The sequence below is a fragment of the Lysinibacillus sp. NPDC093216 genome (assembly GCF_050280325.1).
Classification (GTDB): Bacteria; Bacillota; Bacilli; order Bacillales_A; family Planococcaceae; genus Lysinibacillus.
Window position 1 is genome coordinate 1 of record NZ_JBNNVB010000003.1, and the last position, 115343, is coordinate 115343.

104 protein-coding genes, 8 tRNA genes, 1 rRNA gene and 1 riboswitch (1 of these 114 running past the window's edge) are annotated in these 115343 nt (G+C 37.3%); of the genes, 22 read left to right on the forward strand and 91 right to left on the reverse strand.

What is annotated here, in order from left to right; all coding sequences use genetic code 11:
* The 21 genes from ACQKOG_RS04640 to acpS all read right to left on the reverse strand — a co-directional run.
* Positions 1–83 (reverse strand): 16S ribosomal RNA (locus ACQKOG_RS04640); the annotation flags it as partial.
* A 211-nt stretch (positions 84–294) separates the two neighbouring features.
* Positions 295–368 (reverse strand) — tRNA-Gly (locus tag ACQKOG_RS04645).
* Positions 369–392: 24 nt separating this feature from the next.
* Positions 393–469: transfer RNA gene (locus ACQKOG_RS04650), tRNA-Arg, on the reverse strand.
* A 26-nt stretch (positions 470–495) separates the two neighbouring features.
* Positions 496–581 (reverse strand) — tRNA-Leu (locus tag ACQKOG_RS04655).
* Positions 582–648: 67 nt separating this feature from the next.
* Positions 649–721, reverse strand: a tRNA-Lys gene (locus ACQKOG_RS04660).
* 15 nt (positions 722–736) lie between these two features.
* Positions 737–811, reverse strand: a tRNA-Gln gene (locus ACQKOG_RS04665).
* A gap of 5 nt (positions 812–816) precedes the next feature.
* Positions 817–892, reverse strand: a tRNA-Asp gene (locus ACQKOG_RS04670).
* A gap of 36 nt (positions 893–928) precedes the next feature.
* Positions 929–1000 (reverse strand) — tRNA-Glu (locus tag ACQKOG_RS04675).
* A 1-nt stretch (position 1001) separates the two neighbouring features.
* Positions 1002–1078, reverse strand: a tRNA-Asn gene (locus ACQKOG_RS04680).
* A gap of 91 nt (positions 1079–1169) precedes the next feature.
* Positions 1170–1631, reverse strand: coding sequence for a SprT family protein (locus ACQKOG_RS04685; RefSeq protein ID WP_370079919.1), 462 nt, complete (start codon positions 1629–1631; stop codon positions 1170–1172).
* Between the two features lie 148 nt (positions 1632–1779).
* Entirely contained in the window at positions 1780–3954 is a 2175-nt protein-coding gene (locus ACQKOG_RS04690; RefSeq protein WP_370079921.1) for a Tex family protein, read from the reverse strand.
* 147 nt (positions 3955–4101) lie between these two features.
* A complete protein-coding gene (gene sigB, locus ACQKOG_RS04695) occupies positions 4102–4887 on the reverse strand; it encodes an RNA polymerase sigma factor SigB (RefSeq protein WP_370079923.1) in 786 nt (261 codons plus the stop codon).
* Positions 4865–5335, reverse strand: coding sequence for an anti-sigma B factor RsbW (gene rsbW / locus ACQKOG_RS04700; RefSeq protein ID WP_370079925.1), 471 nt, complete (start codon positions 5333–5335; stop codon positions 4865–4867). Before rsbW ends, sigB begins: the two co-directional genes overlap by 23 nt.
* Positions 5332–5667: an anti-sigma factor antagonist gene (locus tag ACQKOG_RS04705; RefSeq protein ID WP_370079927.1), complete on the reverse strand. Its 336-nt coding sequence runs from the start codon at positions 5665–5667 to the stop codon at positions 5332–5334. The genes rsbW and ACQKOG_RS04705 overlap by 4 nt, the downstream gene beginning before the upstream one ends.
* A gap of 65 nt (positions 5668–5732) precedes the next feature.
* Positions 5733–6728 carry a PP2C family protein-serine/threonine phosphatase gene (locus ACQKOG_RS04710; RefSeq protein ID WP_370079929.1) on the reverse strand — a complete coding sequence of 332 codons (996 nt, stop codon included), beginning with the start codon at positions 6726–6728 and terminating at the stop codon, positions 5733–5735.
* A 12-nt stretch (positions 6729–6740) separates the two neighbouring features.
* On the reverse strand, positions 6741–7142 hold the full coding sequence (locus tag ACQKOG_RS04715) for an anti-sigma regulatory factor (protein WP_370079931.1): 402 nt from the start codon (positions 7140–7142) through the stop codon (positions 6741–6743).
* A 436-nt stretch (positions 7143–7578) separates the two neighbouring features.
* The gene (locus tag ACQKOG_RS04720; RefSeq protein ID WP_370079933.1) at positions 7579–7929 is read right to left on the reverse strand and encodes a type II toxin-antitoxin system PemK/MazF family toxin; all 351 of its coding nucleotides are present in this window, start codon (positions 7927–7929) and stop codon (positions 7579–7581) included.
* A 4-nt stretch (positions 7930–7933) separates the two neighbouring features.
* Entirely contained in the window at positions 7934–8197 is a 264-nt protein-coding gene (locus ACQKOG_RS04725) for a hypothetical protein (RefSeq protein WP_049663444.1), read from the reverse strand.
* Positions 8198–8531: 334 nt separating this feature from the next.
* Positions 8532–9653, reverse strand: coding sequence for an alanine racemase (gene alr / locus ACQKOG_RS04730; protein ID WP_402870228.1), 1122 nt, complete (start codon positions 9651–9653; stop codon positions 8532–8534).
* 219 nt (positions 9654–9872) lie between these two features.
* Positions 9873–10982 (reverse strand): LolA family protein, encoded by a 1110-nt coding sequence (locus ACQKOG_RS04735; protein ID WP_370079937.1) that lies wholly within the window; start codon positions 10980–10982, stop codon positions 9873–9875.
* Between the two features lie 478 nt (positions 10983–11460).
* Positions 11461–11814: a holo-ACP synthase gene (gene acpS / locus ACQKOG_RS04740; protein ID WP_370079939.1), complete on the reverse strand. Its 354-nt coding sequence runs from the start codon at positions 11812–11814 to the stop codon at positions 11461–11463.
* Between the two features lie 64 nt (positions 11815–11878).
* On the opposite strand from acpS, the gene ACQKOG_RS04745 reads away from it, so the two are divergent.
* The gene (locus ACQKOG_RS04745) at positions 11879–12499 is read left to right on the forward strand and encodes a rhomboid family intramembrane serine protease (RefSeq protein ID WP_337988590.1); all 621 of its coding nucleotides are present in this window, start codon (positions 11879–11881) and stop codon (positions 12497–12499) included.
* A gap of 91 nt (positions 12500–12590) precedes the next feature.
* On the opposite strand, the gene ACQKOG_RS04750 is transcribed toward ACQKOG_RS04745, so the two are convergent.
* The 8 genes from ACQKOG_RS04750 to ACQKOG_RS04785 form a co-directional block, all read right to left on the reverse strand.
* Entirely contained in the window at positions 12591–13166 is a 576-nt protein-coding gene (locus tag ACQKOG_RS04750; protein ID WP_370079942.1) for a GNAT family N-acetyltransferase, read from the reverse strand.
* 113 nt (positions 13167–13279) lie between these two features.
* Entirely contained in the window at positions 13280–14746 is a 1467-nt protein-coding gene (locus tag ACQKOG_RS04755) for a PH domain-containing protein (RefSeq protein WP_402870224.1), read from the reverse strand.
* A complete protein-coding gene (locus ACQKOG_RS04760) occupies positions 14739–15218 on the reverse strand; it encodes a PH domain-containing protein (RefSeq protein ID WP_370079946.1) in 480 nt (159 codons plus the stop codon). The genes ACQKOG_RS04755 and ACQKOG_RS04760 overlap by 8 nt, the downstream gene beginning before the upstream one ends.
* 323 nt (positions 15219–15541) lie before the next feature.
* Entirely contained in the window at positions 15542–17101 is a 1560-nt protein-coding gene (locus ACQKOG_RS04765; RefSeq protein ID WP_370079947.1) for a DEAD/DEAH box helicase, read from the reverse strand.
* Positions 17102–17452: 351 nt separating this feature from the next.
* Positions 17453–18145, reverse strand: coding sequence for an alpha/beta hydrolase (locus ACQKOG_RS04770; protein ID WP_370079949.1), 693 nt, complete (start codon positions 18143–18145; stop codon positions 17453–17455).
* An 85-nt stretch (positions 18146–18230) separates the two neighbouring features.
* Complete coding sequence (locus ACQKOG_RS04775; protein ID WP_402870220.1) at positions 18231–19598, reverse strand: UDP-N-acetylmuramoyl-tripeptide--D-alanyl-D-alanine ligase; 1368 nt, start codon at positions 19596–19598, stop codon at positions 18231–18233.
* An 11-nt stretch (positions 19599–19609) separates the two neighbouring features.
* Positions 19610–20689, reverse strand: a complete 1080-nt coding sequence (locus ACQKOG_RS04780; protein ID WP_370079953.1) for a D-alanine--D-alanine ligase — start codon at positions 20687–20689, stop codon at positions 19610–19612.
* Positions 20690–21319: 630 nt separating this feature from the next.
* On the reverse strand, positions 21320–22075 hold the full coding sequence (locus tag ACQKOG_RS04785; protein ID WP_370079955.1) for a hypothetical protein: 756 nt from the start codon (positions 22073–22075) through the stop codon (positions 21320–21322).
* Positions 22076–22459: 384 nt separating this feature from the next.
* Here ACQKOG_RS04785 and ACQKOG_RS04790 point away from each other — a divergent pair, with 384 nt between their 5' ends.
* The gene (locus ACQKOG_RS04790; RefSeq protein WP_370079957.1) at positions 22460–23647 is read left to right on the forward strand and encodes an FtsW/RodA/SpoVE family cell cycle protein; all 1188 of its coding nucleotides are present in this window, start codon (positions 22460–22462) and stop codon (positions 23645–23647) included.
* A 64-nt stretch (positions 23648–23711) separates the two neighbouring features.
* On the opposite strand, the gene ACQKOG_RS04795 is transcribed toward ACQKOG_RS04790, so the two are convergent.
* Entirely contained in the window at positions 23712–23849 is a 138-nt protein-coding gene (locus tag ACQKOG_RS04795; protein WP_370079959.1) for an Lmo0850 family protein, read from the reverse strand.
* A 695-nt stretch (positions 23850–24544) separates the two neighbouring features.
* Here ACQKOG_RS04795 and ACQKOG_RS04800 point away from each other — a divergent pair.
* The 3 genes from ACQKOG_RS04800 to cls all read left to right on the forward strand — a co-directional run bounded on the left by ACQKOG_RS04800 (position 24545) and on the right by cls (position 28600).
* Positions 24545–25705 carry an MFS transporter gene (locus tag ACQKOG_RS04800; RefSeq protein ID WP_370079961.1) on the forward strand — a complete coding sequence of 387 codons (1161 nt, stop codon included), beginning with the start codon at positions 24545–24547 and terminating at the stop codon, positions 25703–25705.
* 458 nt (positions 25706–26163) lie between these two features.
* On the forward strand, positions 26164–26955 hold the full coding sequence (locus ACQKOG_RS04805; protein ID WP_402870214.1) for a YwqG family protein: 792 nt from the start codon (positions 26164–26166) through the stop codon (positions 26953–26955).
* 187 nt (positions 26956–27142) lie between these two features.
* Entirely contained in the window at positions 27143–28600 is a 1458-nt protein-coding gene (cls, locus tag ACQKOG_RS04810; protein ID WP_402870212.1) for a cardiolipin synthase, read from the forward strand.
* A 56-nt stretch (positions 28601–28656) separates the two neighbouring features.
* On the opposite strand, the gene ACQKOG_RS04815 is transcribed toward cls, so the two are convergent.
* The 4 genes from ACQKOG_RS04815 to ACQKOG_RS04830 form a co-directional block, all read right to left on the reverse strand.
* Complete coding sequence (locus ACQKOG_RS04815; RefSeq protein ID WP_370079967.1) at positions 28657–29433, reverse strand: M15 family metallopeptidase; 777 nt, start codon at positions 29431–29433, stop codon at positions 28657–28659.
* 563 nt (positions 29434–29996) lie between these two features.
* Positions 29997–30245 (reverse strand): hypothetical protein, encoded by a 249-nt coding sequence (locus ACQKOG_RS04820; protein ID WP_132361600.1) that lies wholly within the window; start codon positions 30243–30245, stop codon positions 29997–29999.
* Between the two features lie 58 nt (positions 30246–30303).
* On the reverse strand, positions 30304–31062 hold the full coding sequence (gene yidC / locus ACQKOG_RS04825; protein WP_370079969.1) for a membrane protein insertase YidC: 759 nt from the start codon (positions 31060–31062) through the stop codon (positions 30304–30306).
* A 189-nt stretch (positions 31063–31251) separates the two neighbouring features.
* Positions 31252–32046, reverse strand: coding sequence for a helix-turn-helix transcriptional regulator (locus ACQKOG_RS04830; protein ID WP_370079971.1), 795 nt, complete (start codon positions 32044–32046; stop codon positions 31252–31254).
* A gap of 503 nt (positions 32047–32549) precedes the next feature.
* Between ACQKOG_RS04830 and ACQKOG_RS04835 the strand changes: the two genes are divergently transcribed.
* The 3 genes from ACQKOG_RS04835 (at position 32550) to ACQKOG_RS04845 (ending at position 36499) form a co-directional block, all read left to right on the forward strand.
* A complete protein-coding gene (locus ACQKOG_RS04835) occupies positions 32550–33200 on the forward strand; it encodes a LytTR family DNA-binding domain-containing protein (protein ID WP_132361594.1) in 651 nt (216 codons plus the stop codon).
* Between the two features lie 513 nt (positions 33201–33713).
* A complete protein-coding gene (locus ACQKOG_RS04840; protein ID WP_427445351.1) occupies positions 33714–35234 on the forward strand; it encodes a succinate CoA transferase in 1521 nt (506 codons plus the stop codon).
* Between the two features lie 119 nt (positions 35235–35353).
* Positions 35354–36499, forward strand: coding sequence for an MFS transporter (locus ACQKOG_RS04845; protein WP_402870204.1), 1146 nt, complete (start codon positions 35354–35356; stop codon positions 36497–36499).
* Positions 36500–36512: 13 nt separating this feature from the next.
* Here the strand turns inward: ACQKOG_RS04845 and ACQKOG_RS04850 are convergent, their stop codons facing one another.
* From ACQKOG_RS04850 to ACQKOG_RS04905, 12 genes are all read right to left on the reverse strand, one after another.
* Entirely contained in the window at positions 36513–36821 is a 309-nt protein-coding gene (locus ACQKOG_RS04850) for a hypothetical protein (protein WP_370079977.1), read from the reverse strand.
* Positions 36822–37537: 716 nt separating this feature from the next.
* The gene (locus ACQKOG_RS04855; protein ID WP_370079979.1) at positions 37538–37819 is read right to left on the reverse strand and encodes a GNAT family N-acetyltransferase; all 282 of its coding nucleotides are present in this window, start codon (positions 37817–37819) and stop codon (positions 37538–37540) included.
* Positions 37820–37957: 138 nt separating this feature from the next.
* Positions 37958–38872 carry a DUF1002 domain-containing protein gene (locus tag ACQKOG_RS04860; RefSeq protein ID WP_370079981.1) on the reverse strand — a complete coding sequence of 305 codons (915 nt, stop codon included), beginning with the start codon at positions 38870–38872 and terminating at the stop codon, positions 37958–37960.
* A gap of 538 nt (positions 38873–39410) precedes the next feature.
* On the reverse strand, positions 39411–40268 hold the full coding sequence (locus ACQKOG_RS04865; protein ID WP_370079983.1) for a CvfB family protein: 858 nt from the start codon (positions 40266–40268) through the stop codon (positions 39411–39413).
* A 41-nt stretch (positions 40269–40309) separates the two neighbouring features.
* A complete protein-coding gene (gene mntR / locus ACQKOG_RS04870; protein WP_132361580.1) occupies positions 40310–40729 on the reverse strand; it encodes a transcriptional regulator MntR in 420 nt (139 codons plus the stop codon).
* 893 nt (positions 40730–41622) lie between these two features.
* Positions 41623–41922 carry a late competence development ComFB family protein gene (locus ACQKOG_RS04875; RefSeq protein ID WP_370080102.1) on the reverse strand — a complete coding sequence of 100 codons (300 nt, stop codon included), beginning with the start codon at positions 41920–41922 and terminating at the stop codon, positions 41623–41625.
* Between the two features lie 169 nt (positions 41923–42091).
* Positions 42092–44218 (reverse strand): heavy metal translocating P-type ATPase, encoded by a 2127-nt coding sequence (locus ACQKOG_RS04880; protein ID WP_370079985.1) that lies wholly within the window; start codon positions 44216–44218, stop codon positions 42092–42094.
* Positions 44199–44570, reverse strand: coding sequence for an ArsR/SmtB family transcription factor (locus ACQKOG_RS04885; RefSeq protein ID WP_370079987.1), 372 nt, complete (start codon positions 44568–44570; stop codon positions 44199–44201). The genes ACQKOG_RS04880 and ACQKOG_RS04885 overlap by 20 nt, the downstream gene beginning before the upstream one ends.
* Before the next feature lie 556 nt (positions 44571–45126).
* Positions 45127–47490: a penicillin acylase family protein gene (locus tag ACQKOG_RS04890; RefSeq protein ID WP_402870197.1), complete on the reverse strand. Its 2364-nt coding sequence runs from the start codon at positions 47488–47490 to the stop codon at positions 45127–45129.
* Between the two features lie 182 nt (positions 47491–47672).
* Positions 47673–48428, reverse strand: coding sequence for an exodeoxyribonuclease III (locus ACQKOG_RS04895; RefSeq protein WP_402870195.1), 756 nt, complete (start codon positions 48426–48428; stop codon positions 47673–47675).
* Positions 48429–48484: 56 nt separating this feature from the next.
* Positions 48485–49399 carry a UDP-N-acetylmuramate dehydrogenase gene (gene murB, locus ACQKOG_RS04900; RefSeq protein WP_370079993.1) on the reverse strand — a complete coding sequence of 305 codons (915 nt, stop codon included), beginning with the start codon at positions 49397–49399 and terminating at the stop codon, positions 48485–48487.
* Positions 49400–49637: 238 nt separating this feature from the next.
* Entirely contained in the window at positions 49638–49943 is a 306-nt protein-coding gene (locus tag ACQKOG_RS04905; RefSeq protein ID WP_370079995.1) for a winged helix-turn-helix transcriptional regulator, read from the reverse strand.
* A gap of 622 nt (positions 49944–50565) precedes the next feature.
* Between ACQKOG_RS04905 and ACQKOG_RS04910 the strand changes: the two genes are divergently transcribed.
* Entirely contained in the window at positions 50566–50727 is a 162-nt protein-coding gene (locus ACQKOG_RS04910; RefSeq protein ID WP_370079997.1) for a hypothetical protein, read from the forward strand.
* Between the two features lie 276 nt (positions 50728–51003).
* Complete coding sequence (locus ACQKOG_RS04915) at positions 51004–51372, forward strand: DUF2500 domain-containing protein (RefSeq protein WP_370079999.1); 369 nt, start codon at positions 51004–51006, stop codon at positions 51370–51372.
* A gap of 29 nt (positions 51373–51401) precedes the next feature.
* Here the strand turns inward: ACQKOG_RS04915 and ACQKOG_RS04920 are convergent, their stop codons facing one another.
* The 3 genes from ACQKOG_RS04920 to ACQKOG_RS04930 all read right to left on the reverse strand — a co-directional run bounded on the left by ACQKOG_RS04920 (position 51402) and on the right by ACQKOG_RS04930 (position 55847).
* Positions 51402–53762: a bifunctional 2',3'-cyclic-nucleotide 2'-phosphodiesterase/3'-nucleotidase gene (locus ACQKOG_RS04920; RefSeq protein WP_370080001.1), complete on the reverse strand. Its 2361-nt coding sequence runs from the start codon at positions 53760–53762 to the stop codon at positions 51402–51404.
* A gap of 294 nt (positions 53763–54056) precedes the next feature.
* Complete coding sequence (locus tag ACQKOG_RS04925; protein WP_370080003.1) at positions 54057–54680, reverse strand: FMN-dependent NADH-azoreductase; 624 nt, start codon at positions 54678–54680, stop codon at positions 54057–54059.
* A 459-nt stretch (positions 54681–55139) separates the two neighbouring features.
* Positions 55140–55847 carry a DsbA family oxidoreductase gene (locus ACQKOG_RS04930; protein ID WP_427445364.1) on the reverse strand — a complete coding sequence of 236 codons (708 nt, stop codon included), beginning with the start codon at positions 55845–55847 and terminating at the stop codon, positions 55140–55142.
* Positions 55848–55973: 126 nt separating this feature from the next.
* On the opposite strand from ACQKOG_RS04930, the gene ACQKOG_RS04935 reads away from it, so the two are divergent.
* Positions 55974–57353, forward strand: a complete 1380-nt coding sequence (locus ACQKOG_RS04935) for an FAD-dependent oxidoreductase (RefSeq protein WP_370080007.1) — start codon at positions 55974–55976, stop codon at positions 57351–57353.
* Between the two features lie 160 nt (positions 57354–57513).
* Here ACQKOG_RS04935 and ACQKOG_RS04940 read toward each other — a convergent pair whose 3' ends face one another.
* Positions 57514–58440, reverse strand: coding sequence for a manganese-dependent inorganic pyrophosphatase (locus ACQKOG_RS04940; RefSeq protein ID WP_402870178.1), 927 nt, complete (start codon positions 58438–58440; stop codon positions 57514–57516).
* Positions 58441–59021: 581 nt separating this feature from the next.
* Here ACQKOG_RS04940 and ACQKOG_RS04945 point away from each other — a divergent pair.
* Positions 59022–59822 (forward strand): GNAT family N-acetyltransferase, encoded by an 801-nt coding sequence (locus ACQKOG_RS04945; protein WP_370080011.1) that lies wholly within the window; start codon positions 59022–59024, stop codon positions 59820–59822.
* Between the two features lie 108 nt (positions 59823–59930).
* Here the strand turns inward: ACQKOG_RS04945 and ACQKOG_RS04950 are convergent, their stop codons facing one another.
* Both ACQKOG_RS04950 and ACQKOG_RS04955 read right to left on the reverse strand, forming a co-directional pair.
* Entirely contained in the window at positions 59931–60797 is an 867-nt protein-coding gene (locus ACQKOG_RS04950; protein WP_370080013.1) for a MurR/RpiR family transcriptional regulator, read from the reverse strand.
* Positions 60798–61518: 721 nt separating this feature from the next.
* Entirely contained in the window at positions 61519–62748 is a 1230-nt protein-coding gene (locus ACQKOG_RS04955; RefSeq protein WP_370080015.1) for an MFS transporter, read from the reverse strand.
* 206 nt (positions 62749–62954) lie between these two features.
* On the opposite strand from ACQKOG_RS04955, the gene thrC reads away from it, so the two are divergent.
* From thrC to ACQKOG_RS04970, 3 genes are read left to right on the forward strand one after another with little or no spacing between them, the layout of a single operon-like run.
* Positions 62955–64007 (forward strand): threonine synthase, encoded by a 1053-nt coding sequence (gene thrC, locus ACQKOG_RS04960; RefSeq protein WP_370080016.1) that lies wholly within the window; start codon positions 62955–62957, stop codon positions 64005–64007.
* Entirely contained in the window at positions 64004–64918 is a 915-nt protein-coding gene (gene thrB, locus ACQKOG_RS04965) for a homoserine kinase (RefSeq protein WP_370080018.1), read from the forward strand. The genes thrC and thrB overlap by 4 nt, the downstream gene beginning before the upstream one ends.
* A gap of 27 nt (positions 64919–64945) precedes the next feature.
* Positions 64946–65629: a 2-hydroxy-3-keto-5-methylthiopentenyl-1-phosphate phosphatase gene (locus tag ACQKOG_RS04970; protein ID WP_370080020.1), complete on the forward strand. Its 684-nt coding sequence runs from the start codon at positions 64946–64948 to the stop codon at positions 65627–65629.
* A gap of 210 nt (positions 65630–65839) precedes the next feature.
* Here the strand turns inward: ACQKOG_RS04970 and ACQKOG_RS04975 are convergent, their stop codons facing one another.
* From ACQKOG_RS04975 to ACQKOG_RS05005, 7 genes are all read right to left on the reverse strand, one after another.
* Positions 65840–66451: a phosphatase PAP2 family protein gene (locus ACQKOG_RS04975; protein WP_370080022.1), complete on the reverse strand. Its 612-nt coding sequence runs from the start codon at positions 66449–66451 to the stop codon at positions 65840–65842.
* 164 nt (positions 66452–66615) lie between these two features.
* The gene (locus ACQKOG_RS04980; protein WP_370080108.1) at positions 66616–66744 is read right to left on the reverse strand and encodes a hypothetical protein; all 129 of its coding nucleotides are present in this window, start codon (positions 66742–66744) and stop codon (positions 66616–66618) included.
* Positions 66745–66773: 29 nt separating this feature from the next.
* Positions 66774–67673, reverse strand: a complete 900-nt coding sequence (locus tag ACQKOG_RS04985; RefSeq protein WP_402870172.1) for a hypothetical protein — start codon at positions 67671–67673, stop codon at positions 66774–66776.
* Positions 67674–68106: 433 nt separating this feature from the next.
* Positions 68107–68721: a response regulator gene (locus ACQKOG_RS04990; RefSeq protein WP_370080104.1), complete on the reverse strand. Its 615-nt coding sequence runs from the start codon at positions 68719–68721 to the stop codon at positions 68107–68109.
* Entirely contained in the window at positions 68705–70978 is a 2274-nt protein-coding gene (locus tag ACQKOG_RS04995; RefSeq protein ID WP_427445630.1) for an ATP-binding protein, read from the reverse strand. Before ACQKOG_RS04995 ends, ACQKOG_RS04990 begins: the two co-directional genes overlap by 17 nt.
* 23 nt (positions 70979–71001) lie before the next feature.
* Entirely contained in the window at positions 71002–71160 is a 159-nt protein-coding gene (gene comX, locus ACQKOG_RS05000; RefSeq protein WP_370080026.1) for a competence pheromone ComX, read from the reverse strand.
* A gap of 12 nt (positions 71161–71172) precedes the next feature.
* The gene (locus ACQKOG_RS05005; RefSeq protein ID WP_427445373.1) at positions 71173–72075 is read right to left on the reverse strand and encodes a polyprenyl synthetase family protein; all 903 of its coding nucleotides are present in this window, start codon (positions 72073–72075) and stop codon (positions 71173–71175) included.
* 496 nt (positions 72076–72571) lie between these two features.
* Here ACQKOG_RS05005 and ACQKOG_RS05010 point away from each other — a divergent pair, with 496 nt between their 5' ends.
* Positions 72572–73222: a hypothetical protein gene (locus tag ACQKOG_RS05010; RefSeq protein ID WP_370080030.1), complete on the forward strand. Its 651-nt coding sequence runs from the start codon at positions 72572–72574 to the stop codon at positions 73220–73222.
* A 684-nt stretch (positions 73223–73906) separates the two neighbouring features.
* Here ACQKOG_RS05010 and ACQKOG_RS05015 read toward each other — a convergent pair.
* From ACQKOG_RS05015 to putP, 12 genes are all read right to left on the reverse strand, one after another.
* The gene (locus ACQKOG_RS05015) at positions 73907–74221 is read right to left on the reverse strand and encodes an antibiotic biosynthesis monooxygenase family protein (protein ID WP_370080036.1); all 315 of its coding nucleotides are present in this window, start codon (positions 74219–74221) and stop codon (positions 73907–73909) included.
* A gap of 1 nt (position 74222) precedes the next feature.
* Positions 74223–75233, reverse strand: a complete 1011-nt coding sequence (locus tag ACQKOG_RS05020) for a siderophore ABC transporter substrate-binding protein (RefSeq protein WP_402870164.1) — start codon at positions 75231–75233, stop codon at positions 74223–74225.
* A 51-nt stretch (positions 75234–75284) separates the two neighbouring features.
* The gene (locus tag ACQKOG_RS05025; protein WP_370080040.1) at positions 75285–76046 is read right to left on the reverse strand and encodes an ABC transporter ATP-binding protein; all 762 of its coding nucleotides are present in this window, start codon (positions 76044–76046) and stop codon (positions 75285–75287) included.
* Positions 76043–76996, reverse strand: a complete 954-nt coding sequence (locus ACQKOG_RS05030; RefSeq protein ID WP_370080042.1) for an iron chelate uptake ABC transporter family permease subunit — start codon at positions 76994–76996, stop codon at positions 76043–76045. Before ACQKOG_RS05030 ends, ACQKOG_RS05025 begins: the two co-directional genes overlap by 4 nt.
* Positions 76989–77939, reverse strand: coding sequence for an ABC transporter permease (locus ACQKOG_RS05035; protein ID WP_370080044.1), 951 nt, complete (start codon positions 77937–77939; stop codon positions 76989–76991). Before ACQKOG_RS05035 ends, ACQKOG_RS05030 begins: the two co-directional genes overlap by 8 nt.
* A gap of 712 nt (positions 77940–78651) precedes the next feature.
* Positions 78652–79704, reverse strand: coding sequence for a YkvI family membrane protein (locus ACQKOG_RS05040; RefSeq protein WP_370080046.1), 1053 nt, complete (start codon positions 79702–79704; stop codon positions 78652–78654).
* A 245-nt stretch (positions 79705–79949) separates the two neighbouring features.
* The gene (gene menC, locus ACQKOG_RS05045; RefSeq protein WP_427445379.1) at positions 79950–81056 is read right to left on the reverse strand and encodes an o-succinylbenzoate synthase; all 1107 of its coding nucleotides are present in this window, start codon (positions 81054–81056) and stop codon (positions 79950–79952) included.
* A gap of 22 nt (positions 81057–81078) precedes the next feature.
* Positions 81079–81903 carry a GNAT family N-acetyltransferase gene (locus tag ACQKOG_RS05050; RefSeq protein ID WP_370080050.1) on the reverse strand — a complete coding sequence of 275 codons (825 nt, stop codon included), beginning with the start codon at positions 81901–81903 and terminating at the stop codon, positions 81079–81081.
* On the reverse strand, positions 81903–83048 hold the full coding sequence (locus tag ACQKOG_RS05055) for a M20 peptidase aminoacylase family protein (RefSeq protein ID WP_427445382.1): 1146 nt from the start codon (positions 83046–83048) through the stop codon (positions 81903–81905). The genes ACQKOG_RS05050 and ACQKOG_RS05055 overlap by 1 nt, the downstream gene beginning before the upstream one ends.
* Positions 83049–83481: 433 nt before the next feature.
* Entirely contained in the window at positions 83482–84969 is a 1488-nt protein-coding gene (locus ACQKOG_RS05060; RefSeq protein WP_427445385.1) for a peptide MFS transporter, read from the reverse strand.
* Between the two features lie 408 nt (positions 84970–85377).
* Positions 85378–86664 carry a GTPase HflX gene (gene hflX / locus ACQKOG_RS05065; protein ID WP_427445388.1) on the reverse strand — a complete coding sequence of 429 codons (1287 nt, stop codon included), beginning with the start codon at positions 86662–86664 and terminating at the stop codon, positions 85378–85380.
* A gap of 133 nt (positions 86665–86797) precedes the next feature.
* Positions 86798–88285 (reverse strand): sodium/proline symporter PutP, encoded by a 1488-nt coding sequence (gene putP, locus ACQKOG_RS05070; RefSeq protein WP_370080058.1) that lies wholly within the window; start codon positions 88283–88285, stop codon positions 86798–86800.
* Positions 88286–88510: 225 nt separating this feature from the next.
* On the opposite strand from putP, the gene ACQKOG_RS05075 reads away from it, so the two are divergent.
* Positions 88511–89671: a class I SAM-dependent methyltransferase gene (locus tag ACQKOG_RS05075; protein WP_402870149.1), complete on the forward strand. Its 1161-nt coding sequence runs from the start codon at positions 88511–88513 to the stop codon at positions 89669–89671.
* A gap of 157 nt (positions 89672–89828) precedes the next feature.
* Here ACQKOG_RS05075 and ACQKOG_RS05080 read toward each other — a convergent pair whose 3' ends face one another.
* Positions 89829–91148: an ABC transporter permease gene (locus ACQKOG_RS05080; RefSeq protein ID WP_370080061.1), complete on the reverse strand. Its 1320-nt coding sequence runs from the start codon at positions 91146–91148 to the stop codon at positions 89829–89831.
* 1 nt (position 91149) lies between these two features.
* A complete protein-coding gene (locus ACQKOG_RS05085) occupies positions 91150–91836 on the reverse strand; it encodes an ABC transporter ATP-binding protein (RefSeq protein WP_370080063.1) in 687 nt (228 codons plus the stop codon).
* Positions 91837–91930: 94 nt separating this feature from the next.
* On the opposite strand from ACQKOG_RS05085, the gene ACQKOG_RS05090 reads away from it, so the two are divergent.
* From ACQKOG_RS05090 to ACQKOG_RS05105, 4 genes are all read left to right on the forward strand, one after another.
* Positions 91931–92149 carry a hypothetical protein gene (locus ACQKOG_RS05090; RefSeq protein ID WP_427445394.1) on the forward strand — a complete coding sequence of 73 codons (219 nt, stop codon included), beginning with the start codon at positions 91931–91933 and terminating at the stop codon, positions 92147–92149.
* Positions 92150–92522: 373 nt separating this feature from the next.
* Positions 92523–93143: a DUF47 domain-containing protein gene (locus ACQKOG_RS05095; RefSeq protein ID WP_249074778.1), complete on the forward strand. Its 621-nt coding sequence runs from the start codon at positions 92523–92525 to the stop codon at positions 93141–93143.
* Between the two features lie 20 nt (positions 93144–93163).
* Positions 93164–94180 carry an inorganic phosphate transporter gene (locus ACQKOG_RS05100; protein ID WP_370080067.1) on the forward strand — a complete coding sequence of 339 codons (1017 nt, stop codon included), beginning with the start codon at positions 93164–93166 and terminating at the stop codon, positions 94178–94180.
* 112 nt (positions 94181–94292) lie between these two features.
* Positions 94293–96404 carry an MMPL family transporter gene (locus tag ACQKOG_RS05105; RefSeq protein WP_370080069.1) on the forward strand — a complete coding sequence of 704 codons (2112 nt, stop codon included), beginning with the start codon at positions 94293–94295 and terminating at the stop codon, positions 96402–96404.
* A gap of 54 nt (positions 96405–96458) precedes the next feature.
* On the opposite strand, the gene ACQKOG_RS05110 is transcribed toward ACQKOG_RS05105, so the two are convergent.
* From ACQKOG_RS05110 to ACQKOG_RS05180, 15 genes are all read right to left on the reverse strand, one after another.
* Positions 96459–97070: an alpha/beta hydrolase gene (locus ACQKOG_RS05110; protein ID WP_370080071.1), complete on the reverse strand. Its 612-nt coding sequence runs from the start codon at positions 97068–97070 to the stop codon at positions 96459–96461.
* Positions 97071–97088: 18 nt separating this feature from the next.
* Positions 97089–97280, reverse strand: a complete 192-nt coding sequence (locus ACQKOG_RS05115) for a hypothetical protein (protein WP_370080073.1) — start codon at positions 97278–97280, stop codon at positions 97089–97091.
* Positions 97281–97302: 22 nt separating this feature from the next.
* Positions 97303–97767, reverse strand: coding sequence for a hypothetical protein (locus ACQKOG_RS05120; protein WP_370080075.1), 465 nt, complete (start codon positions 97765–97767; stop codon positions 97303–97305).
* Positions 97768–98396: 629 nt separating this feature from the next.
* On the reverse strand, positions 98397–99008 hold the full coding sequence (locus ACQKOG_RS05125) for an NUDIX hydrolase (protein ID WP_402870139.1): 612 nt from the start codon (positions 99006–99008) through the stop codon (positions 98397–98399).
* An 11-nt stretch (positions 99009–99019) separates the two neighbouring features.
* The gene (locus ACQKOG_RS05130; RefSeq protein ID WP_370080079.1) at positions 99020–100105 is read right to left on the reverse strand and encodes an AI-2E family transporter; all 1086 of its coding nucleotides are present in this window, start codon (positions 100103–100105) and stop codon (positions 99020–99022) included.
* A gap of 236 nt (positions 100106–100341) precedes the next feature.
* Positions 100342–102039 (reverse strand): M3 family oligoendopeptidase, encoded by a 1698-nt coding sequence (locus ACQKOG_RS05135; protein ID WP_370080081.1) that lies wholly within the window; start codon positions 102037–102039, stop codon positions 100342–100344.
* 74 nt (positions 102040–102113) lie between these two features.
* Positions 102114–102689 carry a YdcF family protein gene (locus ACQKOG_RS05140; RefSeq protein WP_370080083.1) on the reverse strand — a complete coding sequence of 192 codons (576 nt, stop codon included), beginning with the start codon at positions 102687–102689 and terminating at the stop codon, positions 102114–102116.
* Between the two features lie 85 nt (positions 102690–102774).
* Complete coding sequence (locus tag ACQKOG_RS05145; RefSeq protein ID WP_370080085.1) at positions 102775–104517, reverse strand: methyl-accepting chemotaxis protein; 1743 nt, start codon at positions 104515–104517, stop codon at positions 102775–102777.
* 263 nt (positions 104518–104780) lie between these two features.
* The gene (locus ACQKOG_RS05150) at positions 104781–106076 is read right to left on the reverse strand and encodes an arsenic transporter (protein WP_370080087.1); all 1296 of its coding nucleotides are present in this window, start codon (positions 106074–106076) and stop codon (positions 104781–104783) included.
* Positions 106077–106138: 62 nt separating this feature from the next.
* Complete coding sequence (locus ACQKOG_RS05155) at positions 106139–106858, reverse strand: YebC/PmpR family DNA-binding transcriptional regulator (RefSeq protein ID WP_370080089.1); 720 nt, start codon at positions 106856–106858, stop codon at positions 106139–106141.
* Between the two features lie 454 nt (positions 106859–107312).
* Positions 107313–107777 (reverse strand): low molecular weight protein-tyrosine-phosphatase, encoded by a 465-nt coding sequence (locus ACQKOG_RS05160; protein ID WP_370080090.1) that lies wholly within the window; start codon positions 107775–107777, stop codon positions 107313–107315.
* Between the two features lie 324 nt (positions 107778–108101).
* Positions 108102–108710 carry a lysophospholipid acyltransferase family protein gene (locus ACQKOG_RS05165; protein ID WP_370080092.1) on the reverse strand — a complete coding sequence of 203 codons (609 nt, stop codon included), beginning with the start codon at positions 108708–108710 and terminating at the stop codon, positions 108102–108104.
* Positions 108711–108790: 80 nt separating this feature from the next.
* Positions 108791–109627, reverse strand: a complete 837-nt coding sequence (locus tag ACQKOG_RS05170; RefSeq protein WP_370080094.1) for a putative RNA methyltransferase — start codon at positions 109625–109627, stop codon at positions 108791–108793.
* Complete coding sequence (locus ACQKOG_RS05175) at positions 109627–111012, reverse strand: MATE family efflux transporter (RefSeq protein WP_370080096.1); 1386 nt, start codon at positions 111010–111012, stop codon at positions 109627–109629. The genes ACQKOG_RS05170 and ACQKOG_RS05175 overlap by 1 nt, the downstream gene beginning before the upstream one ends.
* A gap of 255 nt (positions 111013–111267) precedes the next feature.
* Positions 111268–112035 carry a tyrosine-protein phosphatase gene (locus ACQKOG_RS05180; protein ID WP_370080098.1) on the reverse strand — a complete coding sequence of 256 codons (768 nt, stop codon included), beginning with the start codon at positions 112033–112035 and terminating at the stop codon, positions 111268–111270.
* Between the two features lie 147 nt (positions 112036–112182).
* On the opposite strand from ACQKOG_RS05180, the gene ACQKOG_RS05185 reads away from it, so the two are divergent.
* Entirely contained in the window at positions 112183–112728 is a 546-nt protein-coding gene (locus ACQKOG_RS05185; RefSeq protein WP_427445407.1) for a hypothetical protein, read from the forward strand.
* 236 nt (positions 112729–112964) lie between these two features.
* On the opposite strand, the gene ACQKOG_RS05190 is transcribed toward ACQKOG_RS05185, so the two are convergent.
* From ACQKOG_RS05190 to ACQKOG_RS05200, 3 genes are all read right to left on the reverse strand, one after another.
* Positions 112965–113927, reverse strand: a complete 963-nt coding sequence (locus tag ACQKOG_RS05190; RefSeq protein WP_427445410.1) for an ABC transporter substrate-binding protein — start codon at positions 113925–113927, stop codon at positions 112965–112967.
* A 1-nt stretch (position 113928) separates the two neighbouring features.
* Positions 113929–114471: a hypothetical protein gene (locus tag ACQKOG_RS05195; RefSeq protein ID WP_427445412.1), complete on the reverse strand. Its 543-nt coding sequence runs from the start codon at positions 114469–114471 to the stop codon at positions 113929–113931.
* Between the two features lie 200 nt (positions 114472–114671).
* Positions 114672–114877: riboswitch (cobalamin riboswitch) on the reverse strand.
* 233 nt (positions 114878–115110) lie between these two features.
* Positions 115111–115343: the final stretch of a hypothetical protein gene (locus ACQKOG_RS05200; RefSeq protein ID WP_370077049.1), read on the reverse strand. 316 nt of this gene lie beyond the right edge of the window; the window shows 233 of its 549 coding nt (coding positions 317–549); its start codon lies off the right edge, out of view — the gene reads right to left on this strand; its stop codon occupies positions 115111–115113.

A 115343-nucleotide genomic window follows, 5' to 3' on the forward strand; every position in this document is an offset into this window, starting at 1 on the left:
AGCTCCTTCTCTGTTCGCTCGACTTGCATGTATTAGGCACGCCGCCAGCGTTCGTCCTGAGCCAGGATCAAACTCTCCATAAAAAGAAATTTGATTAGCTCAAATTGTTTTGCTGGCATCATGTTTGATGTCCAAAATTTTGTTTCGTTCACCAACTCAAGGTTAGCTACTAAAAACTTTATTGATTACGTTTTGCTTGTTCAGTTTTCAAGGTTCATGTCATTATCTTGTAGTGACAGCTTTTATATCGTACGACATAAAAGTTCGTATGTCAACAAGTTATTTAAAGTTTTTTGGAGCGGGTGATGAGAATCGAACTCACGACATCAGCTTGGAAGGCTGAGGTTTTACCATTAAACTACACCCGCGTGGTAAATTATATTTATTTAAAATGGCGCGCCCGACAGGAGTCGAACCCATAACCTTCTGATCCGTAGTCAGACGCTCTATCCAATTGAGCTACGGGCGCATATTATATAAATCCATAAATTGACTTGGTGCGGCCGAGAGGACTTGAACCTCCACGGGGTTGCCCCCACTAGGCCCTCAACCTAGCGCGTCTGCCGTTCCGCCACGACCGCATTCAATTAGGAACTTTCTTATCATACTATGATAATTCAAAAAGTCAACCTTTTTTCTTAAAAAAGATGAGCCATGAAGGACTCGAACCTTCGACCCTCTGATTAAAAGTCAGATGCTCTACCAACTGAGCTAATGGCTCAAATTAAGAAATGAATGGCTGGGGTACTAGGATTCGAACCTAGGCATGACGGAATCAAAATCCGTTGCCTTACCGCTTGGCTATACCCCAATAAGTGGCGGTCCCGACCGGGATCGAACCGGCGATCTCCTGCGTGACAGGCAGGCATGTTAACCGCTACACCACGGGACCAATGTTACTATATTTTTATGAATTAAACTAATGAAATGACCCCTACGGGATTCGAACCCGTGTTACCGCCGTGAAAGGGCGGTGTCTTAACCACTTGACCAAGGGGCCATGGCTCCGAAGGCAGGACTCGAACCTGCGACAACCTGATTAACAGTCAGGTGCTACTACCAACTGAGCTACTTCGGAATAATTCATATATTTTGCCGTCGTTATCTTGTCGACTTTTACTATTATAGAGACATCTATAACGAACGTCAACCCTTTTTTTATTATTTTTTCATTCCACTAGTTTTAAACGTCCTAAACACTTGCTACAACAGTATTTCCCCACATTCATTCTAATTTTCCTTACATATAATTGTTGGCATTTTACACATGTATATGTATAAAGTCGGCGTTGTTTTTTTTGAGATGTTTTAGGGATTTGCAATACTGAGCAAAAACGAGGAGCGTTCACTTTGACTAATAGCTCTCGAAAATCTTTGTCTCGATGCTGATACCCTTTGCCTTCCAAGTGTAAATGATAATGACATAATTCGTGTCGAACTATACCTTCTACTTCGCTAATACCATACAATTCATAAGCTTTTGGATTAACTTCAATATTGTGCGATTGCAAGAGATAACGTCCACCTGTTGAACGTAGCCTTGAATTAAAATATGCTCGATGCATGAATGGCTTCTGGAAACTTTCTAATGATATTCGACTAACAAGACTTTGTAGTTCCTCATTGTTCATATCTATATCACCTCTAACAATAAGAATACCACACTGCGTAGTATAGACAGTGTGGTATTGATTTATCCCGCATTAACGGATAGTAATTTATCTGTACCGAAAGCGTAGTGGCAGCAAAGCAAATACAATTGCGCCAATGCGAAATTGATTACGCTTCAATAGTTTGATCTTTAGGAGGTAGCATCGTTAGTGAAATGCGGCCTTTTTTGACATCTATTTGTTCTACCCAAACAGTCACAATGTCACCGAGAGCAACAACTTCTAATGGATGTTTAATCCGTCTTTTTTGTAATTTTGAAATATGCACAAGTCCGTCCTGCTTCACGCCAATATCTACAAACGCTCCGAAATCAACTACGTTTCTCACTGTACCTTGTAATTCCATCCCAACTTGTAAATCTTCCATTTTTAAAACATCTGTTTTCAGCAGAGGCTGAGGGAATGCATCACGTGGATCGCGACTTGGTTTCATTAATGTATCCACAATATCTTGGATTGTGACAACTCCAATATCTAAAACTTCACTTAATTTTTCTACATCTAGTTTTGCAATGGCCTCCTCTGCCTTCTGCATCCCAAGCTCTTTTTTATCAATTTGCGCTACCTCTAAAATCTGTTCGGCTACACTATAACTTTCGGGGTGAATGCCCGTAGCATCAAATGCGTTTTTTGCTCCTGGAACACGTAAGAAACCAATTGCTTGTTCATACGTTTTAGCACCAAGTCGCGGAATTTTCTTTAGCTGAGTACGTGTAGTAAATTGTCCATTTTCCTCTCGTACCTTCACAATATTCTCCGCAACCGTTTTAGATAATCCAGAAACGTATTGCAGTAGCGAAGCTGAGGCTGTATTAACATCAACACCAACTTGGTTAACAGCTGTCTCTACTATAAATGTTAAGGACTCCGTCAATTTCTTTTGAGAGACATCATGCTGATACTGACCTACTCCAACTGCTTTGGGCTCAATTTTTACTAACTCCGACAACGGGTCTTGTAAACGACGTGCAATAGAAACCGCACTACGCTGTTCTACCTGTAAATCAGGAAACTCTGCACGAGCAGTTTCAGACGCTGAATAAACAGATGCCCCTGCTTCATTGACAATAACATAGGCCGTATCAGTTTCAAGCTCATTCAATACATCTGCTATAAACTGTTCTGTTTCGCGTGAGGCAGTACCATTACCAATAGCAATTATAGTTATTGGGTATTTTGCTAAAATCTCTTTCACAACCGCTTTCGATTTTGCTACATCTGGCTTTGGCGGATGTGGATAAATGGCTGTAACCTCTAGCATTTTCCCGGTTGCATCTACAACAGCTAACTTACAGCCTGTACGGTACGCCGGATCAACACCCAATACATACTTCCCTTTCATTGGAGGCTGTAATAAAAGATTACGCAAATTCTCAGAGAAAATGTGGATAGCCTGCATCTCTGCCTTTTCAGTAAGTTCATTTCGTAACTCTCGTTCTATAGAAGGCTGAATTAAACGCTTGTACGAATCCTCTATCGCTAGCTTCACCTCGGCAATTGCTGGTGAAGAACCTGTAGCAGGAATCCATTCCTTCCACATAATCATCAATACTCGATCTATTGGTACATGAATTGCTACTTTTAAAATTTCCTCTTTCTCACCACGATTTACAGCTAAAATACGGTGCGGAACAATACGATTTACGGGCTCTTCATATTCGTAATACATTTCGAAAACGTTTTTGTCGTCTGTCTCTGCGTTCTTAACACTTGTTACGAGTACTCCATCTTTCCAGGAATACGTTCGAATTTTTTCACGGATTGCCGCTTCATCAGCAAAGCGCTCTGCTAAAATATCTCGAGCCCCAGCTAACGCATCCTCTACATTAGCAACTTTCTCCTCATCTACGAAAGCCATTGCTAATTGTTCTAAAGCATCACTACGATACTCTAATAGAAGATCCGCAAGAGGTTCTAACCCTTTTTCTTTCGCTATAGTCGCCTTTGTTCGACGTTTTTGTTTATAAGGTCGATATAAATCCTCTACACGCTGTAAAACAGTTGCTGCTTGAATAGCTTGTTCTAATTCAGGTGTTAGTTTATCTTGCTCCTGAATTAATCGTATAACCTCTTCTTTGCGTTGTTCAAGCTGCTGTATGTAGTGATAACGATCCTCTACAGCTTTAATCTGTACCTCATCAAGGGATCCAGTAGCTTCTTTTCGATAACGTGCAATGAATGGCACGGTGTTTCCTTCTTCTAATAATTTAATAACAGCATCAGCTTGACCTGACTTAATAGCTACATCCTTTGCAATGAGCTGTAAAATTTGCTTTTGTTCCACATTATCACTACCTTTTTTCTTTTTATTTTACCATTACACTTTACTAAAATTGCAAAAAAATAGTCTACTCTAAAAGAAGAGTAAACTATTCAATCAATTATACCTTGGCATAATTACGTCTGGAACAACCCCCTCGCTCCAAAAATTTCAGAGCGAAACTCTATCACTTACTAAGATAAATTCCTGTAACTTTTTTATTGCTTTCCTTTGTATTCTTGATACATGCATTTGAGAAATCCCTAATCGTTCCCCAACTTCATTTTGAGTGAGTTGTTCTAAATATGTAAGCTGAATTATTTCTCTTTCTCTCTCATCTAAAATACTCATAGCGTCAGAAACAATCATTCTTTTATTAGTCATTTCAAAGCCGTCATCTTCTTTACCCATAATATCAAATAGTGTTACTGTGCTGCCGTCAGAATCTGACTCTACTGAATGATCCATAGAAAGAGCATGATAACTACGGCTCATCTCCATAGCCTCTAAAACCTCTTCTTCTTCCACTTCTAATTGATCTGCGATTTCCTTAATAGATGGAGAACGCTGCAACTCAATTGTCAATGCTTCCACTGTTGTTTTAATGCGCGGTCCTAATTCTTTTATTCGCCTTGGTACATGAACATCCCAAGTTTTATCACGTAAAAAGCGCTTAATTTCCCCAACAATCGTTGGTACAGCAAATGCTTCAAAGCTCCGACCAACATTAGGATTAAAACGTCTAATTGCACCTAGCAACCCCAGCATACCTACTTGAACAATATCATCATAATGAGATCTACCATTCGAATATTTACGTGCAATGGACTCAACTAAATATCGATAATGCATCACTAAATTTGTTTGTGCTTCATCATCCTCTGTTGATTGGTACAACGCAATCCATCTTAATATATCTTCCTTGGACGAAGTTTTATGTGGTGATTCTTTCGACATTTTTTTCCACCTGCTCTCTAGCAACATACTTTGTCATGAAAACAGTAACGCCACCATCGTTATTTATCATCACCTCATCCATCAAAGTTTCCATTAAATAAAGCCCTAAACCACCTTCTCTTAAACCCGCAATACCCTCTTCAGGATGGTACGGTCCAACTTTCGACTTTATTTCCTCAAAATTGAAACTATTGCCGTAATCTGCAATCATCATTTCTATTTTATTTTCATACAAAGCGCAACCAATGACGATTTCTCCTTCTTCTTCGTCCTTATATGCATGATGTACAACATTCGTTACCGCTTCACTTGCGGCAATTTTTAAGTCCTCAATATCATCATAATTAAACCCAACCCGACTAGCTAAGCCAGAAACCGTCAATCGAATCACACTGACAAATTGCGGTTTTGCAGGAACCCTTATCTCAATATAATCAAATTCCTTCATTTTCGTAATTCCACCTTTTTATCAGTCTCAATATCCATTAAATCGCTTAAACCAGTAATTTCAAACAACCTTTGTAATCTATTCGACAAACCTACAAGTTTAACTTTCCCGTTTTCACGTAACGTTCTTTTATAAAAGGCTACAAAAATACCTAACCCTGTACTATCCATATAATTAACTTTCGATAAATTAAGCACTATTTCTAATCCTTCAATAATTTTCACTGCCTCTAACTCCTCCCTAAGACGTGAAGCAGTATAAGTATCTATTTCGCCCTCAATAAATCCGTATAATTTATTATCTAATTCTTTAAAGTGTATCGCCATATCCATATAGCACACCTCCACCATATTTGTTTGACTGCTTTTCTATTCCCGTAATTACAAAGGTTAAAACCCTATTTTTTTATAATCGCAACTGTAAAATCGTCTGATAGTTTAAAATCCTGCATTTCTTCAATTTGCTTATACAGGAGATTACATAATTGTTGAGCTGATAAGTATTTATTTTCCAATATTAGTGATGTAATGACCTCTCGTGAATTCATTTCATCATGCGTTCTGAATTCCGTAACACCATCCGTCATCATTATTACGATATCATTTTCTTCCAAAACAATTTCGTTGTACGAATATTTCGTTTCTGGCAACACCCCCAGTAATAATCCTGTCGATTCCAAAGGAAAAAATTCATTATGTTTAGCGCAATAATGGAGGGCCGGCTCGTGACCTGCAGAAGCATAAGAAAAAATACTCTTTCGCATATCCAAGCAACCGTAAAACATAGAAACAAACATACTGTCGTCTACACTCTTTTCAATTACTCGATTGATGACCTCTAATACATACGAAGGTTCTTTATATGCATATTCTAACGTTTCAAGACCGTATTTCACCATAGTCATACATAATGCAGCGGGAACACCTTTACCTACCACATCTGTCACAGCTACACTCAAATAATCCTCTCGATTATATAAAAAATGTACATAATCTCCATTCATCTTCCGGTTTGGGATAGATATCATTCCTATATCAATACTTGAAAGTTGTGGTACGTCTGTTTTAAGTAATGTTTTCTGAATGTTTGTAGCGATTTTCATTTCCATCTCATACTCTGCTTGTTTTTGTAATAAACTTTGGTGCTCCCTATGAGCCATTCCATAATGCACCATAACTTCGATAAGAAAATCATATGCGAGCTGTTCTTCACTCATTCTACATGGAAATAGTTTCTCAACTGCGTTTTTATGGACACTTACAACATCCTCTGGAGATATATTCTTTTGGATTAACTGGCGAATGAAATTTTGAGCAATATACAAATTCTTTTCAGTTTGATCGGTCATATAATCTGACAAAATCTTTTTATATTGTGATTCTAATTGTTCCAAAAATTCCACATCCTAACGCAGCCATTTTTCAGCTCTTATCGTTGTTCCTTCTCCTACAATCGATTGAATAACCATATTGTCCATCAATCGATTAACGCCTGGTAAACCTGCACCGAGCCCTCCTGAAGTGGAATAGCCATCCTCCATCACTTTCCGAACATCCTCTATTCCTGGACCCTGATCAGTTGCAATAACAATTATCTTCTTCTCAGTGTCTGTCTCAACTTTTTCAATTTCAATGACACCTATCCTTGCATATAAATATATATTTCGGGCTAGTTCACTTATAGCTGTGGTGATTCGTGCCTGATCAACAGTGTCAAATCCAAGCGCCTTTGCTTCGTCACGCCCCAGTTGTCTTGCTGCTACTATATCCCACTCAGTAATAATTTCAACCGAAGACTTAATTGTCACTGTCGCCCCCCCAATTCCTTTCGGAGTTATACTCTTACACTTTAATTCAGATCATCTTATCAACTTTTACCTTGGCGTAATTGAACTGTCGCTACGTTAACACTACGCTTTCGCACAGACAATCTTGTTGCTGAACGATGATAAAATTCTATTTTTATTTTCTTAAACCTCTCGATATTTTTTCAAAAATCTATTCAAAATATAGATCTTGAGTATATCTTAAATCTATTAATACCATTTTTGAATAACGATTTCAATTTATGGTAATAAAGTATTTGAGAGTACAATATCAATTTCCCCTTGACGGAATTGTAGCTGTCGCCACAGAAAACTTTTGTTGCTGTCGCTTCGCTTTCGCACAGAAAATATTGTTGAATAAAGATAAAAAAGCATCGAGATGAAAATTCATCTCGATGCCACTATACACATATGTATATCAAAATTTAACAAGCCCTAAACTAATCATCAATGCACCATCAACTTTCTCCATCAACGCATTGTCAAGTTGCGTAATACGATCTGTCAATCTTGACTTATCAATCGTCCGCACTTGCTCGAGCAGAATAACCGAATCACGTTCAAAACCATACTTTTCAGCATTAATTTCAACGTGCGTCGGTAATTTTGCTTTTTGAATCTGTGCAGTGATAGCTGCGATGATGACAGTCGGACTAAATCGATTGCCAATATCATTTTGAATAATTAGCACCGGCCTAGTGCCCCCTTGCTCGGACCCAACTACCGGCGATAAATCTGCAAAAAAAACGTCACCACGTTTTACATTCAAAGTGTCATCCCCCGCTAACGAGACGCTCCACCGTATGTTGTGCTTCATATTCTGCGTGCAAGCATTCACTTGCAATACTCAGGTTTATATGAGACATTTCAACATATCCTTTCATCATAGCTTCCCGTATTTGATTTGGTTGCTCCTGCATTAAAACTTTGCGCGACAAAATACGCGCAAAAGATTCACTCTCAATTACTTCCTTTGTTTGTAGAAACAGTCTATCCTGAACAGCAATTGTAGCTTCTCTTAACTTTTTCTCGTACACAGCAAGCACCTCCAACGGAACCATCCACTTTTCATTACTACCCATTCTACCATTGAAAGATATTGTTGAAAAGACACGAAATGACAAAATATCTGACAATTTAAAGTCCAAGTTGTAAAAATATGTAGGTTGTCGAAGGTATTTGCCGAATATTCACCTTGCAATTCGTTACAAAATATGAATGAATCAGCTTCTTAGTAAATCTTCTATAGTTGTTATTTACCAAGTTGTTTAGTGTTTAGATATAGTATTCATTTATCCAAATTTAAATGTCAAAACTATTTAAGACCGCCTATAACAAAATCCTTAAGTAACTTTTTAGGTTAAGTCCAGATTAAATGTATAATCTAGGAACTCTCGCTGTAATAATGCATGGTACTTCATAATTAATGGTTTCAAGCTTTGCTGCCCATTCATTCATTGAAATAGCATCATGTCCTTGAGGACCAATGAGTGTTACCTTCTCACCTATAGCATATGCTTTAGGCAAGGCAACCATACATTGGTCCATACAAATTCGTCCAACAATCGGCATTCTTTGTCCATCAATTAGTACTTCTTGTCCACCTAATTTACGAATCACCCCATCAGCATAGCCTACTGGTATTGTTCCTATCCACATATCCGAAGGAGCCTCAAAAGTAGCTCCATAGCCTACTGAATCCCCTGCTTGTAACTGTTTCACATGAACAAGCTCACTCTCAAGCGAAAACGCTGGCTGTAACGGAAATGGTAAAATACTTTCTACATAAGAAGATGGTGATAATCCATACATCGATATACCATATCTAACAGCATCAAATTGTAAATGTGCATCTTTTACTAAAGATGTAGCCGTGTTTGATGCATGAACAAGTCTAGGTTTTTCGGGCAATGCAGTTACACATTTCTCAAAAAATTGTACTTGTCTATCAAAGTATGAAGTATCCTCTTCATCCGCAGTCGCAAAATGTGTAAATATCCCATCAAGCTCCACATTCACTGTATTTTGTATTGTTTGATATAGATCCAATAATTCTTGTTCTGAACGAACGCCAATTCTGCCCATTCCACTATCTACTTTAATATGTAGTCGTAAAGGACTTGCTTCATTAGCTATGAACGGAGCCGCTTGCTGTACCCATTCACTTGCAAATGCCGTAAGAATAATGCGCTGTTGGGCAGCATATAGTGCAAATGAAACTGGAGAGGCACCTAATATTAGTATGTCTGGCTCTTCAAAATGTGCTCGAATATGTAATGCTTCATCTGGCGTTGCCACTGCAAGCATTGTTGCACCTGCCTCAAGTGCTGCTTTTGCAACGGCTACATCTCCGTGACCGTATGCATTTGCCTTTACGACAGCTATAATTTGAACATTAGGTCGAAGTAGCATTTTCAAATTTTTTACGTTTTGTTGAATTGCTTGTAAGTCTACTACTGCTTTAGTTGGTCTAAAATATTGCTGTGTCTCCATTAGAATACCCTCTTTATTTTTTATTAAAACATTATGTATTGAATAAATTGCCTTTTTTATACTATTTTTATATAATTCGTTCTATTTTAGACTAATCTTCTACATAACTTTTATCATATATGACTTAACAACTTCTAAACAGTGTTAATTTTCTTCAAAACTGTACTTATTTACTTAACGAGCTACAGCTTTCCATATAGAAAGCTGTAGCTAGAAAAATTATTTCATACTACCTATCGTCATAGAAGTGGCTACTTGCACCATTTCTTCACGAGTCAATTTACTAGAGGCTACAAAGAATTCAACGCCGTCCTTTTCCCAGCTAATAGAGGTATCGGTAATAGCACCAATCGTAAAGCCTAAATCTACCGGATCACCAGGAGACGATACTGGCAACATAGCAGCCTCTTTCGAAACTGGCTGTTGCATGACAGTAAATGGCTTGTCACCGTCGAATGTTAAGATGACACGGTCCATTCCACCCTCTCGCATAACTTTCTCTTCCACCATCTTCGTATTTTCTAAATTTACAACAGGGTAGTGTGTTTGGAACTCTTTATTTTCGGCTTCTGCACTTACTGCCTTTTTCTCTTCATTTCCATTCGGGTTATTGTTGCTCTCCTTACTGTCTTTGTTGTCTTTGTTATCTTTTTTATCTTTTTCTGATGGTGTAGCTTGTTCACCTTTTGTTTCATCTGATTCTGTAAATTGCTCAACCGCATACTCTTTAGCAGCGTGTTGAACACCTAATTTAATATTTTTAAATGTGATACGAATTTGTTCTTCTTTTACATCATTCATAATTACTACGGAAGTAGGAAGCATTGTTTTCTTATCAACTGTTATAACCTGATGAGGCATACTATTTTTATAGCTATTTCTAGTAGCCGCTTCAAATATATATGCTTTGTCCTCTTCTTTCATGACTAAATTTTTATCTTGAGCTAAATCTTCTGCTAGTGCACCTATTAAATAAGCTTGACTATTTTTCTTGGGCCAATCACTTTGGAATTTATACATTTTGTTTAATGTAGGTGTCACAACAAAAACTCCATCTGCATTTCGCACTATCATTTGTGAAACATCTTTCCCACTTTCTACTACTTCTACTCGATAAAAATCAGGTTTCGTATGCCAAACTGTTACATCATATTTTTTGGGATCTCCACCAGATTTAATCTCCATCGTAGCATTCAACTCATAACCATTTGCTTCTGCCCATTTCCCATTAACTTTCTTCAACACTTTTTCCTGTGAGTCTGTACCACATGCCGATAAAAGTAATATCGTACAAAATAAGACGAGCCATTTAACTATTCGGTTGCCCACGCTTTCACCCTTTCCTTCTTTCAAATCCACTACGACAATATATGAACCGTATTTGTCAGTTATGTCATTTGAACAAGGGCAATATATTTATCTTCACTCAGAAATTTATTTTTCTTTTAACTTCTTTCAACGGATATTTGGACAACCGCTGAAATAGAGGAACTCAGTCTAAGAACGCCACGTCCTGTAGCAACGACTGAGTGACCAACTTCGTGTTGGCCTAAAGCCTCCGGCGGACGTCACGGAATCGGCAAGGAGTTCTTTGTGCAAGCAAAGCCGATTCCAGACCCAATTATGCCAAGGCATAATTGATTAGCTTATCACCATAACGTAGGGTTGATTTCCGCTCCGGCTGGGGGCGTCAGTCTTCACTCCAATTAACTTTATCTAAATGGTATACGTTTTAAAAATGTCATCCACAACTTTTGGTGATGAGCTTTTTTAATATTTTTATGGCGCAAGCTTTGTTTATCATTATTTATTGTAATAATATTACTTGTGCCGCAGCGTATTGCTTAGAATGTGTTATACTTACAAATCCATTTGCAAGCTGTCCTTTGAAATATAAAACCGGATTTCCAGCTTCCCCTCTTAAAACTTCAATATCATGAAGCTTACATTCTTCACCAATACCAGTTCCCAATGCTTTTGAAAATGCTTCTTTTGCAGCGAATCGTCCAGCTAAAAATTCTATTTTACGAGTTTCTGAATGTGCATCAAACAAAACTCTTTCCTTTTCAGTTAAAATGCGATCTTTAAATTTATTTGTTCTTCTTATTGCTTTAGCAATACGGTCAATTTCTACAATGTCAAGACCAATTCCTTTAATCATTTGAACTTCTCCTTTTCCTATTTCTAAAAAGCCATGTATAATAATTGTAAATTGAGGTGGAGTTATGTTTAGTAGAACAGAAAATTTTAAGCAATATACAAAGTATTATCCGATTGTTTCAACATTAATAGCGGTTAATTTAATTGTTTATGTACTAACTATTTTACCTGGAGTAGGAGAAAATGTATTGAATTACGGATTTCAATCGAACTTCCTTATACGATCTGGTGAATGGTGGCGTGTTTTTACTGCAATGTTTTTACATGCTGGCTTTTCGCACGTTTTCTTTAATATGTTTTCATTGTATTTATTCGGACCAGAGCTTGAAAGAATTGCTGGCAAGGTACGTTTTACTACAATTTATTTAATGTCTGGTATTGTAGGTAACATGGCAACCTATTTACTTTATGATAGTAGCTATCAAAGTCTTGGTGCAAGCGGAGCTGTTTTCGGAATATTCGGTGCTTTCGGAGCGCTTGTCTACTATACACGTCGTACAATGCCGATGCTTCGTAAACTTATTTTGCCCATCATTGTGATCAGTGTTATCATGACTTTCCTACAGCCAAATGTGAATGTCTATGCTCACTTAGGCGGCTTAGTAACAGGTTTCCTTCTTGGACTCGTTTACTTACATCCAAAAAGAATTTTAAGCTGGCGTAAACAAAAGATGGCGGGTAAGTAATAAGTACAAGAGGAGCAATCCTCCGTGATAAGCTATCATCACGGATTGCTCCTCTTATTTTTATACTAGAGTGATATACAATTCGTCAATTTCAAAGTGCGACCGTATCCTCTTTCGCTGCCTTTATTTTTTTCCATTCAACTGCTGTTAAGCCATAGACAACTTGGTCTACATGATGATCATAAAGCCACTCAGCATCTCTTAAACGTCCCTCTTCATGAAACCCTAACACTTTTGGAATTGTACGACTTCGAATATTCCCTACCGCTACTCGCACTTCAATGCGATTTAATTTTAAATAGCTAAAGGCATAATCAATAAATGCTTTCATAGAATTTGTGACTAAGCCCTTACCAACAAATTCGTCCCCCAACCAATATCCAATACTTGTCCATTTATGTTGCCAATTCACTTGATGATAGCCAATCACTCCAGCAAGCTTCCCCTCATAATAGATCCCCGCTTGTAGGCCATTATTATCTGCGTATTGTTGCATCGCACCTCTTACAAATCGCTCTGTATCCTCTACTGTTTTCACATCATCTACAAAAGGTAACCATTCACGCAACGTATCTCTCGAACGATCCGTCAACGCGAATAATTCATCTACGTCACTTAAATCCAATAATTTTAAATACGTGTTCTTATTAATATCATACTTAAACAAAATTACCACCCCTTTTGTTTGATTTATTCTATTATAAACAGTATATTTGCATATTTATAGATAAAAAAGGCTAATCCTCCTATTAATTGTAAAGATTAGCCAAACTCTTGCTTTCAATGTTCATACCAAGATAATATTGTTTCAGCATCTTGCTGCTCTAAGTTTCGTACATTCCCTGCCATACCGGTCATACCTGACATGACCGTTGCTTTTACAGACATAACCTTCTTTCTTTTTTGAAAATAGGTTTGAGTAGTCCCAATAGATTGTATGCGTTTTTTCTCCATAAAGAATGTAGTACGACTGAACACACGATATTGCATAGTTAGTTGCTTTCCATCGATCATATAACCAGCTGATTTATGTTGCCAAACACCCATTACTATTGTTAATGGAATTAATAATAACGAAAGCAACCCATACGGATATAAGAAGTAACTACATGCACCAATTATAGGTATGAGCCAAACAAAATCAATTCGGTAAAAAAATGGACGAGCTCGTTCTGGTGAATAAATAAATTCTGGACGCCAATTTATATCTGGAAAAAGTTGCTCTAGCGTTCCCAAACAATCCTGCTTCTGAATAAGTGGGAACAGAGTAATTTTCTTATCATTTCCTTCTCCACCATTTCCTCCAGCACTCTCAACGACAACTGTGGCGAAGCCAAATAATTGGCGCACTGGATTCTCTACAATACGAATCGCCTGAATTCTATTTAACGGTAAAGTAATTCGTTTTTTCTCAATTAGCCCTTTTGTAATAATAAGCTTTTCATCTTCAATTCGGACTGTATATTGGTAATAATTGAACAGTGTAATAACAAATGACACAAACCATGCCAGAATTAGGCTGAATATCACTGTTAGTACAACTAAAAATGCACCAATTTTCGCAAAGTCAGCTAGCTCGTTAAAAATTTCCTCATATGGGATTATTTCTGAAATCTGAGGGATAAATGCTGCTACCCCGGACAGAACAAACCCAATTCCACCTGAAGTTATGGCCAATATAAGCAAATCACGTATCGACATATGATAAATAGTTGGAACTGGTACTTCCTCTATTAGCGACTGTTCATCATTCATCTGTTCATTTATTTGGTTCTTTGCACGACGCATTTCTAGCTCTATGACATCTGCCTCTACCTTACGTATAGCCGTTAACTCTACCTCAGGCTTTCTATCCTTACTCCCCGCAGTTTCAACCTGAACTTTTACTAAGCCAAATAATCGATGAAAAATACCCTCATTATAATTTAAGCTCTGAATACGTTCAAATGGGATATAACGTTTCTTTTTAACGAATAAACCATACTTTACACGCAATTCTCCATCTTCAAACCAATATACAAAGGTACGCCACTTAACAATGCCACTAACAAGCGCAAGTAAGGCCCCTACTCCCCATATACCGAATAAGAAAATCGTCCGCCAAAAATTATCACTATGGAAATTAAAGGAGAAGTGAAAACCATTAGTTATGATAATAACAACTAACGGAAAAATCATACTTTTTAATGCTTTTGCACTCGCGATAACAGCCGATATCGGGTGTAAACGATTAATTTCCTTAGACATCATCTTCCGCCACCCTTGCTAATTCCGAAATACGTGCACGAAGCCTATCAGCCTCGTCCATTACAAGTGCAGGAATTGTATGTACAGTTGCTGCTGTAGATATTGAAATATTACCTAAACCATATTTTTTTAATATCGGTCCTTGCGTCGTATCAACATGCTGTACACGCACCATTGGAATAAGTGTACGTTTAACAACGAATAAACCATGTTGCACCTCGATTTCATTGTCACGCACCTCATAGCGCCAGCGTTCCCATCTTATCTTTGGAAATAAATAAGTGGATAGGACAGCACTAAGTATGACTACAGCAACGGCAATGAAATAAATATATGATGGCCATTCATAATAATATGTGCCGTAGCATGCAAACGCCGCTACAATCAAAAGTAATAATGTTTGCAATACACCATATAAACGCCACACTGTTAACCCTTTCTTAGAAATCATATGCATTGGTTCTGTTCTCAAAGTCGTTCCCTCTCTTTCTTTAACTACGTATACGTAATCAGTAATCATTTTGTTTCAAAATTATATCAATTTTCGCCTTGGCGTAATTGCCGCTGACGCTTCGCTTTCGCTACAGAAAACATTTGCCGCTGACGCTTCGCTTTCGCGCAGAAAACATTTGTAGCTGTCGCTTCGCTTTCGCACAGATGAATTGCCACTGGACGTGGTGTTCTTAGACCGATTTCCTCTATTTCAGCGGGTGCTTGGACACCTGCTGAAAAAAGTTAAAAAAAACCTTACAGCCATTTTGACTGTAAGGTTTAATCATTTCCATGAAGATAAAATTAGTCTTCGTGACGACGTGGTGCGCGTGAACGACCTTGTCCACCTTCACGGCGTCCGCCTTCTCGACGAGTTCCACCGCTTCCTCCACGACGATCTCCGCCGCTTCCTCCACGACGATCTCCGCCACTTCCTCCACGACGATCTCCGCCACGTCCGCCTTCTCGACGTCCGTTAAAGCTACGGTTACCGCCACGTCCACGATCTCCACCGCCACGGTTGTTAGAACGCTCACGACGCATTGGTAATGGTCGTTCTTCAGTAATTGTTACTGGCGAGTCATCTGGCTCTTTTGTTAATGAACGAAGTGCAGCAGCTACAACATCGATTGCATCATGGTTTTCAAGTAATTCTGTCGCAAGTGTACGATAATCACCTAAGTTGTTGTTCGCAATAAGACCTTCTAGTGTTTCCAAAGCTAGGCGTTGTTGACCAACTAAAGCTTCGTCAGTTGTTGGTGGACGAAGTGGTGTCATACGTTTTTTCGTTGTCTCTTCTACAATACGTAGGTAACCCATTTCGCGTGGTGTTACAAATGTTACTGCAAGACCTGATTTACCTGCACGACCTGTACGACCAATACGGTGAACATAAGACTCCGGATCTTGAGGAATATCGAAGTTATAAACATGTGTTACACCAGAAATATCAAGACCACGAGCAGCTACATCTGTTGCCACAAGAATATCAATTTTATTTTCTTTAAATTGACGTAACACAGAAATACGTTTTGCTTGGCTTAAGTCACCATGGATTCCTTCAGCAAGATAACCACGGATTGATAATGCTTGTGCAAGCTCATCCACGCGACGTTTTGTACGTCCAAAGATGATCGCAAGTTCTGGTTGGTGAACGTTTAATAAACGAGATAAAATGTCGAATTTTTCACGCTCAGCAGACTTCACAAAATATTGATCGATGTTATCAACTGTTAGTTCTTTCGCTTTAATTTTTACGATTTCTGGATCACGCATAAATGTTTCAGCAATTTTACGGATTGCTGGTGGCATTGTTGCTGAGAACAATAATGTTTGACGTTCAGAAGGCACATTTTCTAAGATTGAATTAATATCATCGATAAAGCCCATATTTAACATTTCATCAGCTTCATCAAGTACCAATGTTTGAACATCTTCTAGTTTTAAAGTACGACGATTAATATGGTCAATAATACGACCAGGTGTACCTACGATAATTTGAGGTTTATTTTTCAGTGCACGGATTTGACGGCCGATTTCTTGACCACCGTAAACTGATAACAATTTTACACGTTTATCATAACCAATTTTATATAGCTCTTCTGAAACTTGAATCGCTAATTCACGAGTTGGAGCAATTACTAATGCTTGGATATTAGGGTTTTTCGGGTCAATTTTTTCGATAAGTGGAATCCCGAAAGCGGCAGTTTTACCTGTACCTGTTTGCGCTTGACCTAATACATCACGGCCTTCAATTGCAAAACGAATAGTACCTTCTTGGATTGGTGTTGCTTCTTCAAATCCCATACGCTTTACTGAGCGTAATGTAGATTCGCTAATATTTAATTCTGAAAAATTTGTCAAACTTCTCAATCTCCTTTTTCTGCTTTTAAGTTGACAAATGGTTACATTTTCAGATGAAGTTGTCGGCAAATTCGAGCCTGTGTTTTGGAACGTTTCCGTTACTTAAAATTTTTCTCTATATGATGGTCACATAGAGCTCTCTTATATGAAAAGGAAAGCCCGGTCTTTACCGAGCGGTTTGATTCTGTCGTAATTATTCACTTTAGAATAAAACCGTTGTGTTCAAAAAAAAGTACTCTTCAATCAAATATGAAGAGTCTTCGCACAAAATGTATCCATTGCTTACACTAGTCTAACATGGGATTAAAACGTATGCAACGATAACGCATGAGTCGTAATAATCTGACTACTTTACGCACTCATTAAAAACGACAAAACGTAAGAAAACCATTCAGAACAATCTTCATCATAACATATATGATGCTTCCCTTTATCAGAAAAATACAAAGTTTTATCGTTTGAGGTTACTTGATCATATAAAAATTGAGCCGTGTGATATGGTACTATTCCGTCTAATTTCCCTTGTACAATATACACCGGAATTTTAATATCTTTATAATACGGCTCCACCATTCGAACAAGCTTCATGAATTCTATCGTTGACGATAGTGGCACATGATTAAATTTATGCCGGTACCGTAAAAACAATTCATTACTAGACAGATTACGATGATACGCCTCAGTGGCAAGCATTTTAAAATCTTTGACTAGTTGCTTCGGACTCACATACTTGGCAGCTGCGCTTAGTAATACAAGCTTTTTCACTTTATAACGTTTAGCTAAATAGAGCGCTATAATGCCACCCATTGAAAACCCAACTACTATTACTTCGTCTACTTTTTTAGCAAGAGCACGAAAAGCGAGCTCGGCATCCATTAGCCAATGCTTGGCAGTGAAACCACGCATTTGCAATTCCTCCCCATGTCCTGACAAAGTAGGTTCTTCAATCAGCCAATTTATATGCGTACGTAAATAGGTAGTAAAAGGTTCTACTTCATAAGGCCCGCCTGAAAATCCATGTATACATAACACACCTACTGACATTTTTTTCACCTCTAAATTGTAACTCATTTAAATCAAGAATTTAAAGAATCGGTGAAAGAGTATCCCACCGATTCCTTGTTTCATTTTATGACGTGAATGCACGTAAGATTGTTTCTAATTTCATACCGCGAGAGCCTTTTAGTAAAACGATAGCCTCCTCGTTAGCTTGCTGTAGTTTTTCGATAATTGGCGTATAATCATCCTCAACATATAGCAAATGTTCCTCATCAAAACGCTCTTTTAAGACTTCATTTAAATAAGCCATTCTTGGGCCAAATAAACATACATAAGCAATTTCTTCTGCATGAATATCCTTCGATAAATCTTCATGGAAATGTTTTTCATTTGGGCCAAGTTCAAGCATATCACCTAACACAAGCCATTTTTCTGGGCGGATCGTTGTCGATGCTACAAATTGAATAGCCGCCTTCATAGAGGTTGGTGCAGCATTGTATGCATCATTAATAAACAATGCCCCGTTTGATCCATTCACTTGTTGCATGCGCATATCCGTTAGAGCTACTTGTTTTAAGGATGCACGAATTTGGTCATCGTTTAAACCTAACTTTTGAGAAATTAACATAGCGACTAATGTATTTTTCACCTGGTGCTTCCCGAGAACGGAAATAAAGAAATCTCCTTCAATCACACCATGTGTAGAGAAGCCACTACCATCAGAAGTTGCTTCAATATTGTCTGCATACAATAGATTGTCATGCTCTAAGCCAAATGCCACTGCATTTAACTGCTGCTCTTTTGCAACTAGCTCCTGAAGCAGCAGTTCATCTCCATCATAAAATAGCACGCCATCCGGTTGCATTCCTTGAATTATTTCAAACTTTGCTTTAGCGATTCCGGCACGTGAGCCTAAATCTTGCATATGAGCCTCGCCAATGTTTGTAATCACCGTCATATGTGGACGAGCAAGTTTCGTTAAAAATTCTATTTCACCAAAACCACTCATACCCATTTCAAGCACAGCAACGTCCGTATCTTCATCTAGCTGTAAAACCGTAATAGGTAAACCTAGTTCATTATTAAAATTCCCAATGGTCTTTTGTACTTTAAAAAATGGTGTTAGCGTTCCCGCTAAAATATCTTTTGTTGATGTTTTACCGTTTGAACCAGTAATGCCAATAAATTTCGCTTTATGCTCACTACGATAGGCACGAGCCATTTGCTGAAGCGCCACTTCTGGATCATCTACAAAGAGTAATGGTACACCTTGAGGTGGATTCGGTTCATCTTTCTGCCAAAGAGAAGCACCTGCTCCTTTTTCAATAGCCTGCTGAACGAATTTATGACCATTGGCCGTCTCACCACGAAATGGTACAAACAGGTCCCCTTGTTGAATTGTACGTGTATCAATGGAAATTCCTGATACTACCGAGTCACCAAAAGCTGGTACATCCTCATTTAACCATGTAGCTAACTGCTTTAATGTTTTTTTCACAATAATCCCACTCAGTCTTTTTTATAGTGAAGCTGTTGTTTTTCTTCAAAACGCTCAATTGCTAGTGTAATCAGACGATTAATCAGCTCTGGGTAGCTTACATTTGTATGTTGCCATAGAAGAGGATACATGCTAACAGGTGTAAAACCTGGCATTGTATTCACTTCGTTAATATAAATGCTGTTATCGGCTGTCACAAAAAAGTCCGCACGAACTAAACCGCTTCCATCAATAGCTTTGAACGCACGCTTTGCAAGCTCCTGTAAGCTTGATACAGTATCTTTAGGAACCTCTGCTGGAATAATAAGGGCTGTCGAGCCATCTTTATATTTAGAATCATAATCATAAAATTCAGTTACTGGTTTGATTTCACCAGGTACAGAAACTTCCGGGAAGTCATTTCCTAGCACAGCTAGTTCAATTTCACGAGCAACAATACCTTGCTCAATTACAATTTTACGATCATACTGTAAAGCTATTTCGATAGCCTTCACTAATTCATCGCGGTTTGTTGCCCTGTTAATTCCGACACTTGATCCCAAGTTTGCAGGTTTCACAAACATCGGCCAAGCCAACTTTTCTTCACAACGAGCAAGGATAGCCTCCTGTTCATTAGCCCATTCGCTACGAATGAAGTACGTATACGGTACTTGTGGTAAGCCGGCAATTTCAAATAATTGCTTCATGATTACTTTATCCATGCCTGTCGCTGATGCTAACACACCGTTTCCTACATACGGCAAATTTAGAACCTCAAGTAAACCTTGAACAGTTCCATCTTCACCATTAGTACCGTGAAGTAATGGGAAAATTACATCGAATTGTACAGTTTTACCATCTTTATCCATTAAAAAATTTGTAATATTATTTTCTAATATAGTGTTATCATCACCAAATTGTAATTCTTCAATTGTACTTGCAGGTTTTTTTAGACGCTCACCGCGGCGCCATTCTCCTTCAAGGGTAATGAAAATCGGATATACTTCATACTCCTCGAAATTCAAAGCTCCAGTGACTGCACGTGCTGTCGATAATGACACCTCATGCTCCGCTGACTTTCCACCGTATAATAAACCGATTCTTTTTTTCATTTTTGTGCCCTCCGCATACTTCTTGAGTACTATTAGTTTATCATGAAACGTCTTGACAAATGACATCAATTTCGACTTGCCGTAATTGTAGCTGTCGCTGCATAAAACATTTGTAGCTGTCGCTTTGCTTTCGCTACATAAAGCATTTGTAGCTAACTCTTTACTTTCGTTACAAACATTAAAACAATTACTGAATGACGATAAAAATCTCACCGTAATTTTGACGGTGAGATTTAGTGTATATTCATTCTACGTACAAATGAATAGATCAATTATGCCTAGGCATAATTGCGTCAGGAATCAGCTTCGTGCTTAGGCCTGCACGAGGGCCGACACGATGTCGGTCATTTCGGTAATGCCACAGGACGTGGCGTTTTTACCGATGCAGGTCAGTTAGCCGTTATCGCATGGATGCGATGATTTTAGGCTAACATCCTTTATTGAACTCCCTTCTGATTCCGTGACATCCGCCGGAGGCTTTAGGCCAACAGATGTTTTTTGCGCGAAAGCGTAGTGCTAACGTAGCGTCAGCAGCACCGATGTTGGTCACTCAGTCGTTGCCACAGGATGTGGCGTTCTTAGACTGAGTTCCTCTATTTCAGCGGGTGTTTGGATACCCGCTGAAAGAAGTTAAATAATATAAATCAATTCATCGTGCTCATTTTTCAAAATTGTATTTTTTAAATCATCCCACACCTCATCAGGGAAGGAATACTCTGACAGATTGCGAATTTCGAGACCGTAAGCTACTTTAGGCTTTTCAATTCGATACAATGATAACAGTGCCCCATCTTTAGCAAATGAACGATAGGCACGCAAAAATTCCGGTGAAATAGCAGGAATACTCGATTTCGCCTTCCTTCGCCAAAAACCAGTGCTACGTTCCTTTTCACGAATCAAACTGTTCAAAACATTAGCTATGAGTAAATCTGAATCGCTTAAATGGCGAAAATAAATTTTAGTCATTTTCTCTAAATCTGAAGAATAGTAGACAAATCGATTTTGTAATTTATTAAAAAATGGCGAAGTAATCGGTTCCTTTTTATGACTTATGTAAAGTAATTCCCCTTGTTCCATCGGTGTTAGTTGGTCTAGCCTCTTCTCATCCATAAAGTCTATCCAACACAATTCTTTGGATTCGGTAGATTTTTTTACAAACTGAGGTACTTCCTCTTCTGGTATATAATCCAACTGTGTATGCATATTAAAGGAACCATCTTCATAGGAATGTTTCAATAACAGTAAGTGATGAAGTGGTTCAAGTGCAGCCACAAATTGCGAGAATTTAAGCCCGCTAAAAACAACAAATTTATCGACCTCATTCATATGAACATAAATATGAAACATAAAATCTTCAGCTGACTTCAATTTTTTACCCACAACCATCACCCCATTCTTCACTACATTATAAAACTAAACAGGAATTTTTGAAACATTTAATGCTAATAATCGTCATAACAATATTCACAGGCGTAAAAGTGTTTTTTACGTTATAATATGAATGTTAAAGATGCTATTGCATATATGTTTTTTAACTACTCGGAATGAGCACATTTAGAAAGAATATAATTCTATTCATTTCTTACAAATATCTGAGAGGATTCTAAATCAAAAGCAAGTATTGAGCCCCCTTGTTCACACGCTCACTTCGGTTTGATATTTGCCTCTTGAGGATGCACTTTTTAAATATATTTGGTAGTATATTGAATTGGAATTAATTTAAATCAAATTTACTCATTAAGAGATACTATTTTAATATAGGTGGCTTGTATGGAAAATAAACGAAATTTCGCGAATCGTTTTGACTGGACGCTCGCTTTTATACTTTTAACCTTCCTAGTCATAAGTTTGTTAGCCATTGCGTCGGCTCAAACATCAGGTCAGTATGGTGTTAACTATGTTCCTTTACAATTGCGATGGTACGTCATTTGCTCAGTAATTATTGGAATAGTTATGTTTTTTGAACCTGACCAATATAAAAAAATGTCTTGGTATATGTACGGGGCAGGCATCGTATTATTAGTACTACTTATCTTCATGCCAGAAGGAACAGGACAAATCGGTGCAAAAATTAATGGTGCAAAAAGCTGGTATCATACACCTCTTGGAAATATTCAACCTTCTGAGTTTATGAAAACCTTTTACATTTTAGCACTTGCTCGACTTATTAGTAAGCACAACGAAGTCTATTCTTTTAGATCATTAAAAACAGACTTTATATTGTTAGGTAAAATCGGTGTTACACTGTTACTACCTTTAGCTCTTATTATGCAGCAACCTGACCTCGGTTCAGCATTGGTATTCTTTGCCATTACAGCTGCCGTTGTCATTGTAGCAGGTATATCGTGGAAAATTATTTTACCAACTTTTCTAGGTGGCGCTATAGTAGGTGGTTCTCTTGTATGGATGGCACTCTATATGCAGGGTTTTTTAGAGAAAACATTCGGCTTTAAACCATATCAATTTGCTCGAATCTATTCTTGGTTAGATCCATATTCATATTCTTCTAGTGATGGATACCATTTAATTACTTCCCTAAACGCCATTGGTTCAGGTGAAATTTTCGGTAAAGGTTTCCGTAGTCGTGAAGTTTACGTTGCCGAAAATCATACCGATTTTATTTTTACAGTTATCGGAGAAGAATGGGGTTTTATTGGTGCTAGTATCGTTATTTGTATTTTCTTTTTATTAATCTATCATTTAACAAAAACTACACTATTATTGAAAGATCCATACTCAACATATGTATGTGCTGGTATTATTGCAATGATTACATTCCACGTATTTGAAAATATCGGTATGACTATTCAGTTATTACCTATTACCGGTATTCCCCTACCGTTTATCAGTTATGGAGGAAGTTCATTGATGGGGAACGCTCTAGCCCTCGGTCTTGTTTTCAGTATGCGTTTCCACTACCGTACTTACATGTTTACCACTCATGATGATGATGATTAATTATGGACATAAAAAATGGGTAGTCTCAATTACAGAGACTACCCATTCTTATTTGTAAAACGAGTTAAGCTTGAACTTGCGGTGTTTGCGTTGGTGGTGTGAGCACTTTTAAAAGTTCAAGTCGAGACTTTGTTACAGTGGCTTTTACACCCAACTTAGATAAATTCGAAACAATCTTTTTCAAATCTACTTCTTTTTTCATACATTCCACCTCAATCTTTCCTCGAATTTATATAACGTTTTATTTCCAAAAAAGTTTCGTTTTTGCAAGCGTATGATGTCTGACGAGTTAATCTCTTTCTATCATACCATTTAACTTCGCTTTAAAATTTTTCATTTTTGTTACAATGTAAATTTTTCCTTAACATACTATTTACCATCTCATCATCAAAGCGTGAAGTTGATTTCCGTTCCGGCTGGGCGCTTTGTGCTGACGCTCCAGTCTCCACTCCAATCAACTATAACGTGTTAATAAATGTCATTCCTATAAACTTATTTACCATTAAACAGCAAAAGTTAAACATAAAAAATTAAAATACTGACATACCCTCTAGTAGTATACCCCAGAGATAAATTAATACACTATGCGACAATCGATACAAAAAATTAAAAATGGAGTGAGTCCATTTAGTTACTTTAAACTCGTTATTAAATTTTTAGTATCAATATAATTCATTGTTAACAGTCTGCAGTTTTTTATACATTGTTTTAACCTCTTTTCTCTACTGCATTGTCCCCGGGAAGTCTCCAAGCATTAACGTTTTAGCAAATGTCATCCCCTACTTTTAGTAATGAGCCATTAAACATAAATTGTTTTGACTTCCGCTTTCTTGTAATAACAATAACAAGAGAGGTAGAATATACATACTAAAATATCGTATGAAAGCAGGGTACTATATGAAAAAGGCAATTTTATTATTAATGTCTGTTCAATTCCTCGTCTACCTAGGATTTGGAATTATTATACCGGTCTTACCCGAGGTTGTAGTTCAGCAAAATTGGGATGAACTACACGTAGGTGGCCTACTTACAGTGTACTCGCTTGCAAGTTTTTTCACTGCACCATTTTGGGGTATGCTGTCCGATAAGGTAGGTCGTAAGCGACTTATATTAATAGGCCTAGTTGGTTTTAGCTTAAGTTTTGTTATTTTCTCTTTATTTATTGATAATTTAGCAATGTTGTACTTCTCACGTGTTGTGGGTGGTTTATTCTCAGGTGCACTATACACATCTGTGACAGGCTTTGTAGGAGATATGTCGAGTGAGGAGGATCGCAATAAATATATGGGTTTCATGGGTATGTCCATCGGGCTCGGTTTTATTTTTGGTCCTGCAATTGGCGGTATGCTCGGACACTATAGCCTGCAACTACCATTTATCGCTTCTGCAACACTAATTGCACTATTATTTATTTATGCAAGTTTCGTTTTAAAAGAACCTACAAAACGAAAAGATACAAATAAACGTGCCATTGTGCCAAAGGGTGCGGCCAAAATGTTGCAGTACCGTGTGCGATATTTATTTATGTTCTCATTTTTAGTGACTTTTATGCTGGCTGGAGTAGAAGCAACGTTCCAGTTATTCCAAATTGATCGAATTCAAATTACACCGTTACAAATTGGTTATTTGTTTATGTTTAGTGGCTTTGTAGATGCAGCTATTCAAGGCGGTGTTGTTAGACGTATTAAAAATGGAAGCGAGACAACTTGGTTAATAGGTGCACAAATTGTCACAGCTATGGGTATGCTTTTATTCACTTTAACAGCTAACTTATTTATGGCAGGCTTTGCCCTTTGTGTTTTCACAGCAGGAAATGCGCTCGCAAGAACATGCGTCGTATCTCTTTCAACTAAAGAATCTGGTGGTCAATACGGGACTGCTGCAGGTCTTTCCTATTCAATGGATAACCTAGGACGCATTCTAGGTCCACTATTCTTCACTTGGCTATTTACAATGCAATCTAGTTTAGGCTATTATACTTCAGCAGCAATAGCCGTCGTTTCAATAAGTTTAATATTTATTTTTAAAGCATCAAATAAATCTTTACGACTTGAATAATTTGTTGATAAAAAGCCGTAACTTAATAGTAATTCGAAGTTTATAGAACACAACAAGGGATATTGGATCCATCAATTATGCCTCAGCATAATTGCGTCTGGAATCGGCTTTGTGCTTACGCAAAGAACTCCTTTCCGATTTCCGTGACATCCACCGGAGGCTTTGGGCCAACAAATGTATTTTGCGCGAAAGCGTAGTGACAACAAAAGGGTTTTATCTGTGCAAAAGCGAAGCGGCAGCGGCAAGATGTTGGTCACTCAGTCGTTACCACAGGACGTGGCGTTCTTAGACTAAGTTCCTCTATTTCAGCGGATGATTTGGACACCTGTTGAAAAGTGACTTAAAACTGCATTCATTTACCACCTATAGAGGTGGGAGACTTCTGTACCTGACGCTACGCTTTCGGTACAAAAGACATTTGCCGAAAGAATGTAAAGCAGAATATCGGAGGGCCCCGCATGAACAAAACAACAAATCTTTTTCTTCCAAAAGAGCTAGAATCGTTTCGTTTTGAAATTGAAGATACACTACTTTCAGCAATGATTATCACACCATATAAACGATCAACTACGTTAACGGAAAGTAAATTTGCTGGGGAACCTTACTTACCCTATTCCCAAACATATCCGAAAGATATTACAGGTGAGCCTATGCGGCTATTAGCTCAAATTAACTTTGCAGAAATGCCACCACTAAAGGATTTCCCATCTCAGGGTATTTTACAATTTTTTATTTCATCTAATATTTTCGTGAATGTTGATCATTATCACGAGGATATTTTCCAGCAATTTTATAAAATACGTTTTTATCCTACTGTAAATTTTGAAGCGACAGTCCCTAAACAGGAGTTTTTAGTACAAACAGCAGATGACAGGTTCCCTATTCACCAGGAGTTAGCATTACAATTCCAACCTATCCAAGAACCTGTATCTGCTTTAGATTATCGCGCGATACATTGTTTACCAAACTTAATACCTTCATCACAAGATGTTGATTTACGAGAAATTTATCTACAGCACTTCTTAGGGGCTGGAGCTAAAATCGGTGGTTATGCCTATTTTTTAGAGGAAGATATCCGTCACGAATCGCAGCTTCTTAAACGATATGATGTATTGCTACTCCAAATTGACTCTAATGATGAAATTGGTATAATGTGGGCAGATAGTGGCGTTGGGAAGTTTTTCATTAACAGAGAAAAGCTTCTTCAAAGGGATTTTTCTGATATTTTATTTCAATGGGAGCATTATTGATCCTTATTCGACAAATGTAGCGGTCGCTTACAACAATTACGAAAGGCGAAATTGATTTTGGATTACCTCGTTAGTTTCGGAGGTAATCCTTTTCCATGCGTACTAACAAATTTCGTATCTTCTTTCCACATATAAAGTAAGCTATACTAGATATATTGTGAAAAATGTAGAAAAGGCAGGTGTAGGAATGAGTATTTTTACAGACTTTGGATTTCTAGTATCTTTCATTATGTTTATCAATATTTTAGCAGCAATGGTCATAATTTTTTTAGAGCGTAAAGATGCCACTTCTACATGGGCATGGATTCTCGTACTATTTTTCATTCCATTAGGTGGGTTTATTTTATACTTGCTATTCGGACGACAATTACGGAGAAAGCATTTATTCCGTTGGGAAGGACGCAAGGATATTGGTATCGATAACCTCATTAGTTATCAGACAGAAGCGATCCGAAACGACACATTCGAGTTTCGTATAGAAAATGCGGAAAATTATAAAGAAATGATTTATATGCATCTTAAAACAAATAATGCAGTTTTAACGCAGGACAACCACATTGATATTTTTGATGATGGTGCAAATAAATTTGAGCAACTTCTGAAAGATATTGAGGTAGCAAAAGATCATATTCACATTCAATATTATATTTTCCGTCTAGATGACTTAGGTACACGCATTATTGATAAACTTATAAAAAAAGCAAAGCAAGGGGTTAAGGTAAGAATCTTATATGATGAAATGGGCTCACGCAACATTAAAAAGCGCCATTTCAAGGAATTGCTTAATGCAGGCGGTGAAATCGAAGTATTTTTCCCATCTATTTTTCCACTTATAAACCCTCGTTTAAATTTTAGAAATCACCGAAAAATTGTTGTGATTGATGGCCGGATTGGTTATATCGGGGGCTTTAATGTCGGGGATGAGTACCTTGGTCTACAAAAGAAATTTGGCTATTGGCGAGATACACATTTACGTATTGAAGGTAGTGCGGTACATCCATTACAAACACGCTTTTTACTTGATTGGAATCAAGCTTGCGCACAACAGAAAATGGGTTATTCGGACCGTTACTTCCCTGCTATTCCAAAAAAAGGTGATGTAGGCTTACAAATCGTGTCTAGCGGCCCTGACTCTGAATGGGAACAAATTAAAATTGGTTATTTAAAGCTTATTAATATGGCGAAAAAATATATATATATCCAAACGCCATATTTCATACCCGATGTTAGTTTTTTAGAAGCTATTAAAATTGCGACGCTTTCAGGTATAGATGTAAGGATCATGATTCCGAATAAGCCTGATCATATGTTTGTTTATTGGGCTACATACTCATACGTAGGACAATTATTGCGTGCAGGAGCAAAAGTTTATATTTATGAAAAGGGCTTTATTCATGCTAAAGCAATTATTATTGACGATGAAGCATCTACAGTCGGAACTGCAAACCTTGACGTACGAAGTTTCAGTTTAAATTTTGAAGTTAATGCATTTATCTATGACTCAACGATTTCACATCAGCTTGCTGAGCTGTTTGAAAAGGATATTTTTGATTGTACTGAATTAACTTGGGAAATGTACAAAAATCGTTCTACACTGATTAAATTTAAAGAATCAGTTTCACGTTTATTAACACCTATCTTGTAGAATGTAGAAAAGGAAGAGAGCTAGTTCATTAATGATGAACAACTCTCTTCCCTTTTTTATTTCACACCTAAATATTCTTCTAGCGTAATATTTTGTTTTTTAATGTCTTTTGCTATGTCTACACCAACATAACGATAGTGCCATGACTCATACATATAACCTGTGATGTCTTCTTTATTTTGGGGGAATCGTAAAATAAAGCCGTAATCTTGAGCATGCGTAAATAACCATTGTCCAGCTGGTGTTTCACCGAATTCTTCAGTTAACCATAAACTATCTTTGCCGCTTTCCCCTATATCAAAGGCCAAACCTGTTTGATGTTCTGAATAACCCGGTCGAGCACTATAGCGATCAGCAGCAGCTTGCCCATCACGTTTAGCATAGTTATTATATAATGTTGTTTGATATTCAAAAGATCGATAGCCACTAAATGCAACTAAATCAAAACCTTGTTGTTTTGCTGCAGCAAACATTTTGTTTAGAGCTTGACGTGCCTCAGGATTTTCTTCAGGCGCAAAGGTAGATGGTAGCGGATATATTTTATTCGCTAATAAAATCCCCTTAATATATGTCGGCTCGGTTGGTAATGTTTGATTTGGTACATAGCCATTTTCATCTGTCTTCTGCTCTGGCTTCACAGGATTATCTGTTGTTTTTTTCGGCTCTTCTTTTGCAGGTGCATCTTTTTTAGTTGGTTCTGCTGTTTGTTGTTCTTCTTCATCTGATGCATTACTTACCTGTTTATTTTTATAGTTATACACTACGAAAATAGAGACAATAAGCGCCACTGAGATTACAGCACCAAGGATGAGTGGTAAACGTTTCTTTTTCACTATTTTTTACCCCTTTTAAAGTTATCCAGTACTACATAGTAAGGATCCTCTTTCAAAGAATTTAGAAAGAACAGTCCTAGTAAGTACCGATACTATTTTGTACTATATTGGTTCATCACCCAAAGTTATGGATACTTTTGTTAAAACGTCTACTATGTGAATAAGTTGATTGGAGTGGAGACTGGGCGACTCCTTGGGGATTAGCGTCACAAATGAGACCCTGGAGCGAGCACATAGAGGAACTAAGGCTAAAAGCCACTTCCTGTGATAACGCCTTCGTGATCAACATCCTGTGGCCCCAAGCGGCTCATCGGACGCCCCAGGAAGCTTTGCTCTGTGCGAAAGCGAAGTGACAGCAACAAATGTTTTATCTGTGCGAAAGCGAAGTGACAGCAACAAATGTTTTATCTGCGCGAAAGCGAAGCGTCAGCGACAAAGCGCCCAGTCGGAACGGAAATCAACCACACGTTTTGGTGATGATCCACTATATTGGTATAGTCTCATTTTAGCACTGTTCACAATTTAGGGTGTAGATTTTCACCAATGATTTTAAAATTAATCTGTTAGTCTGTGAGAATAATAATAAGCACTACTATAGAAGCAATTGAGAAAAAGATTGCCATGTACTTCATCCATTTTGCCTCTTTTACATAACCTTGTTCTTTAAAACTTTTTGCCCTAAAACCATTCGATACGGCAAACATAATAGTCATTGCCAATACTGCAAAATTAAAATTACCCATGATAATAAATACGATAGCCGCAATACTAAAAATCGCGACGAGAATAGATGATAGCAACTTTATGTTCATCTTGCTGTCCTCCTAAAAAAATCGAGGCTACATAGGCGCCTCGACAAAAATTATTTTATTAGTTTACTTTTTCCGGATGCTCCGAATAAAATTTTCGACCGATATATGTTTGAATAATCAACAACGCACCGCTGACTGACCAGTAAAGTGGTAGGGCTGCCATAGATGTCATCGAGATAAAGACAATCATAATTGGTGAAATATAAATAAACATTTTCATTTGTGCTTTTTGTTGCTCTGGTACTGTCCATAATGATACACGTGCTTGAACTAAATATACAAGACCCGCGACAATTGTCATAGCGATATCAGGTGAACCTAAGCTAAACCATAAAAATTCGTGTGCTTTCACGTCTGTAGAATATAAAATGGAGAAATAAAGACCCATGATAATTGGCATTTGAATTAACATTGGTAAACAGCCCATGTTAAGTGGATTGATACCATGTTTTTGATATAATGCCATCATTTCTTGTTGATACTTCGTTTGCTCTTCTTTTGTCTTTGCTTCCTTCATCTTTTTCTGAACAGCTTCCATTTCAGGCTTAAACGCATCCATTTTCATTTTCATCTTTTGCTGCGAACGGTAATTTTTTAACATAATCGGCATTAAGACTAAACGAATAAGAACTGTAATAGCAATGATTGCTAAACCATAGCTACCTGAAAACATAGTGTTACCGAAAAATTCTAATAAAAATTCCATTGGTTTTACAAAGATACTATAGAAAAAACCTTCTTTGTTTTGCACAGCTTGACAGCCACTAAGAACAAAAACGGCGAGTCCAAGCATTGAAAATAGCTTCAAATTTTTCATTTTTCCACCTACTATTATTTATCAACTAAAATGAAGTATACATTATCTGGCCTATCTTTATCAAATAGCAAGTGCTACTAATTCCATAACATAAAAAAGATGCGAGCTTTAGCATCGCTAATGTGTCCGCATCTATTTATTAATCTTATTTATAACCCTTTGTGAATAATACTAGATATACTTCTAGCTTTAGACGTTTTGAAACTCTGATTCCGCCATCTCAAAACGATAAAACTCGTGATGTAGTTCATCTCGGAAATGTTTGGGCGTTACCCCAGTATATTTTTTAAAGATGCGGGTAAAATAACTTTGGTTACAGAAATGGAATTGATCTGAAATAGAAGTAATACTTTTATTAGTGTGTCTAAGATAGTACTGTGACTCTTCTACTCGACGAACATTTAGATATTCAACTAGTGTAATACCAACATGTTCTCTAAAAATACGCGATAAGTGACTAGTACTAATATGGAAGTTATTTGCGATGCTTTCCACTGTTAAGTCATTTTCCAATTCATCATTTATATACATAATTACTTTATTAACTGTCTGGTGACGGAAAGTCGGTTGCTTGCGATCTGCAATAAAATAGACAAAGAAATCGATTAAATCATCAGCAAATTGTAAAAATTCTGCGTCTTTCATTTGATTTTCGATCATATCATTACAAGCAATGTTAAAAGCAAATGCTTTCTTCGAAGGAACTTGATTGTCTAGCAATTTACGAGCAACAATTGACGACAAAACAGAAAAATAACTTCGAACAATTTTAATGACTTGTTTGCCAAAACGTATTGAAAGAATATCAATTAATTCATGCAAAGATTTTTTAGCCTTTGCCGATTCTAAATGGTAAATTTCAAATATTAATTTCGACTCAATATTAAAAAATTCTTCTATACCGATGTATTGATTAATACTATCGATTTCTTGAAAGTATCTTTTGGATATCGTTTCTGATATAGAATGTTGATGTAGTTGCATAATCTTCCCCATCTTTCTTCAGATTGCACGAGTTGCTTTTACATTTTTTGACACATATCTATTTCATATAAGAAAATAGTATTTCCTTAATAATTGTATGAATTGAGTCATATTTCACAATTATATAATTGAATATAACTTAAAAATAACCCAACTAAACCACTAGTTACAAAAAAAAATAGACTATACAGTGAATTTTACCATATTCTGCGATTTCCTTTCAACCACATTTTGTCTCTTGCACTAGTTCTAATTTATCATATATACATAGTAGAAACCTCGTAAACTTATTTACCTACATTTAGATTTTACCATATACATACCAAAATGAATTAGTAATTATTTAAAATTTGTTACAAATTATGTAATGGATTTTACAACTTTATATTTCATCAATCGACATTTCTCTTTTTTATTCCGAAATCTTCTCTATATAATTTATACGAATATGTAGTAAAATAGATGATAATACTATTTTTAAAAGTTTAGACGAGGTGTTAAAATTGGAACCAAAACAAATAGAAGAAATTATGGAGATTATTAAGGAATTCTTCCCTGAGAATACTTCCATTGCAATTTCCGATACAAACGAGTACTTGTACTACCAACCGAGCAAAAAAGTTGATTTAAAAATCAAACCTGGCGACCCAATTAAAGAAGGTTCTGCAGCTCATAAAGCGTTAAACTACGGACAAAAGATTAGCTCTTACATTGAGCCTGATGTATTTGGAGTAGCATATTACGGCATGAGTATTCCTTTAATGGAGGAAGGTGAAACTAAGGGTGCTATCACTGCGATCTTCCCACAAAAGCCGTCAGCATTTTTAACGAACTACATTACAATCAAAATTGACGATTGTTGGTACCCAATCAAGCATGACCAGGTTATTTATCTTGAAACACAGCTCCGAAAAACATTTGTTAAAACAATGAGTCGTGAAGGATATCACCGCTTAAACCTAAGTGATCTTGAGCTATTTTTAGCCCCTGACTCATTTATACGTTGTCACCGCTCTTATATCGTTAACATTGACTACATTGATGAAATTCAACCAGATTCACATTCAACGTTTTTATTAATCATGAAAGACGGTACCCGTATTCCTGTTAGCCAACGCTATGCAAGTTACTTCCGTCGTTCTTTAGGTTTCTAATTTTGTAAAGTACAGCGAGCAATTTTAATTGTTCGCTGTACTTTTTTCTTACTGCACATCACCAACAGTTTAGGATGACACGTTAAAGCTCATCAGACGCACCCAGGAAGCTCTGCTCTGCGCGAAAGCGAAGCGTCAGCGGCAAATGTTTTCTGTAGCGAAAGCAAAGCGGCAGCTACAATTGTTTTATCTGTGCGAAAGCGAAGCGTCAGCAACAAAGCGCACAGTTGGAACGAAAATCACCCCCCAGTATGTTATTTAATCTTTTATTTTTAGAAAATTTCCTTTGTAGCTCTACATTAAAACGTTTTCTCTGTCGAAAATTCGTTTTTATGCTCATTTTTCCTCTTTTTACTCAATTTAATGCTATTTCTAAAGTTTTTGTGACAATTTGGTGATAGTATTATTCAAATGGTTGGAGTCATACTACAACTGAATAAACAGAAAATTCTTACACGTTTTTTCTAGTTTTGTAATCGGTTTCCATCAAACTTTTTAGGGGAGGATTTTTTAATGGATGCAAATGTTCAAAAACGCCTAGGCTTAAAAGAACTTGAAAGTAAAATTGTTACTGCTGATGAAGCTGCAGCACTGATTTCTAACGGTGATGTAGTTGGTATGAGTGGATTCACTCGTGCGGGGGACGCAAAAGTTGTTCCTATGGCATTAGTAGAGCGCGCTAAAAACGAAAAATTCAAAATTGATGTATATACAGGGGCTTCTTTAGGACCTGAAGTTGATAATTACTTAGCTGATGCTGGCGTTATTCGCAAACGTGGACCGTTCCAAGGAGATGCTAAGATTCGTAATTTAATTAACTCTGGTGATGTCCTATATGTAGACGCACATCTTTCACATAACGCTGAATTAGTTCGTCAAGGAATTATTGGACCAATTAAATATTTAATCCTTGAAGCTGTTGCTATTACAGAAGATGGATTTATTATCCCAACAAACTCTGTTGGTAACTCACCAATCTTCGCTGAATATGCTGAAAATATTATTGTCGAATTAAATATTTCTCATCCAGAAGCTTTAATTGGTATCCACGATATCTATGTACCAGGTGAGCAAGGTCAACGTGAAGCAATCCCAATGACTGATGCTATGCAACGCATTGGTGACATCGGTATTAAAGTAGATCCAGCTAAAATTAAAGCGATTGTTATTTCTGAAGAGCCAGATGCTCCTTCATTAATCGTTCCGCCAGATGAAGAAACACAAACAATGGCGAACATTTTATTAGATTTCTTCAGCGATGAAATTAAAGCTGGTCGCTTAACAAAACAATTAATGCCATTACAATCTGGTGTAGGTTCTGTTGCAAACGCTGTACTTGACGGCTTCGCAAATTCAGAATTTGAAGATTTAGTTGTTGCTTCTGAAGTACTTCAAGATGCAGTATTCAACTTAATTGATGCTGGTAAAGTTAAATTTGCAGCAGCTACTTCAATTACACTGACTGAAGAATTACAGAAAAAAGTATATGGCAATCTAGAGAAATACGCTGATAAAATTTGCCTACGTCCACAAGAAATTTCTAACCACCCAGAGCTTATCCGTCGTTTGGGTCTAATCTCAATCAACACTGCTCTTGAATTAGATATCTATGGCAACGTAAACTCAACACACGTATCAGGTACTCGTATGATGAACGGTATCGGTGGTTCAGGTGACTTTGCACGTAACGCACGTCTAGGTATTTTCGTTACTAAATCATACGCAAAAGGCGGCGCTATCTCTTCAATCGTGCCAATGGTTTCTCACGTTGACCACACTGAACATGATGTTGATGTAATCGTAACTGAGCAAGGTATTGCTGACTTACGTGGTCTTGCGCCACAAGAGCGTGTACCTTTAATTATCGAAAACTGTGCACACCCAGATTACAAAGAACAACTTTGGGATTACTATAACCGTGCTCTAGAAGCAACTGGTGGCCATCAAACACCTCATATTTTAGAGGAAGCACTTTCTTGGCACGTAAACCTTGGTAAAAACAAAACAATGAAAAAAGAAATTTCTAAAGCTTAATTTCATATTTCAGGAACGCTTCATAAGTTGAAAAACTTATGAGGCGTTCTTTTTTTCGGGAATGGTATAATCAGTGTTGGACTATCTTACTAAATACATAACTTTCCATCGGAGGAGCAATGAAGAAACTTATCTATTTAATTATATTCTTTTCATTTTTCGACCTATTTACCCAGCTTCCTATCATGAGTACATATGCTGAATCCTTAGGGGCATCAGCCTTCTTTACTGGATTGGCTGTAGGTATGTATTCTCTTTCCAATACATTTGGTAATATTATCTCTGGTTTTTTAACGGATCGTAAGGGACCATTCGTTATTTTAATCCTAGGTCTACTAACAACAGGTCTTTCACTTACACTTTATAATTTAGTAGAAGATCCTATTGTTCTATTAGTAGTCCGCTTTGCACATGGATTAGTTGCGGGCTTAATTGTTCCTGCTGCATTCACATTTTTAGCAAATGCAACTGAACAAGAGAAAAGAGGTAAGGGTAGTGCTATCTCTGGAGCTTTTGTTGGCATTGCCGCAATAATCGGCCCCGCATTTAGTGGCATTTTAGCGAGTCGTACTAGCGTACCATTCGTTTTTAATATAACAGCAAGCTTTATGCTCTTGTTGAGTGTACTCGCCTTCTTTTTACTAAAATCAAAGCAAGTAAAAATAGAAAAATCTGCGCCAATTACAAACATCCCTATTCATGTACTTTTTACTAATACAGGTACATTAAAAGCCTTCTCAAGTGCATTCTTTTTAATGTTTTCTCAAGGGGTTATTGCCTATCTCCTTCCTCTAAAAGTACAATCTTTAGGCTTTGATTCACGCTTAAGTGGCACTTTGATGAGTACATTCGGAATTATTGCTGTACTCGTATTTATTTTGCCGACTAACCGTATTTTCGATAGGGTGGCACCAATTAAAACATTATCACTAGGTATAAGTTTAATGGGGATCAGTCAATTATTAATTAGTCAGGCGGATTCAAGTACGTTACTTTATATTGCAATGGCCTGCTATGGTATCGGGTTTGGCTTCTTGTTCCCATCAGTCAATTCACTTTTAATCGACTCTACGACTGCTGAAATCCGCGGAAAAGCCTATGGTTATTTTTATGCCTTCTTCTCACTAGGAGTCGTCCTAGGTTCCTCATTGCTCGGATGGCTCTCACTAGGTATTGTCAGCGGCTTTATATTTACTGGAATTGTATTATTAGTATTTGCATTGATCATTATATGTACACAAAAAAGACCTTCTCACGTTGAATGAGAAGGTTTTGTTATTATTTATCTTGTTCCTGAATTTCTCCATTGTAGTAATTGATACCTGTATGTCCCCCACCTTCAGCAACCATTTCGTTTGAAGCTATTTTTGTTGGAGACGTTCCAGCTTCTGTCGCTACTTCAGTCGATATACGCTTTGATATGTCTTTGTGCATCTCCATATTCGTTGTATTCAAATAAGATGCTAATTTAGATTTTGTACTATTAAACATACTTAATGCTTTATCACGATTTTCTTTTTTACTTAAATAAGATGCTGCTACAGCTAACCCCGCAATTACAACACCTGTTCTTTTTCCTTTTGCCATTATAAATCCCTCCCAAAAATATTGAAACTGGCTCTATAATATATCTTTTCCTTATTATTTGAGGACTAAACATAATTTTTATATACGTTACAGCATATATATAAAGAGAGATCATCTATAATCCTTCGTCTACCATATAAACAAAATTCATAGTAAGTCTGTATGTTCCCAGACATAGTTAATCAACCTCCTACTAAATTTCATTGTAGGTATCTATTTTTTGCTTATCACCAAAAATAAGGAATGTTATTTAAAGTATCCAATTGAAATTAAATTAAATCCCATGTTATGGTAAATATTTATGATTATAAAGGACATTTAAAGGGAAATAATGTATTAACACTAATAATTGGAGAGTGATTATCATGAAAGATTTGGACTCAGTATATGATTGGGTAGACATGGCTTCATTAGTAGGTGGAGCAGGCTTCTTAACAGTATTAATTTATAGTATTTTACTGTAAGGAGTAGCATGGATGATTTGCAAAAATCAATTATGACTCAGCATAATTGTTGCTGTTGCTTCGCTTTCGCACATAAAACATTTGTTACTATCGCTTTGCTTTCGCGCAGAAAACATTTGCCGCTGGAAGCTTTAACTTCTTTCAGCGAATGTTTTACAAAAACATTTACTGAAAGAAGTTAAAAGGCAATCCGCTTTCTACCAAGCAGATTGCCTTATTTTTATCCCGCATTAACGGGTAGTAAGTTTCACTTTATTGTTTTACATCATTATAATCATTAGACTTTTCAAATGCTGCAACTACATACGAGCAAACAGCTTCCATTTTATAGCCTTTCTCACGTGCATAAGCTGCAGCATGATCCAGCAATTTTTTTGCCACACCTTGGCCACGGAGCTTATCTGATACATATGTGTGATCCATTACCATTACTTGACCCTTTTGTTGCCATGTAATTTCCGCTAATCTTTCCCCTTCTTGCTCATAGGCAAAAGCAAGCTTATTTTCTGCTAGCTGTTGTAATTGAAATTCCATTTCTCACCACTCCTTTTTTTCATAGTAACACAGCTTTTTTTATGTAGCACTTAAAAAAGTACATCCCTTGAAAAATAAAAGAATCTGCTACCTTCCTCTAGCAATCAAGAGAAAGTGTTGCAGATTCTTTTCTATGAATTAATTAAACCAGGACGCAATTGTATCCTTTAAATTAGCAAAGAAATTTTTCACACTTTCCCAGAATCCTTTATCTTCCATTAGTGATCCGAATTTATCTTTAATCGTACTGCTAATATCATCTAATTGTTTAGACCATTTACCAAAATCAATGTCTAGTTTACTAATTTTATTCATCAAATCAACTAGCAATTGACGGTCCTTGTCACTTAAATTAATTTCAAGCTTGTTTAATTGCTCTTGCACAATCTTTTCAACTTCTTCTTTAGTTGCTGGCTTCGAGTCTGCAATTTCTTTTTTGATTTCCGTTAGTAATTGCGCAACCTTAGCATCGTCCACGCCTGCCGATTGCGTAAGAGTAGTTGCTACTGATAGTTCATCATTTGCAACATCTGTACGATCAGTATCTAGCTTTTCACCTGTTGTTACTTCGTAAGCTTTATATATTCCCACAAGCGCTGAATGGCCTGTTACTGCCTTAGGCGCAGCCACCTGTACTGTTGCATCTTCAATACCTGCAGTTAGCATGGCATTTGCATACATTTCAGAAGTAACCTGTGTAATATTTGACGGTGTAACAATTTCAATAACTAAGCCTTCTCCTGCATTCTTGCGCGTAATTTTGGCAGAAGAATACATACGAGAGCTTGAATTACTATCTTTAATATATTTAGCTAAGTCTTGACCTGAAACTGTTATTTCTTCAACTTCAGGCTCTTCGTTCACTTTTAATGATTTTTTAACAGACTCTTTTTCAGTCTCAGATAAGTTTGCACCGTATACGACGATTGGTGCTCCTAGCTTTTCATCAATTGCTTTAGGTGGCGTATTATCAGCTGCAAAACTTGTTGCTGGTGCCATCACGCCAAATACTAACATAGTCGCCGTTAGTATTTTTATCCACGTTTTTTTCAAATTGTGTGACCCCTTTCATTAGAAAACTCATTTGGCCTGTATAATGTTTGCCAATCAATTATACCTCGGCATAATTGCCGCTGTCGCTTCGCTTTCGCGCAGAAAACATTTGCCGCTGTCGCTACAGATAAACAATGCGTCCGGATTCGGCTTTGCGCCTAGGCCTGCACGAGGGCCGACACGATGTCGGTCATTTCGGTAATGCCACAGGACGTGGCGTTTTTACCGATGCAGGTCAGTTAGCTGTTATCGCATGGATGCGATGTTTTTAGGCTAACATCCTTTATTGAGCTCCTTCCCGAATCCGTGACATCTGCCGGAGGCTATACCTTTTTTCAGCGGATGTTTGGTCTCACGCTAAAGAAGGTAAGCAATAATTAGTACGAAAAAAAGACGAGAAGGTTTCAAAGCAGCTCTCGTCATTTTCTTTAATTTCATTTAGTAACAAAAACACTTGTAGCTGACGCTTCGCTTTCGCTACAGAAAACACTTGTATCTGTCACTTCGCTTTCGCTACAAAAACACTCGCTGAAAGAAGTTAAATTTCCTCTGTCCAACCGTCCTGCTGTTTTACCTTACCAGCTTTCATAAGCGTACCTAACGCTCGTTTAAATGCACCTTTACTCATTTTAAACATTTCTTGAACTTCATCAGGTGAGGATTTATCGCCAAATGGCATTTTGCCCCCTACCTCTTGTAGATAATTTAAAATTCTTTGTGCATCATCTGAAAGACGCTCATGTTTACGTGGTAAAAGTGAACCATTCATTGAACCATCATCTTTTACATCAATAATACGAACATCTACATCTTGTCCAAGACGAGGTTCTGCATTACGCTCTGACTCATGAACAAAAATACGGTACGGGATCTCCACACCTAATAAAAATGAGCCAACTGGTAATAAACGATATGGACGCGCCTTAATGTTTTTATTGTGCAGTTCTTCAAATGCACCTTCATATAATTCCGAAATTTTTTCTTCAGTTGCTAAACGTCCAAATAAATCACCATTGCGATCTGTGCGTAATGTCATAAATAAATGGTCGCCTGGTGCTGGCCAAAGTTCTATTATTGCAGGTAAATCTTCAGCTTTTACTAGCACCTCACGTGAAGTACCGATATCTACAAAAGCCCCTTCACGCTCGACTACTTTTAGAACACGAGCCCAGCCATATTCCCCTTGTACGAAAGCTGGAATAGCTGTTGTAGCCGCTAAATCGCCACGACGATCCGCAAATAAAAATACTTCAAGGCGGTCACCTATTGCAAGTGGCTCTGTTACCTCTGAAGCATTTAAGGGCAGTTCGTCAACTCCATTTGTTAAGATCCATTTCGATGCTTGTTGTTCTAATACAGTTAACGTAACAACTTCACCTGATTTTAATTCGTTCATATTGTCTTCCTTTCCCTCTTAACATCATTTTCACAAAAACTTTAGAAATTATGATGTGTTCTAGATGCCTCTAGTTTTTTAACGATGTCCGGATTTTCTTCCATTACTTGCACAAGATCCGCAATTCGATCGATTGAGTTCCAACTTAAATGATGTTCAATTCCTTCTACATCATCGTAAATTCGCTCTTCATCTACACCAATGATTCGCAAAAATTGCTCTAGAAGCTCATGGCGCAGTACAAGACGTTTTCCAAGCTTTTCTCCTTTAGGCGTCAATGTAAGGCCACGGTATTTTTCATAAACTAAATAACCATCTTTATCTAATTTTTGAACCATTTTCGTAACAGAAGAAGGAAGAACAGATAATGCTTCAGCAATGTCAGACACACGAGCATACCCTTTATTTGTGATTAATAAGTATATTTGTTCGATATGGTCCTCCATACTAGGTGTTGGCATATCCTTTTCCCTCTCTTTCCTTTTCTTACTCTCTAGTTTACTACAAGCTTGCCTTAAAAGTTAACTGAAAATACATATGCAAAAAAAACAATACATGTGCACCCTAAAAAGAACCAACTTCATATGTTGGCTCCCGTATAGTTGGAAAATTTGTGTCAATGAAATTGAGGTATCTTTAAATAAAGTATTGTCTTTGGCAAAGCGAGGGGTTGATTTCCGTTCCGACTGGGCGCTTTCCTGGGGGCGTCCGATGAGCCGCTTCACTCGCGTTGCTCGCTCCAGGGTCTCGGGCCAACACGATGTTGGTCACGAAGGCGTTATCACAGGATGTGATGCTCTTAGCCTTCGTTCCTCTATCGCTAATCCCCAAGGAGTCGCCCAGTCTCTACTACAATCAACCACTTCACTTAGAAAGTATCTTCTAGCATGACATTCTAATTTATAACGATAAAACGAAACTTCAGCAACAAATGTTTTAAGTGCGAAAGTGTAGCGGCAGCAAAAGGGTTTTATCTGCGTGAAAGCGAAGCGGCAGCGGCAACATCAGATGTACAAACTCGTCAATGTTATAAGTCTATTCAGTTCAATTATAATGAGTAGCCAAAGCGTTCACTTTTGAAATGCATAAAATTTATAATAGCTCCACACTATTGTTGATTGGAGTGGAAGGATACTCGACTCCCGTGGGAAAGCGAGACAGGCGAGACCCTGCAAGGAGCGCAGCGGAGGAAGCGGCTCGACGCTCGCCCACAGGAAGCTCTGCTCTGCGCGAAAGCGAAGCGTCAGCGGCAAAGCGAGTAGCCTGGAACGGAAATCACCCTCATTTAATGCATCACATCATTCACTAAGATTTCCTTGACCATTTTGTTTTTCAAAAACATGAAAAGCCAACTTCATATAGAAGTTGGCTCTGCCTTATGTCGAGGATGCTTATTTACCACATGTAATGCATGAATAATCTCTTTATTGATTCGTTCAATATTTTCAGGAGTATTCATCATTCTAAATGCTTCATCTCGGGTTTCCATAGATGTAACATACTTGCTAGGCAATGCATTTAGTGTAAGTGCCACTGCGTCAAGTTCACAGATTTCACATTTACAAAATGTTTGATATTCCGGTCCTCGTAGTAGAAAACTTACTAAACCACGCACAATTTCCTCTGTAACATTTACTAAAATAGGATCTGACATATTCAAACCTTCGCCTCATTTATATTTAATTGTTACATTATTCCTGAAACCATAATAACGTTAACGAAGCTTTTTTTCAAGAATCGCTAGTAGCATCTATATCAAAACATATTACTAACTCCTTAGAATGATTTAATTTCCTACAAACTTCCTCCAGATTATATCTTATTCACCATTTCTTAGTTTTGATTAATCGCAATGAGTTAAACACAACTAGTAACGTAGCACCCATATCTGCAAAGATCGCAATCCATAATGTTAGCCATCCAGGGATAACGAGTAACAAGGCAACTAATTTTAGGGCTAAGGCAAATATAATGTTCTCTTTAATGATGCGTAATGTTTTCCTACTTAAGCCAATCGTATAAGGAAGCTTTGTTAAATCATCACCCATTAATGCGATATCCGCAGTTTCTAGTGCTGCATCAGTGCCAGCACCTCCCATTGCAATACCAACATCGGCTGAGGCAAGTGCAGGTGCATCATTAACACCATCTCCTACCATCGCTACTGCACCATACTGTGCACGTAAATCTTTAATGGCCATTAATTTTTCTGCTGGTAATAAACTTGCTCTCACATCTGTCATATTTAAAGAAGTTGCAATTGCCTGTGCTGTTGGCTCTGCATCACCTGTTAGCATAACTTTATGCTTCACTTTTAAACCATTTAATTTATTCAAGACATCTTTACTTTCTTGACGTAATTGATCAGCAATACCAATCATGCCTATAAACTGATCATTACTAACAGCTGCTACAACTGTTTTACCCTGTTGTTGAAGTTTTTCAACCTGTTCTTTTATCATTTCATCAACAGTCGTTAATGTAGCAATCCATTTTAAGCTTCCTACATAGATTATTTGACCGTCTACCGTTGCGTAGGCACCCTTTCCTGTTACGGATTGAAAGTCTGTTGGTATAAGCTCTGTTAAATTTTTCTCATGCAATGCCTGTAAAATTGCTTTAGCTAATGGATGCTGTGATTGCTTTTCAACGGCCGCTACTAGCTGTAAAACATAATCCTCAGACATCTGTTGCGATGTAAAAATATCCGTTACAGCAGGTTGACCTTTTGTAAGTGTTCCTGTCTTATCAAATGCTATTGCTTCAATATGACCAAGCTGCTCTAAATGAATTCCGCCTTTAATAAGAACACCTTGTCTAGCAGCATTCCCGATTGCCGTAACAATAGCAACTGGTGTAGAAACGACTAATGCACATGGACAACCTACAACAAGGACAGCTAATCCTTGGTAAATCCAATGTTGCCAATCACCTATAAATAAAGGAGGGATAACCGCTACAAGTAAAGCTACAATCATAATTGCAGGCGTGTAGTATTTCGCAAAGCGATCAACGAATTGCTGCGAAGGTGCTTTTTCTGCCTGGGCTTCTTCAACAAGATGAATGATTTTTGCAATTGTTGTGTCCTCTACTCGCTTTGTCACACGAACCTCTAGGGCACCTTCTTCATTTAATGTTCCTGCAAATACTTCGTCATCGACTGTTTTACTGACCGGAATAGATTCACCTGTAATCGCTGCCTGGTTCACTGCTGACAATCCACTAACTACAATTCCGTCCATTGCAATCTTCTGACCAGGTTTAACGATTAAAATGTCACCAATCTCAATCTCCTCCGTTGGCAGCTCCATCTCATGGAAATGTTCGCCATGCGCTCGCTTTATCGTTGCTGTTGGTGGAGCTATATCCATTAGCTGACGAATTGATTGACGCGCCTTATCCATTGAATACGCTTCAAGTGCTTCACTTACAGCAAATAAAAAGACAACAACGGCCGCTTCTTCCCATTCTCCTATAATGGCTGCACCGATTACTGCAATGGTCATCAGCGTCTTCATATCAAATTCAAAGCGCGCTAGATTGCGGAAACCCGTTTTGAAAATTCCAATTCCCCCGACTAGAATCGCGATAATAAACATCCCAATAGTTAGTGGCTCAGTTTCACTACGCATTGCTCCAAACACATATCCAAGCACTATGAATAACAAGGAGATTCCAGCTAATATATTTTCTGTTTTTCGATAAAAAGGTGTTGATTTTTCAATTGTTCTTACTGTTGATTGGGATACTTTTATGCCGTCGAAGGCACCTGCTTCTTCAAGCTGATCAGCGTCAATATTACCAATAACCATTATTTTAGAAGCACCAAAATTCACTTGTGCATCCTGGACCTCAGGAATAGCCTTCACGTTTTTTTCGAATTTTGCTGCACAGCTGGCGCAGGATAAGTTTTGTAGCCTGTATTCTTGTTTAGTTGGTGTCGCTGCCATTTGCAATCCCCTCTTTCACATGTTCGTAGGCAATCGTTACAATTTGATACACATGCTCATCAGCTAAAGAGTAGTACATTTGCTTTCCTTTACGATAGGATTTCGCTAAATTATTATCTTTCAAATATCGTAAATGATGCGATGCTGTTGCTACTGAAGAGCCGATAATGGAAGCAACATCGCAAACACACAATTCATCTTTGACTGTTAAGGCATACGCAATTTTAAGTCTTGTTTCATCAGATAATGCCTTTAAAAATTTTGCTACTCCTGATAGATCTGGCATTTGCTGTTGTACCTTAATGACAGCTTCTTCATGAACATGTGTTATCTCACATACTTCTTTTGGCATTTTTCTTCACCTCATTCAAATGTTTGTTTGATTGTTTTCAATATAACATAATATCCCATCATATTCAAACGATTATTTGAATGTAAATGATTTATATCACAAATTTAAAAATGTTTTTATTTAAATTACTACTCATGCATATAAAAGCAAAAAAGCTATCACTTTAATGTGATAACTTTGGCATGTTGTTGTGATAATGAAATTATGGTGACATATTAAACAAAGTGGAGTTTAATAAGGCATGCTAAGAGGTTGATTGGAGTGGAGACTGAGCGACTCCTCGGGGATCAGCGGATAGAGGAACGAAGGCTAAAACCATCACGTCCTGTGATAACGCCTTCGTGACCAACATCGTGTTGGCCCAAGCGGCTCATCGGACGCCCCCAGGAAGCTCTGCTCTGCGCGAAAGCGAAGCGTCAGCGGCAAATGTTTTATCTGTGCGAAAGCGAAGCGGCAGCAACAAAGCGCTCAGTCGAAACGGAAATCAACCCCTCGCTTTGCTGAGAAACCATGTTTTCTTAATATAAAACCCTATAGATTCTTATAGCTTCTCTTCCTACCGTGCTTTTAATCGCAACGTTTTACCTTTAATATCTTCTTTTCTCACAAACGTTTGATGATAATCTCCATTAGCCCAATCCATTACTTGATCTTGATACCAAGCTGATTTTACATGTCCACTCTGTCCGGGACCAACGATATGATAGGCTGAACTTAAATCACCAACATCAACAACAAAGCGCCATGATGCCCCATGATTAACATTTCCAGCTAAGTCATTATCAGCAGCCTGAACAGTAACCTTTGAACCACCAATAGGAACCTTTTTAGCATTAAAATATGCTGCAAGAATCGGCGAAGCTTTACCTAATGTATGGTCAAAGGTAAGCTGATGGAAGTTACCCCATTTCCATTTCGATACGTTTTTTCCGAATTGATTTTCTATTTGTGCGACAGTGAGCTCTAACGCCTTGTAAACTGTTGCATCTACTCCACCCTGTTCATCAATCCATATGCTCTTCTTACCGGCATAAGCTGTGCGTAAAAGTTGGTCTGTAATATTAAACTTCCCATACATTAATTCATACATATCTTCTGGCATCTGATCCTTAAATAACACTTCCTGTAATTTTTCCATTAATGTATGGAACACTAATGGCGCCCCTGAATCCTTTGCATCTACCATGTCCCAATTCTCTAATAACTTAATAACATCTTTATATTTTCCATCCTGATCTTGTGCTTTTATTGATGTTAATAAATATGGTAAAAACTCACGAGCATATAGGTTATGCTGATCCATTTGTAAATTCATCATGTCTTCCACTGTTAAAGAGTCATTCGCCGCTAAAATTTCCTTAATCCGTTCAAAACGATAAGGCTGTGCCCAGAAATCTGTTATATGATAAGGATATTCTTCCCCAATAACTTCATTATTCGCTGTTGCAATAAAGCCTTCATCTGGGTTTACTACAGTCGGAAGCTCATCCCACGGGATAAAGCCATCCCACCCATAGTCACTAGAATCACCCGGTACCGGCAATTGTCCGTCCCCTTGTTTTCGAATCGGAATTTGACCATTCGCTTTATACGCAATTGTGCCATCCTTTGATGCAAAAACGAAATTTTGAGCTGGTGCCTTAAAATCCTCTAATGCTTTTTCAAATTCACTCCAGGATTTTGACTTATTAAAGCCTAACACTGCACGTAGTTCTGTCGTCGGTTGCAGTGCCGTCCACTGCATCGAAAATTGTGCTGTAGGCTCAGTATCTTTAAAAGCTAAATCTGTCATGATTGGGCCGTGACGTGTGACGACGACATTAAAATCTACCGTTTCTCCGTCTTTTACCTTTATCGGTTCATTGCGCACCTCTGCTTGCTCCCACTTGCCATCAAAGCGGAACTGTGTTGGATTATTCGGATTTGGTATTTCAATATATAAATCCTGTACATCAGGTCCAACATTTGTTACACCCCATGCAATGTTATCGTTGTGACCTAAAATAATGCCCGGGACACCTGCAAAGATTACGCCACTCACATTTTGCTCAGGAGATTGCAGATGCATTTGATACCAAATAGATGGTGTACTCAATCCTAAATGTGGATCATCTGCTAAAATTGGCGTGCCGTTTTTTGTTTTTTTCCCCGATACAACCCAGTTATTACTGCCGTTAAATTCATTTGGCAACAGCTCTGTCTTAAAATGCCCTGCCACGGCTACGGGATTTTCTTTATTTGCCTTGATAATAGATGAAGCGTTTTTAGGATACTTTATAAATAATTCTTTAGCTTTTTCTTCACCAAAGTTTTGTAAAGCCCAATGACGGAACGCAAGCGTATTCCAATTCCCCCCTAAGTCATAGGCCATATATTTACCAATAGTAAGAGAGTCTACAACGGACCATTCCTCCGGTTCGTAGCCTAGTAAAGCAAATTCATAGCTTAATGTATTATTTTTCTTAGCCTGTGTAATAAAAGCATTGACGCCATCTGCAAACCATTCAAGTACCTGTCTACTTTCTGCATCATAGGTAGATAATGATTTTTCAGCTGCATCACGCAAGCTAAACGTTCGGAAATGTTTGTCAGTATCAATAGTTGCCTCACCGATTATTTCCGACAAACGACCACTAGCTTGTCTTCGCGCTAAATCCATTTGAAACAGCCGATCTTGCGCTTGAACATATCCTTGTGCACGATACAAATCTGCATTTGTCTTTGCAAAAATATGAGGTATACCCTTGTCATCCCTTGTGACAGTTACATCTTCATCTAGCACGCTCAACGAAAGCTCTCCATCAATTACTGGTTTTGATTTATTCATAAACCATGTAATTCCAATAAATGCGACAATAGCTACTACAGCTAAAAATCCCGCTATAGCCAGTAGCCACTTTTTCCACGTAAACTTTCTCACATCCCTACCCCCTTTTTGCAATATATTCTTTTACACGCTTTCAAATCCTTTTAAAAGTTTTGAAATTTAAATCCTTTCCGATTCCTGACACAATTATGTTGAGGCATAATTGATTATTTATTGCGTTGCAGTAAAAAAAAAAAATCGTATTTCTTTTTAGAAAATACGATTTTTCATAGAAACTAGTTATTAAGCTGTAATTCAATTGGACAATGATCACTGCCCATAATTTGTGAATGAATGCTTGCCACATTAATTTTGTTCTTTAGTCTTTCAGAAACAATAAAGTAGTCAATACGCCATCCGATATTACGTTCGCGTACTTTATTCATATAAGACCACCATGTATAGTGATCTGTTGTATCTGGATACATGTAGCGGAATGAATCTACAAAACCACTTGCCAATAGCTCCGTCATTTTTTCACGTTCTTCATATGTAAAACCTGAATTACCAACATTAGACTTCGCATTTTTTAAATCAATGTCCATATGTGCGACGTTTAAATCACCGCAGTAGACTATAGGTTTCTTAGAATCTAACTCTTTTAAATATAACGCTAATCGATCCTCCCATTTTAAACGAAGAGGTAGTCTAGCTAAATCACGCTGTGAATTCGGAGTATAAACATTCACTAAGTAAAAATCTTCATACTCTAGTGTAATAATTCTCCCCTCTTCCTGCGATTCATCGTCACCAACACCATAACGTACTGCAAGTGGGGTATGTTTTGTAAAGATGGCTGTACCTGAATAACCTTTCTTCTCTGCATAATTCCAATATTGCTCATATCCCTCAAGTGAAATCTCCACTTGTTCAGCCTGACACTTTGTTTCTTGAATACAGAAAAAATCTGCATCTACATGATTGAAGAAATCTAAAAACCCTTTACCTAAGCAGGCTCTAATCCCATTAACATTCCATGATATAAACTTCATTTTCTGTTTCACTCCTCAAAAAAACGCCCTCCACCATTAGCGAAGGGCGTAGTATCCTATAATTCGTCACCAACGATTTTTACTTCTGTTTCTAAGTCGATGCCAAACTTTTCTTTAACTACTCGTTGTACCATTTGGATTGTTGCAATATAGTCAGTAGCCGTTGCATTACCTTTATTAACAATAAAGCCTGCATGCTTCGTTGATACCTCTGCATCACCTACGCCTTTTCCTTGTAAGCCACTATCTTGAATAAGCTTGCCAGCAAAGTAACCTGGTGGGCGCTTAAAAACACTTCCTGCAGATGGGTATTCTAACGGCTGCTTAGATTCTCGCTGAAACGTTAAATCAGCAATTTTCGCATCAATTTCTTCCTGTACACCTTTTGCTAATTGAAATTCGGATGATAATACATAATACCCCTTCTTGGCAATGATACTATGTCGATAACTAAGTTCAAGTTCATCTTTCGATAATATTAAAATTTCGCCTTCTTTTGTTAATACTTTCGAAGAAATAATAATATCCTTAATTTCACCGCCATATGCACCTGCATTCATTGCCATAGCTCCACCAACTGAGCCAGGGATACCACATGCAAATTCAAAACCTGTTAAAGATGCAGCCGCAGCCAGTTTCGATACATCCTTAATAAGTGCACCGCTTTGCGCGTAAACATGGTCACCATTAATGCGAATCTCATCTAAAAATGAAAATGTAACAACGATCCCTCGATGACCGCCATCACGAACGACCATATTAGATCCATTACCTAACATTAATAAAGGTATATTATTCTTATGGGCATAGCGAATAACCGTTGCTGCCTCTTCCTCTGTTTCAACGAGAACGAAAACATCCGCTTTACCACCTAATTTTGTCATAGTATATTGCTGCAATGATTCATCTAACTTAATATTGGCCGGATTAACGCTCTTTGCTAAATCCGCCACCCATTGTTCTTTTGTCATGAGAGCTAATTCCTTTCTAACGTCCTTCTTACTCTACACTAGTATGGATTTAGAACCCTAATTTGACAAGTAAAATGAAGGTTATTTTTTTCTCGCCTTAACGGGTAGCGAGAGTCCCTGCTGAGATGATGAATATGATAAAGAAATTTCATGGTCATTCGTATTACATATGTCCAATGTTTATCTATCCATCAGAAAATTCGAGATAGACTTCACACTTATCTTCTACTGAAAGAAGTTAAAGCCAACTCGATGCCCATGATTCAATATTACGGATTGCTCCTTCTAATGCCCAACCTTTATCCGTCAAAGAATACTCAACACGTACTGGTACCTCTGAATATACTTTTCGTTCAACAAGCCCTTCTTTTTCTAGCTCTTTTAAACGTTCGGATAATAAACGACCGCTTACAGGTAATGAAGATTCTATCTCATTGAAGCGCTGTGGTCCGTCTAATAATTGATATAAAATTAGCCCTGTCCAGCGTTTTCCAATTAAATCCATTGCTTTAGCTAAACGAGGACATAAATTTGACTCACTCATTTTTTTCACCTCTTATGTACTCTATTGTAACGATTATTTTTAAAAAAGTAAATTTAAAGTAACTTATTTACTAACAATAATCTGTTTACTATTTTTCATTTAATTACTAAATGTAACTTATAAATGTTTTATCATTTTGGAATTTGATTTAGATTCAATTTTAAAGTAGGTAACTACTACCTTATCTAACTCTGTCCTTATAGTATTTATATAAAAATAACGATGCCATAGAAATTACCCATGACCGTTCAATTAGAGGTGAGTAATGGTCGTTTAATATCTGCATTGAAAATGGCAACTTACTTCTATATAGATGCGCATGATTTTATTATTATGACTCCTTCCATTGTTGTATCCCTTTTTAAAAGAAAAGATAACGTACGGTTATGACCTTATGTTGACAAAACTGTCTTACGGATTAGGGTTTTTATACTCTTTTTAAACATTCACAAAATGAACTTTTATCAATGTAATATTCTCTCATTTTTTCTAAAAACTCGTTGAATATCTGAATTGTTTATTTTATTATTCATGTAAGATATCAGTTTGGTATGCTTTTCCAACAAAAAAGTATGCGATTGATTTTAGTCGTTCAACTATTGGCATTTCTGTACAACATATGATGATATCAAAAATATATGGTGTATTTGATTCGTACGATGCAGAAATAGTTTTTTCAGAAATGGCGGGTGCAAACTTTTTATTCATAATCGCTGTTGCTAGTGTCTCGACGAAAAACTTCGGTCTTTATGTGCTTGTATCTCCCTTATTTTTTCGACGCTGACATTTATCCAAAAATTTCATTTACGTCTACATATATTGAAAAACTAGAAGATAAGGAGTTTGCTATACATGGCGATTTAACTAATCAATTATGCCTCGTCATAATTGTTGCTGTCGCTTCGCTTTCGCACAGAAACATTTGTTGCTGTCGCTTCGCTTTCGCTACAGATAAACAATGCGTCCGGAATCGGCTTTGTGCTTGATTCCTTTCTGATTTCCGTGACATCCGCCTTTATAACGACTTCAAGCACAATATTTCATAGATTGGAGGCCTTTTATGGTTGGGTTTGATGAATTCTCTTTTATACCCAGTTTTATTTCAATAATGTTTTTTATCGTGTTCGGTATTATAGCTTTTACTATTATTAAAGGTATCTTACAATGGTCGAAAAACAACAATGAACCATTATTAACAGTACCCGCTAAAGTCGTAACAAAACGTTCGAATACTAGTGGAGGTTCTGGTAACTCTAGTGCCTATACATCGTACTATGTAACGTTCGAAGTACAAAGTGGCGATCGTCTAGAATTAAAAATGAATGGTCGTGATTATGGACAGCTTGCAGAAGATGACCTTGGCTTATTAACATTTCAAGGAACACGTTATCATACATTTGAGCGACACAAAAAGGAGAGCAGCGTTTAACAACGCACTCTCCTTTTAACATTTCATTATTACTTAATTAAATATTTAGCAAAGCCACCTTCTGTATCTCCTAAATATTCGATATTACTACCTGCAGGAATGACTTTTTGCGCATCCTTAGCAGAGTTGTAAATGATTTTCGTATTTGCTGGGAACGGTACAAATGACCAGTTGTTATCCGCAGCAGGATTAATTGTTTTATTTTCCATAACGTAATCAATGACAGCTTGGCGATTTTCATAAGCATAGTTTGTTATATTAGAGCCATCTGTATTTTTAAATGTGGTACCATAAGAACCACCCACGCGGTAATTGTTCGTAATGATGATAAATTCTTGATTTAAATCGATTGGTTTACCGTTGTATTGTACGTTTTTAATACGATTTGCTTTTTCATCTACCAGAATACCTCGACTATCATATTTCGCCGGAGATGTTACATCGATTTGATATGTTAAACCATCTAATACGTCAAAATTGTAAGAACGTGCCTCTGGGTCAATAATATTTTGTTCTTCAGTTTTATTTGGATCAATTGTTGCAAAAATACCAGCAGCCATTTCTAACCATTCAACTGCTTGTGCACCTGTTACTTTAATCGTTGCAACCGTATTATCGTAATAATAAATGTCTGCCATATTTTTAATCGCAAGCGGACCTACAGGAATGTTCGTGTAATCTGAAGGGTTGTTACGAGACCCTGCTTTGAAAGGTGCACCAGCAGAAAGAATTGGTGTGTTTTCATCAGCGGTACCTTTTAATTCTTTCTCAATAAACCATTTTTGAGCTTGTGTCACAATTTGAATAGAAGGGTCATCTTGAACCATTGAGAAGTAGCTATGGATTGGTGCAGTTGTCTCACCAACAGGCTGACGTATATACTTCAACGTACCTTCATGCGCTTCTTTAATTACATTTAAAACTGTTTTAGATGGTTGTAAGCCTTCTTGTTTGATAGAACGGATAGAACCCTGTCCATCCACTACAACCCATTTAGAGCCTTGTTGTTCTAGTTTTAAATCAATGACTCCAAGATAGCTACCATAGCTTCCTGCCATAACAGTAGGCACACCGTTAATTGTCCCTTTTTCTTGATCAACATTTTTAAGATTTTTATAGTCACCTGGGAATGTTAAATGAGAGTGACCAGTAATTAAAGCGTCGACCCCCTCAATCTCAGAGATTTGATATCCAACGTTTTCGTTACCTTTTACGTAAGAATCCTCACCAATACCTGAGTGTGAAAGTACTACAATTACGTCTGCACCTGCTTTTTGCATTTCTGGTACAACCTCTTTCACCGCTTCAACTGGTTCTTGCATTTCTACTTTGCCTGCTAAATGAACAGCATCCCATTCAACAATTTTCGTAGGTACGATACCTGTAACGCCAACTTTAAGTGTGTGCTTTTTACCTTTATTGTCTACAACCTCTTTATCAAGAATTACATAAGGTGTATACATACGCTCTTTCGTTTTAGCGTCGTATGTGTTTGCATTTACAACTGGATATTTTGCATCATTTAATACTTCATCTAAAAACTCTAAACCATAGTTGAACTCATGGTTCCCTAAAGTTCCACCATCATATTTCAGTGCATTTAGTGCTGCAATAGCTGGATGAACTTCACCTGGTTTTAAAACGCTCTCCAATGCTTTATAAGATCCTAGTGGCGTTCCTTGAATTAAATCGCCATTATCAAATAATAATGTGTTTGGATTCTCAGTACGGGCTTGTTCAATTAATGTTGCTGTGTTTGCTAAACCTATATCAGCTGATTCAGTATCTAAAAAATAATTATAATTTGCAAGGTTTGTATGAATATCTGTTGTTCCTAAAATTTGAAGATCTACATTAGTTGTAGATGTAGGTAATTTGTATTCGGCTACAAAGCGTTCAATAATACTTTGCATTTGTTCAGTTGTGACATAGTCATCAGGACGAATTGTGTTATCTTCAAACCCTTGTAATATGTTTGCAGCAACGGCATTTGCTATATCTTGCTTATGTGTTGTTGCAACTTTATCTACATCTTTAAACTGATCTAATACAGAAAGTGGAGCGTTTTCATTGACTAATCCACGAGCAGAAATAACAAATGCTTGTTGACGTGTCAATTTATCATTTGGATCAAACAATGTCGCAGTTTTACCTTTAATAAGCTTCAATTCTACTGCTTTTTCTACATACGGGGCTAAATCCTTAGAGACATCAGTGAAGGCAATTTTAGAACCATCACCTAGCTCTACATTTAAGCTTTCTACTAATTCTTTCACATAATCCCCACGTGTTACATCGTTTGATGCAGCATTTGCGGATAGTCCAAATGGTAAGACCGCGAATAGAACAAGTAACATCGCCAAGAATTTAGTCATTAATTTCTTATTCATGAAACACCCTCCTTAAAAATCTAATATTTTCCTACAATTTCTATTATATTATACTAATTGCTTTATTTACTGAACGAATAGTCCTAATTGTATGTATTTTTAACCAAATAACAAAACACTTTACTCGAAAACGATAGATTACTATCATTTCACCAATATGATGTTATTAAATGTAAATCAAGAATAAGCGCATAATATCAATATTTTAGTCCTCCTCAGCATTACCATACCTCTATGAAAGAAATAAAAAAAGTCCTCTCAAATTAGAGAGAACTTTTATTAAAAATTAATTTATTATGCATTTACAGTTTGTAAAGATTGGGCAACTTTTTTAACCGCTTCTAGGCCATTTGCAATAATTTCTTGTGCTTTATCTTGTGACGCGTTATGGCCTTCAATGATAACCTCTTCGATAATTTCCATACCGAACATGCCAACAACGTTTTTGATGTAGTTAACTGACATTTCCATTGGTTGTGCTTCAGGTGCTGAATAGTAACCACCACGAGCATTTAAGATAACAACTTTTTTGTCACCCATTAAGCCTTCTAATTGACCGTTTTCATTATATTTAAATGTATAACCAGCTTGGAATACATAGTCGATGAAAGTTTGTAATTTCGCTGGGATTGTTAAGTTCCAAAGTGGGAAAGCAAATACAACAACATCAGCTGCAGTTAAAGCATCCATAGCTTTTTGTTTTGCTGCTAAAAGACGTGATTCAACGTCAGTTAACGCTTCACCGTTTTGTACTTTACCAAAAGCATTGAAAAGATCTTGACCGAAATAAGGCATATCTTCTGCGAATACGTCAAAAGTCGTTACATCTACACCTTGTACATTTTCCATAAATGTGTCATACATTTTTGTTGAAATACCATCTGGACGGTTGTTTGCTTTTACTACTAATACATTCATTATATAAATTCTCCCTTAAAATCAAAGTTTAATATCTCGAATTCAAGATATATAAGTATATTAAAAAAATTTACGAAAAAAGTCAACGCTAGTAGACTCAGACTTTTGACCGAAATGTAATTGATTCAAATTTACCCCATAACGTAAAGTTTCTTTCCATTCCGACCGAGCGCTTTCCTGGGGGCGTCCGATGAGCCGCTTCAGGGTCTCATCTATGACGCTATGATTTGACTCCAAGGAGTCGCCCAGCCTCCATTCCAATCAACTTCGCCACACGATATGCGTTTAACAAAGGTCATCCCCTTTTGATCTATGTGTTAGGTTGTTTTGGAGTGTGAAATGAACTTCCCCGAGCTTCTTCGAGTATTCTGTAAGGGAACCCAACCTTTTCGAGGTCCTTACCTGAGTGTCGTTATAGTCAGATCAGCTTCTATTATTTCTTACCTTTCTCCATCAGAATTAAAATTTACAACTATCATCGGTACAAACTCCACCATCTTCAGAGCCTGCCATCTTTAATCCTGGTTGTATGCCTTCTTCCTCAGCAACTTTACGTAAAGTTTCTTCAAATACTTCTTGAGGTTGTGCCCCAGAAATACCGTACTTACGATTTAACACAAAGAACGGTACCCCTCTTACGCCAAGCTGTAGCCCTTCTTGTATATCTGTCTCTACGTCTATTTTAAAATCATCGTTAGATAGAACCTTTGCAACTTCATCACGGTTCAGACCTACTTGCACAGCAATATCGATTAATACATCGTCCTGACCAATACGCTTTACTTCAATAAAATAACTGTATAATAGTGCTTCGACAAGTGCTGTAACATCCCCTTGCTTTTCTGCCCATTTTACTAGACGATGCGCTTTTAATGTATTTTCCTCCATTGAATTATCAAAGTTATACTCTAGACCAACTTCTTTAGCGCGAGCAGCAACACCTTGCGTCATTTCCTTCGCTTTTTCTAACGACATTCCATACTTTTTCGCCAATGCTTCATACGTAGACACATTAGTATCCACAGGTGTTGTTGGGTCAAGTTGATAGCTTTTATAAACAAGCTCTACCTGCCCTGCAAAACCCATATCCTGAATCGCCTGCTCTAGTTGCTTTTTACCAATATAACAAAATGGACATACATAATCTGACCAGATTTCAATTTTCATAGGTAGTCACGCTCCTTTTGCTACATTGTAGCGATAGTAAATACAGCAAGGCAATTTTTATGCTTCATTGCATAAATTTTCAAATCAATCTACATACTGAACGTAAAAACAATGTGAGGGTTATGTATGACACAATCTCTTTGGCTCGGAACAATTGATCCCGTCTCGCTACCATCGCTTCCTGCATCAACAACTTGTGATGTATGTATAATCGGTGGAGGATTGACGGGACTATATACAGCATATGTCTTAGCAAAATCGGGAGTAGAGGTGGTCTTACTTGAGGCAAATTCCCATATCGGTCATGGTACGACTGGTAATTCAACAGGAAAATTAACTGCTCAGCATAGCTTAGTTTATGCCAACCTTATTGAAAAACTTTCTGTAGATGAGGCACGACTCTATTATCAGTTAAACCAAATAGCTGTAGAGAAAGCATTACAGTTACTCCCTAAAGAAAGTATTCAACAAGTAGATTCCTTGCTTTATTGCCAAACAAAAGAAGGTTATGCCCAATTATTAAAAGAATGGAATGCCTATAAAGTATTAAATATTAAGGCGAAAATCACTTCTGATACAGAGCTTCCCTTCCCAGTTACAAAAGCGCTTAGCATGTCCCAGCAAGCTCAAATACATCCAGTAGAAGTTTGTAATTTCCTTGTAAAAGAAGCATTATCAATGGGTGCAAAAATCTACACAAATACCCGTGTTCAGCAATTAAACATACCTCAGAATAGCTTACATACCGCAAATAATATGTCGGTTCAATACAACAAGCTTATTTTGTGCACACACTATCCAATCGAAGCCTTTAGAGGACTTCAGCTTTTTAAACTTTCTAATAGTCGCTCCTATATGGTTGCTAGCAAAATTACCGATACACTACAAGGTCAATATTTATGCGTAGATAATCCTACTCGCTCTATTCGGACGGCTACCATTAACGGCGAGCACTATTTAGTATTAGGTGGAGCTAATCATATTGCAGGTGAAACGACTAATACGGAGCCCTATTATGAGGCCATTCAAAATGAAATGAAGGCGCATTTCGATCAGGAGGCAATCTATCGCTGGTCAGCGCAGGACATTGAAACACCTGATATGGTCCCTTATGTTGGCAGGATTACACCATCCTTGCCTAATGTTTTCATTGCAACTGGCTATCGAAAATGGGGAATTTCCAATTCTTTTGTAGCGGGAGATATCCTATCATCCCTAATAACAGGAGCTGGGAATGAGGATGGTGCCATTCCTCTTTACTCGCCGGCACGTACGAAATTCGGGGCACAGTTTATGCAGATGCTAAAGGTAGGAGGCTTTGTAGCTAAGGAGTTCGTGACTGGTTATGTGAAACATGCTAATACACCAACTTGCACGCATTTAGGCTGTAAAACAAAATGGAATGAAGCCGACGAAACATGGGATTGCCCTTGTCATGGCTCTCGTTTTAATGCCAAAGGAGAAGTTCTTGAAGGTCCTGCTGTACACCCATTAAAACTAGATTAAAAAGGGGCTGGGACTGAACTCGATTATTTTGATAAATAGCGAAAATAGATAATAACTTTTTTGCTTCAACAAGTAAAGTGTTCCTTCCTAAATCAAAAAAAATGTTAGACCGAAATACAATCGGTCTAACATTTTTTCTTTTTGTCCCAGCATCTTTTTATTATTTCAATGCATCAGTTAAAACTGGAACGATTTGTTTTTTACGGGATACAACACCCGGTAAAAGAACGCGATTATTCACAAGCTCCGCGCCAAATCCTTTTGCTGCAGCCTCAGCTACTTGTCCAACTGCAACGGCTGTTGAATCATTGTTTAAAATATCTGTTACAACAAAGAAGAATAAACCTAAGCCATTTTCCGCTACATTTTTATTTAATAAAATTTCTAATTCTTCTTGGCGACCAAGTACATCGTTAATATCGACAGCATTTACTTGAGCTACTACAGATTTATATTCACCGAATTGAAATTCTTTTGCATCTAATGATAAAAGATCTTCTAATGATTTATCTGAAAGGTCAGCACCTGCTTTAAGCATTGCTAAACCGTATTCAGCAGCATCAACACCTGCAATTTTCGCTAGCTCCTCACCAGCTTTTACATCTTGCTCAGTGCAAGTTGGAGATTTGAATAATAATGTATCAGAAACAATAGCAGAAAGCATTAATCCAGCAATGTTTGCAGGAATTGCTACGCCATGTTCTTTGAAGATTTTGTTTAGAATTGTTGCAGTACAGCCTACAGGTTCTGCACGGTAGTATAGTGGATCTGCCGTTTGGAAGTTGGCAATACGGTGATGATCAATGACCTCTGTAATTTGTACCTCTTCAATGCCGTCAGCAGATTGCTGGAATTCATTGTGGTCTACAAGGATTACTTTTTCTGCTTCTCCAACTACTGATGAAATTAAACGAGGTGCTTCAAAGCCAAATTTATCTAAAGCAAATTGAGTTTCGTTATTTACTTCTCCAAGGCGTACCGCTTCAGCATCAACGCCAATTTGCTGTTTTAAATATGCATATACAATTGCAGATGTAATTGTGTCTGTATCTGGATTTTTATGACCAAAAACTAAAACTTTACTCATTGAATTTATTCCTCCTGAATGGCAATAACATTTATATTTTATTTTATCATACCTTATGAGCAAACATGATATAAAGTGAAAGTTTATCTATAAAGGATCTACTACCAATATACAAATCAATGATGCCTCAGCATAATTGCGTCCGGAATCGGCTTTGTGCTTTGGCCGGCAGATGTTTTTTTGCGCGAAAGCCTAGCGTCAGCGGCAGATGTTTTTTGCACGAAAGCGAAGCGACAGCAACAAGGTTTTATCTGTGCGAAAGTGCAGCGACAACAACAACAAAAGCGGCTCGCCGGACGCCCCGAGGAAAGTGCATAGTCGGAACGGAAATCAACCTCACTTCACGGAACGGAACCAAAAATTACCTGTTACCACTAATTCTGGGTTATTATTGAATTTAATATATTTATCTGTTAATAACATCCTATTTATAACACTTAATAATAATAATACGTAGTTTATAAAAAATATTTGCTATAAGTAGATATATAGTTGTGTTTTTATATTTAAGAAACCATAATTTTATGCTATTATCAGGTAGTCTATATATATATTAGGATATACAGGAAATGGGGATCACGATGACAAAGAAGATGGAAAAAAAGTATATTCCTTTAGCAAATTATTTTGAAGTAGCTTTACAACAAGAAATTACTTTATCATTTAGCGAACTCGAAAATATTATGGGACAAGCCTTGCCAAATGCCGCTTACTTGAATAGGAGCTGGTGGAAGAAAACAAAGCCCCCTCTCTCTCACTATTTGTCATGGACAAATGCAGGCTACTATGTCATTGATGTTAAACTCGGTACCAGTGTATCTTTCTCGCGTACACAAATGAAGACTACGAGTAATATTTCTAAAGATGACGAAAACCCATCTGCATACATAATTCGAGCAATTGAAGCATCAGATGCCAGATCATTTATTCATTTGCAAGAAGAAATTTTCCAAGAAACTGACTTCATGTATAACATGGAAAATGAATTAGACCTTACAGTTCAACAACTTCGTAAAGATTTAAGCACTTGGAAACAATTAAAAAACCGTACAATTTTACTTTGTATATTAAATGGTAATTTTGCTGGTTATGCCGTTATCCATGGATATAAACATTCTAAAGCTAAGCATGTTGCATCAATCCGCCTAGCTGTTAAGGAAGAGCATCAACGACAAGGTATTGGTTCAGAGCTGATGAAGGCAGTTGAACAATGGTCTAAACAGCGGGATATTTCGCGCTTAGAAGTATCTGTTATGGAACATAATGATTGTGCTTTACATCTGTTTAAAAAACTAGGTTTTGAGCAAGAAGGTATTCGACAAAACGCTATTAAATTAAATGATACCTTTATTAACGAATATAGCTTAAGTAAAATTTTATAAGCTTCTTTTTCAAGGATGTCTAAAAACTTTTTTGGACATCTTTTTTATGTGTAGCGTAAATAAAACGCATAGATTAGTATTTTACGGTTTCTACGCGTTGTAAAATGTTTAGAAAACTTGCTTCTCTCTTGCTGCATCTAAGAATAACAAATTATTTTCTAATTGCTCATATGATTGCTGATATTTCTCATATTGTGCTTTATCCTGACTAACCATTTCCTCAATTAGCGCATGTAAAAACGAAAATAATACTGGAATAACATCCAATGAAGATTGCTTTTTCAGACCAAGTGTAAATAATGCACTTGCATATTCCCGAATAGAAGACAACGCCGAACCAGTAATAGCAATAATTTTAGCCTTTTTCTTCTTGGCAATTTCTACAATCGTTTGAACGTCGTTTGAATGCTTGTCCCCTATCAAAACTATTAATGTCGTCTGCTCTCCCATGCTGTTAATTTGCTGTACAATATCGTCGGATTCTGAGCGAAGCTGTTTTACATTTGGACGTAAAGTTTTCATTGTAGACGATAACCAATTTGCTATGGACGCAGCTTGACGAGTACCTAAAATATAAACGTTCTCTGCTTCATGCATCCATTTCGAGCTTTTTTGGAGCATATTATCGTTAATCAAATGAATCGTATCTTGAATATTTTGAATATCGCGTTGCATCACCTTCCCAAAACTCGGAATATTCCGCTTACTTGAAAAATATGTAGGTTGAAGATTCTCACCACCATTTTGAGTCATTAAATAGCTTCTAACCTTGTCTTGAAGCTCTACATAGCCCATCAAATCCATTGCATAACAAAAACGAATAACTGTTGATTCACTAACATTCGCCTGTCTACCAACTTCTGCTGCTCCATTACCAATTACAACTGTAGGGTTACTCATAACAAATTGTGCAACTTTACGCTGGCCTTTCGACAGCCTAACAAATCTTCTTTTTATTTCTTCATTTATGCTCATTTCTAACAACCTTTCTTTCAATGAAATTATCACGAACGGAGATTGTTTCCTACTGACTCTAAATTCGGATCAATTATACCTCGGCATAATTGTTGCTGTCGCTTCGCTTTCGCACAGTAAACATTTGTTGCTGTCGCTTCGCTTTCGCACAGTAAACATTTGTTGCTGTCGCTTTGCTTTCACTACAGATAAACAATGAATCTGGAATCGGCTGGAGGCTTTAACTTCTTTCATCGGGTGTTTGGACATCTGTACCTGTCGCTACAGAAAACAATTGCTGAAAGAAGTTAAAAATACAGTATCACGATTACAATCTGAATACAACGACTTTTCTGAAAAATCTTCAATGCTTTAACTCGCTAATGTGAAAAAGACAAAAAATCGTTCTATTTTCTTAATCAAAGTTAATTGATAAATCACCCTTATAAGTCGAGGGTTGATTTCCGCTGCGACTGTAAGCTTTCCTAACGAAACTCGCTCCAGGTTACGTCTGTAGCCATGGTGATCACCAATAAATCCCTGACCTGTACTCCAATCAATTGACCCACTTGCTATACGTTTTAACCAAATGTCATCCCCATTTTCAGTGACGAACCTTATTGTGTGATTTTAACAGATTTTTAAAAATATTTGTATAAAAATTAATAACTCTTAATTTTTATGTAAATTAATTGATAAAAATGTCTTGGATTATAGTTCATCCAAGACATGATTATTTTTGTTATTCTAATTCAATTTGTTTCGTTTCTCGACCTAAGAATATTACCCCAACAACACCGATAATAATCGCTCCACAGAAAATAGCAAAGATAAAGCCAATATCATAACCTGCTGTTAATAAAGAGCCTACTAACAAAGGTCCAAAAATACCACCGATGCGCCCAACAGCCGCTGCCATTCCTGCACCCGTTCCACGGATAATTGCTGGATACTGCTCTGGTGTATAAGCATAAAGCGCACCCCATGCCCCTAAGTTAAAGAACGATAAAAACATCCCAGATGTTAATAGCACTACTAGTGTTTCCGCATTACCAAAAATGAACGCACTTACTGCTGTACCAATTAAATAAGAAACAAGTACAAACTTCCGTCCGAATTTTTCTATAAACCAAGCAGCTGTAAAATAACCTGGTAGCTGCGCAAGCGTCATAATGAGAACATATTTAAAGCTCGTAATCATATCAAAGCCTTTACCAACCATAACACTCGGTAGCCATAAAAACATACCGTAATACGAGAAAACAACCGTAAACCATAACACCCATAACATAAGTGTCGAGCGTAAATATTTTTTCGACCATACTTCTCGAATATTTTGCATAACACTACGTTTCTTAGACTCAGCCTTTACTGTAAATTGTGGTGAATCTGGCAAGTTCCAACGAAGATAAATTGCATATATTGCTGGAATTGCCGTTAACAATAAAGCACTACGCCATCCCCACGAAGGAATAACAAAATACGAAATCAATGCAGCGATTAACCATCCTGCCGCCCAGAAACTTTCTAGCAAAACAACTACTCGCCCACGCTCTTTGGCTTCTACACTCTCAGAAACTAACGTCGATGCGACTGGCAATTCTCCCCCTAGCCCCATGCCTACTAAAAAGCGTAGTGTCATAAAAGCAGCTAATGTAGTGGTAAATGCAGATAAGCCACTTGCGATCGAAAATAATACAAGCGTCCACATAAAAATTTGCTTACGTCCCACTTTATCGGCTAGTACGCCGAAAACAAGAGCTCCTACAGCCATTCCAATTGAGTTTATGCTACCTATCCAACCCGACTGACTTGGCGTTAATCCCCAATCAACTGCTAAAGCTGCAATAACGAATGATAATATTCCTACGTCCATTGCATCAAAAAGCCAGCCTACCCCCGCTACCCCCAAAAGCTTTTTGCGAGAAATAGATTGTTGAAATTTATCCGTTGATACTGTATTTATCGTCATTTTAACCACCTGTCTTTACACTTGACTTTACACTATGAGTTTACTATACAGTTGTTTCAAGAAAGTGACAAGCGAAAATTCAAATTACCGAATTGTTTAGACAATTTCCGAAATTCTATTGAAAACATGTGGCAATTTGCGTTAAAATGTCTTTTATACAAAAACAACTGTTCTTTCTATAAGAACAAAAGGAGATCGTAAACGTTATGTGGAAAGGCCTAATTGAAGAATATAAACAATTTTTACCCGTAACAGAAAATACACCTGCTCTAACTTTAAACGAAGGCAATACGCCTCTTATACATCTAGTAAATCTATCTAAAAAACTAGGCATTGAGCTTTATGGAAAAATCGAAGGTGCAAATCCAACCGGTTCATTTAAAGACCGTGGTATGGTGTTTGCCGTTGCAAAAGCGATTGAAGAAGGTAGCAAATGCGTTATTTGTGCTTCAACTGGTAACACATCCGCCGCAGCAGCAGCTTATGCAACACGCGCTGGAATCCAGTCCATAGTCGTTATCCCTAAAGGAAAAGTAGCCCTAGGTAAGCTAGCCCAAGCAACAATGTATGGTGCAAAGATTATCGAAATCGACGGTAATTTTGATGATGCATTAAATATTGTCCGCCAAGTAAGCGAAACAACTCCTGTGGCACTTGTAAACTCTGTGAATCCATTCCGCATCGAGGGGCAAAAAACGGCGTCATTTGAAATTGTAGATGCTTTAGGAAAAGCTCCAGACTATCTTTGCATCCCTGTTGGTAACGCAGGTAACATTACTGCGTACTGGAAAGGCTTTAAAGAATACGATGCTGCAAAAGACTCTGGTTTACCAAAAATGTTCGGCTTTGAAGCTGAAGGTGCAGCAGCAATTGTAAAAGGTGAACCTATTGCTAATCCTGAGACAGTGGCAACAGCTATTCGTATCGGTAATCCTGCAAGTTGGAAATTTGCAGAAGCAGCTCGCGATGAGTCTGGTGGAATTATTGATTCGGTTACAGACGAAGAAATTTTAGCTGCTTACAAATTAATTGCTGGCACTGAAGGAATTTTCGTTGAACCAGGTTCAGCTGCATCATTAGCAGGCGTTATTAAATCAGTTGAAAATGGCAAGATTGCGAAGGGCTCTAAAGTTGTGACAATTTTCACGGGTAATGGATTGAAAGATCCTGATACTGCCATGAATGTCTCGACTGTAGATGTTGTTTCACTTAAAAACGATGAGGAAGAAATTCGAAAATACATCGAGGATGTACTATGAGTAACATGTGGGAAATCACGGTTCCTGGGAGCACAGCCAATCTAGGCCCTGGTTTTGATTCAATAGGTCTTGGCTTATCTCTTTACTTAAAGTTAACCGTGTCTTTACAGGATAGTTGGGAAATTATCCACCTCGATGATAATGGTCCTAAAGAGTTTGAGCTGGAAGAGCACTTACTATACGTGATTGCTAAAAAAATTGCGGATCAATACGGTAAGCCACTACCTGCTTGTCGTGTTGAAATGGCAAGTGAGCTTCCTTTAGCCCGTGGTTTAGGGAGCAGTGCAGCGGTCATCGTTGCAGGAATTGAACTAGCTAACCAAGTCTGTGACTTAGGCTTAACTTTACAGGATAAACTCAATTTATCCTCACAAATCGAAGGACATCCAGACAATGCAACAGCCTCGGTATTAGGGGGATTAACAATTTCCTCAATGGATGAAAATGGCGTTGTTGATACATTTCATGTCAACGATCTAGATGCTTCCTTTGTTGTGTATGTGCCCGGTGTCGAACTAAAAACAAGTGAATCCCGTTCTGTTTTACCAGAACAATTTGACCGTACATATGCAGTGAGGGCCTCTGCAAATGCCAATATGCTAGCGGCATCATTAATGGTTCGTGATTTTGAGCGTGCAGGTCGTTATATGGAAGCTGATTTATTCCACGAACCTTTCCGTGCCAATTTAATTCCACAATATACAGAAATTCATGCCGCAGCAAAGGTTAATGGGGCATTTGGAACAGCTTTAAGTGGAGCGGGACCAACACTGATTTCTATCATCCCTACTGCTATAGCGCAAGATTTCGTAATTGCCATGAAAAATCAATTTCCAGAGCATGAAATTATCTTAACAAAAGCCGATGAATATGGTGTACAGGTAAAATTTGAACGTCTACTGCAAAAGTAGACGTTTTTTCTTGAAGGAGGAAGTAGCTTGAAACCAATTATTTTCTGTGATTTTGATGGCACTATAACAGAAACCGATAACATCGTCTCACTAATGACTCAATTCGTTCCAGAGGAATCTGAGAAAATTGCTAAAGCAATGATGGAACAAACTATAACCTTTAAAGATGGCGTTTCAGCAATGTTCGAGCTATTATCAACTAAACAAAAGGATGCTGTGATCCAATATTTATTGGATACGGCCATTATACGTGAGGGCTTTGTCGATTTCGTTCGTTATGCACAAGAGAACCATATTCCGTTTTATATTGTTAGTGGCGGTGTGGATTTTTTCATTGAGCCACTATTAAAAAAATACGGTCCATTTTCCGGTATATATTGTAACCGTGCTGATTTTTCCGGACAGCAAATTAAGCTCATTTTTCCAAATAGCTGTGATGAAGAATGCACGAAATTTGAGACACAGGGTTGCGGTTGCTGCAAGCCAAGTGTTATGCGAAAAGTTGCACAGGGTAATCATTTTAAAATCGTAATCGGAGATTCACTTTCTGATTTTGAGGCTGCAAAACAGGCAGATTTAGTACTTGCTAGGGATCATCTTATTAAACGCTGTAAAGATCTTCATCTTCCTTATAAACCATTTGAAACATTCTATGATTGCTTAGAAGCTGTAAAAAAGCTTATAGAAGCAGATAATGCCGTTTCAATGTGATGGTTTTAGCCTTCGTTCCTCTATTGCTAATCCCCAAGGAGTCGCCCAGTCGGAACGGAAATCAACTTATAAAATTGGCATACGTTTTAACAAATGTCATCCACAACATTTGGTGATTAGCCAGAAATAAGGGCGGTATGTTCATAAGTGCCGCTCTTATTTCTATATAACAAAGGGAACCATCTTTAATTAGATGGCTCCCATTCAAAGTCATGATTTATTTTTCACTTTAAAAAGTCTCTTCCGACGTTCATACCAAATAACACAAATGATAAACCACGTATAACCCATACTCCATCCAGCCAATACATCTGAAGCAAAATGGCGGGCTCCAGCTACTCGAGACAAGCCAATAAATACAGTTAAAACAATTGCCCCAAGCCAAAGCAATGTCTTACGTCCCTTGCTATTGTTCTCCGAAAAAATATAAGCTATTGTAAATAAATACAAAATACCGGTCATAGCATGTCCAGAAGGAAAGCTAAAGGATGTTAATTGTTCTTCAATCTCAGGTCTTGGCCGCTGCACCCATTTTTTCAATAATTGGTTAAGTACATTTCCACCTGCAACCGTTAACAAAACAAATAATATACCTCGGTTATTTTTTACCTTCCACACTAAATACACTATTAAGACTATAGCTACAGACACTACAAATGCCGGTTCTCCTATATAGTGAAAAAATTCTATAAAACGCTTACCGAAAAATAAATCAGCCATTTTTGTATCAAAAGTCTTGATTAATTCACTTTGAAAAGTAACTCGTAACACAAAAAAGTTAATGAGCGTTAATACCGCTAAAGGATAAGCCCAATTTTTCATATAATACTTCACCTCAAAACAATATGCTGTTATATTTTTCACATCATATCATATTTAAGTCAACTAGAGGTGAAGTTGGCTTCTCCCAACGTAAAGTTATACGGACACCAAGGAGTTAGGTACAAGATTATTTGCCCGTAAATGTCCGATTGGTAAATCTTTATCTAACCCAGTGTGCCCCCTCTTTCTTGGGGTAGGACAAATGTTTTTCCTTCTGCCTTATTAAAATAATTTGAAAGAGCTAATGCAACGATAAATAAGATTGCAACGATAGGTATTATTTTTCTAAACAAAATATACACTTCCTCATCTTCAGTTTAAATTATTTTAATAATACTGGATCGAATAACCAATCCTTCGGCCCAAAGTTTTTATCCTTCTCTCCTCTTACTTCACGAGATATATTGTTTTTAATAATTAATTCTCTAAACTTTCTACTGAACAAAGTCTTTCGATATAAGTATCTACCGTCATGACTCCATTCTGCTGATAAGAAAACATCATTTTCTATATTGGTTATATCTTTACGATTATAAATATCCGGACCATTGATTACCCCACTTAATCCACAACGACATGGAGGTTGCTCTGTCGCAAAATACAATTTAACTCTTTCAGCGCTACTCTCTGGTAATACTTGTGTCGGTATAATTTGAAAAGCTTTTTGCTTCCCTTCTTTCGGTCCTTGATGAATAACTTCTAACAGTTCGTAGCCTTTAATATCCTCTTGTTTCATTAATGTCGCTAATTCCTGTGAAGCAACCCAATATCCGCTCACATGAACTAGATGACGGTCTTTCATTTCTGTTGTATCTATCACTAATGGAGAAAGCTGCTCTTTTTCCATTAATCCGCAATGCTGGCAATGGGTGTTTATAGAAAATAAAGTTCCTCTATCATCTATAAACATATCAGGTGAGTTACCAGTTGAGTTTAATGTGAACAATGGTGCTTTCTCATATTCGCTATCCGAAAAGTCAAAGTAAAAACGTTCTCCGATTGAAACAATTCCTAATTCGTGTTCCAATGATTTGTATAGCGCTGCTACATGTTCATATGTTACGTCTTCATTTAATGTGAAAATAGGATTAAAAGATGCCTTTAAATTTCTTTTTCTTATTTTGGGTGCACCTATAAAAATACCATAGCGATTATAAACATTAATAACTTGATCTTGACTAGATTCATCTATAGAAAATAAATTTTCAAGTTCTACTTTCAAAATACACGCCTACCTTTATATAAAGTTTTATGGTGAAGTACGTTGACTAGCTAGTAACTTTAAAAAAATCTACAATCTCTACTTTCTTCATAGATAGCCAGGCTCTTATTTTAAACGAAATCTTATATAGTATTACCTACTATAGCAAATCTACTTAACCACGATTGTCTTAAGCGTACCAGTACTTACACCGACATTTCAACGTTGGGTTTACGCCAATTTTTTGGCGGTCTTTAGCCCAATTTCCGGCGTGATTTGGCGGACATAGAAAAAACACCGCCATAACTTGGCGGTGTTATGAAAAATTATAGGTGTTTAGAATTAAGGTTTAGGTATAATTAACCAAGTAAAAATATGGTATTATAAAACCATCCAAACTCTCCCTTTTTATTGAAGAATATACCAACGAAAGTTAGTATAGCATACAGACTATCTATAGTAAATTCATTCTTTCTGCAAGATTTACTGCCTCTGTCCGCGAATCTACATTCAACAAAGAAAACAGCTGAGTTAAATATCTTTCGGTTGTTCTTTGAGGAATATTTAACTCTATAGCAATTGCTTTATTCGTATGTCCTTCCGCAATCAGTCTTAAAATTTTCTTTTCTTTTTCATTCAAGTGAATATCGAGTTTTGCATCCTGCAATTTAAATTTATTATCGAGAAAATCCAAGAAATTTTGAGGTAAAACAATTTCACCATTTGCAATGGCTCGAACAGTTCGTAAGATTTGCTCCTTAGATGCTGTTTTAGCTAAAATACCTTCTATTTTCCGTTCTAAAATAAGAGGATAATAATCAGTTATATCATCACCAGTATAAAGAATAATTGAAGCATTTGACTGGATAGCTTTAATGTTTCGTCCTAAATTAATGCCATTTTCTAACGGCATATTTATATCAATTAAGTAGATATCATATGGTCTGTTTTTAATTCTCTGTATGACATGAGTTGCATCACTTTCTGTATCAACTATAATATCTTCATTTTCTTGAAATAAATTTTTTGTTCCCTCTAAAACAATAGGGTGATCATCCACTATGAGCATCGTAATCAAGTGTATCACTTCCTTCTTTTACTGTAATTCTAATAGACATTCCTTCACCAACCTGCGTATCGATGCAAAACTGCCCTTTAAATGCCTTTACACGCTCCTGCATACCTTGAATTCCCATCGAATCTGCGAGAATAATATCATCAATATTACAGCCTACACCATCATCCTTATAGATGATTTCGAAACCATCGCCCATTTCCTGCAAATGAATTTCAACTGTTGTTGCATAAGAATGTTTTAAAGCATTGTTGAGTAATTCTTGAAATAATCGATAAATCATTAAATTCATACGCTCATCCTCTAAATAAAGACGATCTATCGTATAAATTAACACAAAACTAGATCTTTCTATTACTTTGCGAATTAGCTTTTCTAATGCAGCGTTTAACCCTAGAGTATCTAATAATGGGGGCTTCAAATTTTCACAATAAGCTCTTAAATCATGTAAAGATGTAACCATCTGCTGATGTATTTTCGCAAGTTTCGGCTGGATATCTGGTGCACCTTTCATATTGACTAGGACATCAACCTCCCGGGCAATATGGAGTTGCTCTTGCAAATTTGTATCATGTAACTCTTGAGCTAATTGATATTTTTCCTCTTCAAACCTTAACCATAATAATTTGCTTAACCAAGGTAATTGACTATCATCTGCTTGCCTCATATGCTTTAGTTCCTCTAACAGCTCTTCTACCATCTTTGTATTTTCAATAAAATTATTTACATACAATAAGAGCAATTCAAGCCATAGAAGCTCTTCATCTTTTAAATGAATTGAATTATTATGTCCCAATACTAATGTTCTTTTATAATGAGCATCTTGATGGAGGAAGGCTAGATACACTTGGTCAATTTTTTTAATTTCCCCCAATTTCAAATCTTCCATTAACATTGGATTAATCGAAATATTTCCCTCAACCGCTGATGTAAATTGCTTTGTGTCATAGTCATAAGTTAAGACAAATACGTGTTCGAGCTCAAGATGCAGAGAAACCTCTTGAGCAAATTTCTCTAGAAGCTCATCTATTTTGATAATTTTACCTATTTTATCCACCGCTGTATATAACTGATGTATATAATCCCCTTTAGTCGAAAATAAGATTTTTCGTTTCCGATAATCGACTTTCTCTTTTATGTAAAAAAGAACAACTAACGATAGAAAAGTAAAGAATGAAACACCCGATATTACGCTCATTGTTAAATATTTTCCTGCAATCCAATACAATCCAACTATAAACCATAAAGTAAATATCAATGAAAAGATTACATAATAACGAAGTCTTGTAATATGGTATTCAATATCAAATAATCGTTCTGCTAACTGTGTAAAAATGAAACTAAACGGAATTAACAATAAAAATAGAGCACTAATTTCAGCAGAAAGTATATATCGATGGAAGAAAATGTATGGGAGCGCATATAGAAAAAGGAAAGGCAGAAACGGAATCATTATACTAATTAATAAAATTTTTAACTGAGGCGATTTATATTTGAAATAGCTTAGCGATAAAATACTAAGTATGATAATAAGGAAAACGAAGAACATAGCTAGTACAATATTCGAAAGTAAATTATTAATAGCAGGGTAAATAACGCCAATACCGCCCAATATCATCCCTATCACAGGGAGTATATAAAATAATTTTATATTATTAGAAAGCAACCAATTTGTTTTTAAAAATGTGTAATAATTCCTTAAGAAGTGGAGTAATAACACTAAGCATAGTAACATGCTACAACGGTTAACGATTACACCTATGCTATTTAGGCTTCCTGATGCACCAATGCTTACATAAGCCATGGAAACAGTGAGCATAAATAAAATAAGTAAACATAAAAGAGATGTATTCTTTTGTTTGAAATATAAGTAAAACACAATAATTAATGTTAAAAAAAAGTAACAAGAAGGTATTACCAATATGTAATGAAAATATTGCTTTAGTAAATCAAATCGACTAATGCTCACATCAATTATTTGTCCGTTAGGCTTCATAATTGTTATCAAGCTTGCCGTACGTAATAAATGATCATGTTTTACATTAGGGACATCCTTTGTATGAATGTTATTTACACTTAAAATAACATCTCCTTCAGAAATTCGAATTCCATCCTCTAATTGTTTATTGTACGAACTAGTTACTACCCATTCCCCATTCTCTTCTTTTAAATCTATACCCAAATAATGCTTGCTGTAAGTAATATACAATAGGTAAGATCCTAGCAATATGTAAATACTTACAGCAAGCATAAACCATATACGTTTAATTATTTTTAGTTCCAAAATCCACTTTCTAAGCGTACATCTTCATCAAACGAATCAAGTATCGCTCTTTGCTCCATAGCTGAAACTCCAATTAATGAAGCTTTTTGTTCTTTTAAGAGTGCAACTAAGTCTGGGTTTTTTTCTAGATGTTGAATTACATTAATCATATTAATCTCTCCTCAATTCATTAGTTTTTTTAGGTAATCTTTACATACTTCATTTATAGCTACATTTTCAAGAGTATCGAATGCTTTAAACTTGTAAACATTCTTAATAGTAATTGCATAGCGTATTGCGCCACCATTTGTCAACTCGTTTTTAGTAGCATTATTATCCAAAAATGCACCTATATCGTCATTATAATAGTTTATAACAGATTTTGAAATATCATTTTTTTGCGATAGTAGATAAATAATAGGCAATGAGTATCTTTTATTTAGCAAATCATTTTTAGGTCCCCAAGTTTTTAAACCTTGAATATCGTTTTTTATTTGTTGGATAATACCTATGTATTTCCCATATTCCTCAACTTCAGAAGATGTCTCTCCTTTTGCAAGCACTTCGCCAATTAAGCAACCCATTGCTGTTAAAGAACCCGACTTTTGTTCAATCATTTGTATATATGATTGCTCATCCCTACAAGTATTGAGTAAATCTAGTTGCTGACCGTTTATACTTCGTAATGCATAATCCTCTAGTATTTGAATAGCAGTACTTTTGTGTTCAAAGGAAGTCTCACGTATAGTTCTAGAAGCCATAACTAGCATAGCTAAAGCAGTATTTAATGATAGTTCGGGTGTTTTAGTCCAACTGTAGTCTGAATCCTTGTCCTGCAAGTCGTCGATAATATCAAACGATAAAATTAAAAGTTCGATAGCTGCGGCAGCTTTATAAATGTCCTCGTTCAAACAATCTGTAAATGCTTCATAATGCCAATAACAAAGCTTACCAAATGAATAACCAACTGCCTTTTTCTCTTCTTTAAAATTTTTTAGCATCGACCGTAGTTCATGACCTATCAATGTCTCGTTTTCAATTAGAATGTCCAATGCTTCATTAATTTGTTCGTCAAGCTCGTGCAATAGTCCTCTCCTCCCTTAAACATATTATTAAATATTATACAGATTAATGGGAAATAATACTAGACACCGAAATTACAAGGGAATATTTTACATAAATCATTAGCACAATATACCGCCAAAAAGTGGCGGTATTTGCGGAAAGCACGCCATTTCTTTATTTAGAAATAGTAAAATAAGTGGCGGTGTTATATTATTGACCGCCATTTTTTGGCGTAAACTCACCATTGAAATGGCGTCCTCACTGATGATACGCTTACATTAAGCTAAGATAAATTTGTATTCTGTTCGTCTACTAATCTTTGAGTTATAAGGTTCATTAGAAATGAGATCGTATGCTATGTATATAAGTTGATTGGAGAGAAGACTGGGCGGCTTCTCGGTATTAGAGTCACATTGAACGCCTATTCAGAACGGAAATCCCCTACGTTTATCGTGATGTGCCATTTTCGTTTAAGCTATTAACAAGGGAATTCTCGAAACACTGGGAGTGATTGAAATGAAAAATGAAGTAACTGAAAACGTTTTAATACTTACAGCTAATTTTTCCTGTACAATTTTTGTCTCTGAAGAAGAAATCACTATTAAAAAACCTTCGAAAGAACAACAATATATTGAACAAATTATTATTGATGCCGAACAACAGGTTTTTAAAGAAACATTAGCAGAGTATAAAAGCAAATCTACATTTTCAAATTTTATTTGCAATATTCCTGGATTTGAAGATACTTTTCAGCAAAGGTTGGACAGTTTTATTGAACAATACGGAATTATAAGAGTATCTGAAGAAAGCCTGCCTATGTTGCCTTTAATAAGTCCATTTACTTCCGAGTTAAACATACATACGCCTGTACTATATATGTCACCAAGCTTTAATATCATAAATGCAAGAGGCAATTGCTCTAGCGCTTCGTCAATTGGAAATGCTATTAAAATTGGAGAAACAGTCGGCCTACCTGTATATCTTCATAATCCTGAAGTAGAAATGGCAATGTCCTCTTCAGGGAAATTTACTGCTGTAAAAGAAGCAAATTGGGCACCCAAAAAATCAGCCGCCAATTTTACCGGTATTTCCATTAGTGACAATGGTATTTCTTTTAATATTTCTACAGCATTTAATGTATGGAATAGAACGTCCATTAAGCATTAATATTAGACTGGATATGGGGTATGGCACAGGTATAGTTATGTGCCTCGCCTCCCTTCCTTAAAATCGTTCTTTATGCCATTTTAATAGGTCGCATTGATGGTTTTTCCGTCGCTCTAACTTCTATCCGACACTCTGGCGCTTCTTTCCATCACTTTGACCTTTCTTTCCATCGCTTTGGCGGTTCTTTCCGTCGTTCTAGCCATTCCTTCCATCGCCCTGACTTCTATCCGTCGCTTTGATCTTTCTTTCCGTCGCTTTGGCGGTTCTTTCCGTCACTTTCGCCTTTCTTTCCGTCGTTCTAACCATTCCTTCCATCGCCCTGACTTCTATCCGTCGCTTTGGCGGTTCTTTCCGTCGCTTTGATCTTTCTTTCCGTCGCTTTGACTGTTCTATCCGTCGTTCTAACCATTCCTTCCACCGCCCTGACTTCTATCCGACACTCTGGCGCTTCTTTCCGTCACTTTGACCTTTCTTTCCGTCGCTCTGATCTTTCTTTCCATCGCTCCAGCCTTTCTATCCGTCGCTTTGACTTCTATCTATCCCTCGGACTTCTATCCGTCACCTTCGCACCTCTATCCTCCACTTTGACTATCTATCATTTATTTCTATCAGGCAATGCAATGATTCTAGTCCTATTCATAAGAAAAAAGGTGCCTCAAATGAACTTTGAGACACCTCTGATTATTAACCTTTTACATAATAAACTTCTTGGCCACTTTCGATGATATGATCAGGCTTCGGTTTACCAGCATTTGCTTTATGACCAGCAATATGTTCGGGACTCTTCTCCCAGTTTTTCCATGCTTCTTCTGATTCCCAACGAACCACAATTAGCACTTCTTCATCACCACGTCGTACTTTTTTTACAAGCACTTGCTTATCAACAAAGCCCGGCTGTTGTTCAAGCAATGATGGACCATCTTTTTTTGCACCAAAACGCTCAACGACTTTATCCGAATTCCCTTCCGTAACGACAATACGTTTAATTTGTACAAACATATTAGTTAAACACCTTTAGAACATCTTCAACTTTTTGAGTTTCAGAAGTTAAACCGCCACCAGATAAATACCAAACTTGTGGATCTAAATAAACGATTTTACCGTTTTTCGCAGCATTAGTAGCACCAACAATTTCGTTTTCAATTGCAGCTTTTGTACCAGACTCACCTTCTGGATTTACAGCAGCATCACGGTCAACTACGAATAAAATATCTGGGTTTGTGTCACGTACATATTCGAAGCTTACATTGTCGCCATGTGTATCGACTTTAACTTTTTCATCAGCAGCTTTCACACCATATACATCATGAATCACACCGAAACGTGAACCAGGACCATATGCAGATAATGAACCTTCATTTGCTAAAACGATTAAAGCTTTTTCTTTAGCTGAAGCTGTTTTAGCTTTAACTTCTTCTACTTTTGCTTCGTATGCAGCAAATGCATCAGCAGCTTCTTTTTCTTTACCAAAAATCTTACCAGCTAATTCAGTTTTTTCTTTGAATGATTCCACGAAATTTTGATCATCTACACCTACAAATACAGTTGGCGCAATTTTAGATAATTCATCGTAAGCAGATGCTTGACGACCAGAGATGAAAATAATGTCTGGATTCATAGAAGAGATTGCTTCAAAATCAGGCTCTTTTAAAGAACCAACATTTACGTAATTTTTATCAGTATATTTGCTTAAGTATTTTGGAACTGATTTTTGTGGAAGTCCTGCAACTTCAACACCTAAAGCATCTAAAGTATCAAGGAAACCATAGTCAAATACAACAACATTCTTTGGTTGCTCTTTAAGCGTTACTTCTTTAAAAGTTTCTTTACCATCCTTGATAGCTGGGATTGTTAGTGGGTAAGCTGTAGCTTCTTCCTTTTGATCCACTGCAGACTTGTTATCGGTTGAAGAATCTTTATCTTCTTTTTTTGCTTCATCTTTAGAACCGCAAGCAGCTAATACTAATAGCATCATCGCCATTAATACAGTAAGTAATTTCCAATTTTTCATTGTAAAATTGCTCCTTTATTTTTCAGATGGACATTTCCATCTATTATTTTTTTAAGAGTTAAAATATACACAAATGCGACAGCCGTCCTGTTCTTGAACAGGGATATCCATATCATAGATTTCCTTAAGCGCATCAGAGTTGATGATGTCATTTGTTGGACCGTCTTTGACAACACGTCCATTTTTTAATGCGACAATATGATCAGAGTATACGGAAGCAAAGTTAATATCATGTAATACGATGACAACCGTTTTCCCCAGCTCATCAACGAGCTTTCGCAAAATTTTCATGATTTGCACAGAGTGCTTCATGTCTAAGTTGTTAAGCGGCTCATCAAGCAAAATATAGTCTGTATCCTGCGCAATAACCATTGCAATAAATGCACGTTGACGTTGACCACCAGATAATTCATCCAAATAATTGTGCTGAAGATCCTCTAAATTCATATATTGAATTGCTTCATCAATCTTTAGCTCATCCTCAGGCTTCAAATTCCCTTTCGAATAAGGAAAACGCCCAAATGAAACAAGCTCACGAATTGTTAGGCGAACATTCATATAGTTTGACTGTTTTAAAATGGATACTCGCTTCGCAAAATCGTCCGATTTCCAACGACGTACATCTGATTTATCGAGTAATACTTCCCCAGTGTCTGCATTAAGTAAACGGCTTACCATTGAAAGCAATGTTGATTTACCTGCGCCATTCGGTCCAATAAAAGACGTAATTTTCCCTGGTGCAACGTCGACACTGACATCTTGAATGACCGGTTTTTTCCCAAAAAACTTAGAGATTTCTTTTACTTGGATCATCCTGCTGACCTACTTTCCTTCAATAATAAGTAGATGAAGTACACGCCACCTACGAAGTTTATAATAACGCTTAGTGTTGTATCGAAATTAAAAATACGTTCGACCATCCACTGTCCACCGACCAAAGCTACAATACTCATCACACAAGAACCTGCGATTATCACAGAGTGCTTGTACGTCTTGAAAAATTGATACGATAAATTTGCCACGATTAAGCCAAAGAATGTAATTGGCCCAACAAGAGCTGTAGAAACAGCAATTAATATTGAAGATAAAATGAGCATACGCTGTACAAGCTTGTCATACGGTACCCCTAAATTAATTGCTGTATCACGTCCAAGAGACATTACATCTAATTGGTTCATGTGACGCCAGCCATAAATAAAGGTAATGATTATGACAACACCTGCAAGCCATACTAAATCCGAATTGACATTGTTGAAGCTTGCAAACATTTTACTTTGTAAGCTTAAAAACTCATTCGGGTCTATTAAAACTTGGAAGAATGTAGTTACGCTTCCCAAAAACGTTCCGACAATCATACCGACAAGCAGCAAGAAATAAATCGGACGTTTTCCTTCCTTGAACAATACGCGATAAAAAATCACCGCAAAGACAACCATAGCTAAAACAGCTAGTAAGAAATTGTATTTTGCATTAATTACGAATATCGACATAGAGCCAAAGAAGAAATAGATGAACGTTTGAACCATCATATATAATGCATCAAGTCCCATTACACTCGGCGTTAAAATACGGTTATGTGTAATCGTTTGAAAGACTACTGTTGAATAAGCAATCGCAATCCCTGTTAACGACATCGCTACCACTTTAATAATGCGACGAGGAAACGCGTAATGATAGTTACCATTAAGTCCATAAAATACATACAGTAAAATAGATGCTACAGCCAAACCTAGTAAAATCAACATTTTTGTACGGTTACGCATATGCTTTCCCCCTAAATAACATAATTAGGAAGATCGCACTTCCGATGACCCCGACTGTCATACTAATCGGAATTTCATAAGGGAAAATCAGCACACGCCCTATAATGTCGCAGAATAATAAGAACGACATACCTAGTAATGCTGTATGAGGCAATGTCTTAGCAAGGTTATCCCCTTTGAACAGCGAAACTATATTTGGAATGATTAAACCAAGGAACGGTATCACACCAACTGTTAGCACCACCGTCGTCGAAATAAGTGCTACTAACACTAAACCTAAATTCACAACGAATTTATAGGAAAGACCAAGGTTTTTTGCAAAATCCTCACCCATTCCTGCCACTGTGAAACGGTTCGCATAAATGTAAGCTAAAATCAGCACGGGTACACTTATGTATAAAAGCTCATAACGACCTTTCATCATTAATGAGAAATCTCCCTGTAACCATGCAGAAATGTTTTGGATAATATCCGCCTTATACGCAAAGAACGTTGTAATTGACGAAAGGATATTCCCAAACATTAAGCCAATAAGCGGTATAAAGATCGCATCTTTAAACTTTATTCGATTTAATATTTGCATAAACAATAATGTGCCGGCTAAAGCAAATATGAAAGCGAAGGAAATTTTTTGAAAGTACGAGACATTTGTGAAAAACATCATCGAAATTAATATCCCCAACTTTGTAGCATCTAACGTACCTGCTGTCGTTGGTGACACGAACTTATTCCTACTTAAGCTTTGCATAATTAAACCAGCAATACTCATACCTGCACCTGCTAACAAAATTGCTACAAGTCTCGGTATACGACTAATAAAAAATAGTCTAGTTTCTTCTGATTCGAAGTCTAATAGATCACTCGGTTTTATATCAACTACTCCGATAAATAGTGAAACTATAGACAGCACAACAGTTGCTGTTAAAAGATATCTTTTTTTCATTGTAATCCCCGGTAGATTCATTTTTGCTCGTAACACTCATTGAAAATGATTATCATTACTCACGATTCTCATTATAAGCGTGTTTCTATTCTCAGTCAACCTTCAATTGAGAATTATTCTCGTTTTATTTGAGAATCCTTAAAAATGAGTATTCTCAACGGAATATTTACATTTAGTGTTATTTCTGAAGATTAAAATTTCTACATTTTTTACACAAATAAAAAGGTAATTGAGAATAAAATACTGTTTTCTTCTCAATTACCTTATCAAATTAATTATGCCTGCCGCTGCCGCTTCGCTTTCGCGCAGTAAACATTTGTAGCTGCCGCTTCGCTTTCACTACAGATAAACAATGCGTCCGGAATCGGCTTTGTGCTTAGGCCTGCGTGAGGGCCGACACGATGTCGGTCATTTCGGTAATGCCACAGGACGTGGCGTTTTTACCGATGCAGGTCAGTTAGCCGTTATCGCATGGATGCGATGATTTTTAGGCTAACATCCTTTATTAACTACTTTCCGATTCCGTGACATCCGCCGGAGGCTTTGGGCCAACAGAAGTTTTTTGCGCGAAAGCGTAGTGCTAACGCAGTGTCAGCAACGTGTTTTGACTGAGCTTCTCTATTTTAGCGGATGTATGGACACCCACGGAAAAGTGACTTAAAACCACATTCATCTTATCACCTATAGAAATGAGATACTTCAGCTGAAGAAGTTAAGCTATTCGTCGAACGCCTTTTAACCATGCAAAAATAATTAAAATGATTAATATAAAACCGACATATCCCATGACAGCATATAGCTTAGCTACAAGCGTTGTAAAACCGGCAAGACTTGCTAAAAAGGCCAAACCACCGATAAAAACGGCAGTTACCTTAAAACTAGCCTTATTAGGTTTTAAAAATCTCACCATAAATGAATAGAACATCCCCACTGCTGTATTATAAATCATCCCTAATAATGAAAAGGACATCAATAGACCAATCAGAGGATGAATTTCATTTGCCAAAGCTAGCATTGGTATATCAATGCCAACGATTACATTCATTTTTGCAAGAAGAGACAGGTTAATAAGTAGAATTAAAGCTCCAAGCAAAATCCCACCAATAATACCTCCCAGCCCTGCCACTTTTTCATTGCGAATAGACCCACACATAACAGTTAAAAGCGAAAAACATACACCGATATTAAAAGACAAATACAGTACAGCAGTAACCCACCAGCTTGTAGAACTTACCTGTGCTCGTTGTGCAATAACAGCTTGTTCGACAAAGGTTAAATCCATCGTAGCTAATGAATAGATTGCTATTATCGAGACAATTGCTAGCAGATAGGGTGTAGCAATTGCAATAACGTTTATGATGCTCTTCACATCCATCATAACTGTCGCTATAGTAAGTACAATCATACAAATGCTCCCCAGCCAAACTGGTAGTCCAAACATTTGATGTAACGTAGCACCTGCTCCTGCAAACATGATTACTGCTACACCGAATAAGAAGAGCGATAGTAAATAATCCATCACCAAACCTACAGCATTACCTGAAATTTGATAAATTAAATCTTTGTGCGATGTCGTACGTAATCTTGAGCTAATTTGAGCAATGCACATCCCTACAAAGGCAAATCCAACTGTAGCAATAAGTGCACCATAAATTCCTTGAAAGCCATAGCTCGTAAAATATAGTACGATTTCCTGTCCTGATGCAAATCCCGCACCGACGATAATTCCTACATAGGCACCACCGATTTGCAAACTTTTTTTCAATCAGTTCTCTCCCTGTTTATCCTATTATTGGGATCATCACCAAAACGTATGGTTGATTTCCATTCCGACTGGGCGCTTTGTTGTTGCTGTCGCTACGCTTTCGCACAGATAAAACAATTGTTGCTGTCGCTACGCTTTCGCACAGAGCAAAGCTTCTTAGGGGCGTCCAGCCTCCACTCCAATCAACTTATTTATATAGTAGACGTTTTATCAAAAGCCATCCACAACATTTGGTGATGAACCTATTATTGATAGACCTTCTTACTGATTGTTAACTTATCGATTACTTTCATATCAGGTGTATATCCAATTCCGGTCGTTTGCGGCACACGAATATAACCATCCTCTACAATTACTTCAGGTGTAATGATATCCTCATACCAATAATGACTAGAGCCTGCAGTATCCCCAGGCAACACAAAATTAGAAAGCGATGTTAATGCAATATTATGTGCTCGTCCGATTCCTGCCTCTAACATACCGCCACACCAAACAGGAATATTATTTTCCTTACATAAATCATGAATTCTTCTTGCTTCTGTTAAACCGCCTACACGTCCTATTTTTATATTAATAACACCACAACTACCAAGCTCTATAGCTTTTCGAGCATCTTCGTAGGAGGTGATGCTTTCATCTAAGCAAATGGGCGTTTTTAACTTTCGCTGTAGCTTAGCATGATCGACAATATCATCAACAGCTAACGGCTGCTCAATCATTAATAGATTAAATGCATCCAGTTGCTGCAATACATCCATATCGTTCAATGTATACGCAGAATTAGCATCTACCATCAAAGGCAGATCTGGCATTTCAGCTCGAATAGCACGAATAACTTCTACATCGTGACCGGGCTTAATTTTCACTTTTACTCGTTTATAGCCTTTATTTACATGGCCTTTTAATAATTCAATTAATGCATCTGTGGAAGATTGAATACCTACGCTAACACCTACCTCTATTTGTTCCTTAACTCCGCCTAGCGCTTGAGCAAGTGATTGCTTCGTTTGTTGAGCATAAATATCCCAAATAGCCCCTTCAATAAAGGATTTCGCCATGCAATTACGACGAATAGGGGAGAACAAAGCACTGACTTCATCTGGATGCCCTATCTCTTTATGTAACAAGATGGGGATTAAGAAGTCTTCAAGCATATGCAATGTTGTTTTTAACGTCTCTTCTGTATACCACGGCGCTACAAAGGCAACAGCTTCTCCCCATCCTACAGTTCCTGATTGATCTATCGCTTCTATAAGTAAGAACTCTTTTTCATCAATTGTGCCAAAACTCGTTGTAAACGGTGCTTTCATAGGCATTTTTATATGTCTCACTGTAATCTGTTCTAATTTCACAAGATTTCACTCCTTATCCTTATTATAAAGCTAATAAGGAGCGTCTGACTAATAGATAGCTATGAACATAGTCCTTATTCTTTTTTACTCGAACAATTGCATAATTTTGTTCAAACAATGTCGTTAAAATAGTACGTACTTTATAACGCCAGTCCTCTGCAAGCCCTGGACTCTCCACTTTCATCTTTTGTGAAAATTGAGGAATGGGCAATAAATAGGCGTCCTTATTATATGATTGCTCTTGCTGAAATTCACCATCAATATCGAGCACTGGTAAGCCATCTACCGTTAAAGACCACGGTACAATTCCGTCAGCTTCTTCTTCCAGTTCATCTAAGGAGTCCTCCACTCGGTCGCGTTCAATCCACCATTCAACAACAATTCGATCTGAAGGTAGCCCATCGTTAAAATCATCCTTGAGCGGTCCATAATAATCATTTTCGTACTGAAAACTAAAGGCATTGAGCTTCAAAAATGATAAATTAGCCATACATGCTTCTAGCGGATCAAATAGCCAAATCACAAGCTGAAACCCATGTTCTTTTGCATATTCCTGTTGGGCATGCTTTAATAATTCACCTACACCTTGTTCACGATATGTTTTCTCCACACCAATCATGTGTGAGTGTAAATATATTTTCCCATGTCGACAGCCAACAAAGCAGTAGTTAAAGCCAATCAGCTTTTCGTCTAAATACGCTCCAAGGATTAATCCACCATTTTGTACAGCTGCTAACAATTGATGTGAGGGAATAGCCTGACTCCCCCAGATACTTTCATTCAAAATTTGTACTTCTGCAATCTCTGTAGGTGCCATTATTTTTTGAATACGTACTCTCTCTAACATTATGCTGATCCCTCCTTTGTATTCCCCGACTCCAATGCTAATAATACCGCTCTTGTAAGGATTTCAACCCCCGTTACAAGCCTCGCCTGCTTAAATTTCATCTTTGGATGATGTAGGCCTGGTGTTACACCACAGCCTAAACCTAACATCGTAGATTTTAAATGCGGGCGTTGAACTGCATAGTGATGAAAATCTTCTCCTCCAGGTGTATGAACCGGCTTTCTTAAATTCGACAACCCGGTTGCTTGCACGATTGCTTGCTCCATAATATATTGAGCAGTTGGGTCTACCTCAGCAGCTACTACATTTGCTACTGTACGTAATTCAATCTGCACTTTATGCAAGACCTTGGAAGAATCAATAACCCTTTTTACTCCCTGCACAAGTGCATCCATCACATCATTTTGTTGAGCTCGTATATCAATGGTAAACGATGCACTTCCAGGAATAATATTGCCGGATTCTCCTCCAGCATGGAATTTGGTCATCTTAATTGATACAGGAACCATTGGGTCAGTATGAAGCGTTCTTAAATCTTCGATAATAGTTGCTCCTACTTCAATAGCGTTCACGCCGAGATGCGGTCTTGCAGCATGAGCATCTTCTCCAATGATTTCCCCCTCAAGTAATCGAGAGGCTCCATGATACAATGCGGCACAATATGTACCATCTTCAAGCTCATGGACAGGCCTTACATGGACACCAAATAAAAAGTCTAAATCATCAATGATTCCTTCTTTTAAAACTGATAAAGCACCAGTTCCCTTTTCTTCAGCTGGTTGAAAAATCACACGAATTGTACCGTTGAATGATGGAGCAAGCTCTTTCAAAAGTAATAGAGCACCGATTGCCATCGTCATATGTCCGTCATGGCCACAGGAGTGATTCGCACGAAATTCACCATCTACTTCCTGCCATAACGCATCAATGTCCGTACGCAAACCGACTTTAGGACTACCACTTCCTACATCAACATAAAGTCCTGTACTGTTTTTAAAGCGTATTGGTGAAAACCCTTCACGTGTTAGTAAATCAACAATATAATTTGTTGTTTCTACCTCATGCCAGCTTATTTCTGGATTCGCGTGCAAATACGTGAAAATCTCCATTAATCTTGGCCTCAAACGACTTAAAGCTTCCTTCATAGCATCCAACCCCTTAAATTATCATACTATTAAGATTATTATAACGAAAATGAAACCTTTTCACACAAAAACATATTCCCTCATTCAGAAAATTAACTACATAATACAGTTTATTACATTCAGACTGTAGATAATTTATTACATCGAGTCATAAAGTACATTCAATAATCATCTTCTATACACTTCTAATAATTAGAAGATGCTGATTTTCGCTACAGGCTAGAATAATATGCCTACATAAGTAAAATTTAAGGCTTATCATCGAAGATTGGGGATGATATTTGATCAATTATGCCTCGGCATAATTGCGTCCGAAATCGGCTTTGTGCCGCCCAGCAGAAACGGAAATCAACCACACTTTATGTGATGACAAAATATCAACAAAAAAAGATGCAAGTACAGTTATTTGAATAACTGCATTTGCATCTTTTGATTAATTAATACCTCGCATAGCTTTTGAAATAATTGGCGAAAGTACTAATATTATTATCCCTAAAACAATTGATAATGAGCCTAAGAAACCGAAGTATGTGAATTCACTTACCACTTCATAGACTTTTACAAGTTGTGCGTTGATTGCTTGCGCTGCTGCGCTTGTTAAGAACCAAAGTGACATCGTTTGTGCAGCAAAAGCCTTTGGAGCCAATTTTGTAGTAGCTGATAAACCTACTGGCGATAATAATAACTCCCCAACTACAACTAAAAAGAATGATAATACTAACCACAATGGGCTTACTAAATCTGTACCACCAGATAAATACGCTGGAATCATCATCACGACGAATGACATTCCTGCAAAGAACAATGCATAAGCAAATTTACGCGGTGTAGATGGTTGCTTATCTCCCCACTTCAACCATAACATGGCAAATAATGGAGCCATTGTAACAACGAATAAAGGGTTTAACGATTGGAACCAAGAAGATTGAATATGGAAACTACCAATATCTAATTGTGTACGACCATCTGCAAACGTTGCTAAAATAGTTGCCCCTTGTTCTTGGATTGCCCAAAACATTACAGCTGATATAAACAAAGGAATATAAGCGAGCACTCGAGACTTCTCGTCCTTCGTTGTTTTCTCACTGCGATACATATAAATAAAGAACACTGTTGGAATTACAATACCTAGCGTCGTAATAATTAAACTAAAAACATTCATTGTTAGTACGCCAGTTTTAATACCAATTGCCCCAGCAATAATAATAAGTAAAGCTATAATCCCAAATCGAGTAAAGACTTTTTTACGTTCTTCAGGTAGTAACGGGTTGTTTACCTGCAACCCTGCTATCCCTAAATATTTTTTCTCTGTTAATTTATAAATAATTAAACCAATAAACATTCCGATCCCTGCTAGACCAAAGCCTAGATGGAAATTATACTTTTGTCCAATTGTTCCGACAATTAAAGGTGCAAGGAATGATCCCATATTAATACCCATATAGAAAATTGAAAAACCTGCATCACGGCGACTATCTGTTTCAGAATACATATCTCCGACAATGCTTGAAATGTTCGGTTTTAATAAGCCTGTTCCAATAACAATAAAGAACATTGAAACAAATAACATGCTTACGCCACCAGGTAACGCTAGCAGGAAATGCCCAAACATAATGAATACGCCACCATAGAAAATGGTTCTACGTGTACCTAGTATTCGGTCAGCAATCCAACCACCGAGAATCCCTGACATGTAAACCATTGATCCGTAGATAGCCATAATGGAGTTCGCTGTTCCACGATCTAGGCCTAAGCCGCCTTCATGCAATTCATAATACATAAAGAAAATCAGAATTGCTCGCATACCATAGTATGAGAATCGTTCCCAAAATTCAGTGAAAAATAATGTAAAGAGCCCTTTTGGGTGTCCGACAAAGCCATTTTGAGGGACGGATTTTACAATTTCATCTTTAGTAGACATAAAAATATCCTCTCCCGATTTCATTATTCAATGATAATATTATTACCCATTTACAATGGATAAAAACTTTATTTCATCATACTAAAGCGTTTTCAAAACTTTTTCAAGAGTTTTAAAAAATGTTGAAATTTTGGACCTTTTCTTTAAATTCAGAATGATTTTCGTTGAATTATAGCAAACCTATTGATATTCCTAAGTTTTCTGATTCTTTAATACCCACTAAATTATAAATCGTTATAAAATTATTCTAAAATATTTTATAGTCAGACTTTTTACTTTTTAAACAAAAAAGCTTGTATTATCTATAATTTCATTCATAGCGATATAAATTCTCTTTTTCGATTACAAAAAAGCACGCTAGAAACACAATGTGCTTCTAGCATGCTTTTAAAACAATGATGTTATTCATTATTTAATGACATATTGTTGGAATTTTGCATAATCCGCTTCTTTTAACTCTAGCGTTAGCAGCGTACCATTTTCTTCATATGCTGTTCCAAAGACAGAGGCGTATTCATTTAAATAAGAGACAATATTCCCCTGTTCATACGGAATGAGCATATTACATGTTACATAATCAGAGAAAATATGCTGACGTATCATTTGCAATAATTCTTCTAATCCATTCCCTTGCTTCGCAGAAATCCAAATATTATCACCGCTAATAACAGGATAAGGAACGTCTGCTATATCCGCTTTATTATACACATAAATTGTCGGAATCCCTTCAACGCCAACTGCCTTAAGCGTTTCATTTGTTACATCCATCATAAAGCCGTGCTCAGAATTGGAAACATCTACAACATGGAGTAGTAAGTCGGCGTCACGAGCCTCTTCCAACGTTGAGCGGAATGCCTTCACTAAATGATGCGGTAATTTACTAACGAAACCAACTGTATCTGTTAATAGGAATGTCTTTTTGTCAGATAATTCTATTTGACGGACGGATGTTTCAAGTGTGGCAAAAAGCATGTCCTTCTCAAACACTTGTTTATGATCTTCCTGTCCTATTTTCGAAAGCAACTGATTCATAATAGTTGACTTACCAGCATTCGTATAGCCGACAATGGAAACGACAGGGATAGCATTTTTACGTCGTTGTTTACGCTGCGTCTCTCGTTGCTCCTTTACATGCTCAAGCTCCTTCTTTATTTTAGAAATCTGATCCTCAATTTTCCGACGGTCCAACTCGAGTTTTGTCTCACCAGCACCACGGTTTTTAAAGCCACCACCTGTGCCACCACCTTGACGGCTGAGAGATGCATGCAAGCCGACTAAACGAGGTAGCATATATTGCAATTGTGCTAACTCGACTTGCATCTGTGCTTCACTTGTTTTAGCACGACGTCCAAAAATATCTAAAATCAACATCGTTCTATCAATAACCTTCGTCTCTAAATCACGCTCTAAATTACGGATTTGTGAAGGTGATAATTCATCATTAAAAATCACTAAATTCGTTTGTGCTTCATCATAAAAGTTTTTTATTTCTTCAATTTTTCCAGTACCAACATAATGAGATGGCGTAATGCGCTCTAAATTTTGTGTGACAATGCCGGCAACTTCAACATTCAAAGCTTCAGCTAAATTTTTTAGCTCCTCCATCGAATAATCAAAATGCTCATCATTCCGTAGATTTACGCCAACTAAAACAGCTTTTTCCAACAATATATCTACTTCTTTAATTCTATCCATCCACAAACCTCCCACCAAACTTTGGTGCTACTACGACAAATTTTCTTCATCTTACCATATAATGTCCTAATTCGTGTCGTTTAACATATATATCGTAAAAAATGCGCCTTTATGCAAAAGGCGCATTTCATTTTTACTTACGTTCTTCTTTTAGTAATACTTCAGTACGATTGAATTCGTCTTCAATATCTTTATTCGGTTTATATGTCAAAATGCTGACAATAACCGCTACAATTAAGCATACTAAGAAGCCTGGAACAATCTCATATAATGTATCAGCTAAGAACTTTATTTTCCCCCAAACAAAGGCAGTTGCTGCACCTGCTACCATCCCACTGAGCGCTCCGTAATTCGTTAATTTTCTCCAATATAAGGACAGCAATATTACAGGTCCGAACGCTGCACCGAAACCAGCCCAAGCAAAGCCTACTAAGTCTAAAATAGAACTATCTGGATTCCATGCTAAAATCCCTGCGACAATAGCTACAACTAAAACAGCCACACGACCAACAAAGACATAATGTTTATCATCTGCTGTTTTATTAAATAGAGCCTTGTAAATGTCTTCAACAAGCGCAGACGAAGTAACAATTAATTGCGATGAAATTGTACTCATAACTGCGGCTAAAATGGCAGCTAGCATTATACCTGCAATAAATGGATGGAATAAGATTTGACCAAGTACAATAAATACTGTCTCAGCGTCCTTTAATTCACCTGCATTTTGCTCATAATAAGCCACACCTACTAAAGCTGTTGCAATCGCTCCGAATAAACTTAATATCATCCAACCAATACCGATACGACGAGCCTGCGTTGTTTCTTTTACTGAGCTTATGGCCATAAAGCGGACGATAATATGTGGTTGTCCAAAATAACCTAGTCCCCATGCAAGTGATGAAATAATTACTGCAGCAGTTGCATTTGAAGATAATAAGCTTAGGTGTTCAGGATTTACAGCTTTAATGGATGTTATTGTATCTCCAATTCCACCTGTCAAAAACAAACCAAATAACGGTACACTTATAAGTGCAAAAAACATAATAAGTCCTTGTAAAAAGTCTGTATAACTAACTGCTAAAAATCCTCCAAACAATGTGTATGCCACAACAACAGCAGATACAATTAATAAGCCAGTATGGTAGTCATAGCCAAATGAGCTATCAAAAAACTTACCCCCTGCAACCATTCCTGAAGAAACATAAAATGTAAAGAAGATTAAAATAATGATACCTGACGCAATTCTTATTAGTTTAGTGTTGTCTCGTAAACGATTATCTAAATAACTTGGAATAGTAATTGAGTCATTAGCAACTTGTGTATATACACGCAGCCTCGGTGCTACTAATAGCCAATTCAAATATGCGCCAATTGTTAAACCAACAGCAATCCAAGCTTTGGAAAGTCCAGCTAAATAGATTGCACCCGGCAAACCCATTAACAGCCAGCCAGACATATCTGCTGCACCCGCGCTCAGCGCTGTAACAGCAGGGCCTAGCGAACGCCCCCCAAGCATGTAATCCGTTAAATTTGATGTTTTCCTAAATGCATACCAACCTATTCCTAGCATGGCGATCATATAAATAATAATCGCAAGTAATTGATACATGTTTTCAGACATACTTTTCCCCCTGTTTCCCCTTGGTGTGTTGTTGCTGACGCTTTGCTTTCGTTACAAAAACAATTGCTGAAATAAATTAAAATGTCAGTATAATTAAAATACCACAAATATACAAAATATCCTATAAATATTCAAAAAGTGTATTCTGAAATTTATACTAGCATTGCACTTCAAAAAGTGTGTTAAACTAGTGCCATCTATAACACGATAAAGAAGGCGAAACGTATGACATTTGAAGAAATGAAAACTCAGCTTATGGAGCGGATTTTACAGCAGCAACTCGTTACTGCTACGATCAGTCAACCACGTATGAAATCAAACGAAGTAAAACGTATAAAGCTAAAACCATTATTACTTAAGGATACTTATCATATACAAGTTGAATATCAATTTGAACGTATTTTAAAACATGAAAATGTTCTATTAGAAGATTTTCATGAGAAGCTAGAAGCATTTTTTAACGATTACCGTCAAGCGCATATTGATTTTATTGATGAAAATATACAAGTACAGCTATCAAAAAAGAACAAAGTCCTATGGAAATCTGATAAATCCTCAACGCCAAAGCAAGTTAATTTAGCGCATAATCGCAAGAAAAACTATTTACTGGCAGAGGATAAGCCGTACCCATTTTTAATTCGTCTTGGTGTGCAAACAGAAGAAGGCAAAATAAAGAAACAAAAATACGATAAGTTTAAACAAATCAACCGCTTCATTGAATTTATTGATGATGCATTAAGCTATTTGCCAAAGGATCGTCAAGTTCGTATTTTAGATTTTGGTTCAGGCAAATCCTATTTAACATTCGCCCTATACCATTATTTAAAAATCGAAAAAGGCTTAGACATCCGTGTCACTGGTTTGGATTTAAAGAAGGAAGTTATTGAAGAATGCTCACGAATTGCACAGGATTTAGGCTATGAGCAGCTCGAATTTCTAGTAGGAGATATTAATGATTATAATGAGGAGTCTGCTGTGGACATGGTGGTAACTCTACACGCTTGTGATGTTGCCACTGATATGGCATTAGCACGTGCTGTGAAATGGGGAGCAAGCGTTATTTTAAGTGTCCCTTGTTGCCAGCATGAGCTAAATCGCCAGCTTAATACACCAGCATTAGATATCATGCTTCAACACGGTCTCGTACGCGAACGTTTTGCAGCGCTCGCAACAGATGCAATCCGAGCGGAAATTTTATCCCACGTTGGCTATGAAGCACAATTGCTAGAGTTTATAGATATGGAAAATACACCAAAAAACATTTTAATACGAGCCTATCATACAGGTAAAAAGCCGAGCTCTGAACAGCGAGCCAATTATGATGCCTTTATAAAGTTGCTAAATGCCAAGCCATTTTTAGCAAATGAATTACAAGCTTACTTATAAAATTCGCTGTATTTATGGTCGCAGAGTAAATTTTCTCTCTTCTTTCGCGGGCATTTTATGAGGATGCGAGGGTATTCGCTTTCCTTCCGCGGGTATTTCTAATTTGCGCAATTCAAATTAACAGGGCGGTCCAATAATTTCTGGACCGCCCTTACTATTATAGTTCTTGTCGTAATGCTTGAATAACGTCAATTTTCGTGGCCTTACGTGCTGGACGATAGCCTGAAATCATTGCTACCCCAATACTAATCGCTGATGCAATAAGAACAAGCTGCCAAGGAATAAGGGAAAATGTAATGTCATTTCTACTAAAAGCATCTTCCCCTGTTGCAGCTTTTAGAATTAAAGGTAATGCAGCATTTGCTACAAAGCTAATAACATATGAAATGGCTACCGCTATCAACGTACCAATAATACCAATGAATGTACTTTCCATTAAGAACAATCGTTGAATAAGCTTAGGACTTGCTCCAATCGCCTTTAAAACACCAATTTCTCGAGTTCGTTCTGTAACAGCCATTGTCATTGTATTGAAAATGCCAATCGAGGCGATCAAGACAGCAATTGTTCCTACAAATATTAAACCAATTTTTAAAACTAGGAAAAATACATTCATTTGATCCAATTGTTCAGTAACTGAATAAACGCTATAGCCCTTGTCTTTTAGTTTGTCTAATATCGGCTTTACATTTTCCATGCTATCTGCAAAAATATTAAATTCCGAATAAAACATTTCATCCTCTTTAACATTACCAGGTGCTGCTAAATTTGTAGCTATCATCGGCTTTTGCTCTGTATCCATATAGATAGAGTTATTGATCATCCAATCATAAGAAGGCTTCTTCATAACACCGACAATCGTATATTTCATTTTCTTTGTCTCTTCTGCCCCATCAGTACGTGGCATTAATGATAACTCGATCTCTTTACCAATTAATGAGTCCTTATAACCTTCCTCACTACCATTATAATACGTGTCTTCTGCTTCAGCTTTTTTACTCTTTTCCTCAATAATTTTACGCTCAGCATCATTGACTAATGTTTGAGCAAAATGATAACCTACAACGATTTCGTTTGGCTTTGTTGGATACTTTCCTTCTTCAAGCTTGCCATTCACTTGCTCAAAATCATGCATATTAGCAACGAATAAATCTGATTGTGTATCACGGTCCTCAAAAAATGAATGTGCAGATGCATTGACAGTAATCGTTTCGAGTACTGTTTCCACATGTTCTATACCTTTTATTTCATGTATTTGGTCCTCTGTAAATTGATCATTACCAAACACTTGAATTTTCGTCACTTTTTCATTTGATAATATTTCATTACGTATGGAATCCTGAAGCCCAAACCCAACTGATGCGAGGACAATCAAAAATGCACAGCCCATCGTTGCCGCTAGCACGGTCATAAACACACGTAATTTATTTTTCTTTATATGCTGTTTAACAAAATCTAATTGATCTTTAAATAACATATTATGCTTCCTCCTTTACAAGTTCCCCATCGTACATGCGGAAACGTCGATGTGCTATCGTTGCTACTTCCTCGTCGTGAGTAATGATGACAAATGTTAAACCAAGCTCACGGTTTAGGCTTTGAATGAGTAGCAATATATCTTGCTCTGTTTCCGAATCAAGACTTCCTGTCGGCTCATCCGCCAACAAAATAGGAGGATTTGTAATTAAGGCTCTTGCAATACTTACACGCTGTTGCTGACCACCCGATAATTCATTTGGGTAATGGTCTGCCACCTCTGTTAACCCAACCTTGTCCATTAATTTTTTTACCTTTTCTAGACGCATGTCTTTCTTGATACCCTGTAACTTCAAAGGTAGTTCAATGTTTTCAAATGCCGTTAAGCCTGGCATCAGTTGAAAGTTTTGAAAGATAAATCCGAACTGTTGCAAGCGAAAAGCAGCACTTTCTATTTCAGTGAGATGAGCTGTTTCCATTCCGTGTACCTTAATAGATCCTTGCTCAGATTTCATAAATCCAGCTAATATTTGTAATAAGGTTGATTTCCCGGAGCCACTTTTACCAACAATTGCGACAATCTCTCCTTTTTTCACCTCAAAATTGACACCCTTTAATACCGGAACCTGCTTTTCCTTGCCTTTCTTTCCAATTAAAAATGTATGTTGTAAGTTCTCGACTTGAATCATTTTCAAAAAACTCCCCTTTCACCTTCTTTAGATTCATCACCAAAACGTGGGGGTTGATTTCCGTTCCGGCTGGGCGCTTTCCTAGGGGCGTCCGATGAGCCGCTTCACTCGCGAGGCTCGCTCCAGGGTCTCGGGCCAGCACGATGCTGGTCACGAAGGCGTTATCACAGGACGTGATGGTTTTAGCCTTCGTTCCTCTATTGCTGATCCCCAAGGAGTCGCCCAGCCTCCACTCCAATCAACTTCTATACATGAATATGTTTTTAACAAATATCATCCCAATTGGTTATTAACCCTTCTTTCTTCATTGTAGTAAATAATTCTTAATAAAGTTGAAGGATAAAAATGAAGATATTCTTAAGAAAATGGAAAACTATTAGCAAAACAATTCCTTTACATTCTCTTTACAATTCATCCGAAAATTTTTCGAAATTTTATGTCCGAATAGTATCTTTTTGTATTAAACAGAGGAAAATCTCTTTATAAAACCTATCTTAAAGGCATTTTTCCTGTATTAGTAAAAACAAACACAGTGATACCTTTCTTATTTTGTGAACAAATTTTATATTACAGGATTGTAAAGTTTTCTGTAGAATTGAAGAATTTTATGTAGATAATTTAAAGATTTTGTTATGATAGTAAAGTTTAGAGGCTAATTTATTTATATCCAGGAGGATTCGATTTACATGCTTAACTCAAAAAAACAAGACCCTTTCTTTATAGCTTTGCATAAAATTGCTGAGAATATGAGAGAGGCTGTACATTACGCAAATGATTTTCGTATTAACAGTGTGGCTGACTTAAAAGAGATTAGCATTACTATGAAAAATTACGAAACAGCTGGTGATAAGCTCATTCATGAACTAATCGTGATGCTAAACAAATCATTTATGACACCTATCGAACGCGAAGACATTCTAGAATTCGCCATTCGTATGGACGACGTATTAGATGGTACGGAGCATTGTATCGCTCATTTTGAGATGTTCTCTCTAACTGAGGTTGATGAATCAATGCGTACTTTCTTAGGCTATATTTCAAAAAGTGCTGATGAAATTGTTAAAGCAACGGAAGAGTTAAAGAAAAAGAATCTTATTGGCATGCGCCCACACTCAATTCTTATTAAGGACTATGAACGTGAATGTGATGAAGTACAACGTTCGTCTATTAAACAACTATTTTTAAATGAAAAAGATCCAATTCGACTTATTAAATATAAAGATATATATGAACAACTTGAAGATATCGCTGATCATTGCCAAAACGTTGCAAATACTATGGAAACAATTATCATGCGTAACGCGTAATTAGGAGATGGGCACTTACAATGAACACAATCATTATACTAACTGTTCTGGTCGTTATCTTTGCCCTAACATTTGACTTTATCAATGGTTTCCATGATACAGCAAATGCTATAGCAACCTCAGTTTCCACTAGAGCATTGAAACCTCGTGTAGCTATCATGATGGCTGCGACGATGAACTTTATAGGAGCTATTACCTTTGTCGGTGTTGCAAAGGCTTTAACAAAAGACATTGTAGATCCTTTCTCTTTAAATGCTTTTGATGGAGACACGACCGGATCAGTCGTTATTTTAGCAGCATTAATCTCCGCTATTATCTGGAACTTACTAACATGGTATTTCGGTATTCCATCGAGTTCTTCACATACTCTGATTGGGTCCATTGCTGGTGCAGCAGTTGCATCTGCTGGCTTCGGAGTTTTAAACTATGGCGGTTTTACTAAAATCCTTATGGCCCTAGTGCTATCACCAATTCTTGCAATTTGCGCCGGCTTTATTATGATGACACTGTTTAAATTATGGTTTAAAAACTTAAATTTATATCGTACGAATAAAGGTTTCCGTACAATGCAAATTTTCACTGCCGCAATTCAATCTTTTACACATGGTACTAACGATGCACAAAAGGCAATGGGGATTATGACGATGGCGTTAATCGCTGGTGGTTTGCATTCAGGAGATGACATTCCTTTCTGGATACGAGCTGCAGCGGCAACTGCAATGGGGCTTGGTACTTCTATCGGCGGCTATAAGATTATTAAAACAGTCGGCGGTAAAATTATGAAAATCCGTCCTGTGAACGGAGTTGCAGCAGATTTAGCATCTGCATCAGTCATCTTCGGTGCTACATTAATTCACCTACCAGTATCTACAACACACGTTATTTCTTCCTCTATCATGGGTGTTGGCTCTGCACAACGTGTACGTGGTGTGAACTGGGGGATGGCGCGAAAAATCGTAACTACTTGGGTTATTACAATGCCAATTTCTGCAGTTATGGCAGCTATTATTTACTTTTTGTTATCGTTATTCTTTTAATTTGAAAGCATACTAAGACTCCTGTTCCTTGTTGAACAGGAGTCTTTACATTGTCACACGACAAAATGTGACACATCCTTTACACTATGTTAAAAGGAGGATAGTACCTACAATGAAAACTTTTTCAGCCTTTATAACAGCCCACGCTAAAGCTATCGTAGCCTTATGGTTCGTAATTTTCATTACTATGGCTATGTTTGCCATACAACTTCCAAGTAAGCTTCATGGAGATGGTTTTTTTGTTAAAGGCGATCATACCTACGTAACAAATGAGCTTGCGAAAACATTTGATTTGCCTTCCGATACAATTTTGGTCGTCTTCAATCCAGCTGACGATAAGAAAATTCAAGATACAATAAAAAAATTAGAAAAAGTTAAGGAGATTCATTCAATCCAGTCACCACTTGATGATGCTTCTTTACAAAAGAATGGTATAGCTTATGCCATGATTCATATGAAAAATAATGTTGATCATCTACCTGATGTTGTGAAAGACATCCGTTCATTAATAGAGGATGACGGTGTGAGCATTACAGGCGGGCCTGTTATTTCAGCAGACATCAATACAGCAAGTCAAAAGGATTTAGCATCAGCGGAAGCAATAGGCTTACCAATAGCTATCATAGTGCTATTACTTGCTTTCGGTACTGTCGTAGCCTCAATCTTACCCATCATTATCGGCATTGTTACTGTTGTAACTGCGTTTGGAATTTTGACTTTGTTTAGCGGTAATATCAATTTATCAATTTTTGTATTAAATATAGTACCAATGCTTGGACTTGCATTAAGCATCGATTTTGCCTTGTTGTTTATTAATCGATATCGCGAAGAACGTGCCCATGCATCCATTGTACAGGCTATTCAAACAGCGATAGAGACAGCTGGCCGTTCTATCATCTTTTCTGCTGTTTGTGTCATGATCGGCTTAGGTGCCATGATTGTCATTGACGTCGAAATTTTTCACAATATCGCTTTAGGAGGCACAATCGTTGTATTTCTTGCAGTACTTTCTGGCTTAACCTTGCTACCTGCTACGATGATGCTAATAGGAGATAACCTAAATAAATGGCGTTTGTTACGTGTAAAGCCTGGTGGAGCAAATCGTTGGCGTGGCTTTGCTGGCTTTGTCATGAAACATCCAGTGACCATCGTTATTGTGGCATTACTATTACTAGGTATTGGTATGATTCCGTTGAAGGATATTAAACTTACAATTCCTCAGGTGGATTCATTACCAACAAAATATGATGCACGTGCAGCTTATGATCAGTTAGATAAAACATTCGGACTTGGCGATACCTCAACTTTATATTTGCTAGCAGAACGTAAGGAAGGCTGGGAAGATCGTGAGGCAAGAGAGCTTATTTTCAATATTCAAGAACAATTACTTGATGACCCTCTAGTGAGTCATGTATCAACCATTTATACGACGGCTAACATTAAATCTCCCGAGGAACTGACTGCTTCTTTGAAAATTCCTCAAATGGCAGAACAATTAACACCAATACTAAATACGTTTTCTAAAGATAAGCAACTCTTTATCCCAATTACATTGGATGCAGCCGGTTCATCAACTACCGCTCAACAATTCGCTCGAACATGGAAAGATAAAGATTTAGGTGTGGATTTTGCTCTTGGAGGTCATGCGAAATTCAATCAAGAAATTTTCGATGAAATCTCTAATAAAATTTTCTTGGCTGTATCCATTATTATCGTTTCAACGTTCTTTATATTAATGCTCGCTTTCCGCTCTATTTTAATCCCACTGAAAGCGATTATTATGAATATCATTGGACTTTCCTCAGCCTTCGGTATTCTCGTCTATATTTTCCAATACGGACATTTGGGGATTGAAGCCGGTACAATCGTCCTTATTATCCCGGTGATTGTATTTTGTCTTGTATTCGGCTTAAGTATGGATTATGAAGTCTTTTTAATATCACGCATTCAAGAGGAATATCAAAAAGGGGCGGATAATACACGTGCTACGATTGACGGTCTAACCTCTACAAGTCGTATCATTACGTCAGCAGCACTTATTATGATTGTTATTACAGGGGCGTTCGCTTTTACAGATGTAATGCCAGTGAAGCAAATTGGGGTTGGTATAGCTATTGCAGTCGCCCTCGACGCAACTATTATTCGTCTCATGCTCGTTCCAAGTCTTATGAAGCTATTTGGGGACTGGAATTGGTGGCTCCCCTTCGCGAAGAAGCAAAAATAAAAAATCCGCAACCTTCCGTGAGCTCTTCCTCACGCAAAAGTTGCGGATTTTTCCTTATTTTGAATAAATACGGTCGTACCATTCTTTTGCTGCTTCTACCTCAGGCATCGTTAGCTGATGGCCATAATTAAACCATACAGTTGCCACATCTGCCCCAGCCGACGATAAAAGTGCCTCTAAATCCTCAGATTCCTGAGCAGTACACATTGGATCATTCGTTCCAGCACCGATAAAGACAGGGATTGAAGAAAGTGTAGGCAATTCAATATCACGTCTAGGCACCATTGGATGATGCAGTATGGCACCTGCTAGAGCATCCTCATAATGGAATAATAGGCTAGCAGCAATATTTGCGCCATTAGAGTAGCCGATAGCAACCACCCGATTACGGTCAAAGCCATACTGCTGTGCTGCTTCTAATAAAAAGTCATTTAATTCCTTCGTACGGAAAATTAAATCCTCTATATCAAAAACACCTTCTGCTAAACGACGGAAAAAGCGTGGCATACCATTTTCAAGGACATTTCCACGAACACTTAAAATGCTTGCTGTATCATCAATTTCCTTTGCAAGGCCAATTAAGCTTTGTTCATTTCCACCTGTACCATGTAACAGTAAAAAAATCGGTTTTGTTTCATCTGTTCCTTTATGAAAAACGTGCTGCATTTACAGTCCACCTCTCGATTATCTTGAATTCGAGATAATTGTAGCCTGTGGCAAAATTAAATTCAAGCTCTTTGACTTATTAATTTCTCGATTTTCACTATTTGGCTGTTCCTCATGGTCTTTATAAAATTTCGTAATCGTAAATACAGAAAATAAACAAACAGCTATAACAACAACAATAACTATTCCCACTATTTTTTTCCCATTCATTCGTTCTTATCCCCCGAATTACTTATTTCTTTTTACGAAAACCTTCTTCTAGTAAATATTCTTTCGCAGCTTCTTGTGTACCAAAGGCTTCCTCTAAATTTTCACCATGATAGACATTCCAAGAACGTTGCTCAAAGGCTAGCTTTAATTGAATACCTTCACGATTTTGCCAAATCTCTTCAATCGGATCTTGCTCTTCTTCTTCTTCCGATAAATATTGAATGGCATCTTCAATAATTTCACGAAGTTGTTGTTCATCGTAGTCACGAATATTGACTAGACCTTTATCACTTGCTTCTTTCTCGTAGCGCAATAAATCACCAACAAAGACGAAGCCGTTGCCATTTGGGTGTAGCTTTTCAACAACAATGGTCTTTTCGTAAAGGCTATCCATAAAGTGATAATTTAAGCGTTTTAATGAAATTTCCTTCTTCGTAAGTTCAGGAAATGAGTCGATGATGGCTTGCTTTTGTTCAAATGTTAGCATATAAAAATGCTCCTTTTCTATTCAATCTACCTTACAGTATAACTTATTCTTCCTGTTATATCGAAATAAAATAGGTAGTACTAAAAGTAAAGTTTGATGTCTATAACGTGTATGTTGATTTCCGTTCCGATTGGGCGCTTTCCTGGGGGCGTCCGATGAGCCGCTTCGCTTCGCTGCAGGGTCTCATCTGTGACGCTAATCCCCGAGGAGTCGCCCAATCTCCACTCCAATCAACTTATTCGCATAGCATACGTTTAAACAAAACGCCATCCCTAAATTAAGATGAGAGACCCAAATTAGAAAATCACATCACTATAACGTAGAAGGCGTTATCACAGGACGTGACGCTTTTAGCCTTCTTTCCTCTATTACTAATCCCTAAGGAGTCACCCAGTAGGAACGAAGATCAACGTATATACATGACATACTCTTTAACAAAATTGATGATGAGACAAGAAATCAGAGCCTAATCATTTTTCCTATAAAGACAAAAAAATCCGCTTAAACTCCCAGGAAAAAGCAAGAGCACAATGATGTTGCTCATACCTTGTCCACGGAAAGCGAAGCGGATTTTACCTTTTACAATTATGCCAGAATTCTTACGGAAGACTTCCCCAGTCCCCCACAATTCATAACATTTTATCTTTTACAAACTGAATAACATGAGCAACGTATAGTTCACGGTAAGGGACAAATTGTGCTGTACTTACTGGACGCACAACTTTCGCTCGTTGACCATCAGGGAAATATTCATAGCCTTCAATATTCAGAGTAGCTGTTTCTCCTAAAAAGAATGCCTCTGCCTCATCGAGTTTTGCTCGAACGACCCCTGACACTTCCTCATACTGCAGTTCAAATGATTCCCAATCATGTTTGAATGGATATATATAAACATGACAAAATTCATTGTCTATCATGTTTTCCGAAACGATACTACAAGATGTCATGCCCATTTTAACAACTTCGTGTACGTCGACATCGAGCCCTAGCTCTTCCTTCACTTCACGAATTCCTGATTCTACTGTCTCCACAGCTAACAGATGCCCTGCCGCTGTAATATCAAGCAAGCCAGGGTAGTCCTTTTTTTGGGAACTACGGATTTGGAAATAGATATAGTCCTTATTGACAAGCCAACAGTGGAATGTTTCATGCCACAGTCCTTTTTCATGTACCTCTGCTCTCGTTGCTGTCCCAATCTGTTCATGCTGTTCATTAAAAACTTTCACAATTTCTTGTTCCATTTTTTCGACTCCTATACAGACTTCGTAGCCTTTTTCTTAATCACGTTACGTTCATCATAAATATTGGATGCGATCACTTTTAATACTGCATAAAATGGTACAGCAATGATAATACCGATGAAACCTGCAATATTACCTGCTGCTAAAATAACTGTAATAACTGTTAACGGATGTATATCGAGTGTTTTCCCCATTACATTAGGCGTTATAAAGTTACTATCGATTTGCTGCGCCACGAGTGTGACAACAGACACCCATATGACTAACACTGGATCCTGAACAATGGCCACAATCAGTGCTGGTGTAAAGGCAATCCATGGTCCAATAAACGGAATCATATTCATAAAGAACGCGAATATAACAAGTAGCAACGAATAATCTAAACCTATAATTAAATACCCAACATACATAATGAGTGCTAGTAAAAAACTAATTTGCAGCTGTCCTTGAATATAGTTACGTAAAACACCATCAATTTCACTTAACGTTTTCTTCACCCATTCACGACGTTCACCACTAAAATATTTATAAATCGATGGTGCAAATTTTTCATGATCCTTCAACATAAAAATAAAGAAGAATGGAATTAAAATAGCTAATAAAGAGGCAGATACAACTGATTGTAAAAACGATACTAGCCCCTTACTTGCCACAACGGCAATATCCTGCACAGAATTCGCCATATTGTCGATAAAGTTTTTTAACTGGGGTGGTAAGCTATCCTGGTTATAGTTATTTAGCACATAATCAGCTGCCTCTTGAATGCTAGCACTAATCTTTGGTACATTTTTCACTAAATTATTAACCTGCTCTGCAATCGGATTACCAACGATCCAACCAAAGCCACCAACGAACGCTATGAGTCCAATGACTATCGTTAATATACTTGCCCATCTCGGAAATTTACGCTTCTCTAAAAACCTTTGAATCGGTTCCGTAACATAATACAAAACACCGCCAAGTAACAAAGGTATAAAAATAGCCTTTAAGATAATTACAAGCGGCGAAAAAATCCAATGAATCTCTATAAAATATTTAATGACTAGTAGAACAAGCAAAACCCCTACGCCTACTTGAAACCAAACTTTCCTCGTCACTTTCTTCACTTCCTTTTATCACAGTTACTGAAAATACTACTTATATATTAACCATTTCGCAAGTATCCTACTATTTAATTTCCAAATAAAAGAGTTTCTAAACTGAAAAATTCGCAACTCACCAACGGGCAATCCTCGCAAGCCCCTCAAATGCTATAGCATCTGAGAAAGCTCGGACGGATTGTTTTCCCACAGGAGTGTCGCGAATTTCCACTAATGTCGCATAACGTAGTAGTCTATAATTTTGTGTCTTCTACTGAATTTAAGTAATCTTCAATATCACCAATAACCGATTCAACACAGCCGTCCTCAAATGGTGAAATTAAGCCTGCTTCTTTCACAAGCTTCGTAAAGGACATAGAGCCACCTAAACCACATAAATGAACATAGTCCTTCCAAGCAACTTCAAATTCTTCACGTGAACGTTTCCAGAATTGGAATGCACAAATTTGAGCTAACGTGTAATCAATGTAATAGAACGGACTTGAATAAATATGTCCTTGACGTTGCCATATACCGCCTGCTTCTAGATAGCTATTATGATCATAGTCACGATGTGGTAAATATGTTTCCTCAATTTTTTTCCACGCAGCTTTACGTTCAGCTGGTGTCATATTCGGATTTTCATAAATCACATGCTGGAACTCATCAACTGCAACACCGTAAGGAAGGAATAACAAGCCACTACTTAAGTGTGTGAACTTATATTTTTCCGTGTCTTCCTTAAAGAATAGCTCCATCCATGGCCATGTGAAAAATTCCATACTCATCGAATGAATTTCACAAGATTCATATGTTGGCCATAAATATTCTGGGATTCCGATGTTACGACTTGAATAGACTTGAAAAGCATGTCCAGCTTCATGTGTTAACACATCGATATCGCCTGAAGTACCATTAAAGTTCGAGAAGATAAATGGTGAGTGATAGTTTTCAATAAATGTACAGTAACCGCCACTCTCTTTTCCTTTCTTCGCCACTAAGTCCATTAATTCATGATCAATCATAAAGTTGAAAAATTCACCAGTCTCAGGTGATAGCTCTTCATACATTTTTTTACCGTTCGCAACAATCCATTCAGGATCGCCTTTTGGTGTAGCATTTCCTGATACAAAGTTGAATGCTTCATCATAGAATTTAAAATCAGAAATACCAATACGCTTTGCCTGACGCTCATATAATTTTGTGGCAATAGGTACGATTAAATCACGAACTTGGTCACGGAATTTCTTTACCATCTCTGCATTGTAATCAATGCGATTCATTCGAATATAGCCTAGCTCGACATAGTTTTTATAGCCTAATTTAACAGCGATTTCATGGCGCACCTTAACTAGCTCATCATAAAGTCGATCAAATTCCTCTTCATGATCAGCAAAAAAGCCAAAGCGTGCATCCGTAGCCGCCTTACGCACTTCACGATCAGTAGACTCTGCATATGGTCCAAGCTGAGCAAGCGTTAATGTTTCACCATTAAAGTCAATTTGCGCAGAGGCAACAAGTTTATTGTATTCTGAAACGAGCTTGTTCTCCTTTTGCATTAGATCAATGACTGCTGGTGAAAAGCCTTTAATTTGATAGGTTGCTAAATCAAATAATTGCTGACCCCATTTTTCTTCTAACTGCTCACGAAATGGTGAAACGATTAGCGCTTTATAATATTCTGTTGTTACCTCTTCCAACTCAGGTCCAACTTCGTCAAAATAATCGCGTTCTGCATGATAAAATTCATCATTTGTATCAATCGAAGCACGAATGTACACTAAGTTTGCCATTGTAGCGTAATCATTGCTCAATCCATTTAATTTTTCAATTATTTCACTTTGCTCGTCCATCGTTTGAGCATTTTTAAATTGGTCAATTAAGGATAATTGTTGCTCTTTCATTGCCTCGATATTTGGACGGCTGTATTCATAGTCTTTAAACATTTTCATAGAAGTCCCCTCTTTCTGTCATATACCCCGTGATATTTCTATTATATGCCAAATCTATACTATTAAGAAACAAATTAATAGCCAATTATATAGGTTTTTAATAATGCTGCCCTTTCACGTAGATTTAACTTTATTTCCACTGATTTCGGTGTTTTTGCCGCAACGACATCTACTTCAAAACCTAAAGACTCAGCTAAATATTTTGCACGCTTTAAATGAAAATCATTAGAAAGAATCGTTATTTTCTTAGTTCCTTTAGGCAAAAGTTCTTTAGAAAATAGTAAATTCTCATAAGTTGAAGTAGATTGGTCTTCTACTAATATTCTGTTAGTATCTATCCCCTTGTCCTGTAAGTATTTAAACATTACTGAAGCCTCTGTCCGATCTTCATCCGCTCCTTGCCCACCTGAAACAATTACTTTCACATGAGGATATTTGTTTAAATACTTTACAGCCTCTTCTAATCTATTTTCCAATGAAAGCGATGGGATTCCACCCGCTTTTACCTTCGCTCCCAGGACAATCATGTATGTAGCTGTTCCGTTTGCAGCCGGCTGGGCACCTTTTTTCATCTCCTCGCCGAGCCAAATATAAACAGCTATACAAATAACGAGCAGTACAACCCCTAATCTGATTAACCATTTTTTCACATTACATCCCCCCTTTACCTTTACTAACGATTAGACAAAGAAAAAGATGCTTGTACTAGAATTACTGTACAAACATCACGATTGATTATCTTAATATAAAGCGCTTAATAGATTCCTGTAACGCCGTTATTTCATCTGTTAAATCACTAGAAGATTCACTAACAAGCTGAATGGCACGCTGTTGTTCATCAACAGATGCTGTTACTTCCTCTGATGCAGCAGCATTTTTCTCACTAATCATTGCAATACTTTCGATAGATTGCATCATGTTATCCTTTGAGCTATTCAAATATTCTACTCCCGCAGTCATTTCTCCAATAACAGAAATAATTTTCTCTACGGCCAATTCAATTTCCTTAAAGGACGACTCTGTGATGGCAACCGAATCATTTTGCTGATGAACAATGACATTTGTTTTTTTCATCTCATCGTTCACTAAATTAGTTTCACTTTCGATTCCCTTTAAGGTTGTGCGCACTAGCTCAGTTGCTACAGATGTTTGGTCCGCTAGCTTCCGCACCTCCTCAGCAACGACTGCAAAGCCCTTGCCATGCTCACCAGCTCTAGCCGCCTCTATCGATGCATTCAATGCAAGTAGATTCGTCTGATCAGAAATTTCGGTAATGGTACCGACAATGCCTTCAATTTCCCTTACTTTCACAATTAAGCTATTAAATACAGCATAAACATTATTAATCAATTCCGAAGACTCGTGTGATGTCTCTTTTAAGCGGTTTAAATTTAAGAGCCCCTCTTGATTTGATCGTTTCATATGTTGAGATGCATCAAGCATTACTTCATTTTTGTCATGCAATACCTCAATCTGCTGGGCAAAATCAACGGCAGTTCGATTCGTATCTTCAGCATCTGAAGCTTGCTTTACCGCACCGTCCGAGACCTCATTTATCGCTTTTACTATTTCATCTCCATAAGCGTTTGTTTCCTCTGCCACAGATGTTAAATTTGACGATGTCGATTGAATTTCTACAATAGCTTCCTCTACATCTGTAATTAATGTTTTCAGTTGATCAACCATTTCATTAAATCCTTCATTTAACTGACCAATCTCATCTGAACGTTGTAGATTTTCAATTTCTACAGTTAAATTCCCCTTTGCTACCTCGCGTACGCGTTTAGATAGTTTTTTCACTGGTAAAGCTAAATGTCTCGAAATCATTATGACAACCACAGTACCTATAATAATGGCTCCTAATAATGTAATACCAATAACGAGTAATAATGAATTAGCTTCTTTATTAAAGTCTTGCATATATGTACCCGATGCAATGATCCATCCCCAATTAGGATCCTTTACAGAATAAATTATTTTTGGAGCTATTACATCTTGACCCGGTAGCGCAAACTCATATTGTGTAAATCCTCCACCAGCAAGTGCTTTTTCGATTACTTCTCGGATAAAGTAATTGCCACTATTATCTTTATCATTCCATAAGCTATCCCCTTCTCGAGTCGGATGGGTTGTTAATGTCCCTTTCTCATCTAAAACATATACATAACCATACTTCCCTAAGTCTCCAGGGTAATTAATTGGCCTTTTGCCTTCACTATCCTTAGGCCCTAGAAGTGCCTCCCGCACCCGTTCCTGTGCAACTTCCAAAGGAACGTCGCCTCTTTTAACACTCTCATTTGCAAGCTCGATTAATTGCAAAGTAGATTCAACACTATTTTTGATAACTTGTTCGCCAATATTCTCCATTCCTTTATTCGCTTTGTTATAACTAACCAACCCTATTACTAAACTAGGAATAATTAATAGTGCTAACGAAATGATAATTAGTTTCCCCTGTATCGAACGTGAAAACTTCATGCTTTAGCCCCCCCTTTTCTCTTCGTCACTATGACTATTAATCTATATTATGTTATGATTTGAAATTTTTCACAATGGGTAAAACGTAATTTATGTATGAATTATTCGCCTTTTTACCCAGATATGCTTCATCACCATAACGTTGATGGGTAGGCTGGGGCGCTTTCCTGAAGGCGACCGATGAGCTAGAAAAACAGAAAAAACTATCTTTCTACAGCGATATGCCTTATAGAAAAATAGTTTTTTGATTTTATTCTATTTACCTATGATATGATCATAATCCAAGTCACTAAAGCTATTAAAGTAGCTAAAAGAGTTGGGATTGTTAAGATAATACCTATCTTTAAATACTGAACCCAGCCAATTTTTATCCCTTTTTGCGCCAGTATATGGAGCCATAACAATGTTGCAAGTGAGCCAATAGGTGTCATTTTAGGACCTAAATTAGTGCCAATGACGTTTGCATAAATAAGCCCATCTTTAATAATGCCAGTTGCACTAGTTTCAGCAATAGCTAATGCATCAATCATGACAGTTGGTAGGTTGTTCATAATAGCTGACAAAATTGCTGCTACAAACCCCATCGTTATTGTCGATACCATCAACCCTTGTTGTATCGCGTGCTCTAATAAACTTGCTAGCAATCCAGTCATTCCTACATTTTTCAAACCGTAAACAACGACATACATACCGATAGAAAAGAACACAATATTCCACGGTGCCCCTTTCACAACTCTCTTTGTATCTACAGTATGGCTACGTCGTGCAAGTAAGAAAAAGATAGCCGCTACACCACATAAAATAAATGACACAGGAATTTTGAAAAACTCACTCGTAAAGAAACCAACTAATAATATCGCTATAACATACCATGATAATAAAAATAATCTCGTATCACGAATTGCCAGCTTTGGATTATCAACTGCTTCAAGTGAATATTCTTTTGGAATCGAACGACGAAAGACTATATAAAGTATAGCAATGCTTGCCAGTAAAGAAACTAAGTTCGGTATCAGCATATGTAAGAAATATTCCATGAATCCAATATCGAAATAGTCTGCCGACACAATATTTGTTAAATTACTAATGACTAACGGTAATGATGTTGTGTCTGCTATAAAGCCACTTGCAATAATAAATGGAAAGACCATTTTATCGCTTAAATTTAACTTACGGATCATCGCTAGAACGATTGGTGTTAGTATTAGGGCTGCACCATCATTTGCAAATAACGCTGAAACAACAGCACCTAGACAGGAAAGATAAATGAATAAGCGGATACCACTTCCCTTGGCGATGCGTGCCATATGGAGGGCAGACCATTCAAAGAATCCTATTTCATCTAAAATAAGTGAAATGAAAATAATCCCTATAAACGATAACGTTGCATTCCAAACAATCCCTGTTACCTCAACAACATCTTGCCAAGTAACAACCCCGAGCGACAACGCAATTGCAGCACCAATACAAGCAGACCAGCCGATTGATATTTTACGTGGCTGCACTATTACAAAAAATAAAGTTACTAAAAATATAGCAATCGCTAAAAGAGCTTGCACCGTTTTCCTCCCTAATTAAAAACCAGTAGCTTTAAAAATTGCTACTGGTTTTATAATTTATATTATTCGCCTAAATCTGCATTATGGTAAACGTTTTGGACATCCTCTAAATCTTCTAATGCATCAATTAATTTTTCAAATTTCGCAACGTCGTCACCAGTTAATTCTACTTCCGTTTGAGGAAGCATTGAAAGCTCTGCTACAGTAAATTCTTCAACACCAGCTGCTTTTAAAGCTTCTTGCGTTGCAAAGAATTGTTCTGGCTCTGCATAAATAATAACAGCTTCATCTTCTTCTAGAATATCACGAGCATCAATATCTGCTTCCATTAAAATTTCAAGAACTTCATCTGCTGATTTACCTTCTAAACCGATAACTGCTGTTGAATCAAACATGTAGGCAACAGATCCACTGACACCCATATTCCCATTATTTTTACCGAATGCTGCACGTACATCTGAAGCAGTACGATTAACATTATTCGTTAAAGCATCAACGATTAACATAGTACCAGCTGGTCCGAAACCTTCATAACGTAATTCGTCGAAGCTTTCATCGCCGCCACCTTTCGCTTTATCGATTGCTTTTTCAATAATATGTTTAGGAACACTGTATGTTTTTGCTCGTTCAAGAACAACTTTAAGGGCACGGTTTGACTCAGGATCTGGTTCGCCTGATTTAGCTGCCACATAAATTTCACGTCCGAATTTTGCATTGATACGGCTTGTGCTTTGGTCTTTAGACGCTTTCTTTTCTTTAATATTATTCCACTTACGACCCATAGTTTCCACTCTCTTTCAAATTAAAAGTTTATCAAAATAATAGATGTACACTTGCACATCTGTAAATGGTGATTAAATACTTCTCGTATCTTTACTCTGAAAATAATAACACAAATGATGCTTACAAAGCTAGATATGCCAATGTTTAAGGTCGTTTTCTAAAGAATAAATTTTTAAAAAATCAGATCATCACCATAACGTGTGGTTGATTTCCGTTCCGGCAGGGCGCTTTGTTGCTGTCGCTTCGCTTTCGCTGCAGGGTTTCGGGCCAACACGAGGTTGGTCACGAAGGCGTTATCACAGGATGTGATGCTTTTAGCCTTCGTTCCTCTATTGCTGATCCCCAAGGAGTCGCCCAGCCTCCACTCCAATCAACTTATATACATAGCATACGTTTTGAATGTCATCCTCAACTTTTGGTGTGGTCCAGAAAATTGTTTCACTTAGAGGCACTTTACAATTGGTTTTCTACTTTGATTTTTTCTAATAGTGCATGACAACCTTCTAAGGCTAAATCATAGGTTTCTTGAAAATCTCCCGTATAGTATGGATCAGGCACGTCTTTTCGATGGTCGGTTAAATCTAAAAAGCGGAAAATCTTTAGAGAATCAGGATTGCCAAGCATCGTTCGGATGTTACGTATATTGCTTTCATCCATGCCAATAATGTAATCAAAATTTTCAAAGTCAGCTTTTTGTAATTGTCGTCCTTGCATACCCTTCGTTGAGATGCCATATTCTTTTAGCTTATCTTGTGTTCCTCTGTGAGGTGGTTCGCCAATATGCCAAGAGCTTGTTGCAGCCGAATCTAACTCAACTTTATGACTTAAATGCTCTTTTTCAACTAAATTACGCATGACCGCTTCAGCCATTGGTGATCGGCATATATTCCCTAAACACACAAAAAGTACTCGAATCATTTTTATATCCTCCTCAATCAATTTCGCTTGGCGTAACTGTTGCTGTCGCTTCGCTTTCGCACAGAAGACTTTTGTTGCTGTCGCTTCGCTTTCGCACAGATAAAACATTTGTTGCTGTCGCTTCGCTTTCGCACAGAAAACATTTGTTGCTGTCGCTTCGCTTTCGCACAGAAAATATTGCTGAATCCAAGATAAAGCACTCAAAATCAATGATTCTGAGTGCCTTCTAAGCTGTCCAGCATATAACCAGTAGGAAGCTACTCCACTTCAAAAGGTTGTGAAGGTTTGTATTCTTCACAGGGAGTCCTTTAAATATGTTTCACTTTATTTCTTTTCTGCCGCAATTCGCTTCTCTAATTCTTCAGTTAACGTTACTAATTCATGTTCAAGGCGATGTGTAAATTCCTCGCGCCCTTCTTTACCTTTGCCTGTCACATAAAATGGCTCTCCATAAATTAGATAACCCTTACCGCGCTTAAAAACATCGCCAGCATTACGCGCACCAACGTAAGCAGCTGGTACAATTGGAGCTTTAGACAACTGTGCTATAGTAATTGCACCTTGCTTTAAATCCGAACCCTCAGCATTTCTTGTACCAGATGGGAAAATCCCTACGATTTTACCCTCTTTCAATAACTGTGAAGGGATTTTAATAACACTTGGTCCTGGATTGTCACGGTCAACCGGAAAGGCATTTAAACGCTCTATAAGCCAGCCAAGGCCTTTTATATCAAACAATTGCTTTTTAGCCATAAAGTGAATTTCTCGAGGAGTCATTGAAACCCCAAGATTTAAAATATCAACATAGCCTGTGTGCGTACATGCAATAATAAACCCACCTTCCTTCGGTAAGTTTTGCTCCTCATATACACGCGCCTTTGAGCCCGTTAATTTTAATATCACTTTGACAAGATTTGCTATAAATTTATACACTGTTCATTCCTACCTTATTTTCAATAGTTATTCCCATTGTAATCGAAAAGACCAGTATACTGCAATTGCTTGTGAAATAACTAGACTCTTCCCACTAATACATCAACATCAATCGTAATTTCATTTAACTGAATATTAGCGTCTTCTTTTTTATGCCAGCCCATCGGTGTCATTTCAAGCAGAGCCGGTACAAGCTCTGTAGCTAGCGGTACCGTATACGTAATACGGTCTACACTAACATCGGCAAAGCTTTCTTTAAACCGAGCAACGATTTGTTCATTCGAATACGACTCTTTTGTAGAATCCGCATATAATTGTGATCGAAGCTCATGTAGATACCCGCTTTGAGGTACAACCTTAACAACACAACCATTCTGAGTTAATAAACGTTTAAACTCTTCGTAATTGGCAGGCGATAAAATATTTAATATGGCATCGAAGCTTGATTTGGCAAATGGACTTTTCGCTAAATCACCAACACACCAAATTTGCTCTGGATAATGTCGGGATGCAGCAAGTATGCCTTCTTTCGCTATATCAATACCTATGCCAATACTGTTATCTTTTTTATCTTCCATAATACGGGCTAAATGCGAACCCTCACCACACCCTGTATCAAGCACGGTTTCTGCATTAGCAATCAGCTCTCCGATTTTATCTTCTACTAAATCATAGATGCCACTATCAATAACCGCTTTTCGAGATTCAAAGAGGTCTTTACCGTACTTAGAAATAGCACCATGTGTCAGCATATTGACGTAGCCTTGCTTGGCAATATCAAAAGAATGATTTGAGGAACATACTAATCTACCCTGCTCAAATACACTCATTGACTCCTGACAAATTGGACAAGCAAAAAGTGTCATATTTTTATCCATTAAGGCTGCCCCTGCAGCTCTTTTAGAAAGTGCTCCCATTAATTCGTCTCCTTTTGTTCTGTAGGTGAAACAAGTGCAAAACGCTCCCACTTACGACTTCTCCATCTAAAGTATACAATAATGGCTCGCATCCATTCATCTGCCGAAATCGCTAGCCAAATACCTACTAACCCCCAATGTAAAACGAATACGAACAAGTACCCGAGTGGGAGGCTCATACATACCATTGATAAGAAACCGATTTTCACCGGGAATCTTGCATCCCCCGAGGCACGCAATGAGTTAATAACTACAATATTCATTGTACGCCCTGTTTCAAGCAGAATGCTTAATGCTAGGACAGATGCCCCGATGGCTATTACCTCTGGATTATCAGTGAAAACGTGCATAAGTTGCTTACGGAATATCGTCACAACTACAACCATAGTTATCGTAAAGGCAAAAGCTGCTCGTACACTTAACCAAAGCTGATGATAAGCTTGATCTTTTTTACCAGCACCGACATTTCGCCCAATAATTATAGCTGTGCCCGTCCCGATTGCAATCGCAAATAAATACGTAAACATCGAAATATTCATAGCATATTGTCTTGCAGCAAGTGTCTCTGTGCCTAAATACGTTGCATAATAAAGGAAGACAATCTGACAGAACTGATAAAGCACCTGCTCAAATGCTGACGGTAAGCCTATATTTAATATTTTTTGAACATATTCCTTTGAATACTCGAAATAATATTCTAACTTCACCCTTACTTCCATCACTTGATACAACAGCCAGAAAAACACAAGAACTGCTAATCCCCGACTTACAACTGAGGAAATAGCCGCTCCTTTTACACCTAACTCCGGTAATCCTAAGTTACCAAAGATTAAACCGTAGTTTAATACAACGTGTAGCACATTCATACCTAGTGATACATACATCGTTTGCTTTGTCCATCCATGTACACGGATAATCGCTGCTAACGCATTTATAATTGCCTGTAAAAAAATAAAGCTTCCTATGATTGCCAAATAGCTTTGGGCATATTTAAGCACTTCTCCCTGCAAGTTCATCATGGTCATTAAATGACTCGAAAAGAAGAAAAATAAGACACTCATCATTAGTCCAACGACCAAATTCATCGTTACTGCTAAAGCAGAAATTTTCGCAGCTTCAAAAAAGCGCCTTGAACCTAAGTATTGAGATACAACAATGGAAGCACCATTACCAACTACCTCAAGTATTAAAATTGCAATATGAATATACTGATTGGCTGCACCAACCCCTGATACTGCATTATCTGATAAAGCACTAAGCATAAAAGTATCTGCTAGTCCCATTAACATAAATAAAAATACTTCTAAAAATATCGGCCACGTTAAATGGAACAAGCTTAACTTATTTGTCTCTTTTATATCACTTTCTCTTACTGTGTCTGACAATTTCAACTTCTCCTATACGCTTCATAAGAATTTTACGGGCAGTTAATCTCCCAACTACCGATTTTGAGATGAGAGTTTTGTACCTGACACTTCGCTTTCGGTACAGTTAAATGACTGCCCGTTACAGCGGGATAAAAATATATAGTATCTTATCATAGATTTTTAGGGTGTAAAGAGTATTTATAACGAAACATTGTAAAGGTAGTATAATACGTAAAAAATCCCTCTCACAATTTTATGCGAAAGGGTTTCTTATCATAGTAAGCAATGGTCATGCAATTGCTTACGTTTTTCTGTTGTTAAACCAAACTCTTGCTCTAAAAAAGCAGTCTTAGAACCATATCGGTTATCCATTGCATCAAATGCCGCTTGTAAATAGTCCTCACGGGCAGACATTAAGGCGTAAAATTGCTGTAATTCTCGATCGCTATAATCTTGCTGAATTGTCTGAGCCATTCGTTCTACTAAGGGACGTAGATGTACATTTGTATCTAAATAGTCCTCCATGATCGTTTCCTCAGGTACATCTAACGCCAGTAAAATAAGTGCGCTGCCAATACCTGTTCGATCCTTCCCAACCGCACAATGGTGAACAAGCCCTAAATTTTCAGGTTGTTGAATCGTTGCTATTAACTTTTTAAACGAGTCATTATTAAAAGGCATTTGTGCATAAAATTCTCGGAACATCTCTAGGCTTACAACCTTATAAAAATCTTTTCCACCAGTGTTTGTAGGCATCTCAAAAGCATGATTTCCCTTTGCTGGTATTTGAATATACTTGGCATACGGAAATACCGGATTAGGATTATTTTGAGCCTCATGGTTGTCTCGATAATCAAAAATTGTTTTCACACCTAGCGTTTTAAATAGCTCCTTATCTGTTTTCGTCATTTTACCAAGTGCTGCTGAACGATAAATCAAACCATTCTTAACAGTACGCCCATCTCTCGACTTATAACCACCCATATCACGAAAATTATAAACTGCTTCAAACGGAACAATCTTCATATCAAACTGTTTCATTCACTGCACCTCTCTCTGTTAGCAAGCATGCTTACCTCTATATTATAGAACAATTCGATATAATACCAATTTTCGCACTAGGGAATGTCATACGCTACTTTGAACGCTGAGGGGGGGATTTCAGCGAATCTTTATTGAAGCGGGGAGATGGCCGTATTACCTGATCACTTTTTCATCAAAGCGGAGCAGTTATCCACTCTAACCGATCACTTTTTCATCAAAGCAGAGCAGTTATCCACCTTACCTGATCACTTTTTCATCAAAGCAGAGCAGTTATCCACTTTACCTGATCACTTCTTCATCAAAGCGGAGCAGTTATCCACTCTAACCGATCACTTCTGCTTCATAGCGGAGCAGTTATCCACTCTAACCGATCACTTCTGCTTCATAGCGGAGCAGTTATCCACTCTAACCGATCACTTTCTCTTCAAAGCAGAGCAGTTATCCACTTTACCTGATCACTTCTTCATCAAAGCGGATCAGTTATCCACTCCAACCGATCACTTCTGCTTCATAGCGGAGCAGTTATCCACTCTAACCGATCACTTTCTCTTCAAAGCAGAGCAGTTATCCACTCTACCTGATCACTTCTTCATCATAGCGGAGCAGTTATCCACTCCAACCGATCACTTCTGCTTCATAGCGGAGCAGTTATCCACTCCAACTGATCACTTCTTCATCAAAGCGGAGTAGTTATCCACTCTAACCGATCACTTCTGCTTCAAAGTGGATCAGTTATCCACTCCAACCGATCACTTTCTCTTCAAAGCGGATCAGTTATCCACTCCAACCGATCACTTTCTCTTCAAAGCGGATCAGTTATCCACTCCAACCGACACTTCTTCACCGAAGAGAAACGGGTTTTTACCCTGACATTTCACTATTATCCATCAAAAAAGCTGCCCTTGATAAAGGACAGCTCCAAAATACTATTTAAATAACTCAGGGTAAACTGCTTTTGCTATTAACTCAACAGCTTCGCCAATACGCGGACCCGGACGGTTTGAAATATCAGTGTCTATAGAATACACCGCTTTATTTTGAATGGCAGTGATTGAATTCCATCCATCACGAGAGAGGATTTCTGCCGTTGGGTTTTCCCCATAGTTTACGGTTGTTAAAATGACATCTGGATTTTTTGCAATAATATCTTCCTCAGATACCTTTGCCCAACTTTTGAGGTCAGCAAAAACGTTCTTAACATTTGCAGCATCTAAAATCTCTTGTTGGAATGTACCAGAACCAGGTGTATATATGTCTGGCTTCGGACTAATTTCTAAATAGATATTTTTTGGTTCTTTCACATCTTTAACTTTTGCTTGGACTTCTGCAATTTTACCTTTAATATCATCATTTAACTTGTCGCCTTTATCTTTGATTCCCATAACTGTTGCGATTTGTTGGATATCCCCGTACACATCATCAAATGTTTTAGCCGATTGAATGGCAAACACTTTAATACCTGCATCTTCGAGACCTTTTAAGGCATTTAAATTTTCTTCATCGCCTCCAGTTGTATAGGCAATAACGACATCTGGCTTTAACGCTAAATTACGCTCACTATTGAATTTTACAGAATCAGAAACACGTTCAATTTTTTGCGCTTCTTCCGGATACGTATCATATTCAGTTGCACCAACGATTTTATCCCCCACACCTAGAGCAAATAAAATTTCTGTATTACTTGGTTGCAATGAAACAATAGTTTTAGGTGCGGCAGCAAACTCTACTTCTACGCCACGGTCATCCTTAACTTTATATCTAGTTTTCTCAACTTGTTGATCTTCCTTAGAAATAGTCTCTTTATTAATATCCTCTTTCGCGCCACAGCCAACTAAAACGAGTGCTAACATTAACACAGAAAGCCATTGTAGCTTAAACATTTTCTTCATTTCATTGATTCTCCTTTTTCTTTTTCATCGGGTATGACTTACTAATAAACGGTATTTCAGCAATACCAGCCTGCTGATTCATAAAGACAACCATTACAAAAAAGACATTGGCTAGTAATCCTAAATAATCAAAGAGAATAGCAGGTACTTCCCGTTCTTCAGATACTTTGTGCAAAACGCGATATGATTTTTTCGCCTCACTACGGCATAAATGTAATGCAGTAGCAGCCTCTGTCCCTTGAGGTAATACAAAGTTTTGTATTTCATCCTTAACATGACTAACATAGAAATCATAGCGATTACTTAGCCAAGTCAAATTATCTTCAGTTACCGCCAATTTACCTCGTACTGAGCCATTTACATGGTAAGCCATTGGTAAAATGGCTAGTAAATCATCTACTACTACCTCTACCGTTTCCTTTTTTACCGCCACCAAAGCGACGCCAATATGTGTTGTAAGGCTATCTGTTCGAATTTCAAAATCTACCGTTGATGCCTTTTCACGCATAAATGGATAACAAGAATAACGTGCATCTTTTTTCAAATCTAAGTCCCCGCTTTCCTTCGTGAAAAATTCTTACTTTATTCACACCTTCTTAGGATTCCAGCAGGTGAAAGATAAGTGTACATAAAAAAAACGTTGTTCCCACTCCTAAGGAAACAACGAAAATAACATAATAGTGTCGTATAGACACAACATAGCCTATGTAATTGCCGCATATTCTCCTAGCTTCCGAAGAGTTATCATACGTTCAAACAAAGGTCGGTCTCCTGGCTTGTACAGTTCACTACATTCAATCATGTTGTGAGTCATAAAAACCTTCCCATCAGATAATTCGACAGTGGTATATCTTTATGATTCCTGTACTTACAGTTGCGGAAACAGCTTCGGTTTTTCACCGAATTCCCGATTATGCTATAGTTTAGCACCCTTATTCTGCAAGAATTATTCACTTGTTTAGCAGTTTAACATAGATTAATAGGAAAAAATAGCTGTGGAATTAGAATAAACAAATACGATGGATAAAGATCATGCAGGTATCACCTTATGCACGCGGGTGTATTCGTTACCCCACGGGCATTTCACATGCTCGTGCAGGTATTTGTTATATTTCATAGATTGATGTTATAAAAGCTATCTCTCAACGAAAGCATGCGCAAAAAAACAGCTATTTTACATCTTTTAACGGATGGCATTCTTATATTTCTTTTTGCATTTAACATCTTCTTCTTCTTCAATTAAACGTCGAGCAATCTCTAGTAGTTTTGGGTCATTCGTTGCATCGAATAGCTTTTTAAAAGATACAATAATATCATAGCGTATCAATGTCGGGTGCTTTTCGTCTAAGCATATTTGAAATCTTTTCGCCAAATATGACACGACTAAATCTCTTTGTACCTGCCCTGCTAAACCTA

What these genes read in the sequence shown, in the direction of transcription:
- ACQKOG_RS04685 (WP_370079919.1), bottom strand. Translation starts at nt 1,631, where the DNA reads ATGAACAATGAGGAACTACAAAGTCTTGTTAGTCGAATATCATTAGAA.
- sigB (WP_370079923.1), bottom strand. Translation starts at nt 4,887, where the DNA reads ATGTCGAAAGAATCACCACATAAAACTTCGTCCAAGGAAGATATATTA.
- rsbW (WP_370079925.1), bottom strand. Translation starts at nt 5,335, where the DNA reads ATGAAGGAATTTGATTATATTGAGATAAGGGTTCCTGCAAAACCGCAA.
- ACQKOG_RS04705 (WP_370079927.1), bottom strand. Translation starts at nt 5,667, where the DNA reads ATGGATATGGCGATACACTTTAAAGAATTAGATAATAAATTATACGGA.
- alr (WP_402870228.1), bottom strand. Translation starts at nt 9,653, where the DNA reads ATGGAGACACAGCAATATTTTAGACCAACTAAAGCAGTAGTAGACTTA.
- acpS (WP_370079939.1), bottom strand. Translation starts at nt 11,814, where the DNA reads ATGATTAAAGGAATTGGTCTTGACATTGTAGAAATTGACCGTATTGCT.
- ACQKOG_RS04745 (WP_337988590.1), top strand. Translation starts at nt 11,879, where the DNA reads ATGTTTAGTAGAACAGAAAATTTTAAGCAATATACAAAGTATTATCCG.
- ACQKOG_RS04755 (WP_402870224.1), bottom strand. Translation starts at nt 14,746, where the DNA reads ATGTCTAAGGAAATTAATCGTTTACACCCGATATCGGCTGTTATCGCG.
- ACQKOG_RS04770 (WP_370079949.1), bottom strand. Translation starts at nt 18,145, where the DNA reads ATGTCAGTAGGTGTGTTATGTATACATGGATTTTCAGGCGGGCCTTAT.
- ACQKOG_RS04780 (WP_370079953.1), bottom strand. Translation starts at nt 20,689, where the DNA reads ATGAAAAAAAGAATCGGTTTATTATACGGTGGAAAGTCAGCGGAGCAT.
- ACQKOG_RS04785 (WP_370079955.1), bottom strand. Translation starts at nt 22,075, where the DNA reads ATGGTTGTGGGTAAAAAATTGAAGTCAGCTGAAGATTTTATGTTTCAT.
- ACQKOG_RS04790 (WP_370079957.1), top strand. Translation starts at nt 22,460, where the DNA reads ATGGAAAATAAACGAAATTTCGCGAATCGTTTTGACTGGACGCTCGCT.
- ACQKOG_RS04795 (WP_370079959.1), bottom strand. Translation starts at nt 23,849, where the DNA reads ATGAAAAAAGAAGTAGATTTGAAAAAGATTGTTTCGAATTTATCTAAG.
- ACQKOG_RS04800 (WP_370079961.1), top strand. Translation starts at nt 24,545, where the DNA reads ATGAAAAAGGCAATTTTATTATTAATGTCTGTTCAATTCCTCGTCTAC.
- ACQKOG_RS04805 (WP_402870214.1), top strand. Translation starts at nt 26,164, where the DNA reads ATGAACAAAACAACAAATCTTTTTCTTCCAAAAGAGCTAGAATCGTTT.
- cls (WP_402870212.1), top strand. Translation starts at nt 27,143, where the DNA reads ATGAGTATTTTTACAGACTTTGGATTTCTAGTATCTTTCATTATGTTT.
- ACQKOG_RS04820 (WP_132361600.1), bottom strand. Translation starts at nt 30,245, where the DNA reads ATGAACATAAAGTTGCTATCATCTATTCTCGTCGCGATTTTTAGTATT.
- yidC (WP_370079969.1), bottom strand. Translation starts at nt 31,062, where the DNA reads ATGAAAAATTTGAAGCTATTTTCAATGCTTGGACTCGCCGTTTTTGTT.
- ACQKOG_RS04830 (WP_370079971.1), bottom strand. Translation starts at nt 32,046, where the DNA reads ATGCAACTACATCAACATTCTATATCAGAAACGATATCCAAAAGATAC.
- ACQKOG_RS04840 (WP_427445351.1), top strand. Translation starts at nt 33,714, where the DNA reads ATGGATGCAAATGTTCAAAAACGCCTAGGCTTAAAAGAACTTGAAAGT.
- ACQKOG_RS04845 (WP_402870204.1), top strand. Translation starts at nt 35,354, where the DNA reads ATGAAGAAACTTATCTATTTAATTATATTCTTTTCATTTTTCGACCTA.
- ACQKOG_RS04850 (WP_370079977.1), bottom strand. Translation starts at nt 36,821, where the DNA reads ATGGCAAAAGGAAAAAGAACAGGTGTTGTAATTGCGGGGTTAGCTGTA.
- ACQKOG_RS04855 (WP_370079979.1), bottom strand. Translation starts at nt 37,819, where the DNA reads ATGGAATTTCAATTACAACAGCTAGCAGAAAATAAGCTTGCTTTTGCC.
- ACQKOG_RS04865 (WP_370079983.1), bottom strand. Translation starts at nt 40,268, where the DNA reads ATGAACGAATTAAAATCAGGTGAAGTTGTTACGTTAACTGTATTAGAA.
- mntR (WP_132361580.1), bottom strand. Translation starts at nt 40,729, where the DNA reads ATGCCAACACCTAGTATGGAGGACCATATCGAACAAATATACTTATTA.
- ACQKOG_RS04875 (WP_370080102.1), bottom strand. Translation starts at nt 41,922, where the DNA reads ATGTCAGATCCTATTTTAGTAAATGTTACAGAGGAAATTGTGCGTGGT.
- ACQKOG_RS04880 (WP_370079985.1), bottom strand. Translation starts at nt 44,218, where the DNA reads ATGGCAGCGACACCAACTAAACAAGAATACAGGCTACAAAACTTATCC.
- ACQKOG_RS04885 (WP_370079987.1), bottom strand. Translation starts at nt 44,570, where the DNA reads ATGCCAAAAGAAGTATGTGAGATAACACATGTTCATGAAGAAGCTGTC.
- ACQKOG_RS04895 (WP_402870195.1), bottom strand. Translation starts at nt 48,428, where the DNA reads ATGAAGTTTATATCATGGAATGTTAATGGGATTAGAGCCTGCTTAGGT.
- murB (WP_370079993.1), bottom strand. Translation starts at nt 49,399, where the DNA reads ATGACAAAAGAACAATGGGTGGCGGATTTAGCAAAGAGCGTTAATCCG.
- ACQKOG_RS04905 (WP_370079995.1), bottom strand. Translation starts at nt 49,943, where the DNA reads ATGAGTGAGTCAAATTTATGTCCTCGTTTAGCTAAAGCAATGGATTTA.
- ACQKOG_RS04910 (WP_370079997.1), top strand. Translation starts at nt 50,566, where the DNA reads ATGATATCAAAAATATATGGTGTATTTGATTCGTACGATGCAGAAATA.
- ACQKOG_RS04915 (WP_370079999.1), top strand. Translation starts at nt 51,004, where the DNA reads ATGGTTGGGTTTGATGAATTCTCTTTTATACCCAGTTTTATTTCAATA.
- ACQKOG_RS04920 (WP_370080001.1), bottom strand. Translation starts at nt 53,762, where the DNA reads ATGAATAAGAAATTAATGACTAAATTCTTGGCGATGTTACTTGTTCTA.
- ACQKOG_RS04925 (WP_370080003.1), bottom strand. Translation starts at nt 54,680, where the DNA reads ATGAATGTATTAGTAGTAAAAGCAAACAACCGTCCAGATGGTATTTCA.
- ACQKOG_RS04930 (WP_427445364.1), bottom strand. Translation starts at nt 55,847, where the DNA reads ATGAAAATTGAAATCTGGTCAGATTATGTATGTCCATTTTGTTATATT.
- ACQKOG_RS04935 (WP_370080007.1), top strand. Translation starts at nt 55,974, where the DNA reads ATGACACAATCTCTTTGGCTCGGAACAATTGATCCCGTCTCGCTACCA.
- ACQKOG_RS04940 (WP_402870178.1), bottom strand. Translation starts at nt 58,440, where the DNA reads ATGAGTAAAGTTTTAGTTTTTGGTCATAAAAATCCAGATACAGACACA.
- ACQKOG_RS04945 (WP_370080011.1), top strand. Translation starts at nt 59,022, where the DNA reads ATGACAAAGAAGATGGAAAAAAAGTATATTCCTTTAGCAAATTATTTT.
- ACQKOG_RS04950 (WP_370080013.1), bottom strand. Translation starts at nt 60,797, where the DNA reads ATGAGCATAAATGAAGAAATAAAAAGAAGATTTGTTAGGCTGTCGAAA.
- ACQKOG_RS04955 (WP_370080015.1), bottom strand. Translation starts at nt 62,748, where the DNA reads ATGACGATAAATACAGTATCAACGGATAAATTTCAACAATCTATTTCT.
- thrC (WP_370080016.1), top strand. Translation starts at nt 62,955, where the DNA reads ATGTGGAAAGGCCTAATTGAAGAATATAAACAATTTTTACCCGTAACA.
- thrB (WP_370080018.1), top strand. Translation starts at nt 64,004, where the DNA reads ATGAGTAACATGTGGGAAATCACGGTTCCTGGGAGCACAGCCAATCTA.
- ACQKOG_RS04975 (WP_370080022.1), bottom strand. Translation starts at nt 66,451, where the DNA reads ATGAAAAATTGGGCTTATCCTTTAGCGGTATTAACGCTCATTAACTTT.
- ACQKOG_RS04990 (WP_370080104.1), bottom strand. Translation starts at nt 68,721, where the DNA reads ATGCTCATAGTGGATGATCACCCTATTGTTTTAGAGGGAACAAAAAAT.
- ACQKOG_RS04995 (WP_427445630.1), bottom strand. Translation starts at nt 70,978, where the DNA reads ATGCTTGCTGTAAGTATTTACATATTGCTAGGATCTTACCTATTGTAT.
- comX (WP_370080026.1), bottom strand. Translation starts at nt 71,160, where the DNA reads ATGATTAATGTAATTCAACATCTAGAAAAAAACCCAGACTTAGTTGCA.
- ACQKOG_RS05010 (WP_370080030.1), top strand. Translation starts at nt 72,572, where the DNA reads ATGAAAAATGAAGTAACTGAAAACGTTTTAATACTTACAGCTAATTTT.
- ACQKOG_RS05015 (WP_370080036.1), bottom strand. Translation starts at nt 74,221, where the DNA reads ATGTTTGTACAAATTAAACGTATTGTCGTTACGGAAGGGAATTCGGAT.
- ACQKOG_RS05020 (WP_402870164.1), bottom strand. Translation starts at nt 75,233, where the DNA reads ATGAAAAATTGGAAATTACTTACTGTATTAATGGCGATGATGCTATTA.
- ACQKOG_RS05025 (WP_370080040.1), bottom strand. Translation starts at nt 76,046, where the DNA reads ATGATCCAAGTAAAAGAAATCTCTAAGTTTTTTGGGAAAAAACCGGTC.
- ACQKOG_RS05030 (WP_370080042.1), bottom strand. Translation starts at nt 76,996, where the DNA reads ATGCGTAACCGTACAAAAATGTTGATTTTACTAGGTTTGGCTGTAGCA.
- ACQKOG_RS05035 (WP_370080044.1), bottom strand. Translation starts at nt 77,939, where the DNA reads ATGAAAAAAAGATATCTTTTAACAGCAACTGTTGTGCTGTCTATAGTT.
- ACQKOG_RS05050 (WP_370080050.1), bottom strand. Translation starts at nt 81,903, where the DNA reads ATGTTAGAGAGAGTACGTATTCAAAAAATAATGGCACCTACAGAGATT.
- ACQKOG_RS05055 (WP_427445382.1), bottom strand. Translation starts at nt 83,048, where the DNA reads ATGAAGGAAGCTTTAAGTCGTTTGAGGCCAAGATTAATGGAGATTTTC.
- ACQKOG_RS05060 (WP_427445385.1), bottom strand. Translation starts at nt 84,969, where the DNA reads ATGTCTACTAAAGATGAAATTGTAAAATCCGTCCCTCAAAATGGCTTT.
- hflX (WP_427445388.1), bottom strand. Translation starts at nt 86,664, where the DNA reads ATGGATAGAATTAAAGAAGTAGATATATTGTTGGAAAAAGCTGTTTTA.
- putP (WP_370080058.1), bottom strand. Translation starts at nt 88,285, where the DNA reads ATGTCTGAAAACATGTATCAATTACTTGCGATTATTATTTATATGATC.
- ACQKOG_RS05075 (WP_402870149.1), top strand. Translation starts at nt 88,511, where the DNA reads ATGACATTTGAAGAAATGAAAACTCAGCTTATGGAGCGGATTTTACAG.
- ACQKOG_RS05080 (WP_370080061.1), bottom strand. Translation starts at nt 91,148, where the DNA reads ATGTTATTTAAAGATCAATTAGATTTTGTTAAACAGCATATAAAGAAA.
- ACQKOG_RS05085 (WP_370080063.1), bottom strand. Translation starts at nt 91,836, where the DNA reads ATGATTCAAGTCGAGAACTTACAACATACATTTTTAATTGGAAAGAAA.
- ACQKOG_RS05090 (WP_427445394.1), top strand. Translation starts at nt 91,931, where the DNA reads ATGAGCCGCTTCACTCGCGAGGCTCGCTCCAGGGTCTCGGGCCAGCAC.
- ACQKOG_RS05095 (WP_249074778.1), top strand. Translation starts at nt 92,523, where the DNA reads ATGCTTAACTCAAAAAAACAAGACCCTTTCTTTATAGCTTTGCATAAA.
- ACQKOG_RS05100 (WP_370080067.1), top strand. Translation starts at nt 93,164, where the DNA reads ATGAACACAATCATTATACTAACTGTTCTGGTCGTTATCTTTGCCCTA.
- ACQKOG_RS05105 (WP_370080069.1), top strand. Translation starts at nt 94,293, where the DNA reads ATGAAAACTTTTTCAGCCTTTATAACAGCCCACGCTAAAGCTATCGTA.
- ACQKOG_RS05110 (WP_370080071.1), bottom strand. Translation starts at nt 97,070, where the DNA reads ATGCAGCACGTTTTTCATAAAGGAACAGATGAAACAAAACCGATTTTT.
- ACQKOG_RS05115 (WP_370080073.1), bottom strand. Translation starts at nt 97,280, where the DNA reads ATGAATGGGAAAAAAATAGTGGGAATAGTTATTGTTGTTGTTATAGCT.
- ACQKOG_RS05120 (WP_370080075.1), bottom strand. Translation starts at nt 97,767, where the DNA reads ATGCTAACATTTGAACAAAAGCAAGCCATCATCGACTCATTTCCTGAA.
- ACQKOG_RS05125 (WP_402870139.1), bottom strand. Translation starts at nt 99,008, where the DNA reads ATGGAACAAGAAATTGTGAAAGTTTTTAATGAACAGCATGAACAGATT.
- ACQKOG_RS05135 (WP_370080081.1), bottom strand. Translation starts at nt 102,039, where the DNA reads ATGAAAATGTTTAAAGACTATGAATACAGCCGTCCAAATATCGAGGCA.
- ACQKOG_RS05145 (WP_370080085.1), bottom strand. Translation starts at nt 104,517, where the DNA reads ATGAAGTTTTCACGTTCGATACAGGGGAAACTAATTATCATTTCGTTA.
- ACQKOG_RS05155 (WP_370080089.1), bottom strand. Translation starts at nt 106,858, where the DNA reads ATGGGTCGTAAGTGGAATAATATTAAAGAAAAGAAAGCGTCTAAAGAC.
- ACQKOG_RS05160 (WP_370080090.1), bottom strand. Translation starts at nt 107,777, where the DNA reads ATGATTCGAGTACTTTTTGTGTGTTTAGGGAATATATGCCGATCACCA.
- ACQKOG_RS05170 (WP_370080094.1), bottom strand. Translation starts at nt 109,627, where the DNA reads ATGGGAGCACTTTCTAAAAGAGCTGCAGGGGCAGCCTTAATGGATAAA.
- ACQKOG_RS05180 (WP_370080098.1), bottom strand. Translation starts at nt 112,035, where the DNA reads ATGAAACAGTTTGATATGAAGATTGTTCCGTTTGAAGCAGTTTATAAT.
- ACQKOG_RS05185 (WP_427445407.1), top strand. Translation starts at nt 112,183, where the DNA reads ATGGCCGTATTACCTGATCACTTTTTCATCAAAGCGGAGCAGTTATCC.
- ACQKOG_RS05190 (WP_427445410.1), bottom strand. Translation starts at nt 113,927, where the DNA reads ATGAAGAAAATGTTTAAGCTACAATGGCTTTCTGTGTTAATGTTAGCA.